96 protein-coding genes, 1 other RNA gene and 1 other annotated feature (1 of these 98 running past the window's edge) are annotated in these 95,436 nt (G+C 57.7%); of the genes, 66 read left to right on the forward strand and 31 right to left on the reverse strand.

Going from position 1 to position 95,436, the window contains the following annotated elements:
• The 8 genes from FOT55_RS15155 to FOT55_RS15195 form a co-directional block, all read left to right on the forward strand.
• Positions 1–47 carry the 3' portion of a Zn-dependent oligopeptidase gene (locus tag FOT55_RS15155; protein WP_147823655.1) on the forward strand. It extends 247 nt beyond the left edge of the window, so the window shows 47 of its 294 coding nt (coding positions 248–294); its start codon lies off the left edge, out of view; its stop codon occupies positions 45–47.
• Positions 48–113: 66 nt separating this feature from the next.
• The gene (locus FOT55_RS15160; RefSeq protein WP_147823656.1) at positions 114–512 is read left to right on the forward strand and encodes a DUF7370 family protein; all 399 of its coding nucleotides are present in this window, start codon (positions 114–116) and stop codon (positions 510–512) included.
• Between the two features lie 171 nt (positions 513–683).
• Entirely contained in the window at positions 684–1,031 is a 348-nt protein-coding gene (locus FOT55_RS15170; RefSeq protein WP_147823658.1) for a hypothetical protein, read from the forward strand.
• A gap of 2 nt (positions 1,032–1,033) precedes the next feature.
• Positions 1,034–1,432 carry an HK97 gp10 family phage protein gene (locus FOT55_RS15175; protein ID WP_127146599.1) on the forward strand — a complete coding sequence of 133 codons (399 nt, stop codon included), beginning with the start codon at positions 1,034–1,036 and terminating at the stop codon, positions 1,430–1,432.
• The gene (locus tag FOT55_RS15180; protein ID WP_147823659.1) at positions 1,429–1,812 is read left to right on the forward strand and encodes a phage tail termination protein; all 384 of its coding nucleotides are present in this window, start codon (positions 1,429–1,431) and stop codon (positions 1,810–1,812) included. The genes FOT55_RS15175 and FOT55_RS15180 overlap by 4 nt, the downstream gene beginning before the upstream one ends.
• Positions 1,813–1,872: 60 nt before the next feature.
• Positions 1,873–2,622, forward strand: a complete 750-nt coding sequence (locus FOT55_RS15185) for an Ig-like domain-containing protein (protein WP_041033806.1) — start codon at positions 1,873–1,875, stop codon at positions 2,620–2,622.
• A 207-nt stretch (positions 2,623–2,829) separates the two neighbouring features.
• Positions 2,830–3,339: a KilA-N domain-containing protein gene (locus tag FOT55_RS15190; RefSeq protein WP_127146601.1), complete on the forward strand. Its 510-nt coding sequence runs from the start codon at positions 2,830–2,832 to the stop codon at positions 3,337–3,339.
• A 38-nt stretch (positions 3,340–3,377) separates the two neighbouring features.
• A complete protein-coding gene (locus FOT55_RS15195) occupies positions 3,378–4,046 on the forward strand; it encodes a DUF6246 family protein (protein WP_147823660.1) in 669 nt (222 codons plus the stop codon).
• Between the two features lie 172 nt (positions 4,047–4,218).
• Here FOT55_RS15195 and FOT55_RS15200 read toward each other — a convergent pair whose 3' ends face one another.
• Positions 4,219–4,593 (reverse strand): Arc family DNA-binding protein, encoded by a 375-nt coding sequence (locus FOT55_RS15200; protein WP_147823661.1) that lies wholly within the window; start codon positions 4,591–4,593, stop codon positions 4,219–4,221.
• A 114-nt stretch (positions 4,594–4,707) separates the two neighbouring features.
• Between FOT55_RS15200 and FOT55_RS15205 the strand changes: the two genes are divergently transcribed.
• The 11 genes from FOT55_RS15205 (at position 4,708) to FOT55_RS15255 (ending at position 16,082) form a co-directional block, all read left to right on the forward strand.
• A complete protein-coding gene (locus FOT55_RS15205) occupies positions 4,708–4,881 on the forward strand; it encodes an Arc family DNA-binding protein (RefSeq protein WP_147823662.1) in 174 nt (57 codons plus the stop codon).
• 70 nt (positions 4,882–4,951) lie between these two features.
• On the forward strand, positions 4,952–5,590 hold the full coding sequence (locus tag FOT55_RS15210; protein WP_414482940.1) for a P22AR C-terminal domain-containing protein: 639 nt from the start codon (positions 4,952–4,954) through the stop codon (positions 5,588–5,590).
• 79 nt (positions 5,591–5,669) lie between these two features.
• Positions 5,670–6,395, forward strand: a complete 726-nt coding sequence (locus tag FOT55_RS15215) for a hypothetical protein (protein WP_147823664.1) — start codon at positions 5,670–5,672, stop codon at positions 6,393–6,395.
• Between the two features lie 114 nt (positions 6,396–6,509).
• Positions 6,510–6,890 (forward strand): hypothetical protein, encoded by a 381-nt coding sequence (locus FOT55_RS15220; protein ID WP_147823665.1) that lies wholly within the window; start codon positions 6,510–6,512, stop codon positions 6,888–6,890.
• Between the two features lie 76 nt (positions 6,891–6,966).
• Positions 6,967–9,429 (forward strand): phage tail protein, encoded by a 2,463-nt coding sequence (locus FOT55_RS15225; RefSeq protein ID WP_147823666.1) that lies wholly within the window; start codon positions 6,967–6,969, stop codon positions 9,427–9,429.
• A gap of 40 nt (positions 9,430–9,469) precedes the next feature.
• Positions 9,470–9,937 carry a hypothetical protein gene (locus FOT55_RS15230; protein WP_147823667.1) on the forward strand — a complete coding sequence of 156 codons (468 nt, stop codon included), beginning with the start codon at positions 9,470–9,472 and terminating at the stop codon, positions 9,935–9,937.
• Positions 9,938–10,408, forward strand: a complete 471-nt coding sequence (locus FOT55_RS15235; RefSeq protein ID WP_147823668.1) for a DUF1833 family protein — start codon at positions 9,938–9,940, stop codon at positions 10,406–10,408.
• Entirely contained in the window at positions 10,401–10,832 is a 432-nt protein-coding gene (locus FOT55_RS15240) for an NlpC/P60 family protein (RefSeq protein ID WP_147823669.1), read from the forward strand. Before FOT55_RS15235 ends, FOT55_RS15240 begins: the two co-directional genes overlap by 8 nt.
• On the forward strand, positions 10,780–13,275 hold the full coding sequence (locus FOT55_RS15245; protein ID WP_147823670.1) for a host specificity factor TipJ family phage tail protein: 2,496 nt from the start codon (positions 10,780–10,782) through the stop codon (positions 13,273–13,275). The genes FOT55_RS15240 and FOT55_RS15245 overlap by 53 nt, the downstream gene beginning before the upstream one ends.
• Positions 13,276–15,288, forward strand: a complete 2,013-nt coding sequence (locus tag FOT55_RS15250) for a phospholipase D-like domain-containing protein (protein ID WP_147823671.1) — start codon at positions 13,276–13,278, stop codon at positions 15,286–15,288.
• A complete protein-coding gene (locus FOT55_RS15255) occupies positions 15,285–16,082 on the forward strand; it encodes a hypothetical protein (RefSeq protein ID WP_147823672.1) in 798 nt (265 codons plus the stop codon). The genes FOT55_RS15250 and FOT55_RS15255 overlap by 4 nt, the downstream gene beginning before the upstream one ends.
• Before the next feature lie 27 nt (positions 16,083–16,109).
• Here FOT55_RS15255 and FOT55_RS15260 read toward each other — a convergent pair whose 3' ends face one another.
• Positions 16,110–16,349, reverse strand: a complete 240-nt coding sequence (locus FOT55_RS15260) for a hypothetical protein (RefSeq protein ID WP_147823673.1) — start codon at positions 16,347–16,349, stop codon at positions 16,110–16,112.
• Positions 16,350–16,574: 225 nt separating this feature from the next.
• Between FOT55_RS15260 and tgt the strand changes: the two genes are divergently transcribed.
• The 4 genes from tgt to secF are packed head-to-tail and all read left to right on the forward strand — an operon-like array spanning position 16,575 to position 20,916.
• Entirely contained in the window at positions 16,575–17,699 is a 1,125-nt protein-coding gene (gene tgt / locus FOT55_RS15265; RefSeq protein WP_004940392.1) for a tRNA guanosine(34) transglycosylase Tgt, read from the forward strand.
• Between the two features lie 33 nt (positions 17,700–17,732).
• Entirely contained in the window at positions 17,733–18,065 is a 333-nt protein-coding gene (gene yajC, locus FOT55_RS15270) for a preprotein translocase subunit YajC (RefSeq protein ID WP_004940391.1), read from the forward strand.
• A gap of 24 nt (positions 18,066–18,089) precedes the next feature.
• Complete coding sequence (secD, locus tag FOT55_RS15275) at positions 18,090–19,937, forward strand: protein translocase subunit SecD (protein ID WP_004940390.1); 1,848 nt, start codon at positions 18,090–18,092, stop codon at positions 19,935–19,937.
• A gap of 10 nt (positions 19,938–19,947) precedes the next feature.
• Positions 19,948–20,916: a protein translocase subunit SecF gene (gene secF / locus FOT55_RS15280; RefSeq protein WP_004940389.1), complete on the forward strand. Its 969-nt coding sequence runs from the start codon at positions 19,948–19,950 to the stop codon at positions 20,914–20,916.
• 64 nt (positions 20,917–20,980) lie between these two features.
• Here secF and FOT55_RS15285 read toward each other — a convergent pair whose 3' ends face one another.
• Positions 20,981–21,541, reverse strand: coding sequence for a SadB/YajI family lipoprotein (locus tag FOT55_RS15285; protein WP_049209300.1), 561 nt, complete (start codon positions 21,539–21,541; stop codon positions 20,981–20,983).
• Between the two features lie 176 nt (positions 21,542–21,717).
• Here FOT55_RS15285 and nrdR point away from each other — a divergent pair, with 176 nt between their 5' ends.
• The 6 genes from nrdR to pgpA all read left to right on the forward strand — a co-directional run bounded on the left by nrdR (position 21,718) and on the right by pgpA (position 25,833).
• On the forward strand, positions 21,718–22,167 hold the full coding sequence (gene nrdR, locus FOT55_RS15290; protein WP_004940387.1) for a transcriptional regulator NrdR: 450 nt from the start codon (positions 21,718–21,720) through the stop codon (positions 22,165–22,167).
• Positions 22,168–22,177: 10 nt separating this feature from the next.
• A complete protein-coding gene (gene ribD / locus FOT55_RS15295; RefSeq protein ID WP_089195588.1) occupies positions 22,178–23,287 on the forward strand; it encodes a bifunctional diaminohydroxyphosphoribosylaminopyrimidine deaminase/5-amino-6-(5-phosphoribosylamino)uracil reductase RibD in 1,110 nt (369 codons plus the stop codon).
• Positions 23,288–23,394: 107 nt separating this feature from the next.
• On the forward strand, positions 23,395–23,865 hold the full coding sequence (gene ribH / locus FOT55_RS15300; protein ID WP_004940385.1) for a 6,7-dimethyl-8-ribityllumazine synthase: 471 nt from the start codon (positions 23,395–23,397) through the stop codon (positions 23,863–23,865).
• Positions 23,866–23,885: 20 nt separating this feature from the next.
• Positions 23,886–24,302 (forward strand): transcription antitermination factor NusB, encoded by a 417-nt coding sequence (gene nusB / locus FOT55_RS15305; RefSeq protein WP_004940384.1) that lies wholly within the window; start codon positions 23,886–23,888, stop codon positions 24,300–24,302.
• A 51-nt stretch (positions 24,303–24,353) separates the two neighbouring features.
• Positions 24,354–25,346, forward strand: coding sequence for a thiamine-phosphate kinase (gene thiL / locus FOT55_RS15310; RefSeq protein WP_043135634.1), 993 nt, complete (start codon positions 24,354–24,356; stop codon positions 25,344–25,346).
• The gene (gene pgpA / locus FOT55_RS15315; RefSeq protein ID WP_004940382.1) at positions 25,339–25,833 is read left to right on the forward strand and encodes a phosphatidylglycerophosphatase A; all 495 of its coding nucleotides are present in this window, start codon (positions 25,339–25,341) and stop codon (positions 25,831–25,833) included. Before thiL ends, pgpA begins: the two co-directional genes overlap by 8 nt.
• 33 nt (positions 25,834–25,866) lie before the next feature.
• On the opposite strand, the gene FOT55_RS15320 is transcribed toward pgpA, so the two are convergent.
• The 4 genes from FOT55_RS15320 to xseB form a co-directional block, all read right to left on the reverse strand.
• Complete coding sequence (locus tag FOT55_RS15320) at positions 25,867–26,841, reverse strand: aldo/keto reductase (RefSeq protein WP_147823674.1); 975 nt, start codon at positions 26,839–26,841, stop codon at positions 25,867–25,869.
• A gap of 107 nt (positions 26,842–26,948) precedes the next feature.
• Positions 26,949–28,814, reverse strand: a complete 1,866-nt coding sequence (gene dxs, locus FOT55_RS15325; RefSeq protein WP_025301753.1) for a 1-deoxy-D-xylulose-5-phosphate synthase — start codon at positions 28,812–28,814, stop codon at positions 26,949–26,951.
• 34 nt (positions 28,815–28,848) lie between these two features.
• Positions 28,849–29,769, reverse strand: a complete 921-nt coding sequence (gene ispA, locus FOT55_RS15330) for a (2E,6E)-farnesyl diphosphate synthase (protein ID WP_060432551.1) — start codon at positions 29,767–29,769, stop codon at positions 28,849–28,851.
• Between the two features lie 5 nt (positions 29,770–29,774).
• The gene (gene xseB, locus FOT55_RS15335) at positions 29,775–30,038 is read right to left on the reverse strand and encodes an exodeoxyribonuclease VII small subunit (RefSeq protein WP_025301755.1); all 264 of its coding nucleotides are present in this window, start codon (positions 30,036–30,038) and stop codon (positions 29,775–29,777) included.
• 160 nt (positions 30,039–30,198) lie between these two features.
• On the opposite strand from xseB, the gene thiI reads away from it, so the two are divergent.
• Entirely contained in the window at positions 30,199–31,647 is a 1,449-nt protein-coding gene (gene thiI, locus FOT55_RS15340; protein ID WP_043135640.1) for a tRNA uracil 4-sulfurtransferase ThiI, read from the forward strand.
• 65 nt (positions 31,648–31,712) lie between these two features.
• On the opposite strand, the gene yajL is transcribed toward thiI, so the two are convergent.
• Together yajL and panE are read right to left on the reverse strand one after the other, a co-directional pair.
• A complete protein-coding gene (gene yajL / locus FOT55_RS15345; RefSeq protein WP_147823675.1) occupies positions 31,713–32,303 on the reverse strand; it encodes a protein deglycase YajL in 591 nt (196 codons plus the stop codon).
• Positions 32,266–33,177, reverse strand: coding sequence for a 2-dehydropantoate 2-reductase (gene panE, locus FOT55_RS15350; RefSeq protein ID WP_147823676.1), 912 nt, complete (start codon positions 33,175–33,177; stop codon positions 32,266–32,268). Before panE ends, yajL begins: the two co-directional genes overlap by 38 nt.
• Positions 33,178–33,359: 182 nt before the next feature.
• Between panE and FOT55_RS15355 the strand changes: the two genes are divergently transcribed.
• Positions 33,360–33,851: a YajQ family cyclic di-GMP-binding protein gene (locus FOT55_RS15355; RefSeq protein WP_025301759.1), complete on the forward strand. Its 492-nt coding sequence runs from the start codon at positions 33,360–33,362 to the stop codon at positions 33,849–33,851.
• 34 nt (positions 33,852–33,885) lie between these two features.
• On the opposite strand, the gene FOT55_RS15360 is transcribed toward FOT55_RS15355, so the two are convergent.
• The 8 genes from FOT55_RS15360 to FOT55_RS15395 all read right to left on the reverse strand — a co-directional run bounded on the left by FOT55_RS15360 (position 33,886) and on the right by FOT55_RS15395 (position 42,793).
• Positions 33,886–35,250 carry an MFS transporter gene (locus FOT55_RS15360; RefSeq protein ID WP_187181950.1) on the reverse strand — a complete coding sequence of 455 codons (1,365 nt, stop codon included), beginning with the start codon at positions 35,248–35,250 and terminating at the stop codon, positions 33,886–33,888.
• 198 nt (positions 35,251–35,448) lie between these two features.
• The gene (gene cyoE, locus FOT55_RS15365; RefSeq protein ID WP_025301761.1) at positions 35,449–36,339 is read right to left on the reverse strand and encodes a heme o synthase; all 891 of its coding nucleotides are present in this window, start codon (positions 36,337–36,339) and stop codon (positions 35,449–35,451) included.
• 17 nt (positions 36,340–36,356) lie between these two features.
• On the reverse strand, positions 36,357–36,695 hold the full coding sequence (locus tag FOT55_RS15370; RefSeq protein WP_016928864.1) for a cytochrome o ubiquinol oxidase subunit IV: 339 nt from the start codon (positions 36,693–36,695) through the stop codon (positions 36,357–36,359).
• Complete coding sequence (locus FOT55_RS15375; RefSeq protein ID WP_004940367.1) at positions 36,695–37,309, reverse strand: cytochrome o ubiquinol oxidase subunit III; 615 nt, start codon at positions 37,307–37,309, stop codon at positions 36,695–36,697. Before FOT55_RS15375 ends, FOT55_RS15370 begins: the two co-directional genes overlap by 1 nt.
• On the reverse strand, positions 37,299–39,290 hold the full coding sequence (gene cyoB, locus FOT55_RS15380) for a cytochrome o ubiquinol oxidase subunit I (protein WP_025301762.1): 1,992 nt from the start codon (positions 39,288–39,290) through the stop codon (positions 37,299–37,301). The genes FOT55_RS15375 and cyoB overlap by 11 nt, the downstream gene beginning before the upstream one ends.
• Before the next feature lie 3 nt (positions 39,291–39,293).
• Entirely contained in the window at positions 39,294–40,244 is a 951-nt protein-coding gene (gene cyoA / locus FOT55_RS15385) for a cytochrome o ubiquinol oxidase subunit II (RefSeq protein WP_025301763.1), read from the reverse strand.
• Positions 40,245–40,684: 440 nt separating this feature from the next.
• Entirely contained in the window at positions 40,685–42,163 is a 1,479-nt protein-coding gene (gene ampG, locus FOT55_RS15390; RefSeq protein WP_025301764.1) for a muropeptide MFS transporter AmpG, read from the reverse strand.
• A 51-nt stretch (positions 42,164–42,214) separates the two neighbouring features.
• Positions 42,215–42,793: a lipoprotein gene (locus FOT55_RS15395; protein WP_033634001.1), complete on the reverse strand. Its 579-nt coding sequence runs from the start codon at positions 42,791–42,793 to the stop codon at positions 42,215–42,217.
• A gap of 314 nt (positions 42,794–43,107) precedes the next feature.
• Here FOT55_RS15395 and bolA point away from each other — a divergent pair, with 314 nt between their 5' ends.
• From bolA to FOT55_RS15440, 9 genes are all read left to right on the forward strand, one after another.
• Positions 43,108–43,422: a transcriptional regulator BolA gene (bolA, locus tag FOT55_RS15400; RefSeq protein ID WP_004940361.1), complete on the forward strand. Its 315-nt coding sequence runs from the start codon at positions 43,108–43,110 to the stop codon at positions 43,420–43,422.
• 367 nt (positions 43,423–43,789) lie between these two features.
• Positions 43,790–45,094, forward strand: a complete 1,305-nt coding sequence (gene tig / locus FOT55_RS15405) for a trigger factor (protein WP_004940358.1) — start codon at positions 43,790–43,792, stop codon at positions 45,092–45,094.
• A 438-nt stretch (positions 45,095–45,532) separates the two neighbouring features.
• A complete protein-coding gene (clpP, locus tag FOT55_RS15410; RefSeq protein WP_004940356.1) occupies positions 45,533–46,156 on the forward strand; it encodes an ATP-dependent Clp endopeptidase proteolytic subunit ClpP in 624 nt (207 codons plus the stop codon).
• Positions 46,157–46,299: 143 nt separating this feature from the next.
• The gene (gene clpX, locus FOT55_RS15415) at positions 46,300–47,571 is read left to right on the forward strand and encodes an ATP-dependent protease ATP-binding subunit ClpX (protein WP_004940354.1); all 1,272 of its coding nucleotides are present in this window, start codon (positions 46,300–46,302) and stop codon (positions 47,569–47,571) included.
• Between the two features lie 194 nt (positions 47,572–47,765).
• A complete protein-coding gene (gene lon, locus FOT55_RS15420; protein WP_025301766.1) occupies positions 47,766–50,120 on the forward strand; it encodes an endopeptidase La in 2,355 nt (784 codons plus the stop codon).
• A 216-nt stretch (positions 50,121–50,336) separates the two neighbouring features.
• Complete coding sequence (gene hupB, locus FOT55_RS15425) at positions 50,337–50,609, forward strand: nucleoid-associated protein HU-beta (RefSeq protein ID WP_004940351.1); 273 nt, start codon at positions 50,337–50,339, stop codon at positions 50,607–50,609.
• 178 nt (positions 50,610–50,787) lie between these two features.
• Positions 50,788–52,671: a peptidylprolyl isomerase gene (gene ppiD, locus FOT55_RS15430; protein ID WP_147823678.1), complete on the forward strand. Its 1,884-nt coding sequence runs from the start codon at positions 50,788–50,790 to the stop codon at positions 52,669–52,671.
• Between the two features lie 138 nt (positions 52,672–52,809).
• A complete protein-coding gene (locus FOT55_RS15435; protein WP_043135650.1) occupies positions 52,810–53,190 on the forward strand; it encodes a ComEA family DNA-binding protein in 381 nt (126 codons plus the stop codon).
• A gap of 154 nt (positions 53,191–53,344) precedes the next feature.
• A complete protein-coding gene (locus tag FOT55_RS15440) occupies positions 53,345–53,758 on the forward strand; it encodes an acyl-CoA thioesterase (protein ID WP_025301769.1) in 414 nt (137 codons plus the stop codon).
• Positions 53,759–53,793: 35 nt separating this feature from the next.
• Here the strand turns inward: FOT55_RS15440 and queC are convergent, their stop codons facing one another.
• Together queC and FOT55_RS15450 are read right to left on the reverse strand one after the other, a co-directional pair.
• On the reverse strand, positions 53,794–54,492 hold the full coding sequence (gene queC, locus FOT55_RS15445; RefSeq protein ID WP_049296013.1) for a 7-cyano-7-deazaguanine synthase QueC: 699 nt from the start codon (positions 54,490–54,492) through the stop codon (positions 53,794–53,796).
• Positions 54,493–54,607: 115 nt separating this feature from the next.
• On the reverse strand, positions 54,608–56,323 hold the full coding sequence (locus tag FOT55_RS15450; protein ID WP_147823679.1) for an SgrR family transcriptional regulator: 1,716 nt from the start codon (positions 56,321–56,323) through the stop codon (positions 54,608–54,610).
• A gap of 103 nt (positions 56,324–56,426) precedes the next feature.
• Between FOT55_RS15450 and cof the strand changes: the two genes are divergently transcribed.
• Complete coding sequence (gene cof / locus FOT55_RS15455) at positions 56,427–57,251, forward strand: HMP-PP phosphatase (protein ID WP_025301772.1); 825 nt, start codon at positions 56,427–56,429, stop codon at positions 57,249–57,251.
• A 60-nt stretch (positions 57,252–57,311) separates the two neighbouring features.
• Here the strand turns inward: cof and FOT55_RS15460 are convergent, their stop codons facing one another.
• A complete protein-coding gene (locus FOT55_RS15460; RefSeq protein WP_025301773.1) occupies positions 57,312–58,352 on the reverse strand; it encodes a PLP-dependent cysteine synthase family protein in 1,041 nt (346 codons plus the stop codon).
• Between the two features lie 122 nt (positions 58,353–58,474).
• Between FOT55_RS15460 and FOT55_RS15465 the strand changes: the two genes are divergently transcribed.
• The 5 genes from FOT55_RS15465 (at position 58,475) to amtB (ending at position 64,518) form a co-directional block, all read left to right on the forward strand.
• Positions 58,475–58,936: an Lrp/AsnC family transcriptional regulator gene (locus tag FOT55_RS15465; protein WP_004940330.1), complete on the forward strand. Its 462-nt coding sequence runs from the start codon at positions 58,475–58,477 to the stop codon at positions 58,934–58,936.
• 92 nt (positions 58,937–59,028) lie between these two features.
• A complete protein-coding gene (gene smdA, locus FOT55_RS15470) occupies positions 59,029–60,804 on the forward strand; it encodes a multidrug efflux ABC transporter permease/ATP-binding subunit SmdA (protein WP_060432557.1) in 1,776 nt (591 codons plus the stop codon).
• Positions 60,797–62,575, forward strand: coding sequence for a multidrug efflux ABC transporter permease/ATP-binding subunit SmdB (gene smdB, locus FOT55_RS15475; RefSeq protein WP_025301775.1), 1,779 nt, complete (start codon positions 60,797–60,799; stop codon positions 62,573–62,575). The genes smdA and smdB overlap by 8 nt, the downstream gene beginning before the upstream one ends.
• A 281-nt stretch (positions 62,576–62,856) precedes the next feature.
• Positions 62,857–63,195 carry a P-II family nitrogen regulator gene (glnK, locus tag FOT55_RS15480; protein WP_004940327.1) on the forward strand — a complete coding sequence of 113 codons (339 nt, stop codon included), beginning with the start codon at positions 62,857–62,859 and terminating at the stop codon, positions 63,193–63,195.
• Between the two features lie 36 nt (positions 63,196–63,231).
• Complete coding sequence (amtB, locus tag FOT55_RS15485; RefSeq protein WP_147823680.1) at positions 63,232–64,518, forward strand: ammonium transporter AmtB; 1,287 nt, start codon at positions 63,232–63,234, stop codon at positions 64,516–64,518.
• A 90-nt stretch (positions 64,519–64,608) separates the two neighbouring features.
• Here the strand turns inward: amtB and tesB are convergent, their stop codons facing one another.
• The gene (gene tesB / locus FOT55_RS15490) at positions 64,609–65,472 is read right to left on the reverse strand and encodes an acyl-CoA thioesterase II (RefSeq protein WP_016928847.1); all 864 of its coding nucleotides are present in this window, start codon (positions 65,470–65,472) and stop codon (positions 64,609–64,611) included.
• A gap of 231 nt (positions 65,473–65,703) precedes the next feature.
• Between tesB and FOT55_RS15495 the strand changes: the two genes are divergently transcribed.
• The gene (locus FOT55_RS15495) at positions 65,704–66,195 is read left to right on the forward strand and encodes a YbaY family lipoprotein (protein WP_025301777.1); all 492 of its coding nucleotides are present in this window, start codon (positions 65,704–65,706) and stop codon (positions 66,193–66,195) included.
• Between the two features lie 64 nt (positions 66,196–66,259).
• Here the strand turns inward: FOT55_RS15495 and FOT55_RS15500 are convergent, their stop codons facing one another.
• Complete coding sequence (locus tag FOT55_RS15500; protein WP_025301778.1) at positions 66,260–66,574, reverse strand: MGMT family protein; 315 nt, start codon at positions 66,572–66,574, stop codon at positions 66,260–66,262.
• A 156-nt stretch (positions 66,575–66,730) separates the two neighbouring features.
• Here FOT55_RS15500 and ffs point away from each other — a divergent pair.
• Positions 66,731–66,827, forward strand: an RNA gene (ffs, locus tag FOT55_RS15505) — signal recognition particle sRNA small type.
• A gap of 330 nt (positions 66,828–67,157) precedes the next feature.
• Here the strand turns inward: ffs and FOT55_RS15510 are convergent.
• From FOT55_RS15510 to FOT55_RS15520, 3 genes are all read right to left on the reverse strand, one after another.
• Entirely contained in the window at positions 67,158–67,361 is a 204-nt protein-coding gene (locus tag FOT55_RS15510) for an HHA domain-containing protein (RefSeq protein WP_004940313.1), read from the reverse strand.
• Between the two features lie 50 nt (positions 67,362–67,411).
• The gene (tomB, locus tag FOT55_RS15515; protein ID WP_004940312.1) at positions 67,412–67,780 is read right to left on the reverse strand and encodes an Hha toxicity modulator TomB; all 369 of its coding nucleotides are present in this window, start codon (positions 67,778–67,780) and stop codon (positions 67,412–67,414) included.
• Positions 67,781–67,938: 158 nt separating this feature from the next.
• Positions 67,939–68,292 carry a hypothetical protein gene (locus tag FOT55_RS15520; protein ID WP_025301779.1) on the reverse strand — a complete coding sequence of 118 codons (354 nt, stop codon included), beginning with the start codon at positions 68,290–68,292 and terminating at the stop codon, positions 67,939–67,941.
• Between the two features lie 408 nt (positions 68,293–68,700).
• On the opposite strand from FOT55_RS15520, the gene FOT55_RS15525 reads away from it, so the two are divergent.
• The 3 genes from FOT55_RS15525 to FOT55_RS15535 are packed head-to-tail and all read left to right on the forward strand — an operon-like array spanning position 68,701 to position 71,172.
• On the forward strand, positions 68,701–69,414 hold the full coding sequence (locus tag FOT55_RS15525) for a metal ABC transporter ATP-binding protein (protein ID WP_043135662.1): 714 nt from the start codon (positions 68,701–68,703) through the stop codon (positions 69,412–69,414).
• Positions 69,411–70,268, forward strand: a complete 858-nt coding sequence (locus FOT55_RS15530) for a metal ABC transporter permease (protein ID WP_043135664.1) — start codon at positions 69,411–69,413, stop codon at positions 70,266–70,268. Before FOT55_RS15525 ends, FOT55_RS15530 begins: the two co-directional genes overlap by 4 nt.
• Before the next feature lie 25 nt (positions 70,269–70,293).
• A complete protein-coding gene (locus FOT55_RS15535) occupies positions 70,294–71,172 on the forward strand; it encodes a metal ABC transporter substrate-binding protein (protein ID WP_147823681.1) in 879 nt (292 codons plus the stop codon).
• Positions 71,173–71,280: 108 nt separating this feature from the next.
• Here the strand turns inward: FOT55_RS15535 and ykgO are convergent, their stop codons facing one another.
• The 4 genes from ykgO to sdeX form a co-directional block, all read right to left on the reverse strand.
• On the reverse strand, positions 71,281–71,421 hold the full coding sequence (ykgO, locus tag FOT55_RS15540; RefSeq protein ID WP_004940304.1) for a type B 50S ribosomal protein L36: 141 nt from the start codon (positions 71,419–71,421) through the stop codon (positions 71,281–71,283).
• A 12-nt stretch (positions 71,422–71,433) separates the two neighbouring features.
• Positions 71,434–71,688: a type B 50S ribosomal protein L31 gene (locus FOT55_RS15545; RefSeq protein WP_004940303.1), complete on the reverse strand. Its 255-nt coding sequence runs from the start codon at positions 71,686–71,688 to the stop codon at positions 71,434–71,436.
• 186 nt (positions 71,689–71,874) lie between these two features.
• The gene (sdeY, locus tag FOT55_RS15550; RefSeq protein WP_147823682.1) at positions 71,875–75,021 is read right to left on the reverse strand and encodes a multidrug efflux RND transporter permease subunit SdeY; all 3,147 of its coding nucleotides are present in this window, start codon (positions 75,019–75,021) and stop codon (positions 71,875–71,877) included.
• Positions 75,022–75,038: 17 nt separating this feature from the next.
• Positions 75,039–76,226 (reverse strand): multidrug efflux RND transporter periplasmic adaptor subunit SdeX, encoded by a 1,188-nt coding sequence (gene sdeX, locus FOT55_RS15555; RefSeq protein ID WP_025301784.1) that lies wholly within the window; start codon positions 76,224–76,226, stop codon positions 75,039–75,041.
• 142 nt (positions 76,227–76,368) lie between these two features.
• On the opposite strand from sdeX, the gene acrR reads away from it, so the two are divergent.
• From acrR to mscK, 3 genes are all read left to right on the forward strand, one after another.
• Positions 76,369–77,043, forward strand: coding sequence for a multidrug efflux transporter transcriptional repressor AcrR (gene acrR / locus FOT55_RS15560; RefSeq protein ID WP_025301785.1), 675 nt, complete (start codon positions 76,369–76,371; stop codon positions 77,041–77,043).
• Positions 77,044–77,054: 11 nt separating this feature from the next.
• The gene (locus FOT55_RS15565; protein ID WP_004940282.1) at positions 77,055–77,408 is read left to right on the forward strand and encodes a DsrE/DsrF/TusD sulfur relay family protein; all 354 of its coding nucleotides are present in this window, start codon (positions 77,055–77,057) and stop codon (positions 77,406–77,408) included.
• 100 nt (positions 77,409–77,508) lie between these two features.
• Complete coding sequence (gene mscK / locus FOT55_RS15570) at positions 77,509–80,892, forward strand: mechanosensitive channel MscK (RefSeq protein ID WP_060447639.1); 3,384 nt, start codon at positions 77,509–77,511, stop codon at positions 80,890–80,892.
• A gap of 30 nt (positions 80,893–80,922) precedes the next feature.
• On the opposite strand, the gene rsmS is transcribed toward mscK, so the two are convergent.
• Complete coding sequence (gene rsmS / locus FOT55_RS15575; RefSeq protein WP_016928837.1) at positions 80,923–81,102, reverse strand: pleiotropic regulatory protein RsmS; 180 nt, start codon at positions 81,100–81,102, stop codon at positions 80,923–80,925.
• 106 nt (positions 81,103–81,208) lie between these two features.
• Positions 81,209–81,745, reverse strand: a complete 537-nt coding sequence (gene priC / locus FOT55_RS15580; protein WP_141970581.1) for a primosomal replication protein PriC — start codon at positions 81,743–81,745, stop codon at positions 81,209–81,211.
• A 134-nt stretch (positions 81,746–81,879) separates the two neighbouring features.
• Between priC and FOT55_RS15585 the strand changes: the two genes are divergently transcribed.
• The 12 genes from FOT55_RS15585 (at position 81,880) to FOT55_RS15640 (ending at position 95,310) form a co-directional block, all read left to right on the forward strand.
• The gene (locus tag FOT55_RS15585) at positions 81,880–82,260 is read left to right on the forward strand and encodes a DUF454 family protein (protein ID WP_043135674.1); all 381 of its coding nucleotides are present in this window, start codon (positions 81,880–81,882) and stop codon (positions 82,258–82,260) included.
• A gap of 278 nt (positions 82,261–82,538) precedes the next feature.
• The gene (gene apt, locus FOT55_RS15590; RefSeq protein WP_019454166.1) at positions 82,539–83,090 is read left to right on the forward strand and encodes an adenine phosphoribosyltransferase; all 552 of its coding nucleotides are present in this window, start codon (positions 82,539–82,541) and stop codon (positions 83,088–83,090) included.
• A gap of 92 nt (positions 83,091–83,182) precedes the next feature.
• The gene (gene dnaX / locus FOT55_RS15595) at positions 83,183–85,141 is read left to right on the forward strand and encodes a DNA polymerase III subunit gamma/tau (RefSeq protein ID WP_060432561.1); all 1,959 of its coding nucleotides are present in this window, start codon (positions 83,183–83,185) and stop codon (positions 85,139–85,141) included.
• Positions 84,474–84,538 (forward strand) — a sequence feature (DnaX frameshifting element). (Overlaps the previous gene by 65 nt.)
• Positions 85,142–85,182: 41 nt before the next feature.
• On the forward strand, positions 85,183–85,512 hold the full coding sequence (locus FOT55_RS15600; protein ID WP_025301790.1) for a YbaB/EbfC family nucleoid-associated protein: 330 nt from the start codon (positions 85,183–85,185) through the stop codon (positions 85,510–85,512).
• Entirely contained in the window at positions 85,512–86,117 is a 606-nt protein-coding gene (gene recR / locus FOT55_RS15605; protein ID WP_025301791.1) for a recombination mediator RecR, read from the forward strand. The genes FOT55_RS15600 and recR overlap by 1 nt, the downstream gene beginning before the upstream one ends.
• Before the next feature lie 144 nt (positions 86,118–86,261).
• Positions 86,262–88,127: a molecular chaperone HtpG gene (gene htpG / locus FOT55_RS15610; protein ID WP_038628970.1), complete on the forward strand. Its 1,866-nt coding sequence runs from the start codon at positions 86,262–86,264 to the stop codon at positions 88,125–88,127.
• Positions 88,128–88,330: 203 nt separating this feature from the next.
• Positions 88,331–88,975: an adenylate kinase gene (gene adk / locus FOT55_RS15615; protein ID WP_025301793.1), complete on the forward strand. Its 645-nt coding sequence runs from the start codon at positions 88,331–88,333 to the stop codon at positions 88,973–88,975.
• Between the two features lie 166 nt (positions 88,976–89,141).
• Positions 89,142–90,275 (forward strand): sugar diacid recognition domain-containing protein, encoded by a 1,134-nt coding sequence (locus FOT55_RS15620; RefSeq protein ID WP_025301794.1) that lies wholly within the window; start codon positions 89,142–89,144, stop codon positions 90,273–90,275.
• Positions 90,276–90,394: 119 nt separating this feature from the next.
• Complete coding sequence (locus FOT55_RS15625; protein WP_025301795.1) at positions 90,395–91,660, forward strand: GntP family permease; 1,266 nt, start codon at positions 90,395–90,397, stop codon at positions 91,658–91,660.
• A gap of 9 nt (positions 91,661–91,669) precedes the next feature.
• Positions 91,670–92,833: a glycerate kinase gene (locus tag FOT55_RS15630; RefSeq protein WP_025301796.1), complete on the forward strand. Its 1,164-nt coding sequence runs from the start codon at positions 91,670–91,672 to the stop codon at positions 92,831–92,833.
• A gap of 119 nt (positions 92,834–92,952) precedes the next feature.
• The gene (hemH, locus tag FOT55_RS15635) at positions 92,953–93,915 is read left to right on the forward strand and encodes a ferrochelatase (protein ID WP_004940253.1); all 963 of its coding nucleotides are present in this window, start codon (positions 92,953–92,955) and stop codon (positions 93,913–93,915) included.
• A gap of 90 nt (positions 93,916–94,005) precedes the next feature.
• Entirely contained in the window at positions 94,006–95,310 is a 1,305-nt protein-coding gene (locus FOT55_RS15640; protein WP_060432564.1) for an inosine/guanosine kinase, read from the forward strand.
• The last annotated feature ends 126 nt before the right edge of the window (positions 95,311–95,436 follow it).

Below are 95,436 nucleotides of genomic sequence, written 5' to 3' on the forward strand. Positions count from 1 at the left end.
AACTGTTGCCGGAAGGCGAGCTCGAAAATCTGTTCCCTGCTGAATAACAGCCGCCGCCAAGGCGGTTTTTTTATGCCCCGTTTCGGCGGGGCTTCTTCTTACAGGAATCAGCCATGGTGAATAAAGAAAAGGCCAAGGAATATCTGGAGTCACAGGGTATCACCTTGCCTGATTTCGTCCTGGATGCGCTGGTGGAGCAGGTGAACAGCATTCAGGAATGTCTGGATGCGAATTACCCAGCATCCACAGCGTTACTCATCCAACTCTATCTTCTTGGGCTTATGGGATTAGGCCAGGGCGATAAATACATCAGCTCTCAAACGGCGCCAAGCGGGGCATCGCGCTCCTTCCGCTATCAGTCATTTAGCGATCGTTGGAAGGGGGCGCTGAACCTGCTGCGCGGGTTGGACAAAAAAGGGTGCGCTATAGGCCTGATTCCACCTGACCCAACAAACAAGGCTTTTGCCGGTGTATGGATTGGCAAGGGCGGCTGCATGTGCGGTGGTGGTTGATGTCATGGATACCTGTCACCGAACGATTACCAAAGCCTTTTGAACGCGTCTGGGTGAAGACTGACACGGCCAGGCAAACCACGGGATTCGTTAACGACCGCGGTGAGTGGAAATTTAATTGCCCGAAAATCGCGGCAGAACGGCCTGCGGTGATTAGCTGGAGAGAGTGACATGTCATCATTAGCCATTTGGTCATATACGGCTGAGGCCACGATATGGCGCAATCTAGGCAATAGTGAAGCGGGCGATCCTCTGGGTTGGGCTCCGCCTGAAATTATCATGTGCGATTACCAGGGCGGACTCTCGGCGAAGCTGAACAATATCGGTTCGGAAATCACTGTAAAAAACACTGTGTGGACTGAATTCACCGAAGCAAAGAAAGGCGACTATCTGCTTATCGGCGTGTCTACCATGGTAGACCCGATCGCCGCGGGCGCCGATGAGGTGGTACAAGTGATCCGCTATGCCGACACGTTTGAGCGCCTGGCAGAGGATATAGCCATTCTGACGGGAGCGTAGCGATGGGCGTAAAGATAAAGGGTATCAAAGAGGCCCAGCGGCGCCTTGATGCCGTGGTAGAGGATGTCAGGACGAGAAAGGCGGTCAGGGCTATCAAATCTGCCGTGATGATAATCGCTAATGAAGCAGCGTTGATGACCCCGGTTAACATCGGCAACCTGATAAATTCGCAGTACCAGGAGACAATGATTAACGGTACACGAATTACGGGACGCATCGGCTACTCAGCGAATTATGCAGTCTATGTCCATAACGCCAGTGGCATCATGAAGGGGTTACCGCGGCCAAATAACCGCGGCAATTACTGGGATCCTGCTGGTGAACCTAAATTCCTCACCAAGGCCGCAGAGAAAACCCGCCGGCAGGTGGACGAGATAATCAGGAAGGAGATGATGCTGTGACACCTCCAATGTATCTCCGCCTACGAAATCTTTTCGAGAATGCAGGTCTAACCGCGGGGCTCACCATCCAAGCGCTGATGTGGAACGACACGGGTAAGTTAACCGACGCCTTCATCGTGTTCCGTCCTGGTGGTGGTTCAGATATTCAATACGACCGCGGCGGAGATTTCTTCGTAATGGTCGATGTTGTCGGGGCCAAAGGGAAGAACGCAGAAGCAGATGCCGCGGCGAACAAAATCGCCGACTACATCAGCAGCCAGCAGGGTGCTGATAGCTGTGTTGGCGCTTTGCGTCTGCTTGGGGGCTCTCCAACGCCAATCCCATCAGCAGAGGGGCGATTAATCTACCGGCTTTTAGTCTGCTGCACCTACGGCGAATAACGCACATATCTATCCATCAGGCTGCCTATGGGCGGCCTTTTTTATTTGAAGAGGTAACACATGCAAGGTTGTGCAAATGATACCGGCAAGCTGATCGGTAAAGTCGCGGTGCTGCGTATGGCTTTCGGCTGTGCTGACACGCTGCCGGCACTGAGTGACTGGAAGCGCCTCGGCGCGCTGACCACCAAGGGCTTCGACTTCTCGCCAAACTCCGTGACGTCTGAAGCGGACGACGCGAAAGGGCTGGTGGAGAACCTGGTAACCAATATGGACTTCACCATTTCCGGTGAAGGTGAATTCCGCCGCAAAGACAAAACCACTGAGATCGGCGCTCTCAACATCTCCAAGTACATTTTCGATGAAGTGCAGGCTGGCCGACAGCCGTCGATCTGGGTGCGATTCGATTTCGTCGGAGAAGACTCCGGCACCTACATCATGGGCTACTTCAACACCACGTCGTGGTCTGGTGATTTTGGCACGAGCGACATCTCCACTTTCTCCGGCGAGTGGAAAGTTGCTGATGCCGATACTGTCGTGTTTGAAGTCGCCGCGGATGTACCGGTTACCGGTGTGACAGTGGCGCCAGCAACAGCAAGCATTGCTGTAGGGGCTACTCAACAGCTTACCGCCACCGTGGCGCCGGCTGATGCCAGCGATAAAACCGGCACCTGGTCATCCTCGGCAACCGGTAAGGCCACCGTCAATCAGTCAGGTCTCGTTACTGGCGTTTCTGCTGGCGCGGCCACAATCACGTTTACCACCAACGATGGCGCCAAAACGTCAACCAGCGCGATCACCGTTACTGCATAGCAAATGGTCGGGAAACCGACCGTCGATCTGACAAAGACTAGCCCTGCTCATGCGGGGCTTTTTTGTACCTGAAATTCATCGCGCACCGCACGCGCAGTAATCAAACCAAGAACCTTTCAGGATGACCCTTGAGGAACCGGCTGGCTGTCGGAGCCTTCTTGGGGCCGTTTCCTGTGCGACAAGGTTCATCACTAAAAGGTAATCCGAATGAACTATCCAACCGTAGCAGTAAATGGCGTCTCCGTTCGTGTTGATGAAGAAGGTCGCTATAACCTTAATGACCTGCATGCCGCTGCTGTCTCCAATGGAGATGCAACGGAAAACCAGAGACCAAGCCAGTTTATGCGAAGCCGACAGGTTCGTAACTTTGTCGATACTTTGAGCAGAGTGCAAAAATGCACGGCGGTGCAAACGATTAATGGCGGGCTCCATCATGGTGTATGGGCGCTAGAGCTTGTGGCAATCCGCTATGCGGCGTGGCTCAGTGCTGAATTTGAGATTCGTGTTTACCAGACTTTTCAAGCATTGGTCAGAAAAGGTTTTGATGCCATGTCGCGTCTGAACAAAATAGACCACATCATCAAGACCGAAACCAAGGAAATAAGCCAGTGTGCCAGCCAAATGGCGAAGTGGGGTGTCGGCGGTCGAAAACGCCTTCTTCACACTGCCCGAGAACGTATTGCTGATGAAGTGCAGATGTACCTTCCTGGCTTTTGACTGAAGATTGGCAGGGATGCCATCGTTTTGAGGTTTAAATGACACCAATCACTGAATTAGGCGAGATGGTCATCACCGATGCCGATCGCGATTACTTCCTTCGACCTTCGTTCGCAAACATGACCCGCATAGGCTCGCCAGCGGAGATTGTAGAGCGCTTTGCTGAACTCCATGCCAGTGAGGCGCCACGGTTACTTGAAGCCGCTGTAGAGGCATATGGTGAGGTTCCTGGGTGGTTGCTGGCATACATCAACGCGCCGTCATTCAGTAGCTCAGCAATATTCGCCGGGATGATCGTCATGCAGGCATGCTGTGATGATGACCTTAGCGCGCTGGTGGGAGAGTTGCGGCCAAGCAAACGAGGGAAGAGGGCTTTCGTGTTTCGCCGCGGCAAGATGCCGGCGAGCGATATTGTCGTAATCGGCCAGTCGCTGATCACTCACGGCATCATCGGCAAGGCAAAGATACGCAAGCTGCAGCGACACGAGTCGAACAGCTACGTGAACGAGTTTAACGCCTTCGAGTACATCAGTGCAGCGCGCAATCATTTCAATATGCCTCGCGCCGAAGCAGAGCGCCTTTCGATGACCGAGTTTCAGTTGCTGCTGGCGGCAAAGTACCCAGAGCAAAAAGGCTTCACGCGCGAAGAGTACGATCAGGTGATGGACGAAGATGAGAAGCGCTGGCAGGCGATGATGAAAAAATGATAAGGGTTCGTTCTATGGCAAGCATCCATCATTGCAGCGTAACTCCACGCGAAGAAGTGCCTGATGACCATTTTTATATTGATGACCTAGAACCACCTGATAGTGAGGCTGCTAGAGAGCTCTTGGATACACGCTTCCGATCAAGAACTCACCAGCGTGTTGAAAAGCCCACTTAGGTGGGCTTTTTGTTTGATTTAGGGACGAAATTATACTTTTCAGACAAAGAGTTGAGCACCGCTTCTACCGCAGATTCTCCTATGGATTTAGCTACTTGATCTACTGCAGATTGCATTGATCTCTCTAACATGTCATTAAGAGCAACCTTGGTCATTGTCACGTAGTCACTATCAGAAAGGGGAAACAAATCAACCTCTGAAGAATGGGCTGAGGGTGAAGAGTTATCATCTCTCATCAATGTATCCTCCAGAATTTGAACTATCTCCGAGTTCATCGATCTGCCGTTAGCCTTAGCCCTCTTTGCCACAGATTCTCTAAGTTCGTCAGGCATCCTCAAGCCAAATGGGGCGATGTTTCTCATGCCTTTCATGGTTAATTCCGGTTGATTAAAATTGTGGTATCACAGTGTAATCAAAAAATCATTGACATAATAGCGACACGGTGAAATCATTACACCGTGATATCAACATGACAAGGAATCGATATGAGCGACATTCTTTACACAGGAAAGAAAAGTGAAAATATCATGCTGCGGCTACCTGAGCGCATGAAAGCAGAGATCCGCCGCATGGCGGAGATGGATGGTATTTCGATTAACTCTGCGATTGTGCAGCGCTTGGCGCGGTGCTTGCGTGAGGAACGTGCGAATGGTCAGTAAAAATGGCGAAACCCGGCAGTGCGCGAACACCAACCGGGTTTCTGTGTCGGAAACTTTGAGAGAAACCAACATGAAAAGTATAACCAATTCAGAACTTAATTTCCACGGCATTAACCTGTCACCCGTTCCGCAGATGAACGATATCTGGTTGACCTCTGCCGACTTGGCGAAGGCGCTTGGCTACGCCTCAAGCAAGAGCGTATCAACAATTTACTCGCGCAATTCCGATGAGTTTACAGGCAGCATGTCAATGGTCATCAAAATGATGACTAATGGGATAAACAATAACTTACGTGAAAAAAGCGTCCGTGTGTTCTCTCTTCGCGGTTGTCATCTGATCGCTATGTTCGCCACTACGAATAAAGCCAAAGAATTCCGTCGCTGGGTTCTGAATATTCTGGATCGCGAAGTCGAACACTCGCCAATCGCCAAGCAGTTCACCGACGAAGAGCTCATTAGTCTGTCATACATGTGGATTTGGATGGACAAGGGGCAGCGGGTGAGCAGAGAACTCTATCCAGCTATGAAGCAGATCGGTTCGACATATTCCGGGTATTTCTACGACCTAGGCCATGAGATGCGCCACCTGATTGAAAAGACGCGTGAAACGTTGATACGCGAAACGGCAAATATTGATATGAACAGCTTCCATGCTCGTCACGCGGCACCAATGCTGGATAGGCTGAATGGGAAAGGGGAGTTGCACTGACAGGCGCATGGGATGGCGCAAAAAGAAAACCGCCAGTGTGGAGCTGGCGGCTATGTCTACTAACGTATAGGAACGTCTAATGACTAAGTTGACTTTAGCAAATAATGGTGGATCTGTCACTGAGAAAAATATCGATAGCCAATCATTGCTTATGATGGTTAACGAAGCTCGCAAGCAGTGCGGTGAACCACCGGTGCGCAACAACAAATTCATCGAGAAGGTCGAAGATGAGTTAGATGGGGAGACCTACACTAAAAGTGTAGGTCGGAAAAACGGTCAGGAAATAGACATAATTCACATGACCATTAAGCAATCCCTTCGAGTGGCCGCGCGTGAATCGAAGGCCGTTCGCCGATCTTTGGTTGATAAGCTGGAAGCGATGAATGAGGCACATCTCAAAGCTGGGAAGTCCGCTACTGGCCTTGTTGAGTATCGAAAAGCGCGTACATTGAAACTCACCGTCGAAGCTGTCACGAATCTGTTTGACCTGATGCCACACCTGGCACCTGAGGCGAAGCAGGTAGCAGCTGCCAGCCTCATCAATCCGGTAGCCGGTTTCGATGCCATCCCGCTTCCAGTTATGGAAGAGAGTCACTACACGGCGGGAGAGGTGGGAAAAATGCTGGATGTGTCAGCGAACAAAATCGGCCGCATCGCCAACAAGCACAACCTTAAAACTGATGAGTTCGGCAAGTTCTTCCTGGACAAGTCGGCGCACTCGGCTAAGCAGGTTGAGGCGTTCCGATACAACACCAACGGTGTCGAGGCTCTGCGCCACCTGATCCACGGCGCTGACGTCGCATAAAGCCATCGTAGACCAAATAACTCAACCCGCTTAGCTGCGGGTTTTTTCGTTGCCGGCAGCGCACCATCTGCTACGATGTAACGACTTGTTACTTGTCTATGGGAAAAGGACTAAATGAAGAAGATTGCAGTGGCAGCAATGGTGGCTTTTTTATTAGCGGGATGTGCATCATCGGGGAACAAACAGCTGCAGAAAGAAACCGAAGTAAGCATGCAAAGCAAGATCAAGGAAGGAGTTACCACCAAATCCCAATTAAAAACCTTACTTGGATCTCCTGATAGCGTCAGCTTTACAGATGGTGGGAAAGAAATCTGGAAGTATGTTCATGCCGAGGTGAAAGTTAGCGGTAAAAGCTTCATTCCATTCTATGGATTGTTCCATAACGGCACTAATGGGACAAAGAAAGAGTTGACGGTTCTTTTTAATGGCGATGTGGTTGAAAAATATTCTATGTCAGAGTCGGCTGTGGAGACAAAATCCGGGTGGGCTGACTAGTTTAAGCTAAACGCCATAGTAATAATGATAGACCTCGCTTCGGCGGGGTTTTTTTATGTTCGAATTAGGAGGCTCAATGGCTGGGCAGGAAGAGGTTGGCAGCATTGTTTATCAGGTTGGGATGGACATTGATCCACTGCTGCAAGGTGGGCGCGCAGCAAATAGAGCCATAGGGCAGCTTGATTCGACTGCCTCAACCGCCGGGAAAACATTCAAAACGTTAGATACGCAGTTATCATCAACCGCGCGTTCAGTAAGCGCAGCCTCGGGCTCTGCCAAAAGGCTAGGTGGCAGCTTTCAACAAATTGGCTACCAGATTCAAGACTTCGTTGTTCAAGTTCAAGGTGGCCAATCAGCAATGGTTGCTTTTGGTCAACAAGGTTCTCAGCTTGCTGGCGCATTTGGTCCGGGCGGGGCTATCCTTGGCGCTGTCATTGCTCTTGCTTCGGCGTTAGCAGGGCCATTACTGGCATCGCTAGGTAGTAGTAGCAATAAAATGGCCGATCTTCAGCAGGCTGCAGAATCACTGAATAAGATTGTTGTAATCAACAGCCAAGGCGTTGCCGCGTTATCAAATGATTATGCGCGTCTGGCTGCCACAAATGCAGCGTTGGCAACCCAGCTAAGGGATGCTGCAGTTGCAAGGTATGCGGCGGAAGTTGAGAACGCTAGAAAAGCGGTATCTAACATTGCTGAAGAGCAAACATCATGGTGGAGAAGCTTAAGCGGTGGTGTTGCAAGTGTTACAGCCGCAGGTAACGCGCTCGATACATTAAGCGTCACCACAGACAACTTCAAGGAAGCTATAAATCAGGCTGAAGGAGCTGGAACAGCCTTCCGGTCAAGCACGCAGACGCTGCTGTCTACTGTCGCAATGATGGCAGACAAATTCGATATATCTGAGCAGTCGGCATTCACTCTTGTTAAACAACTAAATGAGCTAGCCAAAAACCCGACATCAGATAATGTCACCAAGATATCCCAATCAATTGCTGGAATGAAAAGCACCACTGACGAAGGCAGGCTGGCCCTTGTGAACTTTAGGGATGAGTTGACCAAGGCAGGAGCTTCAGCTGCTCAGGCTGAGCAAGCTGTAAAAGACTTGGAAGCCAGTATTGGGAGAATGAAAACAGAGGCGCAAGCGGCAAATTTCGATTCTTTGACGAAAGGTCTAAAGCAGCAGCTGATAGGCCTAACACAAGGAAAGCAGGCCGCAATAGAGTATGCAATAGCTCAGCAGGATTTGACTAAAGAGCAGAAGAATGAGGCGATAGAACTAAGTCGTCAGGTTGCTTCTGCAGAGGCTGCCGCAGAAGCAAAAAAGAAAGCAGAAAATCAGTCTAAAAGAAGTGTTTCAGTTTCTGATGCGGCAGCAACGGCACTAGGCAGGCAATCAGCAGCGATAGATAGACTCAACACTGGATATGCTGATGGATCGTTGGAACTGGCAAAATACGATGCCGTAAAAGCGTTGGGCAGCCAAGCAACACAAAAACAGATTGCCGAAGCAGAGCGCAATGCTGAAGCGGAATGGAAGCTGCAGAAAGCGAAAGCAGCCGTTGCACAGTCTGAGCGAGATAAGCAGTCAGCACAATCAAACTTCACTGGTTTGCAGGGGTTAGCATCTCCTGTCGCAGCTGTCGATAACCAGTTTCAGCAGCAAATGGATCAGTTGAACCAATATGCTCAACTTTATCCTCAGAAAATAGCTGAAATTGAAGCTGTTAGATCCAGCATTGAAGGGCAATATCGCAAGAAGCGACAGGAGGCGCAGTGGCAGGAGTTCGGTAATATGGGGTTGGGATATGAAATACTCACCAGCGCCGTTGACTCCTTTGGGCAAGGTGCAAGTTCTGCATTGTCTGGTGTTATTACTGGTACTCAATCAGCTTCAGATGCAATGCGCGGACTGGCAGATACCGTTTTGAATAGCGTTATTCAAACGTTTGTCGAAATGGGATTGCAACAGGTTAGGGCTGCAATTATGGGAACTGCGGCTCAGGAAGCTGGAATCGCTACAGTTACGGCTGCACAGGTCGCCGGTACGGCTACAACAACTGCCACCAGTACTGCAGCAGCTGCCGCTACGACTGCGGCTTGGACTCCGGCAGCCATTGCAGCCTCTATCGGTTCATTCGGTGGTGCTGCAGCGATTGGTATCGGCGCAGTTGTTGCGGCTATGGCGCTGTCTAGCAGCCTGGCAGGTAAGCGAAAGAATGGCGGCCCAGTATCTGCTGGTGGAATGTACCAAGTTGGAGAGGGTGGTAAACCTGAAATATTGCAGCAGGGTAACCATAACTACCTTCTGAATGGTGACCGTACAGGCAAGGTAATCAGTAACAAGGAATTACAGGGAAGTGGCGGCGGTGGAGTGGTAATCAATATCCAAAATTACACTTCTGGGACGGTGGACGCTCAAGCAACCACAACAGCGAACGGCGTTACTATCGATGTAATTGTTGCTGACCTAGACAACGGCGGCCCTATAAGCCAAGGCATATCACGAAATCACCAAGCCCCTCGCAGGGCAACAAACTAACAACCCGCTTCGGCGGGTTTTTTATTACCGGGAGAAAACCGTGGCAATACCTTATCCCGAATGGCTATCACTTCCCCAGAAATCCAACAAGAGCCGCACGATTGATGCCGGGTTCCGCACCGATCAGCCGGCAGTAGGCGCGCCTATCTTCCAGCGCCTGACAGATGACCTCAAAACCACCTGGTCGCTGACGTGGATTTTCACGCTGCAAGAAGATCGGGCATTCGAACAGTGGTATCGCAGCCCTCGTTACCTGGATAACGGCAATCAGTGGTTCACGATGCTTTGCAATCTGGGTGGCTCTGGCCTGCAACTGCAGGAACTGCATTTTGTGGCACCGCCGGTTCAAACGAGCATCAACGGCAACACAACGACATGGACGGCGAGCGTAATCACCCGGAAGGTCTACAACCCGGATGATGAATTCTCAGACGTCATTGTTGAGCTTCCTCCAGGCCAGTGGGGGATCATTGATGAAGTGGTAAACCGCGACATGCCGGAGTATTGAATGCCTACATTACGAGAATTTCAGTCACAGCGGCCCAACCGGATCATCTACGACACGATGACGTTTAGCCATCCGGCATTTGGCGCTCTCCGGCTGGTGGCAAACCAGATATACCCAAAGACATTCGCTGGCCAGGTGTATTCGCCATGCCGAATGGAGGTTGCAGAGAGCCAACAGAGTAGCACGCCTGTGATCAACTCTACGGCCAAGTTTGGGCGTCTGGCTCAGGACTTTAAACAGCAACTTAAGCAGTGGCGCGCGCACTCACGCATAACGCCAATCTCTGCCACGTATCAGCGTTTCGATGCGGCGGACATGAATACGCCTCTGAAGTCGTGGACGCTCTATGTGAAGGATGTAGCAATGGACGAAAGCGATGTTACGTGCTCGCTGACGCTGCAAAACCCCCTGAACAACAATATCGGGTTCCTCTACAACACAACCGACTTCCCAGGGCTTGCCAATGCATAAATCTGACTTCATCTGTGCCATGGATGGAAAACCATGGCGCGATCGGGCGTGCTCGTTCGACGAGGCTGATTGCTGGGGGCTGGTGGTGCTTTATTACCGGCACGTGCTTGGCATAGAGATACACCAAACAGCGGACTACGAAGCCGGCAGTGACTTCCTGACGTGCTTTTCCGGTGATGTTGTGTTCTGGCAGCGGGCTGAAAAATCCTCCGACAGTAGCATTTTTATCGCGTATTACGGCGCTCGACCAGTCCACGTCGGTTTGGTCATTGATGGGCAAGCATTCCATAGCCGTGGTGAAGCGGGACATGTGCGTTTTGACAAGCTGCGGACACTGGAGCGAGTTTTTACAAAATTGGAGTATTACGACTATGCCGTTGATCGAAGTTCAGCGCGTGCCAGGGTTGCCGAAAGAACGTCATAATCGGCCCGCCGGCAGCATGTTCTATCCTTGGCTGAAATCGGCCAACCTTCATTGCGATGTCGAAATTCTGCGTAACGGCGTAAAGCTGCAGCCTGATGATGAGTTGAATTTTCCGCTCAATGATGGCGACGTTATCAGCGTGTTCGATCAGCCGAAAAACGGCGCGCTTGGAACAATCCTCAATCCTTTGGAGCACTTTAACCCGATAAAATTTACTCAAAAAATTCTTTCCTCACTCATCGGGCAACCAAGCACCAGCGTCGCTGCAGGAAGTAATGCGAAAACGTCACCAAACAACAGCCTGAAAGGACAAACCAACATCGCGCGCAACGGCGAGGCAAAGCCTGACAACTATGGCCAGGTGCGTGCCTTCCCTGATCTGATTCAGGAGTCGTTATTCGAGTACGACGACAACATCAAGAAGGTCACCGAGTGGATGAACTTCGGGCTGGGTCGGTATGACGTCACGTCAGTAAGGTACTCAGAATCGAACCTCGGAGCGCTGGCTGGCGCCTCATACCGTATCTACCAGCCAGGCGATAACATTCCGCTAATCAATGAGGGGTTCGCTTTCGACGACATCGACGGGCAAGAGTTGCCGGGGCCAAACGAGAGTGGTGATTTTCCTGCAGAAACGGCGACATCAACAAGCGTGAATGATGCTTACTTTATTGCAGGTGAGGCAGTTATACAGATAATTAAACAGGACGAGTTCGACTATTTCTATGATCTCGCCTTTCCTCACTCTGTAACCTTTGTTGTAAACGTCACCTATGAATCAGCACAAGGTACGGTGACAAAGAATATAACGGTAAGTGGCGATATATTTTCTGCGAGGACCATACCGACCAATCCGCCTTCAGTGCCAAGCCCATTATATGAGTTCACAATCGGAAATTTATCTGGCCCAGATTTTTCTAGTCTGCCAAGTGGCACAGTGATAAACCCGGCAATTTTCACATTAAATGATAATGAAGCTTTGGTTATCGGGCCTTCGTTCTCCCCTGTGCCGGGGAGTCAGCTGTGGGTGCATCTTAATGGACAGCTCGGATCTGGCGATTATGCGAGAACAGACGTAACAATCTGGCAGGTTGACGATAATAACAGCGCGATACCAGGGACGATTGAAGGATTTAACTTTGGCGTAAGCAACGACGATGAGCAAAGTGACAACAAATACTCCACGTTCAAAATAACACCAACTGCCGGCTATGGTCGTTACGCTGTATCTTTCAGGCGTACTAACAACAGCAATGACCATAGCGTGTTGAAAGTAGAGGCCATTCACAGCGTCCGAATAAGAGAGAATGTCGTTTACCCAAGCGATACTCTGGTAACAGTGACTGTCACGGCAACTGAGAGGGCGACAAGTGCACGAGATCGAAAATACAACGCGCTCATCACCCGTCACGTTATCAGTTATGACCTTGCGACCCAGACTGTCGATTACACCGAAAGGCCGTCACGTTCTTTTGCAGACGCTGTATTGCATACCTGGCTAAAGATTGGCGGTCAGCCAGAGTCGAGCATCGACATCTACGAGCTTTACTCTATCGCGGCATCGTTGCCGGATCAGCGCCTGGGCTACTTCGATTACACCTTCGATGACGAAGACATCTCGCTGGGCTCTCGAATTCAGACAATATGTGATGCGGCGACCGTAACCGCGTTTTGGGATGGAGGAGTGTTGTCCTTTACGCGCGATGAGCGTAAGCCAAGCGCAACAACGGTGTTCAACCGCGCCAACATGAAAGCGGAGGATTACAGCCTTTCCTACGACATGACTCTCCCCGGCGGTTTTGATGGGGTAGAGGTCAAGTATCGCAACCCGGTCACGAATAAACAGGCATTCATCCGCTATCGGATCGTCGGCAACTCGATTGAAGAAGGGGAACCGGTAAAGGCGAAGAAATTCGACATGCTGTTTATCCGCAATTCTTTCCAGGCACGGGATCGAGCATTGAAAGAAGTTCTCCGTCTGCTGTATTCACGCCAAACCATGTCAATCCGCGCACTTGCTGATGGTGAATGGGTTAACGTCGGGCAGATGGTGCAGGTGGCTGATATCTACGACGCGAATCAGCAGGATGGTTATATCGTCGCCCGCAACGGTAACAACTTTGACACAAGCGAGCGTATCGTGTGGGCCGGAGATATGTTTGTCGTCGTCACTGATGCGAATGGCTCACCCGCGGCACGCGTTCAGGCATACCCCCGCAGCGATACGGTATTCGGTTTTACCGCTGCAGTGCCAGTAATAAACCTCAACATATTTGACGGCTACAACGTCCAATCGCCGTCTCGTTACGTCATTGCATCGCAAGTAGAGATGGACGCAACGAAATGGAAGATCACTGAAAAGAAACCAAACGGCGACGGGACTACTTCGTTAACCATGTCTGAATATAACGACGAAATGTACAATTACGAGGTGACTGAATAAATGGCTACCACACCAACGCAAAAACCAATTCCAAGCGAAGATATTAGAGATCTAAAGTTCAATGCCGGTAAAATTGATGAATTTGTAAGCTCTGATAATGACAAGTATGTTGATAGGTTTGGGGTTGAGCGTTACACCTCTAAAGGAATATCAAATTCAGCATCTCTTTTAGGTAAGCCATATGCAACGCTGGAACTAGCACAGGCAGATGTTGATAATGGCACCATTCCTAATAACGCAATAGCTTCCGTTATTACCGCAGACGGAAGTAAAGCGGTGGTTTTATATAAAAACAATAATGGAACTCTCACGCCTACAGGTCGATCAATCGTTGATGCAAGCGTAATTGAAAGAATTTCAAATATGCTTCAGACATTTCAGACAAATGAATACGGCGCATTGCTGCAAGACAGTATCGGAAACGTATTGTTTGAGTTCTTGCTGAATGGTGGGATGGGTTCTAGTGCATTTAATATTTCAAAAGATGGCTTCTCTTGTGGCGGGTATTCTGTCATGACTAACACCAGCGGTAACATCATTGTTTATGACGGCATCGGTAACGTGCTGATCGATACGTCAATTAATAACAGCAAGCCTGGCTACTCACTTGACGTGATGGACATGCAGAACAAGCTGTATGCGCAGTCGCTTAAGAAACCAATCAGCAGCTCTATAGCCGCACCTGTTTATCAATGGAATATCTATATCGGGTACGGTCAAAGCTTTATGAGCGGGTGGCAGGCGTGGCGCGATCTGACCAGGGAGGCAATAGAGTCGGGTAATGTTTTAATGCTTGGTGATTCTGTACGCGGAAACTCAATAGATGGCACGTACAATCCCCTTGGTTCGGCGGTGCTAAAAGACTTGGTTTCAGTGACGCAGACAACTGGAAGCCCATCTTTAGCGATGAACGACACTGATATTGATGCGCTGCCTAGGCCTTCAGATAACCCAGGGGAAGAAATCACCGTTGCCGCTGTAAACTTCCAGCGAGTTCTGCAGCGAAAGTATCGTGGGGTTTTGGTTGATAACGAGAGAAAAATTATTGTTATCAATGCTGCAGTTCCTGGTCGAACCATAAAACAGCTATCGAAAGGTGCTAGTACAGGCCACTTCGAAAACCGTGTTGTACGCGCTTTGCAACTCATAAAAAATAACCTTCCTGCTGGTGAGTCTGCAGCTCTTGTTGCGTTAATGTATAGCGGTAATGAGTACGATTATGATGCCAGCAAGGAAGAGTCTACACCGGACAAAAATGCCTGGAAGGCGCTTGCGCTACAACTCTTTCAAGACATTGAGGATGCAGGTAAGACAATATTTGGTCGTGGCGATAAGTTGGCGGTGTTCACTGAGCAGACAGGCGGATGGTGGACTTTCGATAGCACTAATCAATCCATCGGCCAGGCCCATATTGAGATTGACGAAGAAAACGAAAACATCACATTGTGTAAGCCATCATATTTTGAAACCGATAAGGCATCACACCGTGACAATAATGGTATTCGCTGGGCGTCAATGTTCTTTGGCAAAGCAATGCACATGGTGCTAGATCGCCGCCAAGCATTCTTTTCAAATAAAATTATTTGGGCAAAATGTTATGGTACTACTTGCCTGTTTGGCTACCGCGTTTGGGAGCCACCATTACAGTTTAAGCCAACGTATTACTTAACTAATGAGGCTGCTGGTGGTGTTATTTTTGCCAATAAAGGTTTCTTGGCCAAAGACGATGCTGGCGATTTGACTATTTATAACGTAAAGATTGCTGCCGACACGATCATTAGTGCCGAACTTAACCGCGCACCGGTAGGTACGTTAAAAATTATTTATGCCCCCAAAGCAACGTATGACGGGCAGGGTAATGTCTGCGATTCAGATGATTCGGAATCACTGTATTCATACAAATTCACTGAGTCAAAGTATCCAGAAACAAACATTCCTGCTCTGGTCAATAAGCCGTACCCACAGAATAACTTTGCTGTAGCTCAAATCGTATACCCGGAGATCATTTCATGACCACAGGAATTTCAGTACGTGTACCAGATGCAGATTGGGGATCAACACGCGCATGGTTTAAGCCGCCCCTTGATGAAACTCTCGGCGGCTGGGGATATATCAATCTCTTCGGAACTTCGGAGAAACTAGAACAGAATCTGTCTCGCAACATGCCAGGCGGTATCGTTACTGGCGCCCCAGTACGCAATGCCAACAGTGCACTTTTCCGCTTTAAGCAAAACTTCATTGGTACTCAAGTGGCGCAGGTGTATGCAATGACGTTCTTCGCTATTGCTAAAACGTCGCGGACTCTTGCAAACCAGAAGATCGGGGACGAATTCATTATCTCGAATAATCTGAGCAATGGACCAGATGGCGGCACTAATGGGACATCGCTGTATTTTTCTGATCATGGTGACAATGGGAAAATGAACGTCACGCTCGCGGTAACGCAAACATCGCAACCCCCAGGAACGCCGGGAACAGGCACAACTACGCAGCTATCAATCAGCATCCCAATCACGGACAAGCCTATCGTTATCATCGGCAGTTATTCGGCAGCTGAGAATATCATGCGTGTTATGGCTAATGGACAGGCGACGCAGGCGACGCTGCCAATCAACTCAGTAACTTCAATTCAGCGCGGGGCGCCACCACGCGTAGGTTCAATCGGGCAGAATTCTGGCACGCCTGGCACGCGTGATATCGAAGTGTTTGCAGCTGCACTGCTTACAAGAAAGATTGCGGCGGAGGAAGAAACGACGCTAACAGAGTGGGGTTATCACTATCTTGATGTGAAAGCCGTGCCTCGTTGAAGTATGAGCCGCCGGGAGGGAACCCGGCTATTTGTACAGCGTGGCAAAATCGAATGCGAGCGCCGCATCAACGGCTTTGCCCTGGGTTTCAAAAGGAACATCCGATACGAGCGGCCAGTGACCTTTATGCCAAACATAAAGCCAGTGCTGCTGCTCCTCGTCTTCGCGTATCGCGAACATCGGAGGGCTGTTCTGCTGTGGTTCTGGGTATCTGTCATTCTCATTGAGAACGTAAATCTGCCGGCCGGCAAGGGTGATGCTGCCCATTTTACTGTTCCGCTGGTGGGTGTGCAGTAATAGTAGCTGGTGGTGAGGAATTGAGGCGGGAGGTGTGACAGATTTGTGCCAAAACCCTGACACAAACCAACAATGAAAGGCAAAAATCAGCAAACGCACTTTGTAGCGACTGGCTTGTGGTGCGGCTTTGGCTGTTAGTTTAGAATACGCACCCTTTGTATATCATCAGACTGTTTCTCTGATGCTGGAGGCTTTGTGAAGTACGAACTACAAACTACCGATGGCCGCGCACGCCGCGGCCGCCTGATTTTCGACCGTGGCGTGGTGGAAACCCCGGCCTTTATGCCGGTCGGCACCTACGGCACGGTCAAGGGCATGACGCCGGAAGAAGTGAAAGAAACCGGCGCGCAGATCCTGCTGGGCAACACCTTCCACCTGTGGCTGCGCCCTGGCCAGGAGATCATGAAGCTGCACGGCGATCTGCATGATTTCATGCAGTGGCCGGGCCCGATCCTCACCGACTCCGGCGGTTTTCAGGTGTTCAGCCTGGGGGCGATGCGCAAGATCAAAGAGGAAGGCGTGTACTTCCGCAACCCGATCAACGGCGACAAGGTGTTCCTGAGCCCGGAAAAATCGATGGAAATCCAGTATGACTTGGGTTCCGACATCGTGATGATCTTCGACGAATGCACGCCGTACCCGGCCGACTGGGACTACGCCAAGCGTTCGATGGAAATGTCGCTGCGCTGGGCGGAGCGCAGCCGCAAGCGTTTCGACGAGCTGGAAAATAAAAATGCGCTGTTCGGCATCATTCAGGGCGGCGTTTACGAAGATTTACGTGATGTTTCCGTCAAAGGGCTGGTGGATATCGGCTTTGACGGGTACGCTGTGGGCGGCTTGGCTGTAGGCGAGCCGAAAGAGGATATGCATCGCATTCTTGAACACGTTTGCCCGCAAATTCCGGAAGATAAGCCACGCTATTTGATGGGCGTCGGCAAGCCGGAAGATTTGGTGGAAGGCGTGCGCCGCGGCATCGACATGTTCGACTGCGTTATGCCGACCCGCAACGCCCGCAACGGCCATTTGTTCGTGACTGACGGTGTGGTAAAAATCCGTAATGCCAAGCACAAGGATGATACTTCTCCGCTGGATAAGGACTGTGATTGCTACACGTGTCGCCATTACAGCCGCGCCTACTTGCACCATCTCGACCGTTGCAACGAAATATTGGGTGCTCGACTGAACACAATTCATAACCTGCGTCACTACCAGCGCCTGATGGCGGGTTTACGCCAGGCTATCGAAGAGGGTAAATTAGAGCAGTTTGTTGCGGATTTCTATGGTCGGATCGGCAAGCCGATTCCGCCTTTAAACGCTTGATCTAATAATTGATAACTTAATGAGGGAATTTCAATGAGCTTTTTCATTTCTGACGCCGTCGCATCCGCAGGGGCTCCGGCTCAGGGAAGCCCGTACTCTCTGATCATTATGCTGGTGGTGTTCGGCCTGATCTTCTACTTCATGATCCTGCGCCCACAGCAGAAACGCGCGAAAGATCACAAGAAGCTGATGGACTCCATCGGTAAAGGCGACGAAGTGCTGACCACCGGCGGCCTGATCGGTCGTGTGACCAAAGTGGCCGACACCGGCATCATCGCCATCGCGCTGAACGACACCACGGAAGTGATGATCAAGCGTGACTTCGTGGCGGCCGTTCTGCCGAAAGGTACCATGAAGGCCCTGTAATCTTTTTTCCCGAAGGGAATTGCCGTGCTAAACCGTTATCCTTTGTGGAAGTATCTGATGTTGATCGTCGTGATCCTCGTCGGTCTGCTTTATGCGCTTCCCAACATCTACGGTGAGGATCCGGCCGTACAAATCACTGGCGCGCGCGGTGTCGCCGCCAGTGAAACTACGCTGGACCAGGTCCGTACCGTATTAGAAAAAGACAACATCGCGAGCAAGTCGATTGCGCTGGAAAATGGCGCTATCCTGGCTCGCTTTAAAGATCCTGACGTTCAGCTGCGCGCCCGCGAAGCGCTGGTGACCGAGCTGGGTGACAAATTCGTCGTGGCGCTGAACCTGGCGCCGGCCACGCCGACCTGGCTGGCCATGCTGGGCGCAGAACCGATGAAACTCGGCCTGGACTTGCGCGGCGGCGTGCACTTCCTGATGGAAGTGGACATGGACACCGCGTTGAGCAAGCTGCAGGAACAGACCATGGATACCCTGCGCAGCGAGCTGCGCGAGAAGGGCATTCCTTACGCGTCTATCCGCAAGCTGGACAACAACGGCGTGGAAGTTCGCTTCCGTGACGATGCGGCTCGCGACCAGGCCATCAGCTACATCGGCCCGCGTCAGCGCGATCTGGTGCTGTCCGCCAACGGCGCCAACACCATGAAAGCGAACCTGACGGACGCCCGTCTGAGCGAAGCGCGTGAATACGCCGTCCAGCAGAACATCACTATCCTGCGTAACCGCGTCAACCAGCTCGGCGTCGCCGAACCGCTGGTGCAGCGCCAGGGCGCTGACCGCATCGTGGTCGAGCTGCCGGGCATTCAGGACACCGCGCGCGCCAAAGAAATTCTGGGCGCCACCGCGACCCTCGAATTCCGTCTGGTGAACACCAATGCGGACGCCACCGCGGCGGCCAATGGCCGCGTGCCGGGCGATTCCGAGGTGAAATATACCCGCGACGGCCAGCCGATCGTGCTGTACAAGCGCGTGATCCTGACCGGTGACCACATCACCGACTCCACCTCGAGCACCGACGAATACAACCAGCCGCAGGTTAACATCTCGCTGGATAGCGCCGGCGGCACGTCGATGTCCAACTTCACCAAGGACAACATCGGCAAGCCGATGGCGACCCTGTTCGTGGAGTATAAGGACAGCGGTAAGAAAGACGCCAACGGCCGTGCGGTGCTGGTGAAACAGGAAGAAGTGATCAACGTGGCGAACATTCAGTCGCGTCTGGGCAACAGCTTCCGCATCACCGGTATCGGCAACCCGAACGAAGCGCGTCAGCTTTCGCTGCTGTTGCGTGCGGGTGCGCTGATCGCGCCGATTCAGATCGTTGAAGAGCGCACCATCGGTCCAACCCTGGGTCAGCAGAACATTACCCAAGGTCTGGAAGCCTGTCTGTGGGGCCTGGTGGCGTCCATCGTCTTCATGGTGGTCTGGTACCGTAAGTTCGGCGTGATCGCCACCACGGCGCTGGTCGCCAACCTGGTGCTGATCGTCGGCGTGATGTCCCTGTTGCCGGGGGCGACGCTGACCATGCCGGGCATTGCCGGGATCGTGTTGACGCTGGCGGTGGCGGTCGACGCCAACGTACTGATTAACGAACGTATCAAGGAAGAGCTGAAGAATGGCCGGTCCGTTCAGCAGGCAATCCATGAGGGCTATAAAGGCGCGTTCTCCAGTATCGTCGACGCCAACATCACCACGCTGATCACCGCGGTCATCCTGTACGCAGTGGGCACCGGTTCGATCAAAGGCTTTGCGATCACCACCGCGATCGGTGTGGCGACGTCCATGTTCACCGCGATTGTCGGTACCCGTGCCATCGTCAACCTGCTTTACGGCGGCAAACGCATTAACAAGCTGTCTATCTGAGGAGTGCGTTGTGGCACAGGATTATACTGTTGAGCAACTCAACTACGGCCGTAAAGTCTACGACTTTATGCGCTGGGACTATTTGGCCTTCGGCATCTCGTTGCTGCTGTTGGTCGCGTCGATCGTCACCATGTCGGTGCGCGGGTTTAACTGGGGTCTGGATTTCACCGGCGGTACGGTGATTGAAATCAACCTGGAGAAGCCGGCTAACCTTGACCTGATGCGCGACACGCTGGAGAAGGCCGGGTTCCAGGATCCGATCATCCAGAACTTCGGCAGCAGCCGCGACGTGATGGTGCGCATGCCACCGGCGACCGGCACCGCAGGCCAGGAACTGGGCAACAAGGTGATCGGCGTGATCAACGACTCGGTGGATAAAAACGCCACCGTGAAGCGCATCGAGTTCGTCGGCCCGAGCGTGGGCAGCGAGCTGGCGCAAACCGGCGGCATGGCGCTGCTGGTGGCGTTGATCTGTATCCTGATCTACGTCGGTTTCCGCTTCGAATGGCGCCTGGCGCTGGGGGCGGTTATCGCGCTGGCGCACGACGTGATCATCACGCTGGGCGTGCTGTCGCTGTTCCACATCGAGATTGACCTGACCATCGTCGCTTCCCTGATGTCGGTTATCGGTTACTCGCTGAACGACAGCATCGTGGTCTCCGACCGTATTCGTGAGAACTTCCGCAAGATCCGCCGCGGTACGCCTTACGAGATCATGAACGTGTCGTTGACCCAGACGCTGAGCCGTACGCTGATGACTTCCGGTACTACCCTGATGGTGGTGCTGATGCTGTACATCTTCGGTGGCGCGATGCTGCAAGGCTTCTCGCTGGCGATGCTGATCGGCGTGTCGATCGGTACCGTTTCCTCCATCTACGTCGCGTCCGCGCTGGCGTTGAAGCTGGGGATGAAACGCGAGCACATGCTGCAGCAAAAAGTGGAAAAAGAGGGCGCGGATCAGCCTTCGATTCTGCCTTAACCGCCGCAGTATTCAGCGAAATGAGAAGGAGCGCCGATGGCGCTCCTTTTTTTTGCTTTGGGTTTCAGCGTTGCTGCACCACCGCCGGTTGGGCGGTGGCCACCAGACTGTGCAGACGGATATAGCCGAGCTGTTCCGGCGTCAGGCCGCTGAAGCGTAGCTCGAAGTCCTGACCGGGTTTCGGCAGCAGCGAGTCGGCGCTGGCGATCGGTTGCGACAGTGCTTCGGCGGTCAGCGGCCGGCCGGTGGCCTCATCCAGTTGACCCCATTCCACCACCGCGTTGAACGGCGGCAGCGTAGCCTGTGAGAGGATGCGCACATGCAGCTGCGCCTGCGTGCCGTTGGCTTCGCTCTTGATGTGGCTCAGCGAAACGCTCAGTTCGCCGATGCCGCTCTGCAAACGGGCAGCGCTTCGAGCCGCCGGCAGCAGGTAGACGCCATTGTCGGAGTGCTGATTGAGCAAATTCTGCCGCTCCAGTGCGGTGGTTTGGTCGGTCAGTACGCTCACTTTCTGGTTCAGCGCGGCGACCTGATGGCGCAGCTGAGGCACGGCGGTGTTGTGCGCGCAGCCCGCCAGCAAAATGGCGGCGGCGAGCAGGGCGATTTTAGGGTAACAGGTTGTCATGACGGCGATTTCCTATGCTGAGTCTCCTGCTATCAAGCTTAGTCCGCATAGTGGTGAAAGTCATATCGCTGCCACCTTCCCGCCGCCTGTCGCAACAAATGGCCGCCGCCCTTTGTTGTGGCTGCACTTCGGGTTAAACTGCATTTATCTATAAAAAACGTTTATCAGGACGTGTTATGCATTGCCCTTTCTGCGCCGCCGTTGATACCAAAGTCATCGATTCCCGCCTGGTGGGGGACGGTTCGCAAGTGCGCCGCCGCCGCCAGTGTCTGGTATGCAATGAACGCTTCACCACCTTCGAGGTGGCCGAGCTGGTGATGCCGCGAGTGATTAAAAGCGATGAGGTGCGCGAGCCGTTCAACGAAGACAAACTGCGTCGCGGCATGCTGAAAGCGCTGGAAAAGCGCCCGGTCAGCTCGGACGATGTGGAAAACGCCCTTAATCATATCAAATCCCAACTGCGCGCCACCGGCGAACGCGAAGTGCCGACCAAGTTAGTCGGCAATCTGGTGATGGACGCGCTGAAAAAGCTGGATAAGGTGGCCTACATTCGCTTCGCGTCGGTGTACCGCAGCTTCGAAGACGTGCGCGAGTTCGGTGAAGAGATTGCCCGCCTGCAAGACTAAAGGATCTTTCATGCATCACGACGAATTTTACATGGCGCGCGCCTTCGAACTGGCGCGGCTGGGGCGTTTCACCACCGCGCCCAATCCGAACGTCGGCTGCGTTATCGTGCGCGACGGCGAAATTGTCGGTGAAGGCTATCATCTGCGCGCCGGCGAGCCGCATGCGGAAGTGCACGCGCTGCGCATGGCGGGCGACAAGGCGCGCGGCGCCACCGCCTACGTGACGCTCGAGCCGTGCAGTCACCACGGCCGCACGCCGCCCTGCGCCGATGCGCTGGTGGCCGCCGGCGTGACGCGGGTGGTCGCGGCGATGCAAGATCCCAATCCTCAGGTGGCGGGGCGCGGCTTGTACAAGCTGCAGCAAGCCGGCGTCGAAGTCCGTCATGGCCTGATGCTGGCCGAGGCCGAAGCGGTCAACCTGGGCTTCCTCAAACGCATGCGCACCGGTTTCCCCTATGTGCAACTGAAGCTGGGCGCGTCGCTGGACGGCCGCACGGCGATGGCCTCCGGCGAAAGCCAGTGGATCACCTCACCCGAAGCGCGTCAGGACGTGCAGCGCCTGCGCGCGCAGAGCGCCGCCATTCTCAGCACCAGCGCCACCGTACTGGCGGACGATCCGTCGCTGACGGTGCGTTGGGATGAGCTGGACGCCGAGACGCAGCGCCTCTATCCGCGCGAAAATCTGCGCCAGCCGCTGCGCATCCTGCTCGACAGCCAAAATCGCATTACCCCGCAGCACCGCGTGGTGCAGCAGCCGGGCGCTACCTGGCTGGCGCGTCTGCAGGCGGATGAACAGGCCTGGCCGCAAGAGGTCGAACAGTTTATCTGCCCGGCGCACGGCGGCGGCATCGATCTGGTGGTGATGATGATGCTGTTGGCTAAGCGCCAGGTGAATTCAATCTGGGTAGAGGCGGGCGCAACGCTGGCCGGCGCGCTGCTGCAGGCTGGCCTGGTGGATGAGCTCATTTTGTACATCGCGCCGAAACTGTTGGGCGATAATAGCCGCGGCCTGTGTCATCTGCCGGGCCTGGAACGGCTGGCCGACGCGCCGGAATTCGTCTTTAGCGACGTGCGTCAGGTTGGCCCCGATCTGCGTTTGCGCCTGCGGGCGAAACACTGAATCTCGCGCCCGCGCGCCGGTTTTACAAAAGCGCCGCGCAGGCGATGAAAGAATATGATAGAATCCGCCCCCCTGCGGGGTATTGAACCCATTTTTAAGGAAAGCCCATGAAAGTTATCGAAGGTGTTGTTGCTACTCCAAATGCCCGTGTGGCGATCGCAATTGCACGTTTTAACAATTTCATCAACGACAGCCTGCTGGAAGGTGCCATCGACGCGCTGAAACGCATTGGTCAGGTTGCTGACGACAACATCACCGTTGTCTGGGTCCCGGGCGCTTACGAGCTGCCGCTGACGGCGAGCGTATTGGCCAAAACCGGCAAATACGACGCGGTTATCGCGCTGGGCACCGTTATCCGTGGGGGCACCGCGCACTTCGAATATGTAGCGGGCGAAGCCAGCTCCGGCATCGGCAACGTTGCGATGAATGCCGAAATCCCGGTTGCCTTTGGCGTGCTGACCACCGAAAGCATCGAACAGGCGATCGAACGCGCCGGCACCAAAGCGGGCAACAAGGGCGCTGAAGCCGCGCTGACCGCACTTGAAATGATTAATGTTATCAAAGCTATTAAAGCCTGAATTTAGTTAAGGGGAATTCCGTGAAACCTGCTGCTCGTCGCCGCGCTCGTGAGTGCGCTGTTCAAGCGCTTTACTCTTGGCAGTTGTCTAAAAACGACCTTGCCGATGTTGAACACCAGTTCCTGACGGAGCAGGATGTCAAAGATGTTGACGTCGCCTATTTTCGCGAGTTGCTGTCCGGCGCGGCAGTGAATGCAGGTATGCTGGACGAACTGATGGCGCCTTACCTGTCGCGTCAGCTCGAAGAGCTGGGCCAGGTGGAGCGCGCGGTGCTGCGCGTCGCGCTGTTTGAACTGAAAATGCGCGAGGATGTCCCTTATAAGGTGGCGATTAACGAAGCGATCGAGCTGGCGAAAACCTTCGGCGCGGAAGACAGCCACAAGTTTGTGAACGGGGTGCTGGATAAAGTGGCGCCAACCCTTCGCAAGAAAAAGTAAAACATTAAGGCCGGCATTCCCGGCCTTAATTTCTTCTAGTGGAATATCGATATGGCATGCGGCGAATTTGACCTCATTGCCCGCTATTTTGACCGGTTTAAGCGCGTGCGCCGGGATGTACAGTTGGGCATTGGAGATGACTGCGCACTGCTGGCAGTGCCGGAAAAACAGCTGGTGGCCGTCAGTACCGATACGCTGGTGGCGGGCATTCACTTCCTGCCGGACATCGATCCGGCCGATCTCGGTTACAAGGCGCTGGCGGTCAATCTGAGCGATCTGGCGGCGATGGGCGCCGATCCTGCGTGGCTCTCGCTGGCCCTGACCCTGCCGGAGGTGAACGAGCCGTGGCTGAAGGCCTTCAGCGACAGCCTATTCGATCAGCTCAACTATTACGGCATGCAGCTGATTGGCGGCGATACCACGCGCGGCCCGCTGAGCATGACGTTGACCATTCAGGGGCTGATCCCGGCCGGCCGGGCGCTGACCCGCAGCGGCGCGCGCATCGGCGACTGGATCTATGTGACCGGCACGCTGGGCGACAGCGCCGCCGGTCTGGCGATCCTGCAGGATCGCCTGGCGGTGACGGATGCGGCGGCGCGCGATTATCTGGTCGCGCGTCATCTGCGACCGCAGCCGCGGGTGTTGCAGGGGCAGGCGCTGCGCGATCTGGCCAGCTCGGCGATCGACATCTCCGATGGCCTGATTTCCGATCTGAAGCATATCCTGAAGGCCAGCGACTGTGGCGCACGCATCGTACTGGACGAGCTGCCGATGTCGCAGGCGCTGAGCAGCCACGCCGATGCCGAGCAGGCGCTGCGTTGGGCGCTGGCGGGCGGCGAAGATTACGAGCTGTGCTTCACCGTGCCGGAGATCAACCGCGGCGCGCTGGAAGTGGCGCTGAGCCACCTTGGAGCCGACTACACCTGTATCGGCCAAATTGGCCCGCTGTCTGAAGGTATTCGCTATTATCGCGACGATGAGGCGGTAGAGCTGGACTGGGCCGGCTTCGATCATTTCAACGCGGAGCCGGGCACCGATGGATGAAGCCAAGCGCCGGCTGCGGATGAGCAATCCGTGGCACCTGCTGGCCACCGGTTTTGGCAGCGGTTTGTCGCCGGTGATGCCGGGCACCATGGGATCGCTGGCGGCGATCCCGTTCTGGCTGCTGCTGATCCAACTGCCGTGGCAGCTTTACTCGCTGGCGGTGATGTTCAGCATTTGCATCGGCGTCTATATTTGCCATCGCACGGCAAAAGACATGAAGGTGCACGATCACGGCAGCATCGTCTGGGACGAGTTCGTCGGCATGTGGATCACGCTGATGGCGTTGCCGGTCAACGATTGGCGCTGGGTCGCCGCCGGTTTCGTCATCTTCCGCATTCTGGATATGTGGAAGCCGTGGCCGATCCGCTGGTTCGACCGCAACGTGCATGGCGGCATGGGTATTATGGTCGACGATATTATCGCCGGCGTGCTGTCCGCCGGCATCATCTACCTGATTGGGCACCACTGGCCGATCGGGCTGTTCTGACAGACGGGCGCGCTGTTTCGCGCCCGCTTCTCTTTATTCAAACCCTGTCACCCGATGCGGCACGTAAGCCGTCTCCAGTTCCGCCACCTCTTGTGGCGACAAACTCAAATCGACTGCGGCGATGGCGTCGTCCAGCTGTTCGCTGCGCGAAGCGCCGACGATCGGCGCGCTGACTGCCGGCTTGTTCAGCAGCCAGGCCAGCGCGATCTGCGCGCGTGGCACGCCGCGTTCGTCGGCGAGGCTGGCGACGCGCTCGGCGATAATGGCGTCAATGCCTTCGGTTTCCTCGTACAGGCTCTTGCCGAACTGGTCGGAAACCAGCCGCGCGGTGGTTTCGCCCCAGGGGCGGGTCAGGCGGCCGCGCGCCAGCGGGCTCCACGGCAGCACGGCGATGCCTTCGGCGGCGCACAGCGGGTGCATCTCGCGCTCTTCTTCGCGCTGGATCAGGTTGTATTGATCCTGCATGCTGACGAAGCGCGTCCAGCCGTGCAGATCGGCGGTATACAGCGCTTTGGCGAACTGCCAGGCGTACATCGAGGAGGCGCCGATGTATCGCGCCTTACCGGCTTTCACCACGTCGTGCAGCGCTTCCAGCGTCTCTTCCAGCGGCGTTTCGTAATCCCAGCGATGGATTTGCAGCAAATCGACATAGTCGGTGCCCAGACGCCGCAGGCTGTCGTCGATGGATTGCATGATCTTGGCGCGCGACAAACCGCGCTCCAGGTTGCTCAGCGGGAAATACACCTTGGTGGCGATCACCACCTCCTCGCGGCGCGCATAGTCGCGCAGTGCCCGGCCGAGGATCTCCTCGCTGCTGCCGTCGGAATAGCTGTTGGCGGTGTCGAAAAAGTTGATGCCGGCTTCCAGCGCCTGTTTCAGCAGCGGACGGCTACTCTCTTCAGGCAGCGTCCAGGCGTGATTGCCGCGGTTCGGTTCGCCGTAGGTCATGCAACCCAGGCAGATGCGCGAGACGTTCAGATCGGTGTTGCCCAGTTTCAGGTACTTCATGCTTGCCTCCCATTCACAGCTCAGACAGTAACTGTAGCGCGGATCCCGAAGGGCGGAAACGAAAACGCCCCCGAGAGCGGAGGCGTTTTTTCAGGCGCGGGGGCTGATTACTGCGCCAGCCAGGTTTCGATTTGGCGCTGAATGCCGGCGGCGTCCAGCCCCAGATCGGCGCGCAGCTCTTCCTGGCTGCCCTGCGAGACGAAGCTGTCCGGCAGGCCGAGGTTCAGCACCGGCACCGGGCGGCGTTTGGCCATCAGCAGTTCGTTAACGCCGCTACCGGCGCCGCCCATGATCGCGTTCTCTTCCAGCGTGACCAGCGTTTCATGGCTGGCGGCCAGTTCGAGCACCAACTGCTCGTCCAGCGGTTTGACGAAGCGCATGTCGACCAGCGTGGCGTTGAGCGCCTCCGCCGCTTGCGCGGCCTCCGGCAGCAGGGTGCCGAAGTTGAGAATGGCGATCTTTTCCCCCTGACGGCGCACCACGCCTTTGCCGATCGGCAGCAGGCTGAGCGGCTCCAGCGCAGCGCCGGTGCCGGTGCCGCGCGGATAGCGCACGGCGCTCGGGCCATCGTTATAGTGATAGCCGGTATACAGCATCTGCCGGCATTCGTTCTCGTCGCTTGGCGTCATGATCACCATGGTCGGGATGCAGCGCATGAACGACAGATCGAACGCCCCCTGATGGGTCTGGCCGTCGGCGCCGACGATGCCGCCGCGATCGATGGCGAACATCACCGGCAGGTTTTGGATCGCCACATCATGGATCAGCTGATCGTAGGCGCGTTGCAGGAAGGTGGAATAGATCGCCACCACCGGCTTGTAGCCGCCGATCGCCAGCCCGGCGGCGAAAGTGACCGCGTGCTGCTCGGCGATCGCCACGTCGAAATATTGCTGCGGGTAGTCGCGAGAGAACTGCACCATGCCGGAGCCTTCGCGCATCGCCGGCGTGATCGCCATCAGCGAGCTGTCTTTGGCGGCGGTTTCACACAGCCAGTCGCCGAAGATTTTCGAATAGGTCGGCAGACCTCCGGCGCTTTTCGGCAGCGTGCCGCTGGCGGGATCGAACTTCGGCACCGCGTGGAAGCTGATCGGATCCTTCTCCGCCGGCGCGTAACCACGGCCTTTCTTGGTCATGATGTGCAACAGCTGTGGGCCTTTCAGATCGCGCATGTTTTTCAACGTGGCGACCAGGCCCTGTACGTCGTGCCCGTCTACCGGGCCGATGTAGTTGAAGCCCAGCTCTTCGAACAGCGTACCCGGCACCACCATGCCTTTCAGGTGCTCTTCGGTGCGTTTCACCAGCTCCTTGATCGGCGGCACGCCGGCCAGCACTTTCTTGCCGCCTTCGCGCAGGGTGGAGTAAAGCTTACCGGACAGCAGCTGCGCCAGATGATTGTTCAGCGCGCCGACGTTTTCCGAGATCGACATCTCGTTGTCGTTCAGCACCACCAGCATGTCCGGGTTGATGTCGCCGGCGTGGTTCATCGCTTCGAACGCCATGCCGGCGGTGATGGCGCCGTCGCCGATCACACACACCGTGCGGCGGCCTTTGCCTTCACGCTCTGCCGCCACCGCCATGCCGAGGCCGGCGCTGATCGAGGTCGATGAGTGGCCGACCGACAGCACGTCGTATTCGCTTTCGGCGCGCCACGGGAAGGGGTGCAAGCCGTTCTTTTGCCGAATGGTGGCGATGCGGTCGCGACGGCCGGTCAGAATTTTGTGCGGGTAGGCCTGGTGGCCGACGTCCCACACCAGATGATCGAACGGCGTGTTGTAGACGAAATGCAACGCCACCGTCAGTTCGACGGTACCCAGCCCGGAGGCAAAGTGGCCGCTGGAACGACTGACGCTGTTCAGCAGGTATTGCCGCAGCTCATCGCACAGCTTCGGCAAGCTCTCTTTGGGCAGCGAGCGGAGTTCCTCGGGGTTTTCCGCTAGCGCCAGGGTTGGGTATTTGGCTATATCAAGACTCATTCGATACTCATATCAGAGGAGTTAACGTCACACGTTAATTGTCGCGTTCAATAATGAAGCTGGCTAACGCTCGCAATGGCGCTGTGTTATAAGATTGCGCTGCCAAAGTGTCCAATGCAGCTAATGCTTCCTGATAGAGATCCCACGCTTTTGCTTTCGCGCTGTCAAGCCCGAGTAACGCCGGGTAGGTACTCTTTCCGTGTTGTTGGTCCGCTCCCTGGCGCTTGCCGATTTTCTCAGTCTCGCCGACAACGTCCAAAATGTCATCCTGAACCTGGAACGCCAGACCAACCGCGGCGGCATAACGATCCAGCTGCGGCAGCGCCGCTCGCCCGGCTTCGCCGGCGCTCAGCGCGCCCAAGCGCACCGCCGCGCGGATCAGCGCGCCGGTTTTGTGGCGGTGGATCTGCTCTAGCGCCTGCAGATCGACGCGCTTGCCTTCGGCTTCCAGATCCAGTGATTGGCCGCCGCACATGCCGGCTACGCCGCTGGCGGTCGCCAGTTCGGAGACCATCGCCAGCCGATCGCGCAACGCCACGTCAGGCATTTCGGCATCGGCCAGGATCGAAAACGCCAGCGTTTGCAGCGCATCGCCGGCCAGGATCGCGTTGGCTTCGCCGAATTTAATGTGGCAGGTCGGCTGGCCGCGGCGCAGATCGTCGTCGTCCATCGCCGGCAGATCGTCGTGGATCAGCGAGTAGGCGTGTATGCATTCCACCGCTGCCGCCGGCGCGTCCAGGTTGGTCAGCGACACGCCGAACATCTGGCCGGTGGTGTAGACCAGGAACGGCCGTAGGCGCTTGCCGCCCAGCAAGGCGCCATGACGCATCGCCGCCACCATGTTGCCGTCGTTGAACGGCAGCGGGGCGATGAAGTCCAACAGCGCGCGATCGGCACGCTGGCGGAAAATCTGCATTTGATCGGCAAAAGCGGCCGATGGGGCGATCTCAGACATGTCGGTTACTCGGTATCCGGTGTGAAAGGCGTCAGCGCCGCATCGTCGGCGCTGTCGTTAAGGAGTATCTGCACACGCTGTTCCGCCTGTTGCAGTTTCTGCTGGCCTTGACGCGCCAGCTGTACGCCACGTTCGAACTCGTTCAGCGCGTCTTCCAGCGGCAATTCGCCTGACTCCAGACGCGTCACGATGCTTTCCAGCTCGCCGAGGGCGCTTTCAAAGCTGGCAGTTTGCTCTGTACTGGCTGATTGTGCTGGTTTTTTCGGCATAATTTTCTTTTTACGTCATCATGTGAACCGTGGCGCCAGAGCCTATCCTAGCGGATCTTGATTAGCAAATCATGGCGCTCATGTGTGGTTTTGTGCGCAGAGCACGGCGATATGGTGATATACTCCGCGCCGTAATTCTTATCTGACAACAAAGACCGCCATGAAGTTTATCATTAAATTGTTCCCGGAAATCACCATCAAGAGCCAATCTGTGCGCTTGCGCTTTATCAAGATTCTCTCGACCAATATTCGCAACGTCCTGAAGCAGTATGATGAAACGCTGGCGGTCGTCCGTCACTGGGATCATATCGAAGTTCGCGCCAAAGATGAAAACCAGCGGCCGATCATCGCCGACGCCCTGACGCGCATTCCCGGCATCCACCATATTTTGGAAGTGGAAGACCGCGCTTATACCGACATCCACCACATCTTCGAGCAGACGCTGGAAGCCTACCGCGCCCAGTTGGAAGGCAAAACCTTCTGCGTGCGCGTCAAGCGCCGCGGCAAGCAGGCGTTCAATTCGCAGGACGTGGAGCGCTACGTCGGCGGCGGCCTGAACCAGCATATCGAGAGCGCGCGCGTTAACCTTAGCCGCCCGCAGGTCACGGTAAACCTGGAGATTGAAGACGACAAGCTGATGCTGGTCAAACGCCGCCTCGAAGGCATCGGTGGTTACCCGGTCGGCACCCAGGAAGACGTACTGTCGTTGATTTCCGGCGGTTTCGACTCGGGCGTCTCCAGCTATATGTTGATGCGTCGCGGTTGCCGCGTGCACTTCTGCTTCTTCAACCTGGGCGGCGCTGCGCACGAGATCGGCGTGAAGCAGGTGGCACATTATCTCTGGAATCGCTTCGCCAGTTCGCACAAGGTGCGCTTCGTCGCTATCGACTTCGAGCCGGTGGTGGGCGAGATCCTGGAGAAGGTCGACGACGGCCAGATGGGCGTGGTCCTCAAGCGCATGATGGTGCGCGCCGCTTCGCAAGTAGCCGAACGCTACGGCGTGCAGGCGTTGGTGACCGGTGAGGCGCTGGGGCAGGTCTCCAGCCAGACGCTGACCAACCTGCGCTTGATCGACAATGCGTCCGATACCTTGATCCTGCGTCCGCTGATCTCGCACGATAAAGAGCACATCATCAAGCTGGCGCGCGAAATCGGCACTGAAGACTTCGCCAAAACCATGCCGGAATATTGCGGTGTGATTTCGAAGAGCCCGACGGTAAAAGCCGTCAAGGCCAAGATCGAAGAGGAAGAGAGCCACTTCGATTTCAGCATTCTTGACCGCGTGGTGAGCGAGGCGAAGAACGTTGATATCCGCTCTATCGCCGAACAGACGCAGGAACAGGTGACCGAGGTGGAAACCGTCGCGGCCTTTGGCGCCGACGAGGTGATCCTGGATATCCGGTCCAACGACGAGCAGGAAGAGAAACCGCTGCAGCTGGAACAGGTTGAAGTGAAAGCGCTGCCGTTCTACAAGCTGAGCACCCAGTTTGGTAATCTGGACCAGAGCAAAACCTACCTGCTGTACTGCGAGCGCGGCGTGATGAGCCGCCTGCAGGCGCTGTACCTGTTGGAGCAGGGCTTCAACAACGTGAAGGTTTATCGCCCGTAACGCACGGAGCGGCATCAACGAGAAGGGCTGAACCGATGTTCAGCCCTTTTTTATCGGCAAGCCGCTCAGTCGCGGAAGTCGTACATCCCCGGGATCAGCACCAGCTGCGCGGCGATCTCCGCCGCCTTGGCTTTACCAAGCAGCAGGTCTATCAGCTTCAGCGCGAACTCCATCGCGGTGCCCGGCCCCTGGCTGGTGAGCAGGTTGACGCGGGCATCGTACACCACGCGGCGCTCCATCCATTTATCCGCCGGTATCTGGTCTTTCAGGCCCGGGAAGCCGGTCATGTTGCCGATCGGGAACAGATCGTGGTGTTGCAGCACCAGCGCCGGCGCCGCGCAGATGGCGGCGACGATGTTGCCCTGCAGATGCATTTGCCGCACCTTCTCCACCAGCAGCGGGCTGTCGCGGAAGCATTCCGCGCCTTTCAGGCCGCCGGGCAGCACGATGGCGTCGAACGGCTCATCGACGATCGCCACCAGCGGCGCGTCGGCCAGCAGCTTGACGCCGCGCGAACAGACGATAGTCAGCTCGCCGTCGCCGGCAACGCTGGCGATAGTGACTTTTACGCCCGCCCGCACCAGCAGGTCGATGGTGGTGACGGCTTCGGTTTCTTCGCTACCAGGTGCCAGGCAGACCAGCGCCGATACGCTCATATTCATTTTCCTTTCGTTTAATCAATTCAAACAGCCGCGCATTCTCCGGCAGCGTGAGGCCGTGGCTGCGCGCGCGGCGCAGCAGGTAACCGGTGATGTAGTCGATCTCGGTGTGCCGCTGGCTGCGGATGTCCTGCAGCATCGACGAAATGTTGTCGGCGGTGCTGTGGATCACGTCCATCACGTATTGCATCAGGCCTTCACAGGAGGTGTGGTAGCCCTCCATCGCCATCACGCTGGCGACTTCACGGCACAGCGTTTCGATCTGTTCCGGGTAACGCTGCAGGTCGCCGTTGCGGCAGCCGTACAGCGCCGTCAGCGGGTTGATCACGCAGTTGACCGCCAGCTTGCGCCAGTTGGCCGAGGCAATATTGTTGTGCCAGGCGACGTCAGGCAGTGCCTGATGCAGCATTTCCGCCAGGTGGCTGAGGTGTTGGGCGGCCGGCGAGGTTGGGCCGATGTGGGTGATGCCGGTGGCGACGTGGATAATGGTGCTGCCTTCGTGGCGCGCAGCGTGGGTGGTGGTGCCCTGCAGGATGGGCTGGCCGTTCGGCGGCAGCTCTTCCTGGGTGCCCATGCCGTTGTGCAGCAGCAAAATAGCGCACTGGGGGTTCAGCTTCGGCAGCAGCGCGCTGACCGCGCTGGACACCTGCCAGGCTTTTAGCGTCACCAGCAGCAGCTCGCTTTGCGCAAGATGCTCCGGATCGTTGGTGGGCAAATTGCGATTGAACGAGACGCCTTCCGGCTCTATCACGTTCACTGCGCAAAAAGGCTGTGGCACTCTTAGCCATCCCTGTACATCGTGGCCCTGCTGATACAGCCGGGAGAGCCACAGTTGTCCGAGCGCGCCGCAACCAAGAATGGTTATTTTCATTCAGTCTCCTTGGAAACACGGGAATACCGCTCAATTACCGTGAATTAACTATAGGCTTTATGGCAGCCCGAAGCGCTATCCCTGCGTGCGTTCAGCAGATTTTGTCTGAGGCGGCAAAGCGGTTATCATGCTCGGCATCAAAATCGCCTAAGCTATTAGGCACTCATTCAGGAGGAAGAAGTATGCCATCTTTCGACATCGTTTCCGAAATTGATATGCAGGAAGTGCGTAACGCCGTTGAGAACGCTACCCGCGATCTCGGTACCCGCTGGGATTTTCGCAACGTGCCGGCCAGCTTTGAGCTAAACGAGAAAGACCAAAGCATCAAGGTTGCCACCGAGTCTGATTTCCAGGTGCAACAGCTGCTCGACATTCTGCGCGAAAAGCTGAGCAAGCGCAGCATCGACGGCGCTGCGCTGGAGATCCCGGAAGAGTTTACCCACAGCGGCAAAACCTACAGCGTGGAAGCCAAGCTGAAGCAGGGGATTGAAACCTCTGTGGCGAAGAAAATCGTCAAGCTGATCAAAGACAGCAAGCTGAAGGTGCAGGCGCAGATCCAGGGTGAAGAAGTACGGGTGACCGGCAAGTCACGCGACGATTTGCAGAGCGTGATGGCGCTGGTGCGCGGCGGCGATCTGGGGCAGCCGTTCCAGTTCAAGAACTTCCGCGATTAATCTCTACGGGGCCGGCATTGCCGGCCCTAATTCTTTACAGCGAATTGACCAGCGCTTCCAGCTGACCGCGATTGGTCTGCTTAGTATCCACCTTGACGTAGGCGCTGCGCTCTTCCGGCACGACGATCGCCTCGGCCACACCGGGCTGCGCCTTCAGGCGGCTTTCCAGCGCCGAATCCTTCACCGCCAGTTCCGACAGCGTAATGCGCAGGCTGCTGACATACGGCGGCTCTTTCATGGTGCTGCTGACCAGGAACCAGACGGCGGCCAGCACGGCGCCGGCGATAAACACCAAGCCCGCCCCCTGCAAACCGTACAGCCAGCCTCCGAGGCTGCCGCCGATCGCCACGCCGATAAACTGGCTGGTGGAGTAGACCCCCATCGCGGTGCCCTTGTAGCCGGCCGGTGATTCTTTGCTGATCAGTGAAGGCAGAATGGCTTCCATCACGTTGAAGGCCATGAAGAACAGCTGCACGCCGGCGATGATGCCCCATAGATGAGCGCCGGAGAGCCACAGCAGCATTTCGGCGCAAAACAGCACCGCCACGCAGCCCATAAACACCTGCTTCATGCGGCGATATTTTTCGGCATAGATGATGAACGGCACCACGGCGGCGAACGACACCAGCATGGTCACCAGGTAGACGATCCAGTGTTCGCTGGCCGCCAGCCCGGCTTTCTCCATCGCTAGCGGCAGCGCCACGAAGCTCGACATCAGCAGGATATGCAGGCACATGATGCCGAAGTTGAGCTTCAGCAGGCGCGAGTTGCTCAGCACTTTGCGGAAGCTGCCGCGCACGATGCTGGACTCGCGGTTCAGCAGATGGGTATCGGCGGAAGGTACTACTGCCAGAGTGATGACGATGCCGGCCAGCGCCAGCACGGCGATCATCCAGAACAACGCATGCAGGCCCAAGGCATGGGTGATGATGGGGCCCAGAACCATGGCGATGGCGAAGGTGATACCGAAGCTGACGCCGATGAACGCCATCGCTTTGGTGCGGTTCTGCTCGCGGGTCAGATCGGAGAGCAGCGCCATTACCGCGGCGGCGATGGCGCCGGAGCCTTGCAACGCGCGGCCGAGGATCACGCCCCAGATAGAGTCAGTGACGGCGGCGATCACGCTGCCGAGGGCAAAGATCAGTAGGCCGCCGACGATCAGCGGCTTGCGGCCTATGCGGTCGGACACCAGGCCGAACGGGATCTGAAATACCGCCTGTGCCAGGCCGTAAATGCCGATGGCGATGCCGATCAGCGCTTCGCTGGCGCCGTTGAGCGCCATGCCGTAGGTGGTCAGCACCGGCAGTACCATAAACATGCCGAGCATGCGCAGGGAGAATACGGTGCCCAATCCCCAGGTGGCGCGGCGCTCCTGCGGGGTCATTGAATTATCGTTCACATCAAACCTCGGTAAAAACCATGCCATCAGACGTTGCGACAGCGCCTGATGGCATGATTTCTGTAAAGCTGCGTCATTTTAGTGTGCAGGGCAGGGGGGGTAAATCGAATGTTGTTTAACAGATATTACAGTTTGGCCGCTTTTCGGCGTGACAAATAAAATGGGCCGCAAAAGCGGCCCATTCACAGATGATTTGGCTTACCAAACGTAGGTCACCAGCGCTTCAGGCGCCGCCGTGGCGCTGAAGTCGATCGACATCATCACGCTCAGCGAGGTGATGGCGACGATGGAGAACACGAACAGTTTACGCGCCCAGACGCTGTCGTTTTCGGTCTTGTAACCGCGCAGCGCCATGCCCAGCCACCATACGCTCACCGCCGCAGCAACGATCAGGTACTTGTAGCCGGCATAACCAACCAGGGTCAGCATCAGCGTGGCGATCATAAATGCCAGGATGTAGACCGTGATGTGGTTCTTGGCGACGGAAATGCCTTTCACCACCGGCAGCACCGGAATGTTGGCCGCCTGGTAATCTTTAAAGCGGAAGATAGCGATCGCATAAGAATGCGGCATCTGCCACAGGCTAAAGATAGCCAGCAGGATCAACGCGCCGGCGTCGAACTCGTTGGTCACCGCGCAGTAGCCGATAACCGGCGGCGCGGCGCCCGACAGGCTGCCGATCAGCGTGCCGTAGACCGAGTGGCGTTTCATGTACAGGCTGTAAACGCCGACATAAACCACGAAGCCCATCACCGCCAGCCACATGGCCAGCGGGTTGGCTGCGATATACAGCAACGCAAAGCCCACAATACCCAAAGCGGTCGCATAAACCAGGGTGACACTCGGCGCGATCAGGCCTTTTACCAGCACCCGATTCTTCGTTCTCTCCATTTTCTTGTCGATGTCGCGGTCGATGTAGTTGTTAAACACACAGCCCGACGCGACCACCAACGAGACACCCACCAGGGTGGCGAGAAACAGGGGATAGTCGATGCTCCCTTTGGAAGCGAGCAGGAATCCCCCGACGACAGAAATTAAATTGCCGAAAATAATTCCTGGTTTAGTGACTTGCAGGTATTGCTTAATCATCACGTGCAGCTCAGCTCTTAATCGACCATCATATTGATGTTGAGGTTGTACATAATCCAGAGTGAACCTACAACAACGATACCGATGATCATAGCGGTGAACAGCAATGCCACCAGGTTCCAGCGCTCTTCCGATGAGGTGTTCATGTGCAGGAAGTAAACCAGGTGAACAATCACCTGGATAACCGCCATACCGACAACAACCGCCAGGATGGTGGAATGAGAGGCGGAGCCGTTCATTACCATCGCAAATGGAATTACCGTCAGGATGATCGACAGGATAAAGCCGATCAGGTATGACTTCACGCTGCCGTGGCTTGCGCCGCCGTGAGAGGTTTCATGGGATGAATGGCTCATTACATAACCCCCAGCAGGTAGACAACGGTAAATACGCAGATCCAGACCACGTCCAGGAAGTGCCAGAACAGGCTCAGGCACATCAGGCGGGTTTTGTTGGTCGCGGTCAGGCCGAACTTGCTCACCTGAATCATCAGCACGATGATCCAAATCAGGCCAGAAGTCACGTGCAGACCGTGGGTGCCGACCAGCGCGAAGAAGCTGGACAGGAACGCGCTGCGATCCGGACCGAAGCCTTCGGCGATCAGGTGATGGAATTCATAGATTTCCATCGCCACGAAGCCCAGACCAAACAGGAAGGTCAGGAACAACCAGGTGTTTACACCGCCAACTTTACCTTTGTTCATGGCGATCATCGCCATGCCGTAGGTGATGGAGCTGAACAACAGCAGGAAAGTTTCGACCAGGACAAACTTCAGGTCGAAGATGTCTTTGCCTGAGGGACCGCCAGCGGTCCCGTTCACCAGGACTGCATAAGTCGCGAACAAGCTCGCAAACAAAATACAGTCGCTCATCAGGTAGATCCAGAATCCGAAGACTTTGGTCTCTCCTGCGTCGTGGTGCCCATGCTCTGCATGGGCTGCGTTATGATTGGTCAGAGTTTCAGTTGACATGGTTCACGCCTGCTTTACGGATTTGTTCGTAGTGTTGGTTCTCAATGCGCTCGATTTCATCAACCTGCACATAGTAGTCAACATCGTGATCGAAGCTCTTGCCGATCCAGACAACGATCATACCGATGAAGCCGGCCAGAGCCATCCACCAGATTTCCCAAATCATTGCGAAACCGAATACCAGGCTGAAGAAGGCGATGATAACGCCGGCGCCGGTGTTCTTAGGCATATGAATCGGTTCGTATTTAGCCGGTTTCTTATACGCTTCGCCTTTTTCTTTCATGTCCCAGAACTCATCACGGTCATGGATCTGTGGCACTACGGCAAAGTTATAGAACGGCGGTGGAGACGAGGTTGACCACTCCAGAGTACGAGCACCCCATGGGTCACCGGTCAGATCGCGGTTCTGTTCGCGGTCACGGATACTGACGAAGATCTGGGTCAGCTGGCACAGGATGCCGCAGGCGATCAGCGCCGCACCGCCGGCTGCAACCAGCAGCAGAGGGTGGAACTCAGGGTTGATGTTCTGGCTGATACGACGGGTCATGCCCATAAAGCCCAATGCGTACAGCGGCATGAAGGCGGTGAAGAAGCCGATGATCCAGAACCAGAACGCGCGGATGCCCCATTTTTCGTTCAGCGTGAAGCCGAAGGATTTCGGGAACCAGTAGGTCAGGCCCGCGAAGCAACCGAACACCACGCCGCCGATGATGACGTTGTGGAAGTGAGCGATCAGGAACAGGCTGTTGTGCAGCACGAAGTTCGCGCCCGGTACCGCCAGCAGAACGCCGGTCATACCACCCACGGAGAAGGTGATGATGAAGCCAACGGTCCACAGCATCGCGGAGTTGAGCTTGATACGGCCCTGATACATGGTGAACAGCCAGTTGAAGATTTTCACCCCGGTCGGGATGGAAATGATCATGGTGGCGATACCGAAGAAGGCGTTAACGTTCGCGCCGGACCCCATGGTGAAGAAGTGGTGCAGCCAGACGATGAACGACAGAACGGTAATCGCGATGGTTGCCCATACCAGTGAGGTATAGCCGAACAGGCGTTTTCTGGAGAAGGTTGCGGTGACTTCGGAGAACACGCCGAACACCGGCAGAACCAGGATATACACCTCTGGGTGACCCCAGGCCCAAATCAGGTTGATGTACATCATCATGTTGCCGCCCATATCATTGGTGAAGAAATGGGTGCCCAGATAGCGATCCAGGGTCAGCAGCGCGATGGTGACGGTCAGAATTGGGAAAGAAACGATGATCAGGACGTTAGTACACAGTGCCGCCCAGGTGAACACCGGCATCTTCATCAGAGGCATGCCAGGGGCGCGCATCTTCAGAATGGTGGCGAAGAAGTTCACGCCGGTCAGCAGGGTACCCAGACCGGAAATCTGCAGACTCCAGATCCAGTAATCGACCCCGACGCCAGGACTGTACTCTTTACCCGACAGCGGCGGATACGCCAGCCAACCGGTCTGAGCGAACTCACCGACCCCCAGGGAGATGTTGATCAGCACAACGCCCACCACGAAGAACCAGAAGCTCAGGGAGTTCAGGAACGGGAAGGCAACGTCGCGCGCACCGATTTGCAGCGGTACCACGACGTTCATCAGGCCGACTACGAAAGGCATCGCCATGAAGAAGATCATGATAACGCCGTGCGCGGTGAAGATCTGGTCGTAGTGGTGCGGCGGCAGGAACCCGGCTTCGCCGGCGGACGCCAACGCCTGCTGGCTACGCATCATGATGGCGTCGGCGAAGCCGCGCAGCAGCATGACCATCGCCACGACGATGTACATGATACCAATTTTTTTATGGTCGACCGAAGTCAGCCATTCGCTCCACAGCCACTTCCATTTGCCGAAATAGGTCAGCAGCGCCAGCACTGCCAGGCCCCCGACAATAATTGCGGCTACGGTGACCATGATGATCGGTTCGTGGTACGGAACCGCATCAAGTGTTAATTTTCCCAACATCAGTTATTCCTCGGCTCCGGCGTGAGCAGCATGTTCACCCATGTCCATACCTTGGCTCATGTCCATGCCTTCGTGCGCGCCAGCGCCCTTGTGCATATCCATGTCGCCCATGAATTTGGCAATTGTTTCTTTGAACAAATTCGGTTTGACAGCGGCAAAGTACTCAACCGGGTTGTTTTCACTCGGCTCTGCCAGTTTGTTAAAGTCGTCGGTGGTGTTCAGGTTTTTAGACGATGCCTTCACCTTGGCCACCCACTGATCGAAGTCGCCTTCGGTCGGGGTAACGATCGCGGTGAATTTCATACCGGAGAAGCCTGCGCCGCTGTAGCTGCTGGAGATGCCCTTGTAGGCACCGGCTTCGTTGCCGATCAGGTGCAGTTTGGTCTGCATGCCGGCCATCGCATAAATCTGTCCACCCAACTGCGGGATAAAGAACGAGTTCATTACCGAGTTAGAGGTGATCTTGAATTCGACTGGAACATCTTTCGGGAAAGCCAGCTCATTAACCGTCGCAATGCCTTGTTCCGGGTAGATGAACAGCCATTTCCAGTCGAGCGACACCACTTCGATCGTCATCGGCTTCTTGTCGGTGACAATCGGCTTGAACGGGTCGAGTTCGTGGGTAGTCTTCCAGGTAATGGTGCCAAGGATGGCGATGATAATGATAGGAATGGTCCAGACGACCGCTTCGATCTTGTTGGAGTGGGCCCAGTTCGGACTGTACTTGGCGTCTTTGTTGGAAGCGCGATACTTCCAGGCAAAGGCGAACGCCATGAAGATAACTGGCACCACCACGATCAACATCAACGCGATTGCAGTGATAATCAGTGTCCGTTGCTCAACACCAATTGCTCCTTTGGGATTCATCAAAACCATATCGCAACCACTGAGCAATACAGTGGCTGCGATTAATGACAGCATCCCAATACTTTTATTGTATTTCTTAAGTCTCATCTAACGACCTCAATAACAAAGGCTCAATTGTCGTTTCATGTGTGCGGGCATTTTACGGGAAGGTTGCAGTACTGTAAACATGCTTAAGGGAGTGTCAGCGGCTTGTTGACACTTTCTGTTAAGGGGGTCACAGATGTAACCCTGCGTGACAATTTACTAATGACAACAACGCGTTGGCACGCTGAATCGTGACGAGCAGCCCGTATGTTAAGGAAAACTAAAGGTATGATGAATTTGGCGAAGAAATGCGCGGCGGGGAAATACGCAGAAAAGGTTTATTTAATGTAAAATAATTGTGTCTTAAAGGTGAATTTAATTTTATTTCCGAGCGCCGCAGTCGGATAAAAAAATAATTTCCGCGCCGATTATCTTTTTTTAGCGAAATAAATATACCCTCGGATCGCTTTTTTTTCGGCCGGCGAAATCGCCGGCCGGTCAGGTTATGCCAAACGGGTGCGGCGCAACGCCAAGTAATCCAGCGTGCTGCCCATTGCGACGCCGAGCAGGCTCAGCGCGGCGCCGACCTGCAGCAGCCGATCGGCCAACAGCGGTGCCTGTGCCCAGTCCAGCGCATTGGCGATCAGCAACAGCAACCACAGACCCAGCAACGAACAGCCTAGCGTCAGCAAGCGCAGAGCCCAACGGTAAGATTCTGAAAACTCGGTGCGCGGCATAAAGTCGCCATGCTGCTGGGTGTGTTCCAGCGTCTGGCGGCAGATGCCGAGCAACAGCAAGCCCGGCAGGGCGGCGGCGATCGAGAACAGATAGAACAGCGGCCAACCATGGGCTTCGACGAACCAGCCGGCGATCGGGCCGACATAGACGCGTCCTACGGCGGACAACGCCGACAGCAGCGCGAACTGAGTGGCGGAGAACGAGCGGTTGCACAGCGTCATCAGCAGTGCCACGAAGGCCGCGGTGCCCATACCGCCACACAGGTTTTCGAGGAAGATGGCGCTGCCCATGGTGAGCAGACTCTTGTCGGTCACCGCCAGGATCCAATACCCGAGGTTGGAGACTGCCTGCAGGACGCCGAACAGCATGAGCGCACGGAACAGGCTGAGACGCTGCATCAGCACACCGCCGAACAGGGCGCCGACGATGGTAGCGAACAGGCCGAGGGTTTTGTTCACCAGCCCGACTTCACCGGCGTCGAACCCCACGCCGCGGATCAGGAACGTGGTGCTCAGGCTGCCGGCGAAGGCGTCGCCCATTTTGTACATCACGATCAGCAGCAGGATCAGCCAGGCGTTGTTGCGGCCGAAGAAATCGCGCAGCGGCGCGACGACCGCCTGTTCCATAGTGCGCGGCGCCGGGATGCTTTCGTCCGGCTCCGGCGCCAGCAGCGTGGCCGCCACGCCGATCAGCATCAACCCGGCCATCAGCCAGTAGGTGGCTTGCCAGCCGAAATAGCGATCCGCCAGCCACAGCGCCAGGCCGCCGGAAACCAGCATCGCCAGCCGATAACCCAGTACCGATATCGCCGCACCCGTGCCGCGCTCTTCGGCTTTCAGCAGGTCGGTTTTATAAGCGTCGAACACGATATCTTGCGAGGCGGAGCAGAACGCCACCAGCACCGCCAACGCCGCCAACCACCACAGGTGCTGCGCGGGCTGCATGAAGCCCATCGCCACGATCGCGACCACCAGCAGCAGCTGGCTGATCAGCAACCAACCGCGTCGTCGCCCGAGGAACGGCGGGGTATAGCGGTCCATGAACGGCGACCAGAGGAATTTGAAGACATAGGCCTGGCCCACCAGCGAGAAGATGCCGATGGTTTTCAGATCGATATTTTCGACGGTCATCCAGGCTTGCAGCGTGCCGGAGGTCAATGCCAGCGGCAGACCCGACGCGAAGCCCAGCAGCAGCAGAATGGCGGAGTTACGCTGGGTGAAGATGTTCAGATAGTGTTTCGACATGAGTTCCCTGTCTGTGCCGCCCGATCCGCCGGGCGGCGCAAGGTGCGGTGATTAGCGCGCGTTTTGCTTGATGAAATCGTTGACGCTGGTGTCCTGTGCCATGTCGGCGATCACGTCGCCCAGCACGGAGTTGACGGCGTCGGTGATCTTCTCGTTGGTCGCCGTGAAGGCGCCCTGCACGTTATAGGTCGAGCGGTAATTCTTCACCTGCTTGTTGCCGTTCTTCGCCTGGGCGATGATCGAGATGTCGGCTTTGGTGGTGATGTTGTAGCGCAGGTTGCCTTCGGAGACGTCCGCGTACAGGTTATTGACGACAATCTGCAGCGCCACCGGGCCGTCGGCGCCGATCATGTAGCCGCGTGCGCCCATCTGTTTCTCCAGCACTTCCTGCAGCAGGAAACGCAGATCGCGCGATGGCGTCAGCGTGACCAGCTGGCCGTCGCGGTTTACCTTGGCCAGCGCCTGGTCGGTACGCTGATCCGCACCGTTGATGCTGACGGTGATGCCCTGCAGGGTAGGATCCTGCTGCGGCAGAACGATTTTCGGCGTGACGTTCAGGGTGTTGCTGCTGGTTGCGCAGCCGGCCAGCAGCAGGGCGGCCAGCAAAGGAAGACAAAGTTTCTTTAACATGTTTTCTGTCTCATTCTCGATGGATTTAGCAATAATCAGAGTGGGATAGCCGACAACAAATTGCCGACATCATAGCATCGCCGCCGTGCGGTGGAAGCGCGGAAGGCGCCAGAGTGACAAATTTTTACCTGCCGTTGATAAAAACACGCTTTTTTGTCCCGCTCAATCGGATAATCCCCCAAGCGACGGGGATAGCGCTCATCATTTGACCGCAGAAAAGAGAAATTTGTCCCTGCGATGGTCTAAACGGGGGAAAACCGGCTAATATTGAACTAGATGGGCACGGTCCTCTGCCGGTGTTGTAAGGAGATCCTATGATTCGCGAGCAAATAGAAGCAAAGTTAAGGGCGGCGTTTGAGCCCGCGTATCTGGAAGTCGTTGATGAAAGCTATCGTCATAACGTTCCGGCGGGTTCAGAAAGCCATTTCAAAGTGGTATTGGTCAGCGATCGCTTCGTCGGCGAACGTTTTTTGACGCGTCACCGCTCCATCTACGGGGTATTGTCGGAAGAGTTGGCCGATGGCGTACACGCGCTGGCGCTGCACACCTATACGCTCAAGGAGTGGGAAGGGTTGCAGGATACCGTGCCGGCCTCGCCGCCGTGCCGCGGCGCTGGGACGCTGGCCTGAGGGGGAAATTTTCAGGTATCAGTGGAACTTTGCCCTTGAATTAGGGTATTACTACTGACGAATTTTGAAACGGCCTGCGGGCCGTTTCTGTTTTTGACGACGACACGGCCGACGCGCAATGTGGCCAACGTTCGGTCTGTTTTGGCGGCCTTTTGGCGATCGAATCGGCAAAAGTGTGAGTTTTAGCGCGCCTGCGCCGCCTAGCTTTCCTCGACTCGCCACGCATGCGCCGCTATAATGTCGCGTCTTATTTTTCCGGAATGGTTTCGGGACGCTTCTGTCATCAGGGAACTCGGTTCTTATCTGTAGCCGTCCTGGTTCTTGGAACGGAGTTGACCGAGCACTGTGATTTTTTTGAGGTAACAAGATGCAAGTTTCAGTAGAAACCACTCAAGGCCTTGGGCGCCGTCTCTCTATTACTGTACCGGCTGATACTATCAAGCAGGCGGTGAAGAAAGAGCTGATCAACGCAGCGAAAAGCGTGCGTATCGACGGCTTCCGCAAAGGCAAAGTGCCGATGAACATCGTGGAACAGCGTTACGGCGCTTCTGTTCGTCAGGACGTGCTGGGCGAAGCGATGCAGCGTAGCTTCGTTGATGCGATCATCAAAGAAAAGATTAATCCGGCCGGCGCACCAAACTACGTGCCGGGCGAGTACAAAGAAGGTGAAGACTTCACTTTCGCCGTTGAATTCGAAGTGTATCCAGAAGTTGAGCTGAAAGGCCTGGAAAACATCGAAGTTGAAAAACCTGTGGTCGAAGTGAACGACGAAGACGTCGACGCGATGCTGGACACCCTGCGCAAGCAGCAGGCGACCTGGAAAGAAACCGATCGCGCAGCGGAAGCTGAAGATCGCGTGACCGTTGACTTCACCGGTTCTATCGACGGTGAAGAGTTCGAAGGCGGCAAAGCGTCTGACTTCGTGCTGGCAATGGGCCAGGGCCGCATGATCCCAGGCTTCGAAGAAGGTCTGGTCGGTCACAAGGCGGGCGAAGAGTTCTCCATCGACGTGAACTTCCCGGAAGATTACCACGCGGAAAACCTGAAGGGCAAAGCGGCCAAATTCGCTATCGTGCTGAAGAAAGTTGAAGAGCGCGAACTGCCGGAACTGACCGAAGAGTTCATCAAACGTTTCGGCGTGGCGGACGGTTCCGTTGCCGGTCTGCGCACCGAAGTTCGCAAGAACATGGAGCGCGAGCTGAAAGGCGCCGTGCGTAACCGCATCAAGTCTCAGGCGATCGATGGCCTGGTGAGCGCGAACGAAATTGACGTGCCTGCTGCCCTGATCGACGGCGAAATCGACGTACTGCGTCGTCAGGCTGCACAGCGTTTCGGCGGCAACGAGAAGCAAGCGCTGGAACTGCCACGCGAGCTGTTCGAAGAGCAAGCGAAACGCCGCGTAGTGGTTGGCCTGCTGCTGGGCGAAGTGATCAGCACCAACGATCTGAAAGCTGACGAAGACCGCGTGAAGACGCTGATCGAAGAAATGGCTTCTGCCTACGAAGATCCAAGCGAAGTCATCGAGTTCTACAGCAAAAACAAAGAGCTGATGAACAACATGCGCAACGTGGCTCTGGAAGAGCAAGCGGTTGAAGCCCTGCTGGCAAAAGCGAAAGTGACAGAAAAAGCCACTACCTTCAGCGAGCTGATGAACCAGACTCAACAGGCGTAATGCCGGCGTGCCGGGCGCAATGAACGGCGCCCCCGGTTTCGCCTGGCGAACCGGCGCACGATGAAAAAGCCCGCAACCTCAGGTTGCGGGCTTTTCTTTTTGCCACGTTGCTGATTAATCTCAGGTTAAACGGGGCAATATGCACTATATTTACCCTGTTGCCTGGGGAACTGGCTGGCATGATAACGGTCAGATTAACGGCATCGTTTTCGGCGCGCGGAGAAAATCGGCCTCTGGGCTTGAAATCGCGCCGGGCTCCCCCAATCTGTAAAGAATAATTCTGGGGCTGTTTGCCAAAGTGCGCGGGATGAAATAACCGTCGGGTACGTGTGGCGCGGGTCGAATGCTTGAGCATAGTCATCATGGCCGTTCTCAAGTAGAATCGGCGTATTAGGGTGACACCCTGGCCGCCAAGGCAATTTCTATTAGGAGACGGTAATGTCATACAGTGGCGAACGAGATCAATTTGCACCGAACATGGCGCTGGTGCCGATGGTGGTAGAGCAAACTTCACGCGGGGAGCGTTCTTACGACATCTATTCCCGCCTGCTGAAAGAGCGCATCATTTTCCTGACCGGCCAGGTGGAAGATCACATGGCCAACCTGATCGTGGCGCAAATGCTGTTCCTCGAAGCGGAAAGCCCGGAAAAAGACATTTACCTCTACATCAACTCGCCGGGTGGGGTAATTACCGCGGGCATGTCGATTTACGACACCATGAAGTTCATCAAGCCGGACGTCAGCACCATCTGTATGGGCCAGGCGTGCTCGATGGGCTCCTTCCTGCTGACCGCCGGCGCCAAAGGCAAGCGTTTCTGCCTGCCGAACTCGCGCGTGATGATTCACCAGCCGCTGGGCGGCTACCAGGGCCAGGCGACGGACATCGAAATCCACGCGCGTGAAATCCTCAAGGTGAAAGCGCGCATGAACGAACTGATGGCCGAGCATACTGGCCAGCCGCTGGAGCAGATCGAACGCGACACCGAGCGCGATCGCTTTATGACCGCGGAAGAAGCCGTGGAATACGGCCTGGTTGACGGCATTCTGACACACCGCAGCTAGAACCACGCGGCGCCGATGGACTATAGTAATCAGAGTGGGCAGGGGCTCGCTCTCTTGTAGCCCCTCGGCGTTCCCGATATGAGTTTGGGCGCACTGCCGCCGTGATTTTCCTGCGGGACAAGACTAAAGAAGAGGTTTGACTGATGACAGATAAGCGCAAAGACGGTTCAGGAAAGCTGCTGTACTGCTCTTTTTGCGGCAAAAGCCAGCATGAAGTGCGTAAGCTGATTGCCGGGCCGTCAGTGTATATCTGCGATGAATGTGTCGATCTGTGTAACGACATTATTCGCGAAGAGATTAAAGAAGTTGCCCCGCATCGTGAGCGCAGTGCGCTGCCGACGCCGCACGAGATCCGCCACCACCTGGATGACTACGTCATCGGCCAGGAGCAGGCGAAGAAAGTGCTGGCGGTTGCGGTGTACAACCACTACAAACGCCTGCGCAACGGCGATACCAGCAACGGTATCGAGTTGGGCAAGAGCAACATCTTGCTGATCGGCCCGACCGGCAGCGGTAAAACCCTGCTGGCGGAAACGCTGGCGCGTTTCCTGGACGTGCCGTTCACCATGGCCGACGCCACCACGCTGACCGAAGCTGGTTACGTGGGCGAGGACGTGGAAAATATTATCCAGAAGCTGTTGCAAAAATGTGACTATGACGTGCAAAAAGCGCAGCGCGGCATCGTTTATATCGATGAAATCGATAAGATTTCCCGCAAGTCCGACAACCCGTCGATCACGCGTGACGTCTCGGGTGAAGGCGTGCAGCAGGCGCTGCTGAAGCTGATTGAAGGCACCATCGCCGCGGTTCCGCCGCAGGGCGGGCGCAAGCATCCGCAGCAGGAGTTCCTGCAGGTCGATACCTCCAAGATCCTGTTTATCTGCGGCGGCGCATTCGCCGGCCTGGATAAGGTGATCGGTCAGCGCGTCAACACCGGCTCCGGCATCGGCTTCGGCGCGACCGTCAAGGGCGAGTCCGAGAAGGCGACCGAAGGCGAACTGCTGCTGCAGGCCGAACCGGAAGATCTGATCAAATTCGGGCTGATCCCTGAGTTCATCGGCCGTTTGCCAGTCGTGGCGACCCTGAGCGAACTGAGCGAAGACGCGCTGATTCAGATCCTGAAAGAGCCGAAGAACGCCCTGACCAAGCAGTATCAGGCGCTGTTCAACCTGGAAGGCGTGGAGCTGGAGTTCCGTGACGAAGCGCTGAACGCCATTGCCAAGAAAGCCATGGCGCGCAAAACCGGCGCCCGCGGCCTGCGTTCCATCGTGGAAGGTGCGCTGCTCGACACCATGTACGATCTGCCGTCGATGGACAGCGTAGACAAAGTGGTGATCGACGAGTCGGTGATCGCCGGCCAATCCAAGCCGCTGCTGATTTACGGCAAGCCGGAAGCCCAGGCATCTGGCGAATAATTAGCCAGTCAAACCAGAGCGTTATCAGCAAAATGGGGGATTTCATCCCCCATTTCTTTTTCCTGCATTCTTGCCGTTGAATGTAAGAGATTCATCCCCATATACTCATTAACCAGATTTTATGAAACGTTAGATGCTTGCGTCTCATGAGATTCCCCCTCAACCTGGCGGAAATTAAACTAAGAGAGAGCTCTATGAACCCTGAGCGTTCCGAACGCATTGAAATCCCCGTCCTGCCATTGCGCGACGTGGTGGTTTATCCGCACATGGTGATCCCGTTATTTGTTGGCCGGGAAAAATCGATTCGGTGCCTCGAAGCCGCAATGGATCACGATAAGAAGATCATGCTGGTGGCACAGAAAGAGGCCTCAACGGATGAACCTGGCATTAACGACTTGTTCTCGGTTGGCACCGTAGCGTCGATCCTGCAGATGCTGAAGCTGCCGGACGGCACGGTAAAAGTGCTGGTCGAGGGGCTGCAGCGCGCGCGCATCACTACGCTGTCCGACAGCGGTGAGCATTTCGCCGCGCAGGCGGAATACCTGGAGTCGCCATCGATCGACGAGCGCGAGCAGGAAGTGCTGGTGCGCACCGCGATCAATCAGTTTGAAGGCTATATCAAGCTGAACAAAAAAATCCCGCCGGAGGTGCTGACCTCACTGAACAGCATCGACGACGCCGCGCGCCTGGCGGACACCATCGCTGCCCACATGCCGCTGAAACTCAGCGACAAGCAGTCGGTGCTCGAGATGTCCGACATCACCGAGCGTCTGGAATACCTGATGGCGATGATGGAATCGGAGATCGACCTGCTGCAGGTTGAGAAACGTATCCGCAACCGCGTCAAGAAGCAGATGGAGAAGAGCCAGCGCGAGTACTATCTGAATGAGCAGATGAAGGCGATTCAGAAAGAACTGGGCGAAATGGACGACGCGCCGGACGAGCACGAAGCGCTGAAGCGCAAGATCGATGCGGCGAAAATGCCGAAAGAGGCGCGCGAGAAAACCGAAGCGGAACTGCAAAAGCTGAAGATGATGTCGCCGATGTCGGCGGAAGCGACCGTGGTGCGCGGCTACATCGACTGGATGCTGCAGGTGCCGTGGAATGCGCGCAGCAAGGTGAAAAAAGACCTGAACAAGGCGCAGGAAGTGCTCGATACCGATCACTACGGCCTTGAGCGCGTCAAGGATCGCATCCTCGAGTACCTCGCGGTTCAGAGCCGCGTCAGCAAAATCAAGGGGCCGATCCTGTGTCTGGTGGGGCCACCGGGCGTGGGTAAAACCTCACTGGGGCAGTCGATCGCCAAAGCGACCGGTCGCCAGTACGTGCGCATGGCGCTGGGCGGCGTGCGTGACGAAGCGGAAATCCGCGGTCACCGTCGTACCTACATCGGTTCGATGCCAGGCAAACTGATCCAGAAGATGGCTAAGGTTGGGGTGAAGAACCCGCTGTTCCTGCTGGATGAGATCGACAAGATGTCTTCCGACATGCGCGGCGATCCGGCTTCCGCTCTGCTGGAGGTGCTGGATCCGGAACAGAACGTGGCGTTCAACGACCACTACCTGGAAGTCGATTACGATCTGTCCGACGTGATGTTCGTTGCCACCTCTAACTCGATGAACATTCCTGCGCCGCTGCTGGACCGTATGGAAGTGATCCGCCTGTCGGGTTACACCGAGGACGAGAAGCTCAACATCGCCAAGCAGCACCTGCTGCCGAAGCAGCTTGAGCGCAACGCGCTGAAAAAAGGCGAACTGACGGTCGATGACAGCGCCATCATCGGCATCATTCGCTTCTACACCCGCGAAGCCGGGGTGCGTAGCCTGGAGCGTGAAATCTCTAAGCTGTGCCGTAAAGCGGTGAAAACGTTGCTGATGGACAAGAAGCTCAAGCATATCGAGATCAACGGCGACAACCTGAAGGATTACCTGGGCGTGCAGCGCGTCGATTACGGCCGTGCGGATACCGAAAACCGCGTGGGCGAAGTCACCGGGCTGGCGTGGACGGAAGTGGGCGGCGATCTGCTGACCATCGAAACCGCCTGCGTGCCGGGCAAAGGCAAGCTGACCTACACCGGTTCCCTGGGTGAGGTGATGCAGGAATCGATTCAGGCGGCGCTGACCGTGGTGCGCGCGCGCGCGGAGAAATTGGGCATCAACGCCGATTTCTACGAGAAACGCGACATCCACGTGCACGTGCCGGAAGGGGCGACGCCGAAAGACGGCCCGAGCGCCGGTATCGCGATGTGCACCGCGCTGGTCTCCTGTCTGACCGGTAACCCGGTACGCGCCGATGTGGCCATGACCGGCGAGATCACGCTGCGCGGCCAGGTGTTGCCGATCGGCGGCCTGAAAGAGAAGCTGTTGGCGGCGCATCGCGGCGGCATCAAAACCGTGCTGATCCCTTACGAGAACAAGCGCGATCTGGAGGAGATCCCGGACAATGTTATCGCCGATCTGGAGATTCATCCGGTGCAGCGAATCGATGAAGTTTTGAACATTGCGTTGCAAAACCCGGCCTTCGGCGCACTGCCGGTAGCGGCAAAATAGTGACGAATCGCAAAAACCATTGATAAAACTTATACTGGCAAGCCATTTCGGACTTGCCAGTATTTTTTTGTACCGCTAAGTTAGATCTCTGTCGGCCCGCGTTTTGCCACCCAGTCGGTGGCTTGCCAAGGTTCGATGGGATTGATATAACAGCTGCGCTGTCGCAACCGTAGGGATTTTTCGGTGCGACGATAGAATTCTAGAGGGGATGATAGAGTGAATAAGTCACAACTGATCGACAAGATTGCCGCAGGTGCTGATATTTCCAAAGCGGCAGCGGGACGTGCTTTAGACGCAGTAATCGCTTCCGTTACCGACTCTCTGAAAGCAGGGGATGACGTGGCTCTGGTAGGTTTCGGTTCCTTCACCGTGCGTGAACGTTCGGCTCGTACCGGCCGCAACCCGCAGACCGGTAAAGAGATCAAAATCGCGGCAGCCAAAGTACCGGCCTTCCGTGCAGGGAAAGCGCTGAAAGACGCTGTAAACTGATTTAGCGTCTAACCGTTTAGCGTAACAGGGTTTTGTAATAAACAATCACCTGACGCAGCGGTGCTGGTAAGGTAAGATACAAGGCGCATCGGACTGATGCGCTTTTTTTATTTTTGTCGCAGGGAACGCGCCTGCACAAGGGTTGTTAATCCACATCACAGCGGAGTGTTGTCACACTATGATGGACAATTTACGCGCGGCTGCCAATCACGTCGTGCTCAAAATCATCCTGGCCCTGATCATCCTGTCATTCGTTCTGACCGGGGTGGGTAACTACCTGATCGGCGGCTCCGGCGATTATGCTGCGAAAGTAAATGGTCAGACGATCGAACGCGCTCAGCTGGAACAGGCTTTCCAAAGCGAGCGTAGCCGCATGCAGCAGCAACTGGGTGACCAGTTCTCCGCGCTGGCCGGCAACGAAGGCTACATGCAGCAGATGCGCCGTCAGGTGTTGTCCCAGTTGATCGACAACATGCTGCTTGATCAGTATGCCAAGAAGCTGGGCCTGGCGGTCAGCGACGATCAGATCAAGGACGCCATCCGCAAGGCGCCTTACTTCCAGACCAACGGCCAGTTTGATAACGCCAAATACCTCGACCTGATCGGCCGCATGGGCTACACCGCCGACAACTTCGCGCAGTCGATGCGCCAGCAATTGGTCAATCAGCAGGTGATCCAGGCCTTCGGCGATTCCGGCTTCGTGCTGCCGTCTGAATCGCAAGCCATGGCGGCGTTGGTGCTGCAGGAGCGCGACGTGCGCCTGGCGACTATCGATTTGAAAGCGCTGCAGGCGAAACAGAGCGCCGGCGACGACGAACTGAAGGCGTATTACGATCAGAACAAGAACAGCTTCATCGCACCGGAGCAGGTGAAGGTGAGCTATATCCCGCTGGACGCCGCGTCCATGCAGGACAAGGTGAAAGTGAGCGAAGAGGACATCAGCGCTTACTATGACCAGCACAAGAGCAGCTATGGCCAGCCGGAGCGTAAAAACTACAGCGTGATCCAGCTGAAAACCGAGGCGGAAGCCAACGCGGCGCTGGACGAGCTGAAGAAGGGCGCCGATTTCGCCACCCTGGCGAAAGAAAAATCCACCGACATCATTTCACGCCGTACCGGCGGTGAGCTGGGTTGGCTGGAGCCGGAAACCACCGCTGACGAGCTGAAGCAGGCTAACCTGACCGAGAAAGGGCAGCTGTCCGGCGTGGTAAAATCCTCTGTCGGCTTCCTGATCGTGCGTTTGAACGACATCGAACCTGAGAAACTGAAACCGTTGAGCGAAGTGCATGACGCTATCGCCAAGCAGGTGCAGCAGGAGAAAGCGGTAGACGCGTATTACGCGCTGCAGCAGAAGGTGAGCGAAGCGGCGACCAGCGACAACGAATCTCTGGCCTCGGCTGAAGAAGCGGCCGGCGTGAAAGCGGCGCAAAGCGACTGGTTCACCCGTGACAACATTCCTGCCGCGCTGAACTTCAAGCCGGTCGTGCAGGCGATCTTCGACGGCTCGCTGATCGGCGAGAACGGTGCGCCGGGCAGCAACTCTGACGTTATCACCGTAGACGGCGACCGCGCCTTCGTGGTGCGCGTGAGCGGCCACAAGCCGGAAGGCATCGAACCGTTCGACCAGGTGAAAGACCGCGTGGCCGAGCTGGTGAAGCGCAACAAAGCGGTGCAGGAAGCGAAACTGCAGGGCGAGAAGCTGCTGGTTGAGCTGAAGCAGGGCAAGGGCGACGAGGCGATGAAAGCTGCCGGCCTGAGCTTTGGCGCCGTGCAGAAGATGGCGCGCGCGCCGGAAGACAGCCAGCTGGTGGAGAGCGTGTTCGCGCTGCCGCACCCGCAGGACGGCAAACCGGTGTACGGCATGTCGCAGGATCGCCAGGACAACGTGGTGCTGATCGCACTCGATGCGGTGAAGCCAGGCACGCTGCCGGAAGACGAAATGAAAACCTTCGTCGGCAAGATGGAAGAGGGCGCGACCGGCGTTTCCTTCGATTCGCTGCTGGCGAGCCTGCGTAAAGAAGCCAAAATCAAAATGGGCGCCGCTGAGCAACAGCCGCAGTAATCGCCGCATTTTTCTGCAACGCAGTGCAACAAACAAAGGCCGCTTTCGCGGCCTTTTCCACATCTGATATCCGCCGATTGCTGAATATCCGCCGCCGCGGCAAGGTAGCCGTGCTGTCACACACAAGGAGGATACAGCATGCAACATACAGAGAAAAAAGCGTTATCAGGTTACCGTCATCACGTCAAAGCGGCGCTGACCGCGCTGTTGTTATGCCTCGCGGGGCCAGCCGCCGCGGTAGATAAAGCCGATGCGCCGGCGCCGATGCTCTCAACACCGGCGGGCAATGGCGGGCAATCGGTGATGACCAAGGCAACCGAAGAGGCGGCGGTCAGCATCAATCAGGCCACCGCCGAACAGCTGGCTGCCGCCCTGAGCGGCGTCGGTCTGAAGAAGGCGGAAGGCATCGTGCGCTACCGCGAACAGAACGGGCCGTTCACCCAGGTTGAGCAGTTGCAGGAGGTGCCGGGCATCGGGCCGGCGCTGTTCGAGAAGAATCGCACCCGACTGAAAATGTGATCCCGGTCGCGGCTGCGTGGCAAAATGCCGCTGAGGCCGTGACTCCTCTGCTACATTTTACAGGTCTTACCAGTTTGGCGAGTTGACCAAACGGGCGAGGGAGCCTCTGCGGCTCCCTCTTTCTGTAATCACCAGGCAGGAGCGATCGTTCCCTATGCAAACCTTTATCAAAGTTCGCGGTTATCACCTTGATGTTTACCAGCACGTTAACAACGCCCGCTATCTGGAGTTTCTGGAAGAGGCGCGCTGGGAGTGGCTGGAAAACGAGGCCGGGTTCCGCTGGATGACGGAAAACAACATCGCTTTCATCGTGGTGAACATCAATATCAATTACCGCAGCCCGGCAGTATTGGGGGATAAGCTGCGTATCGACAGCCAGATGGTGCAGCTCAACGGCAAGAGCGGGGTGCTGAGCCAAAAAGTGACGCAGGATCCGGCGGGGACGCCGGTGGCCGACGCGCTGCTGACTTTCGTGTGCGTCGATCTGAAAACGCAGCGGGCGCTGCCTATTGAAGGCGAATTGCGCGAGCACCTGGAGGCGCTCACGCTGAAGGAAAACCCGCAGTAAACTCACGGGCGGCAGAGGTTGCCGCCGTCACTGCCTCAGGCCAGAGCGGCCTTCTGTTTCAACGCCGCCATCACTTCCGCCTGGTTGGCCCGGTATTGCATCAGGCCATTGGCGCGCAGGTTGCAGGCAGCGCATTCACCACAGCCGTCACCCTTGATGCCGTTGTAGCAGGTCAGCGTATCCTGCCGCACGCGATCCAACTGGTGGTAATAATCCGCCAGCGCCCAGGTCTCGGCCTTGTTCAGCCACATCAGCGGCGTTTCGAAGCGGATATCGCGAGCGATGCCCAGCACCACCGCTTTGTTCAGTGCTTTAACGAACTCGTCGCGGCAATCCGGGTAGCCGGAGAAGTCGGTTTCACACACGCCCGTGATCACCGCTTCCGCTTCCACCTGGTAGGCGTAGATCGCCGCCAGCGTCAGGAACAGGATATTGCGGCCCGGCACGAAGGTGCTCGGCAGCGCGTTTTTCTGGTTGGGATCGTAGGCGGGAACCGGAATATTGTCGCGCGTCAGGCTGCTGACGGCCAGCTCATTGAGCAGCGTTACGTCCAGCACCTTGTGCGCTTTGGCGCCGAGGGCCACCGACAGCTCTTGAGCCACTTCAATCTCGGCGCGATGGCGCTGGCCATAATCGAACGTGACGCAGTGAACTTCGTCATACTGTTGCAATGCCTGGATCAAGCAGGTCGTGGAGTCTTGTCCACCGCTGAAAACGACAACCGCGCGCTTCATAAAATCACCTTTTTGGACTTTGGCCATTCCCGATACACATTCGGGCGGCAGGATAAAAATTGCGTTGCGGCGACAATAGTAGCAGAAAGGGCCGCCAGGCGCAGGGCGGTTCGGCTCAGGTCGGTGCGTCGTCCACCGGCGGCGGCAGCCACGCCTGGCAAAAATCGAACCAGCCGTGCGCGGTCAGCGTCACGCCATGCATGCGCGGCGGCGCGCTGATCTGATACTGGTAGTGGAACAGCGGCGTGATGATGGCGGCGGCCATCAGCCGTTGGTAATAGGCCTGCAGCCGCTCGAAGCGCGGTTGCTGCGCCTGCAGCTGCTGGATCTGCTGCAGCGTCTCCTGTTGCTGCTGCCAGCGGCTTTCCGTCAGGATGCCGCGCCACAGCGTATCCTGCCGCAGCCAGCTCTCCAGCGTCGCCTCAGGCGCTTCGCCGATCAGGTTGTCCGCCAACAGCAGGTCGGCCTGGGCGATCTGTTCCTCGCTTTGCCAGCGCTTGCCGGCGTAGTAGCGCACCTCCAGCTCGCAGCCGTGCTGCGCCAACAGCTGTTGCAGCGCGACCGTCACCGTTTCCAGCTCGACCGGCGGCCGATACAGCAGCGTCAGCCGGGCAGGCAGGGGGACATCTTCTTCAATCTGTTGGCTGGGAATGCGCCAGCCGGGCAGCATTTCATGGCTGGGGGTGATCACGCTGTTGGGGATCGGCAGATGGTTCAGCAGGCCTGACTGCTGGATCAGCATCAGCAGCTTTTGCCCCTGGGCTTCGCTCAGCACGCCGTGGCGCAGGTTCAGCGCCAAATAACACCAGCCCAGGCTCATACTGCGCTGTACCGGCCGGGCCTGCGCCAAATCGTCTTGCTGACCGATGGTGATGCGCACCGGATGCTGGCAGCTGGCGTCGGCGCCGGCGGTGGGCAGATCGGGGGTGATCCAGTATTCGATGGTGTCCAGATACGGATGCTGCAGATGGTAACCGGCGTGCTGTTCTAGCCGCACCAGCTGCGGTTCATTCAACGTCAGTTTGAACGGGCCGGCGCCGATGGCCGGCAGCTCCGGATGGGGCATCAGACAAGGCAGCTCCGCCAGCCGGTGGGCCAGCCAATAGTCCGGCAACTGCAGATCAAACTGAATGCACAGCGGATGCGGCAGGCTGATGTTCGCGACGTTGGCCAAGCTGGGTTGGCTACGCGGGTGGCGCTGCAGTTTTTCCAGCGTTTGCAGCAGCTGGTGGCCGGTCAGCGGTTCACCGTTGTGCCAGCGCAGCTGGCTGCGCAGAAAGAAGCGCCAGCGCAGGCCGCGATCGTCAATCTGCCAGTGGTGCGCCAGATCGGGCTGCGGTTCCGGGTTACCGGTCATCAGGCGCGTCAGCCCGGCGTGCAGGGTCGACACCAGATGTTGTTCGGCGCGGCCGGTCAGCGTGAGCGGATCGAGCGCTTCCAGCGTGCGGTAATAGGGAATGCGCAGCGTCGGGCTGCCGGCCTGCCATTGCCCGCCGAGGTGCGGGCTGAGCAGATCCTGCAGGTGCTGCGGATCGAGTTGCGCCATCTCCAGCGCCCCCTGATGGTTGCCCTGTTGCAGTAGCTGTTGCAGTAGCTGCGCGCGCAGTTCATCCGGGGTTTTCAGGCAGTGCAGGCGAGCGCGTTTGCCACGGCCGGGCTGCGAATGCCAGCTCAACCAGCCTTGATCCTGCAGCTGTTGCACCAGCGTGCGGGCGTGTCGCTCGCTGCAATAGAACATCGCCGCCAGTTCGCCGATGGTCACGGCGACCGGCGCGCTGCCGAGTTGATGGTACAGGCGTTGATATTGGCTGAGACGGTGAACCAGGCGCATGAGTAGAAATCCGGAACAGTTTTCTCAAATTGTTCACTATTACTTCCGCAAATGCCATCCCATACTGCAGTGATTGTAATCGCGTTCACATTCAGAGGTCTCTATGTATCGCCTGGCAGCTTTCGATATGGACGGCACGCTGTTGATGCCGGATCACCGGGTTGGCCCGGAAACGCTGGCGGTGCTGAACCAGCTGGTGGAACGGGAGATGGTGGTGACGTTCGCCACCGGACGGCACTACCTCGATGCGCAACCGATCATGGCGCAGCTGGGGCTGCAGGGCTACCTGATCACCGGCAATGGCACGCGGGTGTATGACAACCGCGGCCAACAGCTGCATGCTACCGATCTGCCGGCGGCGGTCGCCGAAGAGGTGCTGCATCATCATTGGCGCACCTGCGCCAGCATGCATGTGTTCCGCGACGAAGGTTGGCTGACCGAATTCCCCGTGCCGGAAGAGATGCTGCGGGCGCATCACCTGAGCGGCTTTCGTTTTCAGTTGGCCGACGTGCGCCGCCTGCCGGCGTTCGGCAACAGCAAGGTGTGTTTTGTCGCACCGCATGAGGAATTGCTGGCCTTGCAGGTGCAGCTGCGGGCACAGCTGGGTGGTGAGGCCGATCTGTGCTTTTCCGCCTACGACTGCCTGGAGGTGTTGCCGCTCGGTTGCAACAAGGGTACGGCGCTGGACCGGCTGAGCCGCCATCTGGGGCTGACGATGGCCGATTGCATGGCGTTCGGCGACGCAATGAACGACAAAGAGATGCTGGGGGCGGTGGGGCACGGCGTGGTGATGGGCAACGCCCTGCCGCAGCTGAAATCCCTGCTGCCGCAGCTACCGGTTATCGGCCATTGCCAGCAACAGGCGGTGGCCCACTATTTACAACATTGGCTGCGTTCACCTTGCCTCACCTATTCCCCCGAAGAATGAGGTTCTCCTTACAGCCGGCCGGGTATGACTACCCGGCTTTTTTTTACCTAACGCCTGGCGTTACAAATCCGCCAGCTGCGCCAGATACGGCTGCAGATCGCCGATGTTGTTGCTGACCCATTCCGGATTGTAATAGGTATCCAGGTAACGCTCGCCGCTGTCGCACAGCAGGGTGACGATCGATCCTTGCTCGCCGTTTTCCCGCATCTGCTTCGCCAACTGCAGCGCACCCCAAACGTTGGTGCCGGTAGAGGCGCCAACCTTGCGGCCCAGCACGCCTTCCAGCCAGTGAATGGTGGCGACGCTGGCAGCATCCGGCACGCGCAGCATGTTGTCGACCACCGATGGGATGAACGACGGCTCGGCGCGTGGGCGGCCGATGCCTTCGATACGGCTGCCGCAGCTGCCGATCAGGGTGCGATCGCCGTGGTGGAAGCAGTCATAGAACACCGAGTTTTCCGGATCGACCACCGTCAACCGGGTGTCGTGCCCCTGATAGCGGATGTAGCGCCCCAGCGTGGCGGAGGTGCCGCCGGTGCCGGCGCTCATTACGATGTGTTTCGGCACCGGGAAGGGTTCGCGCGCCATCTGGCGGAAGATGCTGTCGGCGATGTTGTTGTTGCCGCGCCAGTCGGTGGCGCGCTCGGCGTAGGTGAACTGATCCATATAGTGGCCGTTCAGCTCTTTCGCCAGCTGTTCGGAGGCGGCGTAGATCTGGGCGGCGTGATCGACGAAGTGACAGCGGCCGCCGTAAAAGGCGATCTGTTCCACCTTGCGGCGCGCGGTGCAGGACGGCATCACCGCGATGAACGGCAGGCCGATCAGGCGAGCGAAGTAGGCTTCGGACACCGCGGTGCTGCCGGAGGAGGCCTCGATAATGGTGGTGTTCTCGGTGATCCAGCCGTTGCACAGGCCATAAAGGAACAGCGAGCGCGCCAGGCGGTGTTTCAGGCTGCCGGTCGGGTGGGTGCTCTCATCTTTCAGGTACAGGCAGATGCCGGGAAACGCCGGCAGGTTCAGGCGAATTAGGTGCGTATCGGCGGAGCGTTGAAAATCCGCTTCTATTTCACCGATAGCATATTTTACCCAAGAGTTTGTCATGATTTGGCCTCAGAATAGGGGGCTGATTTATGGCGTAGCATAGCCTGTCGGCGGGAAAAAAGGATTGCCATTTTTCCTGTTTAATCGCCTAATGAGAGAAAATTTTTCTCCTGGTGGCCGCTATGTTAGATAAAACAGACCGTAAGCTGCTGTGCATGCTGCAGCAAGATTGCACCCAGTCGCTGCAGGCGCTGGCGGATGCGGTCAATTTGACCTCGACGCCGTGCTGGAAACGCCTGAAGCGTCTGGAAGACGAGGGCTATATCCGCGGTCGGGTGGCCTTGCTGGATAATGAAAAGCTCGGCCTGGGGCTGACGGCGTTCGTGCTGATCAAAACCCAGCAGCACAGCAGCGAGTGGTATCAGGCTTTTGTGCAGCTGACCAGCCAGATGCCCGAGGTGCTGGCGTTTTACCGCATGGCGGGAGAGTACGACTACCTGATGCAGGTCGAAGTGGCGGACATGAAAAGCTACGACGGCTTTTATAAGCGTCTGGTGAACGGCGTACCGGGCCTCATCGACGTCACCTCGAGCTTTGCCATGGAAAAAATCAAATACACCACCGCGCTGCCGGTGCCGGAGTGAAAAGTTCACCGGACGGGCGGCTCAACGGTGGTATCCTGCTCTGCTGAAGCAGAAAAAGAGACAAATCCCATAAAACCCTGGAATCAAACTGCGTGAGATTATTTGCTCAAATCGGCTGGTACTTCCGCCGGGAGTGGCGCCGCTACCTCGGGGCGGTGGTGCTGCTGATCGTCATCGCCATCCTGCAACTGCTGCCGCCTAAGCTGGTCGGCATCATCGTGGACGGCGTCACCGAAAAACAGATGTCCACCGGCGTGCTGATGGCCTGGCTCGGGTTGATGATCGGTACCGCGATCGTCGTTTACCTGCTGCGCTATGTGTGGCGGGTGTTGCTGTTCGGCGCGTCCTACCAGCTCGCGGTCGAGCTGCGCGAAAACTTTTACCGTCAGCTCAGCCGGCAAAACCCCGCGTTTTACCTGCGTCACCGCACTGGCGATCTGATGGCGCGCGCCACCAACGATGTGGATCGCGTGGTATTCGCCGCCGGTGAAGGCGTGCTGACGCTGGTGGATTCGCTGGTGATGGGGTTGGTGGTGTTGGTGGTGATGAGCACCCAAATCAGCTGGCAACTGACAGTGCTGGCGTTGATCCCGATGCCGTTGATGGCGATCGCCATCAAATATTACGGCGATCAGCTGCACCAGCGCTTTAAATCGGCACAGGCGGCGTTTTCCAGCCTGAACGATCAGGCGCAGGAAAGCATGACCAGCATCCGCATGATCAAGGCCTTCGGGCTGGAAGATCACCAATCCAACCGCTTCGCCGAGGTGGCGGCGCAGACCGGGGCCAAGAACATGCACGTGGCGCGGGTGGATGCGCGCTTCGATCCGACCATTTATATCGCCATCGGTGCGTCTAACCTGCTGGCCATTGGCGGCGGCAGCTGGATGGTGGTGAACGGTTCGCTGACGCTCGGGCAACTGACCAGCTTTGTGATGTATCTCGGCCTGATGATCTGGCCGATGCTGGCACTGGCCTGGATGTTCAACATCGTCGAACGCGGCAGCGCGGCCTACAGCCGCATCCGCAGCCTGCTTGATGAGGCGCCGGCGGTGCAGGATGGCCCACAGGCGCTGCCGGCCGGGCGCGGCGTGCTGGACGTGGATATCCGCGCGTTCCACTACCCGGAAAACCCACATCCGGCGCTGCACGATGTGGCGGTGACGCTGAAACCAGGGCAAATGCTGGGGCTGTGCGGGCCGACCGGGGCCGGTAAATCGACGCTGTTGTCGCTGATCCAGCGTCAGTTCGACGTCGACCAAGGGCAGATCCGCTATCACGGCCTGCCGTTGCCGCAGGTCAAACTTGACGACTGGCGTTCGCGACTGTCGGTGGTGAGCCAAACGCCGTTCCTGTTCTCCGATACCGTGGCGAACAACATCGCGCTGGGCCATCCGGGCGCGACGCAGGCGCAGATCGAACAGGCAGCGCGGCTGGCCAGCGTCCATGAGGACATTTTGCGGTTGCCGCAAGGCTATGACACCGAGGTGGGCGAACGCGGCGTGATGTTGTCGGGCGGGCAGAAACAGCGCATCTCCATTGCGCGTGCGCTGCTGCTGGATGCAGAGATCTTGATCCTCGACGACGCGCTGTCGGCGGTGGACGGCCGTACCGAACACCAAATCCTGCACAACCTGCGCAGCTGGGGGCAAGATCGCACGGTGATCATCAGCGCGCACCGGCTGTCGGCATTGACCGAAGCCAGCGAGATCCTGGTGATGCAGCACGGCGGTGTAGCGCAGCGCGGCGATCCGGCGGCGCTGGCGGCGCAGCCGGGCTGGTATCGCGATATGTACCGTTATCAGCAGCTGGAAGCGGCGCTGGACGAAGCGCCGGAAAACGGCGAGGAGGCGTTGGCCGATGAATAAAGTGCAAAAGCTGTGGCCGACGCTGAAGCGGCTGCTGGCCTACGGCTCGCCGTACCGCAAACCGCTGGGGCTGGCGGTGCTGATGCTGTGGATAGCGGCGGCGGCGGAAGTCGCCGGGCCGATCCTGGTCAGCTATTTTATCGATAATTACGTCGCCAAAGGGCAACTGCCGCTGATGATTGTCGGCGGGCTGGCGGCGGCCTACATTCTGCTGGAGCTGCTGGCGGCGGCGCTGCACTACTTCCAGGCGCTGTTGTTCAACCAGGCGGCGGTGGGCGTGGTGCAGCGGTTGCGTACCGACGTGATGGACGCCGCGCTGCGCCAACCGCTCAGCGCCTTTGACACACAACCGGTCGGGCAATTGATCTCGCGCGTTACCAACGACACCGAAGTGATCAAGGATCTGTACGTGATGGTGGTCTCCACGGTGCTGAAAAGCGCCGCGCTGATCGGCGCCATGCTGGTGGCGATGTTCAGCCTCGACTGGCGCATGGCGCTGGTGGCTATCTGCATCTTCCCGGCGGTGTTCGTGGTGATGGGCATCTATCAATACTACAGCACGCCGATTGTGCGCCGGGTGCGCAGTTATCTGGCGGACATCAACGACGGTTTCAACGAAGTGATCAACGGCATGGGCGTGATTCAGCAGTTCCGCCAGCAGGTGCGCTTCGGCGAGCGCATGAGCGCCGCCAGCCAGTCGCATTATCTTGCGCGCATGCAGACCCTGCGGCTCGACGGTTTTCTGCTGCGGCCGCTGCTCAGCCTGTTTTCGGCGCTGGTGCTGTGCGGCCTGTTGATGCTGTTCGGCTTCAGCGGCGAGGGCGTGATTGGCGTCGGCGTCCTCTACGCCTTCATCAACTACCTGGGGCGTCTGAATGAACCGCTGATCGAGCTGACGTCACAGCAGTCGATCCTGCAGCAGGCGGTGGTGGCCGGCGAACGCATTTTCGAGCTGATGGATCGCAGCCAGCAGAGTTACGGTGCCGACGATCGTCCTCTGGCCGGTGGCCGCATCGACATCACCGATCTGAGCTTCGCTTACCGTGCGGACAAAAAGGTGCTGCAGCATATTTCGCTGGCGGTGCCCTCACGCGGCTTCGTGGCGCTGGTCGGACATACCGGCAGCGGCAAGAGCACCTTGGCCAACTTGCTGATGGGCTATTACCCGGTCAGCGAGGGGGAAGTGCGTCTCGATGGACGCCCGATATCCAGCCTGTCGCACCGCACGCTGCGTCAGGGCGTAGCGATGGTGCAGCAGGATCCGGTGGTGATCGCCGATTCGGTACTGGCCAACGTCACGTTGGGGCGTAACATCGAGGAAGACGCCGTTTGGCGGGCGCTGGAAACGGTGCAGCTGGCGAGTCTGGTGCGCGGCTTCCCGCAGGGTATCCACACCCGCCTGGGGGAGCAGGGCAATAACCTGTCGGTCGGGCAGAAACAGCTGCTGGCGATGGCGCGGGTCTTGGTGCAGGCGCCGCAGATCCTGATTCTCGACGAGGCGACCGCCAACATCGATTCGGGCACCGAGCAGGCTATCCAGCGGGCGCTGCGTGCGATCCGCGAGCACACCACGCTGGTGGTGATCGCCCACCGCCTCTCAACCATCGTCGATGCCGATTCCATTCTGGTGCTGCATCGCGGCCACGCGGTGGAGCAGGGCAACCATCAACAGCTGCTGGCGCAGCAGGGGCGCTACTACCAGATGTATCAGCTGCAGCTGGCGGGCGAGCAGTTGGCGGAAGCGGTGCGCGAGGAGAGTCAACCCGCCTGATCCCAGGGGGCCGCGATCGCGGCCCTTGTTTCTTTTCCACGCACCACAAGCAGGCAACCCGCCTGTGCCATGCCCCCTTTCTGCACTTTTTCGACGCGATGTGCACCAAATCAGTGCGCATTATTTAACCCATTCAAGGTATCGGCGCTGCGCTGCGTCGCGGCGGCGCCCGCGTGTGCGCTAATCCGCTGAATCGTCATGCAAAATTAAATTTGGCACAGCCCTTGCTACATATGACGCGTACCAGGGGTGAGTTTGGGCTTAATTCGTGGAGGGGCAATATGAAGCTGGTGACCGTGGTAATCAAACCGTTCAAGCTGGAGGATGTGCGCGAGGCTCTGTCCTCCGTGGGCATTCAGGGGTTGACCGTAACCGAAGTGAAGGGCTTTGGCCGCCAGAAGGGGCATGCCGAGCTGTATCGCGGCGCCGAATATAACGTCAACTTCCTGCCCAAGGTCAAAATCGATATCGCTATCGCCGACGATCAGTTGGATGAAGTGGTTGATGTGATTAGCAAAGCCGCCTATACCGGCAAAATCGGCGACGGCAAAATTTTCGTTGCCGAATTGCAACGCGTGATCCGCATTCGCACCGGCGAAACCGACGAATCGGCACTGTAACCACGAACTCAGTTAAGCAATGGGGATGGATTGATAATGAAAAGACTGTTATCCATGTTGGGCCTGAGTTCGGTAACCCTGGTTCCTTCTTTGGCCCTGGCCGCTCCGGCGGTCGCCGATAAGGCCGACAACGCCTTTATGATGATCTGCACCGCGTTGGTGCTGTTCATGACGCTGCCGGGCATCGCGCTGTTTTACGGCGGCCTGCTGCGCGGCAAAAACGTGCTGTCGATGCTGACGCAGGTCACCGTCACCTTCGCGCTGGTCTGCGTGCTGTGGGTGCTGTATGGCTACAGCCTGGCGTTCAGCGAAGGCAATGCGGTGTTCGGCGGATTCGAGACGGCGATGCTGAAAGGCATCGGCATCGACAGCGTCACTGGCAGCATCAGCCAGATGATCCACGTCGCTTTCCAGGCCTCCTTCGCCTGCATTACCGTGGCGCTGGTGGTGGGGGGCTTCGCCGAACGCATTCGCTTCTCGGCGGTGCTGATCTTCGCGATCCTGTGGTTCACCCTGTCTTACCTGCCGATCGCGCACATGGTGTGGGGCGGTGGCTATCTGGCCACCGACGGCGCGCTGGACTTCGCCGGTGGCACCGTGGTACACATCAACGCCGCCAGCGCGGGGCTGATCGGCGCCTATCTGCTCGGCAAACGCGCCGGCTTCGGTAAAGAGGCGTTCAAACCGCACAACCTGCCGATGGTGTTTACCGGGGCGTCCATCCTGTATATCGGCTGGTTCGGCTTCAACGCCGGTTCCGCCAGCGCGGCCAACGGCATCGCGGCCCTGGCATTCCTCAACACGGTGGTGGCTACCGCGGGCGCCATTCTCTCCTGGACCTTCGCCGAGTGGGTGCTGCGCGGCAAGCCTTCGCTGCTGGGCGCCTGCTCCGGCATGATCGCCGGGCTGGTTGCCGTTACGCCGGCGGCGGGCACCGTGGGCGTGGGCGGCGCGTTGATCGTCGGCCTGGTGGGGGGCGTCGCCGGCCTGTGGGGCGTCGTGACGTTGAAGAAATGGCTTAAGGTGGACGACACCTGCGACGTGTTCGGCGTGCACGGGGTGTGCGGCATCGTCGGCTGTCTGCTGACCGGCGTGTTCACCGCTTCTTCCCTCGGTGGCACCGGCTATGCCGAAGGCGTGACGATGGGCCATCAGGTGTGGATCCAGCTGCTGAGCGTCGTGATTACGCTGGTGTGGTCAAGCGTCGCCGCCTTTATCGCCTTCAAGATTGCGGGCGCGATGGTGGGGCTGAGAGTACCGGAAGAGCAGGAGCGCGAAGGGCTGGATGTCAACAGCCACGGCGAGAGCGCCTACAACCAATAAGACTCGAAGCAGGGCAGTGCGCGAAAGACTAAAATAATGATGAAGCAAAAAGGGGCGATGGAAACATCGCCCCTTACTTTATATTGCGGATTAGGCGTCGCGCTGGCGAATCACCCCTTCCTGCACGGTGGTGGCGACCAGTACGCCGTCGCGAGTGTAGATCTGGCCGCGCACAAAGCCCCGTGCGCCGGAGGCGGAGGAGCTCTCCACCGCGTACAGCAACCAGTCATCCATACGGAACGGACGGTGGAACCACATTGAGTGGTCAATGGTGGCCACCTGCATGCCCGGCTCGAGGAAGCCGACGCCGTGTGGCTGCAGCGCCGTCGGCAGGAAGTTAAAGTCCGACGCGTAGCCCAGCAGATATTGGTGGATGCGCTGATCGTCCGGCATGCTGCCGTTGGCACGGAACCACACGTAGCGATGCGGCTCTTCCACGCTGCCTTTCAACGGATTGTGGAATTTCACCGGGCGCATTTCGATCGGCTTCTGGCCGATAAATTTTTCGCGCACTTTTTCCGGCAGCATATGCGCCAGCTTCTGGGCGATCTCTGACTCGGACAGCAGCCCTTCTGGAGGCGGCACGTCCGGCATCAGGTTCTGGTGCTCGAAACCGGTTTCCGGGCTTTGGAAAGAGGCGGTCATATAGAAAATAGGTTTGCCGTGCTGAATAGCGCTGACGCGACGGGCGCTGAAGCTGTTGCCGTCGCGCAGGGTTTCTACGTCGTAAACGATGGGTTTGCTGCTGTCGCCCGGGCGCAGGAAGTAGCTGTGGAACGAGTGCACGCTGCGCTCGTCCGGCACCGTCTGCTTGGCGGCGTAGAGCGCCTGGCCGACAACCTGTCCACCGAACACCTGGCGCAGCCCCAGATCTTCGCTTTGGCCGCGGAACAGCCCTTCTTCGATTTTCTCCAGATCCAGCAGATCAAGGAGGTTTTGCAATGCCTGGCTCATAAAATTGTTACCTTTCTAATAATCATTTTGCGCAGTGTGCGGAATATCACGGCGTGGCGTCAACATTTTGCATTACAGGGCCGATGAGAATGCTCTTAATCGTGGGCGCCCTGGGCTGTTTAAGTGATTAATAGGCGGGGTAAAGTGGATTTATCAGTGTTTTGTGCTAGGTTTAATAAGTGCGGTGGTGAAAGCCACCAACATGTTGATAATAAAAAAGGAGACCGATCCATGAAACTCTGGCAAATCGTAGGCGGTGCCGCGGCACTGACGATCACGCTGGCAGGATGCGCGCAAAAGAGTGCTGATGTGCCTACACAGGCGGCCGGTAATCCGGCGGCTGCGCAAACGCAGATTCAAGGCCCGGCGGTGACAGGTTCGGTTAATATACGTCAGCGTATTGCGCTGCCGCCGGACGCCGTACTGACGGTCACCCTCTCTGACGCCTCGCTGGCGGATGCCCCGTCCAAAGTGATTGCACAGCGCGCGATACGTACTGAAGGGCAACAGGCGCCATTCAACTTTACGCTACCGTACAATCCGTCAGACATCCAACCGAATGCGCGTATCATTCTGAGCGCGGCGGTGACGGTCAACGGGCGACTGATGTTTATTACCGACACTATCCAGGAAGTGGTTAACCGCAACGGTACCCGCGCCGATCTGCTGCTGGTTCCGGTTCAGGGTGTGCCGATTCAGGCTGCGCCAACCGCCATGCAGTAAATTTCCTGCGGTACAGCAAGATGAAATCAACAGCCTTTGCGCTTCGGCCAAAGGCTGTTTTGTTTTACCAGCGCCAGCCGTAGCGCTCGAAATCGACCGTGCTGTGCGGGCCGAAAATAATCCCCTCCGCCAGCAGTGCCTGCCGTTGCCGTTGAAAATCCTCCCCCTGCTGCGAGATCTGTCCGTGCCGGTTGATCACCCGGTGCCAGGGCAGCGCGCTGCCTTCCGGCAAACGCCGCAGCACGCCGCCAACCTGGCGCGCGGCGCGCGGTGAACCGGCCAGCCGGGCGACTTCGCCGTAGGTGGTGACTTTGCCGTAAGGAATGGCGGCCACGATGTGGAATACCCGCTGGCTGAAAGAGGCGTCTTCTGGTTGCATATTGCTGTTCCTGCGCGAGTCAAAACCCAGGCGAAGAGTGTGCCACAGTGCAGGTGGGTAAGAAAACAGCGGTTAGCCCCGGTTGGCTTGCTATTTGGCGGGGCATCGCCGATAATGCCCACCGCTTCAGAGTACAGAAGCCGTCAATGGGGGCCCTGTTGGTTCTCCCGCAACACTAACTTGTGAACTCGGTCAGGTCCGGAAGGAAGCAGCCGCAGCAGGTGACGTGTGTGCCGGGATGTAGCTGGCAGGGTCCCCACCCATTTGGCCTTCGCCAATCCGCACTTTTGCCGTTTCTCTTCTACTCATCGATTATCCCTTTCTGCCATCAGGCAGAGCGACAAGGCATTTCTTTTCTTCCCGCCCTCAATTCTTTTGGATAATGAATTAGCGGTTCTGGATGCAAGCATAATGAGGGGGCGATGACGTAACCTGTCTCGATTTAAAAAGAAAATTGCTTCCAGGCAATATTATTATTGAAAGGGGGAGTGCAAATGAAGTTTTACTGTCAATAGGAAAAGTACGTATTCAGCTTGAACATTGAAGCCGATAAAAGCATCGGCTCAACGCGTTGGGGGTCTGATTATCTGACATATTTCCAAACGGAGGTGGGGATTTTGTCATACAGTTTGTTCATGGTGAGCTCTGCCAGACGGTGATCGGCCGCTGAGTAAAACAGCTCCAGTTCATCATCGGAAAGCTCGTACTTATTTTTCTCAATAACACGTTCGAGAGTATCAATCGTGGTGCATTTACGTAAACGCATCAGATAGTCGGTTTTAGTCATGGTAGCCTTTAGTTTAATAACCGTAAAAATAGCTCGGGAATAATTATCCCTTAAGTTTTCATTGTCGTACAGATGTCCTCTCCTGAGAACATTCTGAATAATCTCGCCTTGGTTTTTTGCCAGCGGCGCAGGTCGGAATCATTGATACCGTAACTGCTGAACAGCGTATAGGTATCATCGAGATATTCTTCGACTAACTCCGACAGGTCAGATTCGTCCATGTATTTAATTTTATAGCTCATCACAAACGAAGCGATATGTTCGATCAACTCATTAAGCTGCAGGTTGACGGAGGACGTCGGATCGTTGACCCACCCATGATGACTGTCTCCCAGGGTAGCGATACCTTCATCATACAAATTTTCGCACAAGAATTTGAGCTGAGCAATGTCGTGTCGCTTAGGCGAATACTCATCCATATCATCCCCTCCGTAAGTCTTAATTGCGGTGTGATAACACTATGTGAGTAAGCTGATTTACATCATGGACGGAGGCAGCTTAACGGTCTTTAAATAAACTTCCCGTAAAGTGAATATAAATCATTTTTTCGCGTTTGGCCTGTAGTTATTACGTAAACTTACAATTCATCCGCTGTTGATGGACGTGAGTTATCAATGATGTCGAAGATTAAACCCCGTTCTGTCACACGGAACCGGACGCTATCGCTGAGAGTGTCTTCGCTGTTGATATCCAGGCAGGCATTAAAAATGCCCCACTTATAACGATAACTCATTGAATAATCGCTACCACCCTGTTGCACTATATCAAGTATTTCTAATGAATCTTCGGCATAGCGTGCGCTTTCAGAATAAAAACTGAGTCCGCTGGTCAGCGCCGGCACTAACTCCGCTATATTGTCATTAATCACTTTCTTTAATTTGTTAACAGAAAGTGCGTTGACATCCAGGTTACAGGCAAGGGTAACAAGCATTAATCTCGGCCAACAGCAATGTTATCTGCTTATCTTACTCCTTTTCCTCCCTCGTCGGTAAATTTTTCGATTTACCGCTGTTCTTTACCTTACGCCAACATTTCAACCGAATGGGAATATCCCTGGATTTGATAAGGAGGCTTGGGGGGAAAGTGCCGCTGCGCGAGAGATTGTTACGTTCCGTTGCATTATTGTCGCGCCATAGCTTGAGATACGACAGTGTATGTGATGTTATATTATAACTATAAACCCATCATTTTTGGCTACGACATTGACTCCCACTTCGCAACATGACGCCACGCCGTCACTGAATTCGTTGTTCACCACCTCTGCTGCCGCGCGTTGCGCAGGTGCCGTTATGCTGCTGGCCCTGCTGTGGCTCGGCATCTTCTGGGCGGTGTCGCTGCCATGATTACCTTGCGTCAGCTGGCGATAGGCTATGGCGCCACGCCGCTTTTCCCGCCGCTGAGCGGGCAGTTTACCGCCGGATCGCTCACCGCGGTGGTGGGCGTCAACGGGGCAGGTAAGTCGACGCTGCTGAAAACCTTCGCCGGATTGTTGCCGCCGCTGGGCGGCAGCCTGAGTTTTATCGGCGGAAAGCCGCCGCGCAGAGCTTATCTACCGCAACAGGCTGAGCTGGATCGGCAATTCCCGATTGCGGTAAGCGATCTGGTGGCGATGGGCTGTTGGCCGCAAAGTGGCATGTTCGGCGGCATGAACAAGCGTGCGGCGAGCCAGGTCAATGAGGCGTTGGCGAGCGTTGGCATGAGCGCGCTGGCGCACACTCCGGTGGGTGAACTGTCCGGCGGCCAGCTGCAGAGGGTGTTGTTTGCGCGCCTGCTGGTCCAACAGGCGCCGCTGATTTTGCTGGATGAACCTTTCACCGGTATCGACAGCGCCACCACGCAAATTTTGCTGCAGGTGATTGCGCAACTGCACCGGCAGGGGAAAACGGTGATCGCCGTGCTGCACGATATGTCGATGGTCGCCGAGCATTTTTCACAGGTACTGTTGCTGACGCCGCAGGCTTGCCACTGGGGCGCGGCCAAGCGGGTGCTGGAACAGGTGCCGAGGTATCACGCCGCCGAACGGCAGCCGGATCTGCGGGCGGTGGCGCCATGATGTTGTTGCATGGGCTTATCGATCCTTTCCTCTCTTTCGGTTTTATGCGCCGCGCGCTCATGGCCTGTCTGGCGTTGTCGCTCAGCGCCGCCCCGCTGGGCGTGTTTCTGCTGCTGCGCCGCATGAGCCTGGTCGGGGACGCATTGTCCCACGCGGTGTTGCCGGGCGCGGCGATCGGTTATCTGATCTCCGGCATGTCGCTGGTGGCGATGGGGGTGGGCGGTTTTATCGCCGGGTTGGCGGTGGCGATGCTGTCCGGCCTGGTGAGCCGCCGCACGCCGTTAAAAGAAGATGCCAGCTTCGCCGGGTTCTATCTGGGGTCACTGGCGCTGGGGGTCACGCTGGTCTCGCTGCGCGGTTCCAGCGTGGATCTGCTGCACGTGCTGTTCGGTTCGATTTTGGCGGTGGATGCGCAGGCCATGCTGATGGTCGGTGCGATCGCCTCGGTTTCGCTGCTGGCATTGGCGGCGCTGTACCGCGCGTTAGTGATCGAATCCTTCGACGTCACTTTTCTGCGCGTCAACGCCCCGCGCCGGTTGGCGCTGATCCACGGCCTATTTCTGGCGCTGGTTGTGGTCAATCTGGTGGCAGGATTCCAGATCCTCGGCACCCTGATGTCGGTGGGGCTGATGATGCTGCCCGCCGCCAGCGCGCGCTTCTGGGCGCGCAATCTGCCGCAGACGCTGGCGACGGCGATGGGCATCGGCGCGCTGTCCAGCGTGATTGGGCTGGTGTGGTCCTATTACGCGTCGTTGCCTGCCGGCCCGGCGATCGTGCTCAGCGCCAGCGTCATCTTTTTCGTCTCGATCCTGTTTGGAACGCGCGGAGGCATTTGCGCCTTCGCGCGCCGTTGAGAAGTGCCATTTGCAAGGAGAAAGTATGAAACGTTTACCTATATCGCTGGCGGTTGCTGCTCTGCTGGCCAGCCCATGGGCGATGGCGAAGACCGTCGACGCCGTCGCCAGCTTTTCCATTCTGGGTGATATCGTCAAAGAGGTGGGCGGCGATCACGTCAAGGTCAGCACGCTGGTGGGGCCGGATGGCGATCCGCACAGCTTCGAGCCTTCGCCGCAGGACGGCAAGAAGCTGGCTCAGGCTGATGTGGTGTTCGTCAGCGGTCTGGGGCTGGAAGGGTGGATCGATCGCTTGGTCAGCGCTTCGGGTTATAAAGGGCAGGTGATCACCGCTTCACAGGGGATCAGTACCCGCCAGATGGAAGAGGACGGCAAACCGATTACCGATCCTCACGCCTGGAACAGCATGAAAAACGGCGTACAGTACGCCACTAACGTGATGAACGCCCTGATTGCCGCCGATCCCGAGGATGCCAACTATTTTCGCCAGCGCGGAGCCGGATACATTCAGCAGCTGCAAAAGCTGGACCAGTGGGCCAAAACCCAGTTCGCCGCAGTGCCACCACAGAAACGTAAGGTGCTGACCAGCCATGATGCGTTTGGCTACTTTGGGCAAGAGTATGGCGTCGCCTTCCTTGCCCCGGTCGGGTTTTCCACCGAGGCCGAAGCCAGCGCCAGCGACGTGGCCAATCTGATCAAGCAAATCAAACAGGAAAAGGTCAACGCTTACTTTATCGAAAATCAGACCGATCCGCGGTTGGTGAAACAGATCGCCGCCGCCACCGGCGCCAAGGCGGGCGGCGAGCTGTACCCTGAAGCGCTCTCCCGCGCGGGCGGCCCGGCGGCCACCTATGAGCAGGCGTTCAAGCACAATGTCGACGCGCTGCTGAGCAGCATGAAGTAATCTCCGCCCCCGCCTGCCGGCGGGGGACGGCTTGCAGGTACTTTCTCGCCGTAAAAAAAAAGCCCCGTTGAGCAGCAACGGGGCTTTGCGACAGATGACACTTTGGAGTTAACGCTTTTTCTTACGTCCCTGTACCGCTTTGAATCGCGGATTGCTTTTACAGATCACATAGATGCGGCCACGACGACGCACGACTTTGCAATCCGGGTGGCGGTTTTTCGCCGAACGCAATGAACTCAATACCTGCATGGGATTTCCTTGTTACTTATTGCCGATAAAGCGGCCAAAGCGCTGCTGGAAGCGCGCCGTGCTGCCTTCTTTGGAATAGTCTTTCTGCTTGCCGGTGTAATACGGATGCGAAGCAGAAGAGACGTCAAGGGTGACATACGGCCAGCTTTCGCCGTCCAGTTCGATGGTGCGATCGGTTTTGATGGTCGATCCCACTTTGAAGTAGGCATTGGCGCTGACGTCGTGGAACACCACGGTGCGGTAATCGGGGTGGATGCCGGGTTTCATAATGGCTCTCTCGTGTAATGTTATACTATAACAATAATTATGCGCCGACCTAGCATCGCGATCAAGCGCAAATTGCACACAAAAGTGAATTAATGAGAACGGTTTGCATTAAGCAACTGAAGCAAAAGAAAAAGGCCGCATGCGCGGCCTTTTCGGTTATCGGGTAGAGATCCCTTCACTGAGCGATCAGTGGTGTTCTACCGGATGGCTGTGTTCCAGGTCTTCGTTCTTCTTGCTGAAGCGGCGGCGAACCACCACGAAGAACACCGGCACGAAGAAGATCGCCAAGACGGTGGCGGTGATCATCCCGCCCATTACGCCGGTACCTACCGCGTTCTGTGCGCCGGAGCCTGCGCCGCTGCTGATAACCAGCGGCAGAACCCCGAGGATGAAGGCCAGAGATGTCATGAGGATTGGACGCAAACGCATACGCACCGCTTCCAACGTCGCTTCGATCAGACCTTTGCCTTCTTTCTCCATCAGATCCTTGGCGAACTCAACGATCAGGATGGCGTTCTTCGCCGATAGACCGATGGTGGTCAGCAGCCCTACCTGGAAGTACACGTCGTTGTTCATGCCGCGCATCGTCGCGGCCAGCAACGCACCGATAACCCCCAGCGGCAATACCAGCATGACCGAGAACGGCACGGACCAGCTTTCATACAGCGCTGCCAGACACAGGAACACCACCAGAATCGAGATGGCGTACAGCGCCGGCGCCTGGTTGCCCGACAGACGTTCCTGATAGGACATACCGGTCCAGTCGTAACCGATGCCGCTTGGCAGTTTGGATGCCAGCTGTTCCATCAGGTTCATCGCTTCACCGGTACTCTTGCCCGGTGCGGCCTGGCCCAGAATTTCCATCGACGGCAAGCCGTTATAGCGTTCCAAGCGCGGTGAGCCGTATTCCCATTTCGCCGAAGAGAAGGCGGAGAATGGCACCATCTGGCCGCTCGTGCCGCGCACGTACCATTTGTTGATGTCTTCCGGCAGCATACGGAACGGCGCCTCGGCCTGCACGTACACCTTCTTCACACGACCGCGGTCGATGAAGTCGTTGACGTACGAACCACCCAGGGCGGTGCTCAGCGTGCTGTTGATGGTGGTGATGCTGACGCCCAGCGCCTTGGCTTTCTCCTGATCGACGATCAGTTTGAACTGCGGCGTATCTTCCAGGCCGTTCGGGCGCACGCCCACCAGCACGTCCGGATGCTGAGCAACCATGCCCAACAGTTGGTTACGCGCTTCGGTCAGTTTTTCGTGCCCCAGGCCGCCCTGGTCAATCAGCTCGAAGTCGAAGCCGGTTGCGGTACCGAGTTCGATAATCGCCGGCAGGTTGAACGGGAACACCAGGCCTTCTTTAATCTGCGAGAACGCGCCCATGGCACGGCCCGCGATCGCCTCGACCTTGTTCCCGGCCCCTGGACGTTCACCCCAGTCCTTCAGGCTGACGAATGCCAGGCCGTTGTTCTGGCCGTTACCGTTGAAGCCGAAGCCCGCGACGGTAAACACCGAAACCACGTTGTCCTTTTCCTTGTTCAGGAAGTAGTCGGAGACTTCTTCCAGCACTTTGTTGGTACGGGACTCGGTGGCACCGGCAGGCAACTGCACCATGGTCAACAGGATGCCCTGATCTTCGTCCGGCAGGAACGAGGAAGGCAGGCGCAGGAACAGCAGGCCCATGCCAACCACGATCAGCAGGTAGATGATCAGGTAGCGACCGGTGCTGCGCAGGATGTTGCCCACGCTGTCGGTATAGTGATGCGTGCTCTTCTCAAACATGCGGTTAAACCAGCCGAAGAAGCCTGTTTTAACCCCGTGATCGCCTTTCGGGATCGGTTTGAGTAGGGTGGCGCACAGCGCCGGCGTCAGGATCAAGGCCACCAGCACCGACAGCGCCATCGCGGACACGATGGTGATCGAGAACTGGCGATAGATAGCGCCGGTTGAACCGCCGAAGAACGCCATCGGCACGAATACCGCCGACAGCACCATGGCGATACCCACCAGCGCGCCCTGGATCTGGCCCATCGATTTACGGGTAGCTTCTTTCGGCGGCAGCCCCTCTTCGGACATAACGCGCTCGACGTTTTCCACCACCACGATGGCGTCATCCACCAGCAGGCCGATCGCCAACACCATGCCGAACATCGTCAGGGTGTTTATCGAGAAGCCAAACGCCGCGAGGATCGCAAAGGTCCCCAGCAGTACTACCGGCACCGCGATGGTTGGGATCAGCGTCGCGCGGAAGTTCTGCAGGAACAGATACATCACCAGGAATACCAGGATGATGGCTTCGATCAGCGTTTTCACCACTTCGTTGATGGAGATTTTAACGAACGGGGTGGTGTCGTACGGATAAACCACTTTCATCCCTTGCGGGAAGAAGGGCGCCATCTTGGCCAACTCGTCTTTCACACCTTTGGCGGTGTTCAAGGCGTTGGCGCCGGTCGCCAGTTTGATACCCAGGCCGGCGGCAGGCTTGCCGTTGTAGCGAGCGGTAACGGCATAGCTTTCCGCGCCGCGCTCGATATGAGCGACGTCGCGCAGGCGTACCTGAGAACCGTCGGTATTCACTTTCAGCAGGATCTTGCCGAACTCTTCCGGCGAAGTCAGACGGGTCTGCGCGATGATCGAGGCGTTCAACTGCTGCCCCGGCACCGGCGGCAGGCCGCCCAGCTGGCCTGCGGCGATCTGGTTGTTCTGCTCGGTGATGGCGGAGGTCACGTCCGTGGTCGTCAGCTGGAAGTTGTTCAGCTTGTTCGGATCCAGCCAGATACGCATCGCGTACTGGGCACCGAACAGCTGCACTTCACCCACGCCGGACGAACGGCTGATCGGGTCCTTGATGTTGGACGCCACGTAGTCCGCAATATCGTCCTGAGTCATGTTCGGATCGTCGGAAACGAAGCCGGCCACCATCAGGAAGCTGCTGCTGGATTTTTCTACTTTCAGGCCCTGTTGCTGAACTTCTTGCGGCAGCAACGGGGTGGCCAACGACAGTTTGTTCTGAACCTGAACCTGCGCGATGTCAGGATCGGTGCCGGAATCAAACGTCAGGGTAATGGTGACGCTACCAGAGGAATCACTGGTGGAGGACATGTACATCAGGTTATCGATACCGTTCATGTTCTGTTCGATAATCTGCGTGACGGTATCCTGCACCGTTTTGGCATCTGCGCCCGGGTAGTTGGCGGAAATACTCACCGCCGGCGGTGCAATAGTGGGATACTGCGCGATTGGCAGTTTCATTATTGCAAGCACCCCCGCCAACATGACGATGATGGCGATTACCCAGGCGAAAATCGGGCGATCTATAAAGAACTTAGCCATGTATTACAGGCTCCTTTTTATGACTTCTGCGCTTCAGACTGCGGCTGTTTTTGCGCCTGAGTGTCAACTTCCTGCACTTTTACCTGCGCGCCCGGATGCACTTTCATCAGGCCGGAGACGATCACGCGATCGCCGGATTTCAGGCCATCGGTCACCAGCCATTTGTCGCCGATCGCCTGGTCGGCCTTCAGCGTGCGCAGCTCAACTTTGTCGTCTGCCCCTACCACCAACGCCGTCGCGTCGCCGCGCGGGTTGCGGGTAACGCCTTGCTGAGGCACCAGCAGCGCATCGCTGCGCACGCCTTCGTCCAGACGGGCGCGTACGAACATGCCCGGCAACAGCGTATCGTTCGGGTTAGGGAACAGGGCGCGAATGGTGATGGAGCCAGTGGTTTCATCGACGGTGACGTCAGAGAACTCCAGCGTGCCTTCCTGCGCGTATTCGGTGCCGTTTTCCAGCATCAGTTTCACCTTGGCCTTGCCGTTTTCCTGCTTCAGCGCGCCGCTGGCCAGCTCTTGCTTCAGGCGCAGGAAATCAGTGCTTGACTGGGTGACGTCGACATACATCGGATCCAGCTGCTGCACGGTAGACAGTGCGGTTGCCTGGCCGTTGCTGACCAGTGCGCCTTCGGTCACGGCGGACTTGCCGATGCGGCCGGAGATCGGAGAGGTCACCTTGGTGTACGCCAGGTTGATGCGCGCGGTTTCCACGGCGGCCTTGGCGGCCACGACGGCGGCGTCCGCCTGCTGCAGCGTGGAGACGGCGTTGTCGTAGTCCTGTTTACTGATGTAGCTCGTGCCCAGCAATGGCTTGTAGCGGTTTACCGTCACGCGTGCGATGGAAGCGCTGGCCTGTGCTTTGGCCAAATCGCCTTTCGCGCTGTCGTAGCTGGCTTGATAGGTGGCGGGATCGATTTGGTACAGAGACGTCCCGGCCTTGATATCGCTGCCTTCAACGAAGTTGCGCTTCAGGATGATGCCGCTGACCTGAGGGCGAACTTCGGCGATACGATACGCAGCGGTGCGGCCAGGAAGATCGGTAGTAATGTTGAGAGGCTCAGCCTTCAAGGTGACTACGCCCACTTCAGGCGCCTGTTGTTGGGCGCCTTGCTGTTGGGTTTCTTTATCGTTACATCCTGTTAGCACTAAGCTGCCTGAAAGCATCAGAACGGCCGCCAGAGGCGTTAACCCTCTGTTTTTGTTCATAGAAAAACCTCAAGTGTCCGATTTCAAAATGATCAATGGATCACAAGCTTTAAAACCCATTGCTGCGTTAATTATATGTGCGTGCTATGGTACATACATTCGCGAATGTATGTAAATCACACTCCCCCTAAATAACAATGCCATGGCACGAAAAACCAAACAGCAGGCGCAAGAAACCCGACAGCAAATCCTTGATGCTGCGGTGAGAGAGTTCTCTGAACGTGGCGTTGCTGCAACGTCACTGACAGATATTGCCACCGCTGCCGGGGTTACGCGTGGAGCCATCTACTGGCACTTCAAGAATAAGGTAGACCTGTTTAATGAAGTTTGGGAATCTACCGAGCCGAAAATTGACCAGCTCGAAACAGAGTATCAGGCAAAGTTTCCCGATAATCCACTGCGGGTTATCCGAGAAATTCTGATTTACATTCTGACGTCTACGGTTGAAGACGGCCGTAGGCGGGCGTTGATGGAAATTATATTCCACAAATGCGAGTTTGTCGGTGAAATGATGCCGCTGCTGGATTCGCGCAAGGTGCTGTACCTCGCCGGCTATGAACGCATCGAAGCGGTGCTGTATAACTGCATTCACCACGGGCAATTGCCCGCCGATTTACATACCCGCCGTGCGGCGATCATCCTGCGCGGTTATATCACCGGCCTGATGGAAAACTGGCTGTTTATGCCGGAAAGTTTCGATCTGCGGGCCGAAGCCGAAGCGCTGGTGGACGCGTTTTTGGAGATGCTGCAGTTTTGCCCCACCTTGCGCCTCAAACCCGACGCGGTGACGCCTGACGCCGACCGCCTTCCTTTATAAGGAGAGATTTCATGTCATCAGTTGTTCTTATTGCCAATGGCGCCGCCTATGGCCATGAATCCTTGTTCAATGCGCTGCGGTTGGCCATCGCCATGAAAGAGCAGCAGAGCAGCCTCGACCTGCGGCTGTTTCTGATGTCCGACGCGGTGGTGGCCGGGCTGGCCGGACAGCAGCCGCACGAAGGGTACCATCTGCAGCAGATGCTGGAGATCCTCACCGCGCAGCAGGTGCCGGTCAAGCTGTGCAAGACCTGCGCCGACGCGCGCGGCGTCAGCCGCTTGCCGCTGGCGGACGGCGTGGCGATCGGCACCTTGGTCGAGTTGGCGCAGTGGACGCTGGCGGCGGAGAAAGTGCTGACTTTCTGATTTCGCGACAACGAGACATCACCGGCAACGTTTTTGTTGTTCGTTGCCCGCCGGCGGTCGTGATAATCTTCAGGCTTCTTTACCGATCCGAAGCCAAATCATGCATCGCTGGTTGACTCTGCCTTCTCTGACGCCGCTCACGTTTGTCGGCGCATGCCGGCGGCGCATCGCCGCCGTGACACTCCTTTTCCTGATTTTTGCGTGTTGCTTGCCGGCACAGGCGGCGCTGAACGGCGATCTGCCGCAGCGCAGCGAAGTGCAAAGCCAGCTGGAAACGCTGAACAAACAAAAAGCCCTGACGCCGGTCGAAAAGCTCTCCCAGCAGGATTTGACCCGCACGCTGGAACTGCTGGATGCCATCGAGCGCAACCGGCAAGACGTCGCACAGCTTAAACAGCAGGTGCAGCAGGCGCCGGCGAAGCTCAATCAGGTCACCGCCGAACTGGATGCGCTGAAGCAGCCGACGGACAACGCGGCCGCGCGCGCCGCGCTGTTGCCGCTGTCGCTGCGCCAGCTGGAAAGCCGGCTGTATCAAACGCTCGACGAGCTGCAAAGCGCGCAGGAGAGCCTCTCGACCTACAACAGCCAACTGGTGTCGCTGCAAACCCAGCCTGAACGGGTGCAGAGCACCATGTACGCCGCTTCGCAGCGCCTGCAGGAGATCCGCAGCCAGCTCAGCGGCCAGACGCCGGGGCAAGATTCGCTGCGCAATAGCCAGCAGGTCATGCTGGCCACCGAACAGGCGCTGCTCAACGCGCAGTTGGAGCTGCAGCGCAAGAGCCTGGAAGCCAACACCACGCTACAAGATCTGCTGCAAAAACAGCGTGATTACACCACGGCACATATCGATGCGCTGGATCGGTCGGTGCAGCTGCTGCAGGAGCTCGTCAACAGCAAGCGCCTGACGCTGTCTGAAAAAACCGCCAAAGAGGCGCAGAACCCGGAAGACGCCACCGATATCCAGCACGATCAGCTGGTCAGCAAGCAGCTGGACGTCAACCGACAGTTGAGCCAACAGCTGATTGCCGCCACCGAAGAGAGCAACACCCTGTTCCAGCAGAATATTCGGGTCAAAAACTGGCTCGATCGCGGTCTGCAGGCGGAACGTAACCTGAAAGAGCAGATCCAGGTGCTGAAGGGCAGCCTGGTGCTGTCGCGCATTCTGTATCAGCAGCAGCAGAGCCTGCCGCAGGGCACGCTGCTGGCTGATATAGACACGCGCATCGCCGATCTGCGGCTGGAGCAGTTCGATATCAATCAGCAACGCGACGATCTGTTCAAGGGTGAGGATTACATCAACCAGCTGGTGGCCGAAAGCAAGGAAAAGGCCGGCCCGGAAGTGATCGACGCACTGAACGAGATCGTCGACATGCGCCGCGAACTGCTGGATCAACTGAACAAGCAGCTCAGCAACCAGCTGTCGCTGTCGATCAACCTGCAGATCAACCAACAGCAGCTCACCAGCGTCTACGGCTCGCTGCAGGATACGCTGACCCAGCAGATTTTCTGGGTCAACAGCAACAAGCCGGTCGATCTGGCGTGGCTGAAGGCAATGCCGGAGGCGGTGCGCGATCAGCTCGCCGGGCTCGATATCAAATTCGACGGTGGCAAGCTATTGCAGGGCGGCTTGAATGCGCTGGTGTTCCTGATCCCGTTGCTGTTGGCGATCGGGGTATTGCGCTGGCGCTACCGGTTGATCGACAGTCATTTGCAAAAGCTGGCCAACGACGTGGGGCAACTGAAGCGCGACGGCCAGCTGCACACGCCGAAGGCCATCGCGCTGACCTTGCTGAAGGTGTTGCCTGGCGCCGCGCTGCTGCTCGGCGTCGGTTTCTGGATGTATCGCGCGGATTTGGGTATCAGCGACTTTATTTGGGCGTTGTCGCAGCAGCTGGCGTTGTCGTGGCTGGTGTTCGGCTTCAGCTATCGCATGCTGAAACCGGGCGGCATCGCCGAGCGGCATTTCAACTTCGGCGCTAACCTGTGCGCGCATTACCGCCGCCAGACGCTGCGGCTGGGGCTGGCGCTGCAGCCGCTGATCTTCTGGTCGGTATTGGGCGAGAAAGCGCCGCTGCGTCTGGTGGAAGACGTCATCGGCCAGATCGTGGTGATGTTGACGCTGGCGCTGCTTGCGGTGCTGGTGTTCCCGCTGTGCCGCGACAGCTGGCGTGAAAAGGGCTCGCATGCCGTGCGGCTGGTGGTGGTGACCGCGCTTGCCGCCACACCGCTGATCCTGCTGGGGCTGATGTTCGCCGGTTACTTCTATACCACGCTGCGGCTGGCCAGCCGCTGGATAGACAGCCTGTATCTGTTCTTCCTGTGGAATATCGTGTATCTGACTGCCCTGCGCGGCCTGAGCGTGGCGGCGCGGCGTTTGGCCTACCGGCGCGCGCTGGCGCGGCGACAAAACGTGGTGAAAGAGGGGGCCGAAGGCGGCGAAGCGGTGGTGGAAGAGCCGCCGCTGGCGCTCGATCAGATCAACCAGCAGTCGCTGCGCCTGACCACCCTGGTGCTGTTCGCCATCTTCGCCAGCGCCTTCTACGCCATTTGGTCGGATCTGGTGACGGTCATCGCTTACCTGGACAGCATCACGCTGTGGCATTACACCAGCACCGTGGCGGGCAGCAGCGTGTCGCAGGCGGTGACGCTGGGTAACATGATGGTGGCGATCGCCGCGGTGATCGTCGCTTATGTGCTCACCCGCAACTTGCCCGGCCTGCTGGAGGTGGTGGTGCTGTCGCGGCTGCAGCTGCGGCAGGGGGCGTCTTATGCCATCACTACCGTGCTCACTTACCTGATCACCGCCGTGGGTGCCGTGGTGGCGCTGGGATCGCTGGGCGTATCCTGGGACAAACTGCAATGGCTGGCCGCCGGTCTGACGGTCGGGCTGGGCTTTGGCCTGCAGGAGATCTTCGCCAACTTCGTCTCCGGCCTGATCATTCTGTTCGAACGCCCGATCCGCATCGGCGATACCATCACCATCGGCACCTTCTCCGGTTCGGTCAGCAAGATCCGCATTCGCGCCACCACCATTACCGACTTCGACCGTAAAGAGGTGATCATTCCGAACAAGGCGTTCGTCACCGAGCGGCTGATCAACTGGTCACTGTCCGACACCATCACCCGCGTGCTGATCAAGGTGGGCGTGGCCTACGGTTCCGATCTCGACAAGGTGAAAAAGGTGCTGCTGCAGGCGGCGCACGACAACCCGCGGGTGATGACCGATCCCGAACCGCAGGTGTTCTTCCTCAACTTCGGGGCCAGCACGCTGGATCACGAACTGCGGCTCTATGTACGGGAACTGCGCGATCGCAGCTACACGGTGGACGAACTGAACCGCTCAATCGACCGCTTGTGCCGGGAAAACGACATCGACATTGCCTTCAATCAGCTGGAGGTGTATCTGCATAACCAGCAGGGCAATGAAGTGCAGGAAGTGAAAAGAACGCTCTCGCCGGATGAAGGCGGCCAGACGGCGGGCTGAAAGATGGAAGGGACAGCGGGCTGTCCCTGATTACTGTCCGGCAGGCAAATAGGGAGAGGTGACGCCGGCGCGCTGCAGCTTTTCCTGATAATCCCGTTTGACGATATCCAGTGCTGCCAACGCGGTAGCCGGATCGATCTCGTTGCATTCCAGCAGGTAAATCAAGTCTACCGCCAGCTGCAGTTCGGGTGAGGCGTTTTCCAGAGACATAGCACCTGCGCTTATTAATTAATGGGATGAAAAACTCGTGTCTCGGCAGAGTATAGTGAACCCGGCGCGCAACCGGGAATAATCATTAAAATATTGTGATAAATCTTCAAAAACCGTTTTCTTTGCGCTCGATATTGCGCTCGATGCGCGCCAGCGCCTGACGGCAGCGCATCAGTCTCCCCTCCAGCGCCGCCAGCTCGTGCTGCAGCTTTTGCTGCGCCGCCAACGTGGTCTGGCGCCCCAGCAGGCTTTCCCGATCCTGAATCATGGCGATCAGCCGGCGTTCGTAGTCCTGGTGCTCGGCCAGCTTGTGGTACAGATCGGCCTCGGGGGCTTCTTTCGGCTGGTTCTTGCGCCGCAGCGCCTGGGTTGCCAGCTCGCGCTGCAGGGCAGAGATTTGAGCCACCAGTTTTTCGGCCAGAAAGGCCACCTGGCTGGTGCGGCTGTCGTTGGCGGCGCTTTGCAGCTGGGCGAAATTCTTCTCCACCTCGGCCAGGTAGTCGCGCAGCCGCGTGCCGCGGTTGGCGAACAGGGCGGCGTCGAAGCGCGCCTGCGGGATCGGGGCGTCGCCGCGCGGAGTGACTTCGGCCGCCAGCGCCGCGATCTGCTGCGCCAACACCTGTAATAGACGCTGAGTGCTCACATAAGCTCCCTCTTGATTTCAACAGGCGTAAGCTTGCCCGCGATGCCGCCCTGAAACAAGCGCCGCATGCATATTCCGCCGGCGCGGCGCCGATGCTACAGTAAGCCGCAACCGATTGAGGAGCGAAGAGCCGCATGAAGCGAGGGTTATTGATCATTTTGGGCTGGCTGGCGGTGGTGCTGGCGACGTTGGGTGTGGTGCTGCCGCTGTTGCCGACCACGCCGTTCCTGCTGTTGGCTGCCTGGTGCTTCGCCCGCTCTTCGCCGCGCTTTCATCACTGGCTGCTGTACCGTTCCTGGTTTGGCCCTTATCTGCGCCACTGGCAGCAGCATCGCGCGCTGCCGCCGGGAGCGAAGTGGAAGGCGGTGCTAGTGATCGTGCTGACCTTCGCCTGTTCGCTGTGGCTGGTGAAAATCTGGTGGGTGCGCGGTCTGTTGCTGCTGATGTTGGCTATTTTGCTGACCTTTATGCTGCGCCTGCCGGTTATTGACCTGTCGCAACAAAAACAGCGCTGATTGTGCCTTAAACTCCCCAATAGCTTTCAAGCCGCAGCTAGGCGACAAACGCAGGCATCCCCGGGAGCTTACTTAGGTAAGTGACCGGGGGGAATGCGCGCAGTCAACAACGCTGCGGGTTGAAAGATGCAGGGGATAGTTGCATTTGTCCGCCAGTTTGCATAGATTTGGGCGTTTTCGTGCGCGGATCGCCTGCCATTCCTTCTCCGGTGTGTTTCACCCAGAGGCGGCGGGTGAGCGGCGCGCCGGTTTTCAGGCAGCTTTATCAGGCAACAATTATGACCGCTACTGCGCAGCAGCTTCAGTTTATTAAAGACAGTATCAAAACCATCCCGGATTATCCGAAGCCGGGCATCCTGTTCCGCGACGTGACCAGCCTGCTGGAAAACCCGTTGGCCTACGCCGCCAGCATCGAGCTGCTGGTTGAGCGCTATCGCGAAGCGGGCGTGACCAAGGTAGTGGGTACCGAAGCGCGTGGTTTCCTGTTCGGTGCGCCCGTCGCGCTGGCGCTGGGCGTCGGTTTCGTGCCGGTGCGCAAACCGGGCAAACTGCCGCGTGCCACGCTCAGCGAAAGCTATGAGCTGGAGTACGGTACCGACAAGCTGGAGATCCACACCGACGCCATCACCGCGGGTGACAAAGTGCTGGTGGTGGACGATCTGCTGGCGACCGGCGGCACCATCGAAGCAACCACTAAACTGATCCGCCGTCTGGGCGGTGAAGTGAAAGACGCCGCGTTCATCATCAACCTGCCGGATCTGGGCGGGGAAGCGCGTCTGAACAAGCTGGGTATCGACTGCTACTGTCTGGTGGACTTCGCCGGCCATTGATGCGGCATCGCCCCTTGGGCACAACGGCCTCGCGGATCGCCGCGGGGCTGTGTTAGCATGACCCTCCAGATTACTCGACTTCTCCGGTATTAATGAGCTATCAGGTTCTCGCCCGTAAGTGGCGCCCTCAAACGTTCGCAGACGTGGTCGGCCAGGAACATGTCCTGACCGCGCTGGCCAACGGCCTCTCGCTGGGGCGGATCCATCACGCCTATCTGTTCTCGGGTACGCGCGGCGTGGGGAAAACCACCATCGCGCGCCTGCTGGCCAAAGGCCTGAACTGTGAAACCGGCATCACCGCCACGCCGTGCGGCCAATGCGACAACTGCCGCGAGATCGAGCAGGGGCGCTTCGTCGATCTGATCGAGATCGACGCCGCTTCCCGCACCAAGGTGGAAGATACCCGCGATCTGCTGGACAACGTTCAGTACGCGCCGGCGCGCGGCCGCTTCAAGGTCTACCTGATCGATGAAGTGCACATGCTCTCGCGCCACAGCTTCAACGCGTTGCTGAAGACGCTGGAAGAGCCGCCATCGCACGTGAAATTCCTGTTGGCCACCACCGATCCGCAAAAATTGCCGGTGACCATTCTTTCCCGCTGCCTGCAGTTTCACCTCAAAGCGCTGGACGTCGATCAGATCCGTCAGCAGCTGGAAACGGTGCTGACGGCGGAGCAGATCACCAGCGACGCCCGCGCGCTGCAACTGCTGGCGCGCGCCGCCGACGGCAGCATGCGCGATGCGCTGAGCCTGACCGATCAGGCGATCGCCATGGGGCAGGGGCAGGTGACCGCCGCCACCGTCAGCCAGATGCTCGGCACGCTCGATGACGAGCAGCCGCTGGCGATCCTCGAAGCGCTGGTCAGCGCCGACGGCGAAAAGGTGATGGCGCAGGTCGCGCAGGCCGCTTCGCGCGGCGTGGATTGGGAAAACCTGCTGGTGGAGACGCTGGCGTTGCTGCACCGCATTGCGATGGTGCAACTGCTGCCTTCGATGCTCGACAACCACTACGCCGCCGTGGAACAACGGCTGCGTGAGCTGGCGCGCACTCTGCCGCCGGCCGATGTGCAACTCTATTACCAAACGCTGTTGGTGGGCCGCAAAGAGCTGGCCTATGCGCCGGATCGTCGCATGGGGGTTGAGATGACCCTACTGCGTGCGCTGGCGTTTCACCCGAAAGCGGTGATCCCGGAGCCGGTGGCGTTGGTGCAGACCGCGCCGGCGCCGATGGCGCAACCGCAGCAGGCCACATCGCCACAGCCGCCGCAGTTTCAGGACGTGCCGCCCCCGTTAGGGCAGCCGGCCGCGCCGCAGCGACAATCATCGACCCCTTTACCGGATGCCACCGCCCAGCTGTTGAAAGCGCGGTCCCAGCTGCAACGGCAGCAGGGAGCATCCACACCAAAAAAGAATGAGCCGGCGGCGCCAGGAATAGCGCGGCCGGCAAACTCGGCGCTGGGGCGTTTGGCTTCCGTGACCGAGCGTAGCCAGCAGCGCCTGGCGGAGAAGAAGGTGCCGGAAAAACCGGCGAAGCCGGAAGCCTATCGCTGGCGCGCGCAGACCGAGCCGGAAGCGGCGCCGGAACCGTTGGCGACGCCGAAAGCGCTGCGCACGGCGTTGGAGCACGAGAAAACGCCGGAGCTGGCCGCCAAGCTGGTGGTGGAATCGCTGGAGCGCGACGCCTGGGCGGCGGAAATCGATAAGCTCAAGATCCCGAAACTGGTGCAGCAGCTGGCGTTGAACGCCTTCAAGCAGCAGCCGGAACCGGGCAAAATTAACCTCCATCTGCGGTCTTCGCAGCGCCATCTGAATTCGCCTTCGGCGCAGAAGACGCTGGCCGAAGCGCTCGGCGAGCTGTACGGCAGCCCGGTTGAGCTGACCGTGGTGGAGGACGATAATCCGGCGGAGCGCACCCCGCTGGAGTGGCGACAAGCCATCTATGAAGAAAAGCTGGCGCAGGCGCGCCAGTCCATCGTTGCGGATACCCATATCCAGACGCTGTGCCGGTTCTTCGACGCGGATCTGGATGAAGAGAGTATCCGCCCCCTTTAAACGCCGCGCGAGGTGCGCGGCCCTAGCGACGAGAGACGACTATGTTTGGTAAAGGCGGTCTGGGCAACCTGATGAAGCAAGCCCAGCAAATGCAAGAAAAAATGCAGCAGATGCAGGAAGAAGTCGCCAAATTGGAAGTGACCGGCGAGTCTGGCGCAGGCCTGGTGAAAGTCACCATCAACGGCGCACACAACTGCCGCCGCGTGGAGATCGATCCTAGCCTGATGGAAGATGACAAAGACATGCTGGAAGATCTGATCGCCGCCGCGTTTAACGACGCCGCGCGCCGCATCGAAGAGACTCAGAAAGAGAAAATGGCCTCCGTTTCCAGCGGCATGCAGTTGCCGCCTGGCTTCAAGATGCCGTTCTGATGCAAACCAGCCCGCTCCTTGAATCCCTGATGGAGGCGCTGCGCTGCCTGCCGGGCGTCGGCCCGAAATCGGCGCAGCGCATGGCGTTTCAATTGCTGCAGCGCGATCGCAGCGGCGGCATGCGCCTGGCGCAGGCGTTGACGCGCGCGATGTCGGAAATCGGCCACTGCGCCGACTGCCGCACCTTCACCGAGCAGGACATCTGCACCATCTGCGCCAATCCGCGCCGTCAGCAAAACGGCCAGATTTGTGTGGTGGAAAGCCCGGCGGATATTCACGCCATCGAGCAGACCGGCCAGTTCGCCGGGCGCTACTTTGTGCTGATGGGCCATCTGTCGCCGCTAGATGGCATCGGGCCGGGGGATATCGGTCTCGATCGCCTGGAGCAACGGCTGGAAAAGGAAAGCATCACCGAAGTGATCCTCGCCACCAACCCGACGGTGGAAGGGGAAGCGACTGCCAACTACATCGCCGAGATGTGCGGCCAGTATGGCGTGCTCGCCAGCCGCATCGCCCACGGCGTACCGGTGGGCGGCGAGCTGGAGATGGTCGACGGCACCACGCTGTCGCATTCGCTGGCCGGGCGTCACGCCATCAAGTTCTGATGTTTTCCCGGACGGGGCCACTCGGCCCCGTCGTTTTTTTGCCAAAAATTTCCCGCCGTCCGCTTGAAAAACAAGACCCTGACCCTCATCTGATCCTCATTGTTCGATTTTGGTAGCCATTGTCTTTTGAGGTAATCAATGAGTATGAAAGGTCAAGAAACCCGCGGGTTCCAGTCTGAAGTAAAACAGCTGCTTCATTTGATGATCCATTCGCTGTACTCCAACAAAGAAATTTTCCTGCGCGAGCTGATTTCCAACGCCTCTGACGCCGCCGACAAGCTGCGCTTCCGCGCCCTGTCCGCGCCAGAGCTGTATGCCGGCGACGGCGAGCTGCGCGTGCGCTTGTCCTTCGATAAAGAGCAGCGCACCCTGACCATCGCCGACAACGGTATCGGCATGCGCCGCGAAGAAGTGATCGAAAACCTCGGCACCATCGCCAAATCGGGCACCAAAGCGTTCCTGGAATCCATCGGTTCAGATCAGGCGAAAGACAGCCAGCTGATCGGCCAGTTCGGCGTCGGTTTCTACTCGGCGTTCATCGTGGCGGACAAAGTGACCGTGCGCACCCGCGCTGCCGGCGCCGCCGATGACGAAGGCGTGTTCTGGGAGTCCGCCGGTGAAGGCGACTACACCATCGCCGACATCACCAAAGAGACCCGCGGCACCGAAATCACCCTGCATCTGCGCGAAGGCGAAGATGAGTATCTCGACGCCTGGCGCTTGCGCTCGGTGATCGGCAAATATTCCGATCACATCGCCCTGCCGGTAGAGATCGAAAGCAAGAACGAAGAAGACGGCACCGTCACCTGGGAGAAGATCAACAAGGCGCAGGCCCTGTGGACCCGCAGCAAGGCTGACGTCACCGACGAAGAGTACAAAGAGTTCTACAAGCACATCGCCCATGATTTCACCGATCCGCTGAGCTGGAGCCATAACCGGGTGGAAGGCAAGCAGGAGTACACCAGCCTGCTGTATATCCCGGCGCAGGCGCCGTGGGACATGTGGAACCGCGATCACAAACACGGCCTGAAGCTGTACGTGCAGCGCGTGTTCATCATGGACGACGCCGAGCAGTTCATGCCGAACTACCTGCGCTTCGTGCGCGGCCTGATCGATTCCAACGATCTGCCGCTGAACGTGTCGCGCGAGATCCTGCAAGACAGCCGTGTGACGCAGAACCTGCGCGGTGCGCTGACCAAGCGTGTGCTGCAGATGCTGGATAAGCTGGCCAAAGACGACGCCGAAGGCTACCAGAAATTCTGGCAGCAGTTCGGTCTGGTGCTGAAAGAAGGCCCGGCGGAAGACAACGGCAACCAGGAAGCGATCGCCAAACTGCTGCGCTTCGCGACCACCCACGGCGACAGCTCGGCGCAGACCGTGTCGCTGGAAGAGTACGTCGGCCGCATGGCGGAAGGGCAGGAAAAGATTTACTACATCACCGCCGACAGCTACGCCGCCGCCAAGAGCAGCCCGCATCTGGAGCTGTTCCGCAAGAAAGGCATCGAAGTGTTGCTGTTGTCCGATCGCATCGACGAGTGGATGATGAGCTACCTGACCGAGTTCGACGGCAAGCCGTTCCAGTCGGTCAGCAAAGCGGATGAAACGCTGGATAAACTGGCGGATGAAACCGAAGAGCAGAAGGCGGCCGAGAAGCAGCTGGAACCGTTCATCGAACGCGTGAAAACCCTGCTGGGCGAGCGTGTGAAGGATGTACGCCTGACGCACCGCCTGACCGATACGCCGGCGATCGTGGTGACCGACGCCGACGAAATGAGCACCCAGATGGCCAAGCTGTTCGCCGCCGCCGGTCAGCAGGCGCCGGAAGTGAAGTACATTTTCGAGCTTAATCCCGAGCATGCACTGGTCAAACGAGCATCCGACGTGGGCGATAACGAACATTTCGCCGAATGGATCGACCTGTTATTGGATCAGGCGCTGCTGGCTGAACGCGGCACGCTGGAGGATCCGAACTTGTTCATCCGTCGCATGAATAAGTTGCTGTCCGCCTAAAAGCTGAAGATATGCGCCCTTAACGGCACCGTTAGGGGCGTATTTCCGGTTTTTCCCCGCTTTTTCTTGCCTTTTGTTCGTCCGTTTTTTTGCACATTCCGCAATCGATTTCCTTCGCGCGCCTTGAGCCTGCCCCCCCTGAAATGGTATCGTTGAGCGTTTTCGCAATTTTATAAAAACTACATAGCAAGGGGATTTACGCAATGCGTATCATTCTGCTGGGCGCTCCGGGCGCTGGTAAAGGTACTCAGGCTCAATTCATCATGGAGAAATACGGCATTCCGCAAATCTCCACCGGTGACATGTTGCGCGCAGCCGTGAAGGCCGGCAGTGAACTGGGCAAGCAGGCGAAAGAGATCATGGACGCCGGCAAGCTGGTGACCGATGAGCTGGTGATCGCGCTGGTCAAAGAGCGCATCACGCAGGAAGATTGCCGCAAGGGCTTCCTGCTGGACGGCTTCCCACGCACCATTCCGCAGGCTGACGCGATGAAAGAAGCCGGCATCAACGTGGACTTCGTGCTGGAGTTCGACGTGCCGGACGAGCTGATCGTTGACCGCATCGTTGGCCGCCGCGTACACGCGCCGTCCGGCCGCGTCTACCACGTGAAGTTCAACCCGCCGCAGGTGGAAGGCAAAGACGACGTGACCGGCGAAGAGCTGACCACGCGCAAGGACGATCAGGAAGAGACCGTGCGCAAGCGCCTGGTGGAATACCATCAGATGACTGCGCCGCTGATCTCTTACTACAGCAAAGAAGCGGCAGCGGGCAACACCCAATACCGCAAAATCGACGGCACCCGCAAGGTGGCCGAAGTGAGCGCAGAGCTGGCGACTATCCTCGGTTGATAGCAAGCGCATTGTGCATGACGCCGGGCCTGTGGTCCGGCGTTTTTTTTTGCCGTTTTCCCGCCAAATTGTGATCGCGGCAGCTTGTTGCGGCCGTGCCCGTTAATCGCCCGCGCCAAATGGCGTATAACAAGCCTGCGTTTTCACCCTCAGCAGGGAGCCGGGCATGCTCAGACAAACCAATCTTCTGGCGGAAGCCACCGCGCGCCAGATCGTCCAGCGGGCGATGGGCATCATCAGCCATTCCGTCAACGTGATGGACAGCAACGGCGTGATCATCGCCTCCGGCAACCCGCAGCGCCTGTTCCAGCGTCATGAAGGCGCGGTGCTGGCGCTGGCGGAGAACCGGGTGGTGGAAATCGACCGCGCCACCGCCGAACACCTGAAGGGCGTGCGGCCCGGCATCAACCTGCCGTTCAGCTTTCGCAATCAGCGGGTGGGGGTGATCGGCATCTCCGGCGAGCCGGCCGAGGTGCGCGCCTATGCCGAGCTGGTGAAGATGGCGGCGGAGATGATGGTGGAGCAGGCGGCGCTGCTGGATCAGCACCAGTGGGAAAAACGTTACCGGGAAGAGCTGGCGAATCAGCTGCTGCAACCGCAGCCGAACACCGCGTCGCTGGAGGCGATGGCGGCGTATCTGGGATTGGATCTGCGCCAGGCGCGCATCGTCTGGATCGTCGAGCTGCAAGAGGCGCAGCCGCACCTGCTGCGTGAGCTGTTGGCGGAGCTGGAGGCCACCCAGCGCGACGCGTTGATCGCCATTACCGGCTTCAATGAAATGACCCTGTTGCGCCCGGCCTGCATGGCTCAGGGCGAATGGAGTTTGAAGCTGGAGCGCCAGCAGGCGCAGCGTTTGCAAAACCAGCTAAAACACCGCTTTCGGGTGCGGCTGATCGTCGGCGGTTTTTATGACGATCCGCAAAGCGCCTACCGTTCCAGCCTGACGGCGCGTGCCACCCAGGCAATGGCGCAGCGCCTGAAACTGCGTCACGCCACGCTGTTCTACCACGACTATCCGCTGCCGTCGCTGCTGTGCGATCTCGGGGAGGACTGGCGAGCGCAAGAGCTGGGGCGCCCCTGGCGGACGCTGGGCGAACAGGATGAAAAAGGCGTGCTGCGCGCCACGCTGCGCCACTATTTTTCGCAGAATTGTGATCAGACGCAGGCCGCCGCGCAGCTGCATATTCACGTCAATACCCTGCGCTACCGCCTGCAGCGCATCGAAGCCATAACTGGCATGAAAATCAATCAATTAACCGACGCTCTGCGGTTGTATATCGGCATGCTGATGCACGACTGAGTTGTGCCAACCCACAAATTTCGCGCCGTTCCTTCGGCAATTTTTTGTTGTTTCCCCTCAGGTCAACGCCGGGCGCGCGGGATATGTTGGCCTGCACATCAACCACGGAGAAAACAACAATGACAACCGTATCCACTCTGGGAGCGCTGGTGGCGTTAGCCGTCGCCATCGTTCTGATTCTACGCAAGGTGCCGCCGGCTTACGGCATGATTGCCGGCGCGCTGGCGGGCGGGCTGTGCGGCGGCGCCGATCTGGTGCAGACCGTAACGCTGATGATCGGCGGGGCGCAGGGCATCACCAACGCCGTGATGCGCATTCTGGCGGCGGGGGTATTGGCCGGGGTGCTGATCGAATCCGGCGCGGCGCACACCATCGCCGAAACCATCGTGCGCAAAGTGGGCGAAACCCGCGCGCTGCTGGCGCTGGCGGTGGCTACACTGATCCTGACGGCGGTGGGGGTGTTTATCGATGTGGCGGTGATCACCGTCGCGCCGATCGCGCTGTCGATCGCCCAGAGGGCCGGCATTTCACGCGCGGCGATCCTGCTGGCGATGATCGGCGGCGGCAAGGCCGGCAACGTGATGTCTCCCAACCCGAACACCATCGCGGCGGCGGACAACTTCCACGTGCCGCTCACTTCGGTGATGATGGCCGGCATCGTGCCGGGGCTGTGCGGCCTGGTGGTGGCCTATCTGCTGGCGCGCCGCCTGAGCGATAAAGGCGGCAGGGTGATGGCTGAAGAGCTGACTCAGCATGCCGAAGGGGCGCGGCCGGGCTTCGCTGCGGCGATCAGCGCGCCGCTGGTGGCGATCCTGCTGCTGTCGCTGCGGCCGATCGCCGGTATCGCCGTCGATCCGTTGATCGCGCTGCCTGCTGGCGGGTTGGCGGGCGCGCTGCTGATGGGGCGCATCCGCCAGTGCAATCAGTTTATGGTTTCCGGCCTGTCGCGCATGGCGCCGGTGGCGATTATGCTGCTCGGCACCGGCACGCTGGCGGGCATTATCGCCAACTCGGCGCTGAAGGATGTCTTGATTAACGGTTTGACGCACACCGGGCTACCGGCCTGGCTGCTGGCGCCGCTGTCCGGCGCGCTGATGTCGATGGCGACCGCCTCGACCACCGCCGGCACCGCCGTGGCTTCCGGGGTGTTCAGCTCCACGCTGCTCGAGCTGGGGGTGAGCGGATTGGCCGGTGCGGCGATGATCCATGCGGGCGCCACGGTGCTGGATCACCTGCCGCACGGCAGCTTCTTCCACGCCACCGGTGGCAGCGTCAATATGGCGGTGCACGAGCGGCTGAAGCTGCTGCCGTATGAAACGCTGGTGGGGTTCACCATTGCGGCAATCTCGGCGCTGATGTTTGGCGTATTTAACCTGGCGGGATAAGGAACAGTGATGAAAACGCTGAAAAAAGTGGTTATTGCCCCGGATTCTTTCAAAGAGAGCCTGAGCGCGCTCGGCGTCGCTGACGCCATCGAGCGGGGATTCCGCCAAATTTACCCGCAGGCGCACTACGTGAAGCTGCCGATGGCGGACGGCGGCGAAGGCACAGTGGAGTCGATGGTGGCGGCCACCGGCGGCGAAATCGTCCAGGTGACGGTCACCGGACCGCTGGGGGAGCCGGTGTTGGGATTTTATGGCCTGCTGGGCGACGGCGAAACCGCGGTGATTGAAATGGCCGCCGCTTCCGGGCTGCATTTGGCGCCGCCCAACCGGCGCGATCCGCGCATCACCACCAGTTACGGCACCGGTGAGCTGATGCTGGCGGCGCTGGAGCGCGGCGTGAAGGCGATCATTCTCGGCATCGGCGGTAGCGCCACCAACGACGGCGGCGCTGGGATGATGCAGGCGCTGGGCGTTAAATTGCTGGATAAGGATCGCCGGCCGCTGCCGGTGGGCGGTGCGGCACTGGCGCAGCTGGCGCATCTCGATCTCGCCGGGCTGGACGCGCGTTGGCAACGGGTGAGCGTAACCGCCGCCTGCGACGTGGATAACCCGCTGTGCGGCGAAAAGGGCGCGTCGGCGGTGTTCGGGCCGCAGAAGGGGGCGACGCCGGAGATGGTGGCCCAGCTCGATGCGGCGCTGCATCACTATGGCGAACTGCTGGAGCGGGAAACCGGCCGCGCCGTGCTGACCCAGCCAGGGGCGGGCGCGGCGGGCGGCATGGGGGCGGCGCTGCTTGGCATGCTCGAAGCGCGCTTGCGGCCGGGCATCGAGATTGTCACCGAAACCCTGCGCCTGGATGAAGCGGTGCGCGATGCCGACTTGGTGATCACCGGCGAAGGGCGGCTGGACAGCCAGTCGATCCACGGCAAAACGCCGATCGGCGTGGCGCGAGTGGCCAAGCGTCACGGCGTGCCGGTGATCGCCATCGCCGGCAGCCTGACGCCGGATTATTCGGTGGTGCATCAACACGGCATCGATGCGGCGTTTTCGGTGCTCGATCGCATCGTGACGCTGGAAGACGCGCTGGCGGACGCTGATCGCAATCTGCAGGTGACGGCGCGCAACGTGGCGGCGGTATGGCAACTGGCGCAGGGGGGAAGCCCACAGGGATAGCCTGTTGCTGTTATCGGTTCCGACGCAGGACTTTTCCGTTACAATAGCCGGCATTAATGGCTGCTGACATCCCGACCCAGAACGGAATGCCGGCCGGAAAGGAAATGAGGGGAACTGAGATGAAGCAAGAGAAACACGGCGTATTGCTGGTGAACCTGGGCACACCAGATGCGCCGACCTCGTCGGCGGTCAAACGCTATCTGAAGGAATTCCTCAGTGACGATCGCGTGGTCGACACGGCGCCGCTGATCTGGTGGCCGATCCTCAACGGCGCGATCCTGCCGATCCGCTCGCCGCGCGTGGCGAAGCTCTATCAGTCGGTGTGGATGGAAGAAGGCTCGCCGCTGCTGGTATACAGCCGCCGCCAACAGCGGGCGCTGGCGGCGCGCATGCCGAATACGCCGGTGGAGCTGGGAATGAGCTACGGCTCGCCAAGTTTGGCGGAAGCCATCGACAAGCTGCTGGCGCAAGGTGTGACCAACCTGGTGGTGCTGCCGCTCTACCCGCAATACTCCTGTTCCACCAGCGCGGCGGTATGGGATGGCGTAGCGCGAGTGCTGAAAGGCTATCGCCGCTTGCCGTCGGTGGCCTTCATCCGCGATTACGCCGAACACCCGGCCTATATCGCCGCGCTGCAGCAAAGCGTGGAGCGCTCGTTCGCCGAGCACGGCCAGCCGGATCGGCTGGTGTTGTCGTTCCACGGCATCCCCAAACGCTATGCGCGCCTGGGCGACGACTACCCGCAGCGCTGCGAGGATACGCTGCGTGCGCTGAGCGCCACGCTGCCGCTGGCGCCGGAGCGCGTGATGATGACGTACCAATCGCGCTTTGGCCGCGAGCCGTGGCTGACGCCATACACCGATGAGACCCTGAAGGGGCTGCCGGCGCAGGGCGTGAAGCACATTCAGCTGATTTGCCCCGGTTTCTCGGCGGACTGCCTGGAAACGCTGGAAGAGATCAAAGAACAGAACCGCGAGATCTTCCTCAAGGCCGGCGGCGAGAAGTTTGAATATATCTCGGCGTTGAACGACGAGCCGGCGCATATCGATATGATGCAGCAGCTGGTGGCGCAGCGCCTGTAATCATCCATAATCTGTCTATTAGATGCATCGTGATCGGGCGGGGATGTGTTAACATTCTCCGCTTGTTAAACCGTCACCACCGCCAATCACATGAAATTTCCTGGTAAACGCAAGTCCAAACACTATTTCCCGGTGAGCGCCCGCGATCCGCTTCTGCAGCAGGCTCAGCCCGAAAGTGAAATCAGCACCTCGTATATCGTCGGCATCGATCAGACGCTGGTGGATATTGAGGCGAAAGTGGACGACGCTTTTGTCCAGCGCTACGGCCTGAGCCTGGGCCACTCTCTGGTGATCGAAGACGACGTCGCCGAGGCGCTGTATCAGGAACTGAACGAAAACAACCTGGTTACCCATCAGTTCGCCGGCGGCACCATCGGTAACACCATGCACAACTATTCGGTGCTGGCGGACGATCGCTCGGTGCTGCTCGGCGTGATGTGCAGCAACGTGAAAATCGGCAGCTACGCCTACCGTTACCTGTGCAATACCTCCAGCCGTACCGATCTCAACTATCTGCAGGGCGTAGACGGCGCCATCGGCCGCTGCTTCACGCTGATCGGGGAAAGCGGCGAGCGCACCTTCGCCATCAACCCTGGCCAAATGAACCAGCTGCGCCCGGAAAGCATTCCTGAAGAGGTGATCGCCGGCGCGTCGGCGCTGGTGCTGAGCTCTTATCTGGTGCGCTGTAAGGAGGGGGAGCCGATGAAGGCCGCCACCCTGCAGGCGATCGAATATGCCAAAAAACACGACGTGCCGGTGGTGTTGACGCTGGGCACCAAGTACGTGATCGCCGACAACCCGCAGTGGTGGCGCGACTTCCTGAAGGAAAACGTGACGATTCTGGCGATGAATGAAGACGAAGCGCTGGAGCTGACCGGGCTGAGCGATCCGCTGACCGCCTCGGACATGGCGCTGGAGTGGGTGGATCTGGTGCTGTGCACCGCCGGGCCGAACGGCCTGTATATGGCGGGTTACACCGAAGAAGCCAACAAGCGCCAGACTCAGCACCCGCTGCTGCCGGGGCATATCGCCGAGTTCAACCGCTACGAATTCAGCCGCGCTATGCGCCGCGAGCACTGTGAACATCCGCTGCGCGTTTATTCGCACATCGCGCCTTATATGGGCGGCCCCGAGAGGATCATGAACACCAACGGCGCCGGCGACGGCGCGCTGTCGGCGTTGCTGCACGATATCGCCGCCAACGGCTATCACCGCCACAACGTGCCGAATTCCAGCAAGCACGTGCGCAGTTACCTGACATACTCCTCATTGGCGCAGGTGTGCAAATACGCCAACCGCGTCAGCTACCAGGTGTTGAACCAGCATTCGCCACGACTCACTCGCGGCCTGCCGGAGCGCGAAGACAGCCTGGAAGAGTCTTACTGGGAGCGTTAACCCGCTGAAAAAGAAAAGGTCCGGCAATGCCGGACCTTTTTTTATGCGCTGACCCGTCCTGAATAGCGTTGACACATTTTACTCACGCACAGAGGAAAATGTGATGAACCAGTATATTAAACGCAC

The sequence above is a fragment of the Serratia bockelmannii genome (genome assembly GCF_008011855.1).
Taxonomy (GTDB): Bacteria; Pseudomonadota; Gammaproteobacteria; order Enterobacterales; family Enterobacteriaceae; genus Serratia; species Serratia bockelmannii.

Bases quoted from the DNA above. Each gene is read 5' to 3' on its own strand.
- FOT55_RS15160 (WP_147823656.1), top strand. From the start codon at position 114: ATGGTGAATAAAGAAAAGGCCAAGGAATATCTGGAGTCACAGGGTATC.
- FOT55_RS15170 (WP_147823658.1), top strand. From the start codon at position 684: ATGTCATCATTAGCCATTTGGTCATATACGGCTGAGGCCACGATATGG.
- FOT55_RS15175 (WP_127146599.1), top strand. From the start codon at position 1,034: ATGGGCGTAAAGATAAAGGGTATCAAAGAGGCCCAGCGGCGCCTTGAT.
- FOT55_RS15185 (WP_041033806.1), top strand. From the start codon at position 1,873: ATGCAAGGTTGTGCAAATGATACCGGCAAGCTGATCGGTAAAGTCGCG.
- FOT55_RS15190 (WP_127146601.1), top strand. From the start codon at position 2,830: ATGAACTATCCAACCGTAGCAGTAAATGGCGTCTCCGTTCGTGTTGAT.
- FOT55_RS15195 (WP_147823660.1), top strand. From the start codon at position 3,378: ATGACACCAATCACTGAATTAGGCGAGATGGTCATCACCGATGCCGAT.
- FOT55_RS15200 (WP_147823661.1), bottom strand. From the start codon at position 4,593: ATGAAAGGCATGAGAAACATCGCCCCATTTGGCTTGAGGATGCCTGAC.
- FOT55_RS15205 (WP_147823662.1), top strand. From the start codon at position 4,708: ATGAGCGACATTCTTTACACAGGAAAGAAAAGTGAAAATATCATGCTG.
- FOT55_RS15210 (WP_414482940.1), top strand. From the start codon at position 4,952: ATGAAAAGTATAACCAATTCAGAACTTAATTTCCACGGCATTAACCTG.
- FOT55_RS15215 (WP_147823664.1), top strand. From the start codon at position 5,670: ATGACTAAGTTGACTTTAGCAAATAATGGTGGATCTGTCACTGAGAAA.
- FOT55_RS15220 (WP_147823665.1), top strand. From the start codon at position 6,510: ATGAAGAAGATTGCAGTGGCAGCAATGGTGGCTTTTTTATTAGCGGGA.
- FOT55_RS15225 (WP_147823666.1), top strand. From the start codon at position 6,967: ATGGCTGGGCAGGAAGAGGTTGGCAGCATTGTTTATCAGGTTGGGATG.
- FOT55_RS15235 (WP_147823668.1), top strand. From the start codon at position 9,938: ATGCCTACATTACGAGAATTTCAGTCACAGCGGCCCAACCGGATCATC.
- FOT55_RS15240 (WP_147823669.1), top strand. From the start codon at position 10,401: ATGCATAAATCTGACTTCATCTGTGCCATGGATGGAAAACCATGGCGC.
- FOT55_RS15245 (WP_147823670.1), top strand. From the start codon at position 10,780: ATGCCGTTGATCGAAGTTCAGCGCGTGCCAGGGTTGCCGAAAGAACGT.
- FOT55_RS15250 (WP_147823671.1), top strand. From the start codon at position 13,276: ATGGCTACCACACCAACGCAAAAACCAATTCCAAGCGAAGATATTAGA.
- FOT55_RS15255 (WP_147823672.1), top strand. From the start codon at position 15,285: ATGACCACAGGAATTTCAGTACGTGTACCAGATGCAGATTGGGGATCA.
- FOT55_RS15260 (WP_147823673.1), bottom strand. From the start codon at position 16,349: ATGGGCAGCATCACCCTTGCCGGCCGGCAGATTTACGTTCTCAATGAG.
- yajC (WP_004940391.1), top strand. From the start codon at position 17,733: ATGAGCTTTTTCATTTCTGACGCCGTCGCATCCGCAGGGGCTCCGGCT.
- FOT55_RS15285 (WP_049209300.1), bottom strand. From the start codon at position 21,541: ATGACAACCTGTTACCCTAAAATCGCCCTGCTCGCCGCCGCCATTTTG.
- nrdR (WP_004940387.1), top strand. From the start codon at position 21,718: ATGCATTGCCCTTTCTGCGCCGCCGTTGATACCAAAGTCATCGATTCC.
- ribD (WP_089195588.1), top strand. From the start codon at position 22,178: ATGCATCACGACGAATTTTACATGGCGCGCGCCTTCGAACTGGCGCGG.
- ribH (WP_004940385.1), top strand. From the start codon at position 23,395: ATGAAAGTTATCGAAGGTGTTGTTGCTACTCCAAATGCCCGTGTGGCG.
- thiL (WP_043135634.1), top strand. From the start codon at position 24,354: ATGGCATGCGGCGAATTTGACCTCATTGCCCGCTATTTTGACCGGTTT.
- pgpA (WP_004940382.1), top strand. From the start codon at position 25,339: ATGGATGAAGCCAAGCGCCGGCTGCGGATGAGCAATCCGTGGCACCTG.
- FOT55_RS15320 (WP_147823674.1), bottom strand. From the start codon at position 26,841: ATGAAGTACCTGAAACTGGGCAACACCGATCTGAACGTCTCGCGCATC.
- dxs (WP_025301753.1), bottom strand. From the start codon at position 28,814: ATGAGTCTTGATATAGCCAAATACCCAACCCTGGCGCTAGCGGAAAAC.
- ispA (WP_060432551.1), bottom strand. From the start codon at position 29,769: ATGTCTGAGATCGCCCCATCGGCCGCTTTTGCCGATCAAATGCAGATT.
- xseB (WP_025301755.1), bottom strand. From the start codon at position 30,038: ATGCCGAAAAAACCAGCACAATCAGCCAGTACAGAGCAAACTGCCAGC.
- thiI (WP_043135640.1), top strand. From the start codon at position 30,199: ATGAAGTTTATCATTAAATTGTTCCCGGAAATCACCATCAAGAGCCAA.
- yajL (WP_147823675.1), bottom strand. From the start codon at position 32,303: ATGAGCGTATCGGCGCTGGTCTGCCTGGCACCTGGTAGCGAAGAAACC.
- panE (WP_147823676.1), bottom strand. From the start codon at position 33,177: ATGAAAATAACCATTCTTGGTTGCGGCGCGCTCGGACAACTGTGGCTC.
- FOT55_RS15355 (WP_025301759.1), top strand. From the start codon at position 33,360: ATGCCATCTTTCGACATCGTTTCCGAAATTGATATGCAGGAAGTGCGT.
- cyoE (WP_025301761.1), bottom strand. From the start codon at position 36,339: ATGATTAAGCAATACCTGCAAGTCACTAAACCAGGAATTATTTTCGGC.
- FOT55_RS15370 (WP_016928864.1), bottom strand. From the start codon at position 36,695: ATGAGCCATTCATCCCATGAAACCTCTCACGGCGGCGCAAGCCACGGC.
- FOT55_RS15375 (WP_004940367.1), bottom strand. From the start codon at position 37,309: ATGTCAACTGAAACTCTGACCAATCATAACGCAGCCCATGCAGAGCAT.
- cyoB (WP_025301762.1), bottom strand. From the start codon at position 39,290: ATGTTGGGAAAATTAACACTTGATGCGGTTCCGTACCACGAACCGATC.
- cyoA (WP_025301763.1), bottom strand. From the start codon at position 40,244: ATGAGACTTAAGAAATACAATAAAAGTATTGGGATGCTGTCATTAATC.
- ampG (WP_025301764.1), bottom strand. From the start codon at position 42,163: ATGTCGAAACACTATCTGAACATCTTCACCCAGCGTAACTCCGCCATT.
- FOT55_RS15395 (WP_033634001.1), bottom strand. From the start codon at position 42,793: ATGTTAAAGAAACTTTGTCTTCCTTTGCTGGCCGCCCTGCTGCTGGCC.
- bolA (WP_004940361.1), top strand. From the start codon at position 43,108: ATGATTCGCGAGCAAATAGAAGCAAAGTTAAGGGCGGCGTTTGAGCCC.
- tig (WP_004940358.1), top strand. From the start codon at position 43,790: ATGCAAGTTTCAGTAGAAACCACTCAAGGCCTTGGGCGCCGTCTCTCT.
- clpP (WP_004940356.1), top strand. From the start codon at position 45,533: ATGTCATACAGTGGCGAACGAGATCAATTTGCACCGAACATGGCGCTG.
- clpX (WP_004940354.1), top strand. From the start codon at position 46,300: ATGACAGATAAGCGCAAAGACGGTTCAGGAAAGCTGCTGTACTGCTCT.
- lon (WP_025301766.1), top strand. From the start codon at position 47,766: ATGAACCCTGAGCGTTCCGAACGCATTGAAATCCCCGTCCTGCCATTG.
- ppiD (WP_147823678.1), top strand. From the start codon at position 50,788: ATGATGGACAATTTACGCGCGGCTGCCAATCACGTCGTGCTCAAAATC.
- FOT55_RS15435 (WP_043135650.1), top strand. From the start codon at position 52,810: ATGCAACATACAGAGAAAAAAGCGTTATCAGGTTACCGTCATCACGTC.
- FOT55_RS15440 (WP_025301769.1), top strand. From the start codon at position 53,345: ATGCAAACCTTTATCAAAGTTCGCGGTTATCACCTTGATGTTTACCAG.
- queC (WP_049296013.1), bottom strand. From the start codon at position 54,492: ATGAAGCGCGCGGTTGTCGTTTTCAGCGGTGGACAAGACTCCACGACC.
- FOT55_RS15450 (WP_147823679.1), bottom strand. From the start codon at position 56,323: ATGCGCCTGGTTCACCGTCTCAGCCAATATCAACGCCTGTACCATCAA.
- cof (WP_025301772.1), top strand. From the start codon at position 56,427: ATGTATCGCCTGGCAGCTTTCGATATGGACGGCACGCTGTTGATGCCG.
- FOT55_RS15460 (WP_025301773.1), bottom strand. From the start codon at position 58,352: ATGACAAACTCTTGGGTAAAATATGCTATCGGTGAAATAGAAGCGGAT.
- FOT55_RS15465 (WP_004940330.1), top strand. From the start codon at position 58,475: ATGTTAGATAAAACAGACCGTAAGCTGCTGTGCATGCTGCAGCAAGAT.
- smdB (WP_025301775.1), top strand. From the start codon at position 60,797: ATGAATAAAGTGCAAAAGCTGTGGCCGACGCTGAAGCGGCTGCTGGCC.
- glnK (WP_004940327.1), top strand. From the start codon at position 62,857: ATGAAGCTGGTGACCGTGGTAATCAAACCGTTCAAGCTGGAGGATGTG.
- amtB (WP_147823680.1), top strand. From the start codon at position 63,232: ATGAAAAGACTGTTATCCATGTTGGGCCTGAGTTCGGTAACCCTGGTT.
- tesB (WP_016928847.1), bottom strand. From the start codon at position 65,472: ATGAGCCAGGCATTGCAAAACCTCCTTGATCTGCTGGATCTGGAGAAA.
- FOT55_RS15495 (WP_025301777.1), top strand. From the start codon at position 65,704: ATGAAACTCTGGCAAATCGTAGGCGGTGCCGCGGCACTGACGATCACG.
- FOT55_RS15500 (WP_025301778.1), bottom strand. From the start codon at position 66,574: ATGCAACCAGAAGACGCCTCTTTCAGCCAGCGGGTATTCCACATCGTG.
- FOT55_RS15510 (WP_004940313.1), bottom strand. From the start codon at position 67,361: ATGACTAAAACCGACTATCTGATGCGTTTACGTAAATGCACCACGATT.
- tomB (WP_004940312.1), bottom strand. From the start codon at position 67,780: ATGGATGAGTATTCGCCTAAGCGACACGACATTGCTCAGCTCAAATTC.
- FOT55_RS15520 (WP_025301779.1), bottom strand. From the start codon at position 68,292: ATGCTTGTTACCCTTGCCTGTAACCTGGATGTCAACGCACTTTCTGTT.
- FOT55_RS15525 (WP_043135662.1), top strand. From the start codon at position 68,701: ATGATTACCTTGCGTCAGCTGGCGATAGGCTATGGCGCCACGCCGCTT.
- FOT55_RS15530 (WP_043135664.1), top strand. From the start codon at position 69,411: ATGATGTTGTTGCATGGGCTTATCGATCCTTTCCTCTCTTTCGGTTTT.
- FOT55_RS15535 (WP_147823681.1), top strand. From the start codon at position 70,294: ATGAAACGTTTACCTATATCGCTGGCGGTTGCTGCTCTGCTGGCCAGC.
- ykgO (WP_004940304.1), bottom strand. From the start codon at position 71,421: ATGCAGGTATTGAGTTCATTGCGTTCGGCGAAAAACCGCCACCCGGAT.
- FOT55_RS15545 (WP_004940303.1), bottom strand. From the start codon at position 71,688: ATGAAACCCGGCATCCACCCCGATTACCGCACCGTGGTGTTCCACGAC.
- sdeY (WP_147823682.1), bottom strand. From the start codon at position 75,021: ATGGCTAAGTTCTTTATAGATCGCCCGATTTTCGCCTGGGTAATCGCC.
- sdeX (WP_025301784.1), bottom strand. From the start codon at position 76,226: ATGAACAAAAACAGAGGGTTAACGCCTCTGGCGGCCGTTCTGATGCTT.
- acrR (WP_025301785.1), top strand. From the start codon at position 76,369: ATGGCACGAAAAACCAAACAGCAGGCGCAAGAAACCCGACAGCAAATC.
- FOT55_RS15565 (WP_004940282.1), top strand. From the start codon at position 77,055: ATGTCATCAGTTGTTCTTATTGCCAATGGCGCCGCCTATGGCCATGAA.
- mscK (WP_060447639.1), top strand. From the start codon at position 77,509: ATGCATCGCTGGTTGACTCTGCCTTCTCTGACGCCGCTCACGTTTGTC.
- rsmS (WP_016928837.1), bottom strand. From the start codon at position 81,102: ATGTCTCTGGAAAACGCCTCACCCGAACTGCAGCTGGCGGTAGACTTG.
- FOT55_RS15585 (WP_043135674.1), top strand. From the start codon at position 81,880: ATGAAGCGAGGGTTATTGATCATTTTGGGCTGGCTGGCGGTGGTGCTG.
- apt (WP_019454166.1), top strand. From the start codon at position 82,539: ATGACCGCTACTGCGCAGCAGCTTCAGTTTATTAAAGACAGTATCAAA.
- dnaX (WP_060432561.1), top strand. From the start codon at position 83,183: ATGAGCTATCAGGTTCTCGCCCGTAAGTGGCGCCCTCAAACGTTCGCA.
- FOT55_RS15600 (WP_025301790.1), top strand. From the start codon at position 85,183: ATGTTTGGTAAAGGCGGTCTGGGCAACCTGATGAAGCAAGCCCAGCAA.
- recR (WP_025301791.1), top strand. From the start codon at position 85,512: ATGCAAACCAGCCCGCTCCTTGAATCCCTGATGGAGGCGCTGCGCTGC.
- htpG (WP_038628970.1), top strand. From the start codon at position 86,262: ATGAAAGGTCAAGAAACCCGCGGGTTCCAGTCTGAAGTAAAACAGCTG.
- adk (WP_025301793.1), top strand. From the start codon at position 88,331: ATGCGTATCATTCTGCTGGGCGCTCCGGGCGCTGGTAAAGGTACTCAG.
- FOT55_RS15620 (WP_025301794.1), top strand. From the start codon at position 89,142: ATGCTCAGACAAACCAATCTTCTGGCGGAAGCCACCGCGCGCCAGATC.
- FOT55_RS15625 (WP_025301795.1), top strand. From the start codon at position 90,395: ATGACAACCGTATCCACTCTGGGAGCGCTGGTGGCGTTAGCCGTCGCC.
- FOT55_RS15630 (WP_025301796.1), top strand. From the start codon at position 91,670: ATGAAAACGCTGAAAAAAGTGGTTATTGCCCCGGATTCTTTCAAAGAG.
- hemH (WP_004940253.1), top strand. From the start codon at position 92,953: ATGAAGCAAGAGAAACACGGCGTATTGCTGGTGAACCTGGGCACACCA.
- FOT55_RS15640 (WP_060432564.1), top strand. From the start codon at position 94,006: ATGAAATTTCCTGGTAAACGCAAGTCCAAACACTATTTCCCGGTGAGC.